This is a genomic window from Acidobacteriota bacterium (assembly GCA_018001935.1).
GTDB lineage: Bacteria > Acidobacteriota > JAAYUB01 > JAAYUB01 > JAAYUB01 > JAGNHB01.
Genome location: JAGNHB010000007.1, coordinates 58698 through 142093 on the forward strand (window position 1 = coordinate 58698; position 83396 = coordinate 142093).

Here is an 83396-nt window from a genome sequence, read left to right on the forward strand (position 1 = left end):
GAGTTCGGGGGGGAGTTCGAGATACAAGCGTTCGAGACGGGCAAGAAATGGCCGGAAGCCTCCTTCCGTGACCTGGAGCTGAACTTCGGAAAGAACGTGCTGGAGGGGAGCACCCTGACCGGAAACACCACCTTCGCCGTCTACCCCCCGGACCAGGGCCGGGCGATCATCTACACCAACCTGACCCACGAGAGCATGAAGAAGGCCGGATGGCCCCAGGGGTCCCCCCTCTCCGTCGAGATCGGCGGGCGGACGGTGGGGGTGTTCTACACGGAAAACCAGGAGGGGATGACCCCGGAGATGACCGTGGCGGGCTCGGGGGTCCTGACGCCCAGCCGGCGCATGCCCTACGGGGTGCTGCTCCTCTACGGCGAGGGGTTCAAGGACCTTCCGCCCGGCTTGAAACCGCTGTCCGAAATCAGGATCACCCGAAAGCAAAAGGAGGAGCCATGTCCAAAGTGAACCGTCGACAGTTCTTCGCGGGTCTCGGGACCGGCCTGGCGGGGCTGGGGCTTGCCGCCGGGCGGGGGGGAGCGCTGCAGGCCGCCCCGCCCGAGGGCGCGTCGGCCGTGAAGGACGTGAAGATCCGGAAGTACAACCCGCTGGGGAACACCGGGATCAAGACGTCCGACATCATCTTCGGCGCGGGGACCCTGGCCTCCCCCAACGTCGCCCGATACGCCTTCGACCTGGGCATCAACGTTTTCGACACCGCGGAGGGCTACATGAACGGCCGGTCGGAGGAGTTCCTCGGCACGGCCCTGAAAGGGGTCCGCGACAAGTGCGTGATCATCTCGAAGCACTTCTTCGGGGATCGCACGCCGACGCCCTCCACCTCGAAGGCGGCCCTGGTGGAGAAGGTGAACGCGAGCCTCAAGCGGCTGAACACCGACGTCATCGACATCCTCTTCATCCACGGCCCCTCGTCCATGGAGATCGTCGAGCACCCGGGGTTGCAGGACGCCTACGCCCAGCTCAAGAAAGACGGGAAAGTGCGATTCACCGGCTTTTCGACCCACAACGCCAAGGTCCTCCTGAAGGAGAGCCTCAAACCCGGGCTCAAGGACTTCTTCCAGGCGGTCCTCTTCATGTACAACCACATGGAGGGCAAGGAGATCGAGCCGCTCATCGCCGAGGTGCGCAAGCAGGGGGTCGGGACCATCGCCATGAAGACGCTGGCGGGGAACAAGCAGGACGCCCTGAAAGCCTTCGTCGGAACCGGAATGAGCTACCCCCAGGCCGCCATCGCCTGGGTGCTCTCAAACCCCGCCCTGGACTGCGCCGTGCTGTCCATGAAGACCTTCGCCCACGTGGAGGAGTACGTGGGGGCGTCCGGCCGGACCGTCACCCGCAAGGACCTCGCCGCCCTCCGGCTCTACCGGAACGGGGCGGAACACACCTACTGCCGCGTCACCTGCGACCGGTGCGAGAAGGCCTGCCCGAACGGCGTGGCGATCAGCGACATCCAGCGCTTCAAGATGTACTACGAGGACTACGGGCACGAACGGACGGCCCTGGACCACTACCGGGCCCTGGACCCGGCCCGCAGCGCGTCGCCCTGCGCGGCGTGCGCGGCCCCCTGCGCCGAGGCCTGCCCCTACGGCCTGGACGTTCGGCGGGACCTGGTGACGGCCCACGAACTGCTTGCGGTATGAAGGGGGCGAAACTCCCGGGGGTCCTGCAAGAATGTCGTTGAAGGAAAGTCTGGCCAACCACATTCTGAAAAAACTGGCATCCGAGGATTGACGCGGTCGAAAAAAGCGCCATCACTCTCCGGGCGATGGCTCAAAAAAAGGTCTTACAACCACTCTCCCGTTCGCTTTCCGTCTTATTGCGACCGCATCAGGACTGATCGCCCCCGGCTTGCGGGCCGTCATCCCCGACCGGTTCCGCTTTGCCTTCCCGTCCGGCTTGCACGGTTCGACCCGCCTTCGGGGCGCGTCGGAGGAGGTTGTACTTGACGATGCACCACAGGGCGCGGAAGCCGTCCTTCCACCCGATCTTCTTCCCCTCCTGGTAGGTCCGCCCCGCGTAGGAGACCCCCACTTCGTAGACACGGCAGCGCAGCTTGGCCACCTTGGCGGTGATCTCGGGCTCGAAGCCGAAGCGGTTCTCCTCGATGCGGATCTTGTGGAGGATCTCCCGGCGGAAGACCTTGTAACAGACCTCCATGTCGGTGAGGTTCAGGTCGGTGAGCATGTTGGACACCAGCGTCAGGAAGCGGTTCCCCACCGAGTGCCAGAAATAGAGCACCCGGTGGGACTCGCCCCCCGAAAATCGCGAACCGAAGACCACGTCGGCCTTCCCCTCGATGATGGGCTTGAGCAGGCGGGGGTACTCGTCGGGGTCGTACTCCAGGTCCGCGTCCTGGATGATGACCATGTCGCCCGTGGCCGCCTCGAAACCGGTGCGAAGGGCGGCGCCCTTCCCCTGGTTCCTCGCGTGGTGGAGGACGCGGACGTTGGGCTGGTTCTCCAGTAGCGCGAGTTTCGCCGCGGTGCCGTCCTTCGAGCAGTCGTTGACCAGGACGATCTCTTTGGCGATGTCCCCCAGATCCACGCCGTCCACGCGGCGCACGATGTCCAGGATGGTCTTCTCCTCGTTGTAGACCGGGATGACGATGGACAGCTTCACGGTTGGCTCCTCGGGGCCGCCGGTGGGGGCCGGCGGGGGATAAAGAGATATTTTACAACAGATCCCGGGTGCCAAGGAGGAAATCTTCAGGGGTCTTCCGGGGCCCCGGCCAGTTCCAGGCTCCGCATCCAGGCGTAGTTCCAGTGGAAATTGTCATCGACCCAGACCCGGTAGGTCAACCGGTCCTCCCTGGAGCCCCGGCCAAGGGGGGGGGTTCTGCGCGATGCTAACGCCGTCGGCCCGCGGGCGGCAAGAAAAATCGCGCCACAGCCCCTCCCGATCGTGGTAACATCCGGGCGTCAATTCCGGTTCGACTGGGAGGCGGCATGGCCGGCCATGAAACGATGATCGCGGAAGCGTTGCGAATCCTGGGGGTGGACAACCTGGTCCTGGCGGTTCACGACGCGTGTTTCCCCGGGCTCCCGGGCCAGGACACCGGGCGCGGGACCCCTTGTTCCGAGGGGGCGGGGCGCTTTCTCCGCTTCGTCCGGGACCTGGGGTTCACGGGTCTGCAGTTCGGCCCCCAGGGACAGACCAGCGACATCAACGCTTCCCCGTACGACGGGACCGTCTTCTCCCGGAACATCCTGTCGATCGCCCTTCACCGCTTCGCGGAGGAGGAACCCTGGGGCGAACTCCTCGGCCCGCACACCCTCGAACGGTGGGCGTGGGGGAGGCCCGCCGGGTCGGAACACCGGACGTCCTACCGTTACGCTTTCGCCGCGGCCCGGGCCTGCCTCCAGGAGATCTACGACAACTGGCGCCGGAGGGTGTCGGCGAAAACCCCCGACCACCCGACCCGGGACATGGACCACGCGTTTCGGGCCTTCCGGGAGGAGAACCGCTTCTGGCTGGAGCGGGACAGCCTCTACGCGGCCCTGGTGGCGGAGTACCGGGGCGCGGCGTGGATCTTCTGGCCGACGACGGGGCCCGGAAGCCTGGACCGCCGTCTCTGGGCCCCTCTCCCCGGCGAGGAGACCTCCGTCAGGGACCGCGTGGCCGCCCTCCGGGCGAAGTACGCCCACCTCCTGGAAGAGTACTGTTTCCGTCAGTTCCTCGCGCATGACCAGCACCGGGAGCTTCGCCAGACGGCGGCGGGCCTGCGGCTGAAGCTCTACGGCGACCTGCAGATCGGGATCTCGGTCTCGGACGCCTGGGCCTGGCAGTCGCTGTACATGACCGATTACCTCATGGGCGCGCCGCCCAGCCGGACCAACCCCGAGGGGCAGCCCTGGAACTTCCCCGTGCTGGACCCGCGGAAGTACCGGGTCGGCGGTCGGCCGGGGCCGGCCCTCGAACTGATGCGGGCACGGATGGACAAGACCTTCGCCGAGTACGACGGGGTACGGCTGGACCACCCCCACGGCCACATCTGCCCGTGGGTCTACCGGGCCGACGACCCCGACCCGCTCCACGCCGTTCAGAACGGCGCCCGGCTGTTCTGTTCCCCCGATCTTCCCGATCACCCCGCCCTGGCGTCCCTGGCCATCCCCCGTCCCGGACAGATCAACCGGTCTCCCGGGGTGGCCCGCTACGCGGACGAGTGGGTGAAGGCGCTCGAACCGGCGCAGGTGGAGCGTTACAGCGTTCTCTTCGACGTCATCGTGGAGGCGGCGCACTGTCACGGCCGGCGGACCGGCGACATCCTGGCCGAGGTCCTCAGCACCATGCCGTACCCCCTCGGTGAGGTCCTGAAACGGTACGGGCTCGGGCGATTCCGCGTGACCCAGAAAGCGAACCTGCAGAACCCGGAGGACGTCTACCGGACCGAAAACGCCCGGAGCGCGGACTGGGTCATGACGGGCAACCACGACACCCCGCCCCTGCGGCTGCTGGCGGAGCGGTGGCACGGTACCCCAGCGGCCGCCGAGCAGGCCGCCTACCTCGGGGCGAAACTCTGCCCCGACGCGTCCGCCCGCCCCGCCTTCGTCGAAACGCTGGAAGCGGACCCCGGGGCGCTGGTCCGGGCCAAGTTCGCCGACCTCCTGGCCTGCCCCGCGCGGAATGTCATGGTCTTCTTCACGGACCTCTTCGGCATGCGGGAGATCTACAACGCCCCGGGGACCGTGAACGAGAGCAACTGGATGCTCAGGGTCCCCGAGGATTACGCCGCGGAGTACGAGAGGCGCAGGCAGGAAGGCTTCGCCCTGGACATCCCCCGGACGGCGGCCCTGGCCCTGAGGGCCCGGGGTCTCGCGCCCGACCTGGCGACCCGCCTGGAGCAAGGCGCCCCGCCGGCACGGCCCTGAAGCGGAGCGGATGCATCCATCGGCCGTTGTTCCCATCCAAGGAGTGGGCCGGCCGTGCCTGGCCTTGCCTTTTGACGACGGCTTCTCCAGGGGTCAGTCGGCCGGCGTCGGGGGAAGAACATGAAAAAATCATTGAAAGGGAAAAACATGCGTTACTCCATTGTGGTGCTTCTCGTCGGGGCGGTGATCCTCCTGGTGACCTCGTCGGGCTGCCTGGGGATCCCGGAGGGGGTCCGGGCCGTCACCGGTTTCAAGCTGGATCGGTATCTCGGCAAGTGGTACGAGGTTGCCCGTCTGGACCACTCCTTCGAGCGCGGGCTTTCCCGGGTCACCGCCGATTACTCCCTCCGCCCGGACGGCGGGGTCAAGGTCCTCAACCGGGGTTACAACGCCGGGAAGGGGAAGTGGAAGGAAGCCGAGGGGAAGGCCTTCCCCCTCGAATCCCCGGAAACGGGCCGTTTCAAGGTGTCCTTTTTCGGCCCTTTCTACGCCAGTTACAACATCATCGACCTGGACGCGGACAACTATGCCTGGGCCCTGGTCTGCGGTCCGAAGCGGAATTATCTCTGGATCCTCTCCCGCACGCCGTCCCTTGAACGTGCCGTTCGGGACCGGTTGGTGGAAAAGGCCCGGGCCTGGGGCTTCCCCGTGGACCAGTTGATCTGGGTGGAGCACCGGCAGTGAGAGTGGGCCGTGCAGCCCGTGGCGCAGCGTGGCCGGACCGGGGCGGCCCGGGAGGCCGTGGTCCCGTGCGCCGCCGGGAGGGAACCGCGCCGTGGCGCCCGGTCACCACCGGCTTCGCGCAAGGGAGCCCCGGTGAGCACGACGTCTTCAATCGCGGCCATTTCATGAGGGGGGAATCGCCTTGAGCCTGAAGCAGCGCCTGGTCAACCTGACGCCGGGGCGTCTCGTCCGCCTGTTCGCCGCCCCCTACATTGCCGGGGACAGCGCCGCGAAGGCTGTGGAGACCGCCCGTACGCTGTGGGACTCGCGCGGGGTCCGGTCGACCCTCGACCTGCTGGGGGAAGACCTCCGGGAGGACGGGGAAGGGGAGCGGTCCCTCGCCGCCTACCACCGCTTGCTCGAGATCCTGGGCCCCCAGCCTTTCGCCACCCTCTCCCTCAAGCCCACCCAGTTCGCCGCGGGCGGAGAACCGGGACCCTACCGCCGGCGCATCGGGGAGATTGCGCGGGCGGCGCTCTCGAAGGGCATCGGCGTGACCCTCGACATGGAGGATCACCGCTTCACCGACCTGACGCTCGGGGTCTACCGCGACCTCCTGCCCGAGGTCCCCGGGCTCGGGACCGTCCTTCAGTCGCGCCTCCACCGGACCCGGGAGGACATTCTCGCGCTCCGGGGGCTTGCGGCGAGGGTCCGGATCTGCATCGGCATCTACCTCGAACCGCCCGACATCGCGCTTCGGCAGAAGCCCGCCATGAAGGAGCGGCTGGTCGAGTTCACGGGGCTCCTGCTCGACGGGGGGCATTACGTGGAGATCGCCACCCACGACGAGGCGGTCCTGGACCGGGCCCTCGCGGTGGCCGAGCGCCTCAACCCCCGGCGGGACCGTTTCGAGGTCCAGATGCTGCTGGGGGTCCCGCGGCTGCGCGTCCAGGACGAACTGGTCCGCCGGGGGGTTCGGGTGCGCCTGTACGTCCCCTACGCCGAGAACTGGAAGGACGCCGTGGGCTACTGCAAGCGCCGCCTCGCCGCCAACCCGTCCATGGGCGCCCAGGTGCTGCGCAACCTCTTCCGCCGTTAGAATACCCTCGCCCTCCGGGCGACGGCTAAGACAGGGGTCTTGCAAAGCCTTTCCCGCTCGTTCCCCGGTCTTTTTATGGGCTCATCACTGTTGAATAGGAAAGCGGGTCCCCGCCGTTCCCCAAACGGGTCCCGCAGGGGAGGGGCGAGGCGCTTCGCCCGGCGTCAGGGAGGGGCCGCAACGCCGTGTTTTCCTGTTGAATCCCCTCTTGCCGCATGGTAATATCGCCCTCTTTTGCGACCGGCAGGAAAAAACACCAAGGAGTGACGGCATATGAAAGTTTACGACACCGACAAGATCCGGAATCTGGTTTTCATCGGCCACGGGGGCTGCGGCAAGACCTCGCTCGTGTCGGGCATGCTCTACTCCACGGGGATGACGACCCGCCTGGGGAAAGTGGACGAAGGCAACGCGGTGACGGATTTCGACGAGGACGAGATCGCCCGCAAGGTCAGCATCCGCAGCGCCCTGGCGTACTGTGAGCACGACAAGCACAAGCTCAACCTCCTCGACACCCCGGGGTACATGGCGTTCATCCAGGGGGCGCGGGAAGCCATCCGTGTCGCCGACACGGCCATGGTGGTGGTGGACGCGGTGTCGGGCGTCGAGGTCCAGACGGAGAAGGTGTGGGAGTTCGCCAACGAGGCCGGGCTTCCCCGCTGCGTCGTCATCAGCAAGATGGACCGTGAGAACGCGGATTTCGGCAAGGTGCTCGAGAACGTCCAGGAAGTCTTCGGCCGCGCGGCCGTCCCCGTCCAGATTCCTGTCGGGAAGGAGAAGGACTTCAAGGGCGTGATCGACCTGATCACCGGAAAGGCGCACCTTTACAAGGACGACACCGGCAAGTGCGAGACCGTGGACGTCCCCGCGAACCTCAAGGGCGAGTTCGACACGCGCCGGGAGCAGTTGGTGGAGTTCGTCGCCGAGAGCGACGAGGACTTGATGACCAAGTTCTTCGACAGCGGTTCCCTGGACGACGCCGACCTTGTCGCCGGCCTGAAGAAGGGAATCCTGTCCCAGGCCATCGCCCCGGTGTTCTGCGCGTCCGGCATGCTCAACTACGGGACCACCCAGCTGGCCGACGCCGCGGTCCGGTACCTGCCGTCCCCCCTCGAGCGGGCCGTCTTCACCGCCACCGACCCGAAAACAAACGAGGCGGTCGAGCGGAAGATTTCCGCCGACGAGCCCGTGGCTGCCTACGTCTTCCGGACGGTTGCGGACCCCTTCGCCGGCCGCATCAGCATCTTCAAGGTGTACAGCGGGGTCATGAAATCCGACTCCTCGCTCTACAACGTGGCGGCCGAGACCGTCGAGCGCATCGGCGCCCTCCAGGTGGTCCAGGGCAAGAACGTGGCCCCGGTCGGCGAGGTCAAGGCGGGCGACATCGGCGCGGTCACCAAGCTGAAGGCCACCCTGACCGGCCACAGCCTGTCCGACCAGTCCAGGCCCGTGGTCTTCAGCCAGTTGAAGTACCCCGAGGCCGCCATCAGCTTCGCCATCGAGCCCAAGAGCCGCGGCGACGAGGAGAAGATCAGCATCGCCCTGGCCCGTATGAAGGAAGAGGACCCCATGATCTCCTTTCTGCGCGACCCCCAGACCAAGGAACTCCTGGTGGCCGGGTCCGGCCAGCTCCACGTGGAAGTGGTCGTGGAGCGCATGAAGACCCGCTACGGCGTGGACGTTCTCCTGAAAATGCCCAAGATCCCCTACCGTGAAACCATCACCGGCAAGGCCGACGTCCAGGGCCGCCACAAGAAGCAGACCGGCGGGCACGGCCAGTTCGGCGACTGCAAGGTCCGCATGGAGCCGCAGCCCCGGGGCGCCGGGTTCTCCTTCGAGGACGACATCTTCGGCGGCGCCATCCCCAAGACCTACATCCCGGCGGTGGAGAAGGGGATCCTGGAGTCGGCCGAGCGCGGCTACCTCGCGGGATACCCCGTGGTGGACTTCAAGGTCTCCCTCTACGACGGCTCCTACCACGAGGTGGACTCCTCGGAAATGGCCTTCAAGATCGCGGGTTCGCTGGCCTTCAAGAAGGCGATGGAAGTGGCGAAGCCGGTCCTGCTGGAGCCGATCATGCAGGTGGAGGTCCACGTGCCCGAAGAGAACGCCGGCGACATCATGGGGAACCTGAACTCCCGGCGCGGCCGCGTGCAGGGGATGGACTCCCGGGGCAAGTTCACGGTGATCCGTGCCATGGTGCCCATGGCCGAGATGCTGACCTACGCCCCCGACCTCACCTCCATGACGGGCGGCCGCGGTTCCTACACCATGGAGATCCAGGGCTACGAGATCGTCCCCTCCCACATCCAGGCCAAGATCGTGGAAGCGGCCAAGAAGGAGCGGGAGGAGGAGGCCGAGTAGGCTTCACCCCATGTTCCCCTCGGAATTTCACATCGGGTTCTTCCCCATCTCCGCCTACGGCCTGTTGGTGACCGCGGGCTTCTTCTCGGGGTTGATCACCACCTCCATTCTGGCGAAGCGCTACGAGAAGCAGGAGTCCCGCCTGATCTGGGACTTCACCGTCACCATGATCCTGGTGGCCCTGGTGGGGGCGAAACTCCTGCTCATCGTCACCGACAGCACCTACCTGTCCAACCCCGCGAACATCTTCACCATCGAGTACCTGCGCTCGGCCGGGGTCTTCTACGGGGGCTTCGTTTTCGCCGCCCTCTATTCGATCTGGTACTTCCGCAAGTACAAGCTGCCCGGCTGGAAGATCGCCGACGCCTACGGGCCCGGCCTGGCCCTCGGGCACATGTTCGGGCGGATCGGCTGCTTCATGGCGGGGTGCTGCCACGGCGCCCCAACGGACTCGCCGCTGGGCGTCACCTTCAGCGACATCCAGTGCCAGGTCCCCAACGAGTTCCTCAACCGGCCTCTGTGGCCCACCCAGGCCATGGAGGCCGTGTTCAACCTGCTCCTCTTCGGTTTCCTGCTCCTCCGTTACCGCCGGAAAGCCTTCGACGGCCAGATCGTGCTGACCTATGCCCTGGCCTACTCCCTCTTCCGCTTCCTCATCGAGTTCCTCCGGGGGGACGAGCGGGGGTTCATCCTCGTGCACATCTCCACCTCCCAGTTCATCGCCATCCTCATCTTCCCCGTGGCGCTGGTCCTCTACCTCCTCCGGCGCAAGGCCGCCCCGACGACGAAGCAATAACAACCGTCAGGGTGTTCGGCTCCGTTTATCCGCCGTGAACGGGTTTTTCAGGCCGGAAGCCCGCTCCGCCGGCCTCCGGATCAAGTGGGTGTACCACGCCTTCTACCCCTTCCAGTTCGACCTGAACTACGCGAACCCGCGGGTTGTCCGCGAGGTCTACCGGATCTTCGCCTTCTGGGCCAACCGGGGCATCGACGTCTTCCGCCTCGACGCAATGCCGTCCGAACTGATGAGCCAGGACGGCATGCCCATCCTCTGCGGTGGCGACGAGGCGGCGGCCCCGAACAACCCGGGCTTCGTCGACAGCGAGGAGGCGGCGCGCACGGCGTACTGCCGGCAGGCCGGCATTAAAGCCCTGGGGACCCGCGACACCCGCGACCTCGGGCGGGGGCCGGTTTCGCCGAAACGTCTCGAGGACGCCGAGTCCGGGCGGGGGCACCCGCTCGCGTCGAGACCCTTCCGCGACCTGTTCACCGGGTGCGAGGTCGTCCCGGAAACGCGCGGCGTCATGGCGGTTTTCCAACTTCCCTTTTGGAAAGAATTTGAAGATCGTCAAACGCAGCTTCGCGAACCCGCGTCGCGGTCCGGCCGACCGCGGCTTCAGGCCTGTTCCGGCGAGGGGGAGGGCGGGTCGGCAGGGCAGGGGACCCAGGTCATCGTCCGGTGGTTTTCGGGGACGCGTTCCAGGAAACTCCGGCGCCATTGGGGATCCACGATGCGCTCCGCGCGCTCCCGGAGCTTTTCTTGCGCGGCCCCGATGAACGCCTCCGCTTCGCCGTGAAACCCGCAGGCCGCCAGGGCGTCGGCGTGAACCAGCCGCAGGAAGGATTCCCCCGCGTCGAGCGCCCTGAGTTCACGGAGGATGCCGATTCCTTGCCTGGCGGTCTCCAGGGCCGCCGCGGGATCTCCCCCGGCCAGGAGGACCCGGGCCTTGACGGCCAGCGCGTAGGCACGGGTGGGAAGGATCTGCTCGGCACAGGCCAGGGAGCGGTTGATCTCCGCGTCGGCCTCCGCCCGTTCGCCGCGCTGGAGCAGCATGAGGGCCCGGTGGAGACGCGCGATGGCTTCCATGCGCAGTTCCCCCTGACCGGCGGCGGCCCGGGCGGCCAGGGCGCCGGCTTCCAGGGCTTCGTCCGTCAGCCCCAGGCAGGCCAGGACCGGGACGAGGTCGGTGCGCACGGAAGCGGCGACGCCTTCCAGGCCGAGCTTCTCCGCCGACGCCAGGGCCCGGGTCAGGACCTGCCGGGCATCGTCGTAGGCGCCCAGGTCCCCGTAGGCCCACCCGGCGTTTCCGCGCTGAAGGCAGGCGTTCCGGAGGTCCCCCGCCAGGGCGAAGTGCTCCGCCGACTGTTCCATCAGCACGAGGAACCCGGCCGAATCCCCCTGAACCAGGCACTTGAAGCCGAGCCAACGCTCCAGCCAGGCGCGGAGGAGGGGATCGTCAGGGATCATCCGGCCCTGGACGGACCTCAGGAGGGGTTCCGCCGCCTGGGGGCGCCCCCCCAGGAGGAGTTTCACCGCCGCCTGTGTGCAGGCCTGGACCAGTTCGGCATTGGGGGGGGTATTCCGTACCGCCCCGACAAGTTCCGTGGTCATTACCTCGACGGTGTCCAGGTCGCCCTGGGTCCCCGCCGCTTCCGCGACCAACCCCGCGGCGCGCAGCCACCCGGTCCCGTAACGCGGGAGGAGCGCCAGGGCGTCGAACCCGGCGCGGATCGCCTCGTCCATCCGCCCGAGCCAGTCCAGGGCCTCGGCCTCGAGAACGTGAACCTCGCCTTTCAGCTCACCGCCGGCCCCCAGGGCGATGGCCCGCTGCACGCAGTGGAGGGTGCCCTCGAGGTCATTCCCCTCGAGGGCCTGCCCCGCGGCCTGGCGGTAGAGGCCCGCGGCGGGCCCGGCTTCCCCGCCGCGCTCGTGGTGCTCGGCGAGGACCCGGCTGTTGCGCTCCCCGGCCTGCTCCAGCCACCCGGCGGCCAGGCGGTGACCCAGGGCGCGGTCCGGGGCCGTCAGCATGCCGTAGGCCGCCTCCTGCATCACGGCGTGGCGGAATTCGTACTCCTTCCCGGGGGGGAACCGGCTCTGGGGGACGGCCGCGACCACCTCTTCGTCCACGAGCCGGGAGAGCCAGGCCTCGACGTCTCCCACCCGCCAGTCCGGGCCAAGGAGATGGGCGACCCCCCCCTGCCAGAAAACCTGCCCGAAGACGGCCGCGGCCCTCAGGACCCGGCGGGCTTCCACCGGAAGACGCTCCAGGCGCGACAGGACCATGGCCACCACGCTGCCCGGGAGGGTCAGGGCCGGGTCGTCGCGGAACGCCCGCACCAGTTCCTCGACGAAAAACGGGCTCCCGGCGGACCGTGCGACGATCCTCGCCCGGACCTCCTCCGGGGTCGATGGCCCCATCGCCTCCGACACCAGCCGATCGGTGGCGCGGCGTGACAGGGAAGCCAGCCGGATTTCCTGCACGCCGCGCGCCGCCCACAACCCCGGAAACAGGTCGTGGACCTCGGGACGGGCGGTTGCGAGGACGAAGAGGGAGGATTCGGAGAGGTTTCTCAACACCGCGTCCAGGCAGTGGACCGTGGGCACGTCGCCCCAGTGGAGGTCTTCCAGCACCACCAGGACGTTGTGGTCGGCGCACTCCGCCGCCAGCCAGACCTCCACGGCCTGCCGGAGCTGGTCGCCCAGGGCCCGGGGGTTGAGTTCACCCGAGGGGAGGTGCGCCCGCGGCCGGGCGACCGCCGGCAGCCCCAGCATGGGCGCGAAAAAGTGTGAGACCCTGTCCCTCGGCTCGCCGGAAAGGACCCGGCCGAGGAAGCGGTCGAGCTTCCGGAGGCCCTCCGCGTCCGGCTCCCCGGGCTGAAGACCCACCGCCCCCCGGATCATTTCCCGGAGCAGGAAGAAGGGTGCCCCGAGGCTGATGCGATCACCCCGGGCGGTGAGCACGAACACGTCGCCCGCCCGCCGGACTTCCGCCAGGAACTCGGAGACGAGGCGGGATTTCCCCATCCCGGGCTCGGCGATCACCAGGGCCACCCGGGCCACCCCGTCCGCGGTGCTCTCGGCCAGCAGGCCCCGCAGCGTGCCCAGCTCCCGCTCCCTCCCCACGAAGGGCGTGGGCCGCCCGAGGAGCCTCCGCGCGGGGACCGCCTCGCTCGCCCCCTCGTCCAGGGTCATCCAGCCGCCCTGTTCACGGATTTCGAAATGCCCGCGGACCAGGCCGGCCGTCGCCCCGTCCAGGTAGATGGCGCCCCGCGTCGTGTCGGGGTCCGTCCGGACGGTCCTGAGCATCTCGGCGTACCGCTCGGTCAACGGGCCGGTCGGGGTGGCCCCGTCCATCTCGGTGTTGCCCGTCGTGACGACGAGCTCCCCGCCCCCGAACGCGTCCCGAAGGTTGACGGCGCACCGGACGGCCTGGCAGGCCTGGTCACGGGCGAGTTCCGAGCCCGTGAGCGTGAGGAGCACGGTCCCGTCCGGGCGGGATTCCCACCGGGCCCCGAACGTCCGGGCCGACTGTTCCAGCGAGCGCACCAGGCCGGCGTCGAGGGCGGCCCCCGGCGTCGGTCGGGCGGGTTTGCCCGCGATGACGGTGACCAGTTTCTGTTCCCGGACGCTGAGGGATGTCGCCGGACCGGGGTGCTCATCGTCCGCCTCCCCGGAAATGACACAGGCCTTGAACAGCTCGACGACGGCCGACCCGTCCGCCGGACGGCGGTCAGGTTCCTTGGCCAGCATCCGGGACACCCATCCCCGGATCTTGTCGGAGACCCCCGGGAAATGTTTTCCCCTGAAGGGGTTTTCACACACCATGATGGCGGCGAGCACGGCGAGGACGGAGTCGCCGTCGAAGGCCTTCCGACCTGTCAGGCACTCGAACAGGACGCACCCCAGGGAGAAGACGTCCGCCCGGGGCGTGACGTGGTGGGCCCCCCGCGCCTGCTCGGGGGCAAGGTAGAACGGCGTCCCCACCACGTCGGCGGTGGCCGTGAGGGTCAGGGTGGCCGTGCGGGCCAGGGCGACCCCGAAGTCGAGGACCCGGGCGCGGCGCACCTCCCCCCGCTCCAGGAAAATGTTCCCGGGCTTGAGGTCGCGGTGCACCACGCCCATCCCGTGCGCGAGGCCCAGGGCGGACCCGACCCGCCGCGCCAGGGCCGCCACCTCGCCGGGCATCAGGGGGCCGCGCTTGAGCCGCGCGGCGAGGTCCTCCCCCTCCAGCCACTCCATGGCCAGGAAGGGGTTTCCGCCCGGGGTGAGACCGTGGGCGACGTAGCACACGATGGCGGGGTGAACGAGCCGGGAGAGGAGGGAGGCCTCGCGGTGAAAACGGGCCACCGAGGAGGGCTCCAGGTCGTGGAGGACCTTGAGGGCCAGGGGCGTGTCGCCGCTTTCGGTGTCGAGGGCCCGGTACACCGTCCCCATCCCGCCGCGCCCGACCTGGCGCTCGACCCGGAAGCGGTCGGCGACGAGGTCGCCGGGCTGGAGTATCTGCAATGTCGTCAAGGTTCCCTGCCTGCCTTCGCGGTCAACTTATCGGACGACCACCGGGGAGTCAAGGGGATTCTTGCGGGGTTCGGGGCGTCGCACGCAAATTACGTCCTGGCCGGACGACTTCGACCGCTTGGGCGAAGAGCGGATCATCCGGTCGTCAGCCCAGGGCGGAAGAAGTGTGTCGGCACGTCCCGAAAGCGGCAGCTCGAAGACTCGCCGCCGGACAAGGGCGGCTCGGAGACTCGCTGCCGGCGGGGCTGGCCACGTGGGCATCTTGATCGGCAACGACGATGCGCGCAAGCTGAAGCTTGCGCCACCACCTACTTTCGGGTTTTTTCCTTGCCTTTCTCTTCGGGTCTGGGGGGCGGGGGCTCCTCGAAGCGGACGCTCTTGATGACCACCATGTCCTTCGGGTGGGTCGGGAGGTCGGGCGCGAGGGTGGGGGCCAGGGAGATCTTCCTCGCCACGTCCAGGCCCTTCGTCACCCGGCCGATGATGGTGTACTCGTGCTCCCACTTGGGGTAGTCGGCCACGCAGATGAAGAACTGGCTGGAGGCGGAGTCCTTGTCCCGCCCGTGGGCCATGGCCACGGCGCCGGCGGTCATCTTCAGGTCGTTGTCCTCGAAGGGGATGAACACCCCCGCGTCGCCTTTGCCGTCGTCGTAGAAGTTCCGGTCCTTGCTGTTGGGGCAGCCGGCCTGCACCATGGTGTTGCGGAGGACCCGGTGGAAGCCGACGCCGTCGTAGAACCCCCTGGCCGCGAGCTGCTTGACCTGGTAGGCGTTCCGGGGGGCCTGCCCGGGCTCCAGCTTGATGGTGATCTCCCCGGCGTCGGTGACCAGGGTGAAGGTGTCGGACGCGGGGAGGGTGAACGGCTTGGGCTCGGGCGACGCCGTGGCGGCGGCCGTGGAGTCCGGCTTTGCCGCCTCCCGCGGCGTCTCGGCGGAACACGACCCCAGGACCGACAGCAGGGTGACGGCCGACAGAATCAATCCGGCAGTGCGCAGGCTTTTCATCCCTATCCTCCTTGAGAAAAACGCGGCGTTTCGGATCACGATCCCGCTGGTCCCTAGCCGGGGTGCCGGGGTCGTGCGGATCGCTGCCGGGACCGTCGTCCCGACGGTTGTCGAAACGACGGAACGGCAAGCGCTTACTGGATGCTCCCCGGGGCCAGCCCGCCGTCCATCTTCTTCATCAGCACCCCCTGTTTCTCGAGGTTCTGGAAGATCTGGTCGAGCTGCTGCTTCAGCTTGACCAATGAACTGATGGACATGCCGATCCGGTGGATGACGTTGGCCTCGAGGATGTCGTCGGGCTGGGCCGTCCCGGTCTGCAGCTTCTGGTTGATGTCCAGCACCTGCTTGAGATCCACGACGCAGACGTCCAGGATCACGTCCATGTCCACCTGCATGATGGCGAACTGGTTGGCGAATTCGACGCGGTGCTTTTCGTCCTTGGGGTAAACGAACTTCACGGGGATGTTGCGGGTCGGGTTCATGGGGACTCCTGTCATCGATAGAATTCGGTGATGGGGCACCGGGGAAACGGAACGGGCCTCGCCGGGAGCCCGCTCAGAGGTCCGTCGGGGCTTCGGCGGGGCATCGCAGGGTGATCCGGACGGGCTCGGCGCCGCCCAGGAAGCCCAGGAAGCCCAGGGTCAACTCCCGGTCGAGGTCCTTCGGTTCCCTGATCGGGAAGTAGAGGACGCCCCACGCCTCCCGCCCGGCGTCCAGGGGCCCCTCGGGGAGCTGCAACGCGCTGAAGGCCGTGCGGAAGGCCTCGATTTCCGCGTCGCTGTACATGCGGACGCCGTAGCGCTTGAGGAGGCGCTTCTGAACCCGCTCGAAGGGGACCGGCGACACCGGCTTCCCCCCCGGTTGCAGGGTGAAGCGGGCGTTCTGCCATGACAGTGGCGCCGACGACGTGGTCCGAAGGCCGACGAAGACGGGAAGGATGCCGGCGGACGGCAGGTCCGCGTCGAAAACGGCCAGGCTGTCGGCCGCCGACGCCAGGACCCGGGCCCGAAGGGTGACCCCGCCCGACTCCGCCGTGCCCGTCCAGAAGTCGCTCCGCTGCAGAAAGCCCTGCTGGAGCGCGGGGCGGGGCAGGGGACGGATCCCGATGCACCCGCCCGCGGCCAGGAGGGCCAGGGCGGCGGCCAGGGCGCCGGGGGTGAACCTACTCTGCGGGTGCTTCCTCATGCTCGTGGTGGGCCGGCTGAGAGTGGTGCGCGAACAGCTTGCGCCGGAGCGTCCCCACAATCCCCGAGAGAAAATAGAGGCCGGCGATGGCCATCAGCAGTTCGTGGGAGAAGAAGTAGACGCCCGTCAAAAGCAGGGCGATGAGGACGATGGTGAAGTAGGGCTTGTCCTTGTTGAAACTGAGACTCTTCATGCTGGCGAAGCGCATGGTGCTGATCATGAAGATCCCGAGGACGGTGGCCATCGGGAAGAGCCAGTAAATGAACACGTTCGGGTCGAAGATCTGGAGGTGGGGGTACTTCGCGGAGAAGTGCACCAGGGCCGCCACGACGCCCGCGGCCGCGGGGATGGGCAGACCCAGGAAGTGCTTGATCCCGGGCGTCTGGACGTTGAACCGCGCGAGGCGCATGACGCCGCAGACCATGTAGAGGAAGCAGGCGATCCAGCCCCAGGTCCAGTAGTCCTGCGGACAGTGGAGCAGGCGGGGCCAGTTCAGCAGCATCACCGCCGGCGCCAGCCCGAAGGAGATGGCGTCGGCCAGGGAATCCAGCTGGAGGCCGAACTGGCTGGTCGTTCCCGTCATCCGGGCGAGCCGGCCGTCGAGGCCGTCCAGGAGAATGGCGATGCCGATTGCCTTGGCCGCGAGGTCCATGGCGCCCTTTTCCCCGGTCATCAGGATCGTGATGGCGAAGAAGCCGCAGAAGATGTTCGCGGTGGTCAGAAGGGAGGGGAGGATGAAGATCCCTCGGCGTGGAAAAGCTTTTTTGTCAATGGTTTCCATTGTCCGTCTTCTTTGTGGCGATGATGGTGCAGGCTGCACGGACCCGGTCCCCGGGTTTCACGGCGGCCACGAGCCCCGCCGGCAGCCAGATGTCGACACGGGAACCGAAACGGATCATGCCGATGCGGTCCCCCTTTTCCAGGGTGTCCCCGACGCGCTTGCGGAAGACGATCCGCCGGGCCAGGATCCCGGCGACCTGCGAGAAGCGGAGCCTCCCGTGGGCACCCTCGACGACGATGACGTTCCGCTCGTTCTCGAACGGGGCCCGTTCCGCGTAAGCCGGGAGGAACTTGCCGGGGCAGTGCCGGTACTCGAGGACCCGCCCTGGCACGGGGGAGCGGTTGACGTGCACATCGAGGACGTTCATGAAAATGCTGATGAACTGAACGTAACCCTCGTTGGCGGCCGGGTCGAGGCCCTTGACCGCGATGACCCGGCCATCGGCCGGGGAGACGGCGTTCTCGCCCGGCGGGACCCGCCGCGCGGGGTCCCGGAAAAAGTTGACAAAGAACACGGTCAGGACGACGCCCGGCAGGGCCAGGGGCCACGACGCCAAGCCTCCCGCGACCGCGATCAGCAGGCCGGCCAGAATGAACGGGATGCCCTCCCGGTCGATCATTTCCCACCTTCGTGGGCTTTCCGGTATTCCTCGGCCATCCGGAGCATCCGGTCCTTGGCCGCCAGTTTTTTCTTCTTCAATTCCGCTTCCAACCGCTGGTCTTCCGGCGAGAGGTACTTTCGGGAGGACAAGTCGGCCAGTTCCTTGTCCAGTCGCCGGTGCTCGGCGGCGATCCGCCGGAACTGCTCGTCCTCCGCCATGAGGAGTTCCTTGATTTCCTCAAACCACATACGGGCCTCCTTGGTCAGTGCTTGTCGCGTCTGCCGCCCGGACGGGCCGGGTAATAGATTTCGAGGCCGGGTTCCCGGAGCGCGATCCGGACCCGGGGGGCCCGGGGCGCTTTCTTCGCCGGGGGGGTCTCGATTGCCATCTCGTAGCACCAGAGCAGGTTAGCCAAGGCCATCCGGCCGGCTGTCGCCGCATCGATCCGGTCCTGAACCATGGCCAGCGGTGAGCCGATCTCCCGCAGGGCCGCCTGGAGGGCGGCGAGGCGGTCGGCCGCCGGGTCGCTCCCGGTGAAGACCACGGCGAGGACCGGGATGGAGGGGTCCAGGGCCTCCATCACCTCGCGCCCCGGTCTGCCCGCCTTGTTGCTCATGACCCAGATCAGGGCCTTGCGCGGCTGGGGCATCTCCCGAAGGGTCCGAACGGCATGGGCGACCACGGCCGGGACCATATCTCCCCCCGCCGGATACCGGACGGTGTCGGGGGGGATCGCGAGGCTCCCGAAATTCTCCCGGACGGCTCGCTCGGAGGACAGGAGGTGCGGGCGGAAACGGCTGACCACGTCCCGCACATCCTTGCGGGAGGCGCCCGGGGAGACGAACCGGACCGGGACGAAACCGTACGAGTCCATGAACAGGTCGTCCTCGAAGCGCAGCATCGAGTAGATCCCCTGCAACAGCTGGTCGATGCCGTAAATCCCCTCGCGGATGTCGGGAGCGCCGTGGTCGAAGAGGACCCCCACGGCCACCGGCGTGTCGGGGTTGTGAACGAAGTCGGCGATCTTCGCGGGGCGGCCGTCCACCGTGACGGTGAACCCGGACGAGGGCAGCCCGTCCACGGGGCCTCCGGACGGCTCCTGGACGAAACAGGTCAGCCTCAGGAGCCGGGGGGGCGGCGCCTCGGCCGCGGCCGCGGGCAGGGCCGCCGACAGAAGGCACAGCAGTGCCCCGACCCGCATGCGCCTCGTGTGTCTTGAATCCGATGCCATGGATCTCCCGGCCGGAATCCCTCGCGGATTCCGGGCTCATCATACATGGTGCACGCCGTTCGGTTCAAGGAAAATTCCGGGCGAAGGCCCGGGATGACGGCCCGGGGAGGCTCAACCGCCGTTCGCGTCCCCCCGGCCCGCGGGGCCGGCGCTGCGGGACCTCCACTCCGGTTCGAGGATCCCCATCACCAGGAAGTCGCAGTATTTCCCGTGGTGCTTCATGGCCTCGCGCAACAGGCCTTCCCGGACGAAGCCCGCCTTCTCGTAGGCCCGGATGGCCCGGGTGTTCTCCGCCCAGACGTGAAGCTGGACCCGGTGGAGGTTCAGGATGTCGAACCCGTAGGCGAGCATGAGGCGGGTGGTCTCGGTCCCGAAACCCTTCCCCCAGTTGCCGGCAGCGGGGATGCAGATGGAGAACACCGCCGCTCGGCTGACCAGGTCCACCCGGTGAAAGGCGGTGAGACCGATCCCCTCGTCCACGCCGAGGGGGCAGATCACCAGGGGGATGTAGTCGCCGCCGGGCCGCCCGAGGTCTTCGAGACGGCGCCTTTCGGCCTCGAGGGAGACCGGCGTGTGGGTGAAGAAGGACTCCCGGGCCTCGGCGGAGTTGGTGCAGGCCGCCGTCAGGGCCGCGTCCCCGGTTTCGGGGGGGCGCAGGTAGAGGGTCCTGCCGACAAGAAACGGGTTTTTCATGCGTGGCCTCCCGGGGGGTTCGTCCCGGCGGTCTCGAGATTCCCCCGACGAGCGGGGCGATTTGTGGTAAAAAGGAGACCGCGCGTCCGCGGGCATCCTCGACCGGCCGGCAGGAGGATTCTACCGCAATCGGGGCGCCGGACCAACGGGTATTGAGGGATCGCGATGCATCGTCCCCGGGTCATCCTCTGTTATGCCATGTCGACGGACGGGAAAATCTCCGCGGCCGACGGCACGGGATCCGCCTTCACGTCGCGGGCGGATCGGGACCGCCTGGACGGGGTCCGCGCCGGTGTCGACCTGATCGTGGTGGGCGGCGAAACGGTTCGGCGGGAGGACCCCCCGTTCGCGCTCCGGTCGGGGCCGGCCGTCGCCGCGCGGCTCGCGCGGGGTGCGGCCGCGCACCCGGACGTCTGCATCCTGACCCGGAACACCCATCTCCCGCCCGGCCTGAGGGCCTTCCGGCAAGCCGGTCAGCGGGTCCTGGTGGCCGGCCCGGGCCCCGGGGCCCCGCTGCCGTCGGGGACCGCCGCCCGCCTGGAACGGCTGGTCACGCCCGACCCCTTCGACCCGTCCGCCCTGCTGGCGGACCCCGCCCTGGCCGGGTGCAACCGGGTCCTCGTCGAGGGCGGGGGCCGCGTCAACGCCTTTTTCGTCGAAGCCGGCCTCGTGGACGAGGTCCTCGTCACCCTCAGCCCCGTCCTCCTGGGCGGCGCAGAGGCCCCCACGCCGGTGGCGGGGGTCGGGCTGAGCCTGGCCGGCCGTTTCCGCCTCGACCTCGTGTCCTGTGAGGCCGCGGGCTCCGAGCTGTTCCTTCACTATCGGTCCCGGCGTGTCGGCCAGCGGGGCGGGGAAGGGGGGGGGTGATGGGGAAAACGATGCCCTCCCCGCTGTTCGTGAAACTCAAGCGCGCCGTCGGGAAGGCGATCGCCGACTTCTCGCTGATCAGGGAAGGGGACCGCGTCGCCGTCGCCGTCTCGGGGGGCAAGGACTCCTACAGTCTGCTCCACGTCCTGGGCGAACTCCGCCGTCGCTCCCCGGTCCGCTTCGAATTGGCCGCCTTCAACCTCGACCCGGGGATCCCGGGCTACCGGTGGGACACCATCCGGGACTACCTCGTCGGCCGCGGGTTCACTGTGCACACCCTCCACGAGAACCACGCCGCCATCATCCGGGACCACCAGACCCCCGGGTCCTCCGCCTGTTCCTTCTGCGCCCGCCTCCGAAGGGGAACCCTCTACACCGCCATCCGCAGGGAGGGCTTTCACACGCTGGCCCTCGGCCACCACCTGGACGATTTCATCGAAACACTGCTCCTGAACCTTTTCTACGAGGGCGCCATCAAGGCCATGTCGCCCAACTTCGTCGCGGACTGCGGGGACATCACCGTCATCCGCCCCCTGGTCTACGTCCCGGAGAGCGACATCACCCGGTTCGCCGCGGAGTGCGGGTTTCCCCTCGTCTACGGGTGCTGCCCGGCCGCCGGCAGGGAATCCCGTCGAAAAATCGTGAAGCGCCTGATCGAAAATCTGTCCGCCCAGAATCCCTCGATTCGCCCGAACCTGCTGAAGGCCCTCGGGCGGGTCCGTCCCCGGTACCTGATGGCCCCGGGGGCTTCGGGCCCCGACGCGGCCCCCGACCATCCCCACGAGGAGTCATGATGTTCAACGAGGAACAAGAGATCGCGGACCGCTACCGCCAGGCGGTCCTGGCCGCCGAAGCCGCCGGCAAGGTGCTGATGTCCTACTTCGGGCGCCCGATGGAAATCCGGAAGAAAGGCCTGATCGACCTGGTGACCGAGGCGGACCTGGCCGCCGAGAAGGAGATCGTGGACCGGCTCGGCGCCGCGTTTCCGGGGGACTGCTTCTACACCGAGGAGACCCGCCGCGACCCGGCGGAGTCCGCGGACCTCTGGGTCATCGACCCGCTGGACGGCACCACCAACTTTTCGCACGGCTACCCCTTCTTCTGCGTTTCCATCGCCCTTCGGCGGCGCGGTCGCGAGACGCTCGGCGTCGTCCTGGCCCCGGCCTTCGGGGAACTGTTCACCGCCTGCCGGGGGAGGGGGGCCTTCCTGAACGGGAACCCCATCCGCTGCTCCTCGACGGGGTCCCTTCGCGAATCCCTCCTGGTGACCGGTTTCGCCTACGACATCGCCCTGCACAGCGACGGGGTGCTTCGCCGGTTCCGAAACGTTCTCCTCCGGTCCCAGGCCGTCCGCCGGGACGGGTCCGCGGCCCTGGACCTGTGCTACGTCGCCGCCGGGCGCTTCGACGGGTTCTGGGAGGAGCACCTCAAGCCCTGGGACACCGCGGCGGCCCGGGTTGTCGCCGAGGAAGCCGGCGGGAGGGTCACGACGTTCAGCGGCGGCCCCTTCGACATCTTCGGGAAGGAAATCCTCGCCAGCAACGGCCGGATTCACGGCGAACTCCTGGATGCCCTCAACATCCCTCGCGAGGGGTGACGTGCCCCCGGCCGATTTCCCGGACCGACCGGTTAGTTGACATAATATATCTTATCAGACGTAATGGCGCGGGTCGATCCGGCCCTTTCCCGAAGACCCGCGGCCGGGCCGGGCGAACCGGCATCCGTCCGTCCGCGCCTCCCCGGACGGCGCCGCCCGGCGCGGCCGTCCCCTCCCGGGACCCCGGGGCCGAAGATAGTGCTCCGCAATCCCGGGTCGCACGTGGTAAAATCGCGGCTTATGGCCAAGCGGATGAAAAGACTCCACCGGCTGATCTACCTCGAGATTCTCCCCGTCACCGTGGTGGGTGTGGTCATCCTGACCTTCATCGCGTTTTCCCGGGAGTTCCAGAGGATCTCCCGGACGCTGGTGTTCGCGGGCGCGTCGGTCGCCCAGTTCTTCAACCTGGTGGGGCTTATCGTCCCCGCCGTCCTTTTCGTGACGCTCCCCATGGCCCTGCTGCTGGGGGTCGTGATCTGCATGAGCCGTCTCGCCCACGACCACGAGATCACCGCGCTGAAGTCCTGCGGCATCGGGGTCAACCGGCTGCTCCCGCCGGTCGTCATTGTCGCCCTCTGCGCCACCGCCGTCGTGTTCCTCTGCACCACGCACCTGGTCCCCTCGGCCAACGCCCGCCTGCGGGACATCCTCGTGGAGATCCTCAAGGCCGGCATGGCGTCCGAACTCAAGCCCCGGGTGTTCCACGACCGGTTCCGGAACTTCGTCTTCTACATCGAGGACTCGGACCCCGCCACCTCGACGTGGAAAGGCATCTTCATCGTGGACCGCACCAAACCCGGGAGCCTGACCCTCCACCTCGCCCGGGAGGGCCACGTCCAGCTCTTCCGGGACAGTCTGCAGGTAAATTTAACAAAACAAACCACCTATACGCAACCGCAGGACGACCCCGACAACTTCTCGCTGGCGACGAGCGAGGCCGGGACCATCCCCTTCAACGAGATCCGTTCCATCCAGGCCCCGCCGCTCCGGAACATGGAGAAGACCATGGGGCAGCTGGACGCCGAGCTGGAGCAGGCTCGCGCGCCCTCGAACCCGAACCGGCCAACCTTCGACGAGGTCGTTGCCCTGGAGGTGGAGTACCACCAGCGACTCGCCCTGCCCTTCGCCTGCCTGGCCCTCGCCCTGGTGGGGGTCCCGCTCGGGGTCGGGGCCCGGCGGGGCGGGCGCTCCGCCGGCATCGTGATCTCGGTGGCGGCCGTGGGGCTGTACTACCTCCTGTTCATCTACTCCTGGAAGGCCGGGGCCTACTGGGGCCTGTACCCGGTGTCCGTGGGCGTCTGGGTCCCGAACCTCGCCTTCCTGGCCCTGGCGGCCGTTCTGCTGGGAATCGCCAACCGCGAGATCCACCCCTTCGCGCGGTTTTTCAACCTTCCGTTCTGGGCCGGTCTGTCCGGGTGGGCCCGCCGCCGCCTGCACCTCCGGGCCCGTCCCGCCGGCCGCCCCGCGGCGGACCCGGTGGAGGAGTGGATCGAGGGCGGCGGCCCGAGCCGGTTCCGGTTGTTCCGCATCATGGACCGGTACATCGTCAGGGAATTCCTCGCCGCCCTGTCCATCACTCTCCTGTTCGCCGTCGCCCTGTTCACCATCTTCACGCTCTTCGAGTTGATGGACTACATTTACAAAAACAGCGTATCTCTCGATCGTGTAGCCGAATATTTTCTGTACGTCACCCCGATGGTGGTTCAGCAGGCCCTCCCTTTCTGCGTCCTGATCGCCATGCTGGTGTCCTTCGGCCTGCTGGAGAAGTCGAACCAGATCCTCGTGCTGAAGGCCTCCGGCATCAGCGTCTACCGGATCGCCCTGCCCGTCGTGCTGGTGATCGTGCTGCTCGTCCCCCTCGTCTTCGTCGTGCAGGAGCAGGTCCTCCCCTGGACCAACCGTCGGCAGGACGAACTCTACAACGAGATCAAGGGCCGCAAGGCGCAGAGCTTCCACCACCCCGAGACCAGCTGGGTCGTCGGGACCTCCGGCCGGATCTACAACCTCGGGCATTTCGACGACCGCCGCAACGTCGTCAACGACGTGTGGATCTTCGACGTCGATCTGGAGAAGGCGGTCTTCAGGGGGATCTCCTTCGTCCGCGAGGCCCGCTGGGACGAGGACGCCCGGCGGTGGGTCTTCCAGGACGGGTGGCGGCGGGTGCTGGACGGGTTCGAGAAGACGAGCCTGTTCCGTTTCCAGGACCTCTCGTCCCGCGCCATCGAACCCCCCGCCTACTTCAAGTCCGAGATCAAGAAGGCCGACAAGCTCTCCTTCACGGAGCTGAGCGACTACATCGCCCGCCTGGGCCGGAAGGGGTACAACACCCTGGGCCTGGAGGTGGACCTGCACAAGAAGATCTCCTACCCCCTCGTCATCCTGGTGATGCTGCTGGTGGGCCTCCCCTTCGCCTTCCGGATGGGAAAGAAGGGGACGGTGTTCGGGATCGCTGTCAGCACGGTCATCGGGATCGTCTACTGGGCCCTGTTCAACGTCTGCACGGCCATGGGCGCGTTCGGCGTGCTGCCGCCGGTCTTCGCCGCCTGGGCCCCCAACATCTTCTTCGGGTTCGCGAGCCTGTACCTGGTCATCCGGATGCGCACCTGACCCGTGCCCTTCCCCGCCGCCGGCAACCGAACCGGCTCCCGGGCGCCCTAGCCCGCCCGCTCCGGTTCCAGGGGGAAAATCTTGTCGGGGTTGAGAATGCCCGCGGGGTCGAAGGCCCGCTTCACCGCGCGGCTCAGCTCGATGACCTCCGGGGAGAGGTTCAGGCTGAGGTACTCGCGCTTGGACAGGCCGATCCCGTGCTCGCCGCTGATGGCCCCCCCGAGGCGGACGGTCGCCGCCAGAAGTTCGCGAACGGCCCGCTCCGCGCGCTCGACCTCGTCGGCGTCGTGACGGTGGATCATGAGGTTGACGTGAATGTTCCCGTCCCCGGCGTGACCAAAGCAGACGATCATGAGGCCGTACTTTACGCGTATTGCCTCAACCTCCGAAAATAATTCAGGAATTCTGCTACGTGGAACGGAGACATCCTCGTTGATCTTCGTATCCGCCAGGCGGGCGATGGCGGGGGAAACCGCCCGCCTCACGTCCCAGACCCGTTCGCGTTCCTCGGGAACCCGGGATTCCAAAATAATATTTCCACTTTGAGCAACGATGATTTCATGCACTTGCCTGATTCTTCTGTCAACGTCATTCGGGTCACCGTCGATCTCCAGGAGTAAAACCGCATTTATTCCCTCGGGGAAACGGTAGTCCTTGAATTCGCCCACCCGGTCCATGCAGGCCCGGTCCATGATTTCCAGGGCGGTGGGGATGACCCGGGAGCGGATGATGGCGGAAACGGCCTCCCCTGCCCTTCCCGCCGACCCGAAGCCCACCAGGAGCGTCCGGCGGGTTTCGGGGAGGGGCAGGAGCTTGAGGGTGAAGCGGGTCATGACCGCGAGGGTCCCCTCCGAGCCGACGAGCAGCCCGATCAGGTCGTACCCGGTGACGTTCTTGACCGTCTTGCCCCCCACCTCGCACACGGTCCCGTCGGCCAGGACGAACCGCATGCCGAGGACGTAGTGCTTGGTCACGCCGTACTTCACGGCGCTCAAGCCGCCCGCGCACTCGGCCACGTTCCCCCCCAGGGTCGAACTCCGCACGCTGGCGGGGTCCGGAGGGTAGAAGAGGCCCAGGGGCGCGACGGCGTCCTGGAGGTCCTGGGTGACGACGCCGGGCTCCACCACGGCGACCAGGTTGTCGGCGTCGATCTCGAGGATGCGATTCATCCGGGTCATGCAGAGCACGATCCCCCCCCGGGCGGGGACCGCGCCGCCGGAGAAGCCGACCCCCGCCCCGCGGACCGTGACCGGGACCTTCTCCGCGGCGGCGAGGCGCAGGGTCTTCACGACCTCCGTCTCGACCGCGGGGAACAGGACCACGTCGGGCAGGACGGGCCGGTTGGTGGCGTCGAAAGCGTAGCAGAGCCGCTGCTCGAGGTCCGTGACGGTCCGCTCCGGCCCGAAGATCTCGGAGAGTTCGTGGAGGAGGGCGGGGGGAAGGCTCATGAGGGTCTCCCGGTGAGGCAGAAGGTGGTGCCGGCGTCGGGAAGGACCAGCCCGGAGAAGTCGTCCCCCAGGCCCCCGACGGCCAGGTCGATGGCATCCTGCAGCCGGCGCGCGGGCGTCATCCCCATGGCCCGGACCGCGTCGTCGGGCAGCCCGGAGACCAGGATCACCCGGTAGCGCCGGGTTTTCTCGAACAGGGCGAAGGCGGTCTGGCCGTTGATGACGTAGTTGGCCGTGAGCTCGCGGCAGAACGCCCGCTCGTCCCGGAAGCGGAACCAGGGGAAAAAACCGGGGTGCCCCATCCCCTCCGGGCAGGCGGCCACGGCGACGAGGGCCCCGCCCGGGCGAAGCCCGTAGCGCCCCATCTCGATGACCTTGTGGGACTGGATCATGTTGATGTCCCGCGGGAACCCGCCCGACCCGGCGACGACCACGTCCGCCGGCGCCGGGAGGTTGACGGAGTGGGACTGCAGGTACCCCCGGCAGGCTTCCCGGTGGGCGTCGATCCCGTGGCCGCAGACGATCGCCGCGAGGCGGCCCACCTCGTCGAGGGAGACGTTCACGAGGAAGACCCGGTCCAGGCCCACCCGCCGAAGGGCTTCCTCCATGTCTTCGTGGACGGGGTTGCCCTCCAGCGCGGCGACCGCCACCGTCTTCCGTCGCCCCGACCCGTCGGGCTCGAGCACCAGGCGGTGGTTGAAGGCGATGGTTTCCGCGGCGGCCAGGCCGGGCATCAGGCTCTTGCGCCCGCCGCTGAAACCGGCGAAATAGTGGAAGCCCACCCCGCCGAGGGCGACGATGGCGTCTGCCCACTCCACCACCCGGTTGAGGCGGACCCGGTTTCCGAAGGCGGTCACCCCGAAGTCGATGTGGTCGCCCGGGGAGTCGGCGCGGTGGACGACGATCCCGGCGCCCGGGAACGCCCCCCCGCCCGTCAGGGGCCCTGTCTCCTCCGCCGTGGGGGGACGGTGAATCCCCGTGGCGATGGCGATCTTCACCGCGGGCGGGACGAGGCCGCGTTCGTCGAGGTAACCCCTCAGGAGGGGCAGCACCGTCTCGGCCCCCGTCCGGCGGGTGGCGTCCGAGACGACGAGGAGCACGCGCCGGCGGCCTTTAAGGAAAGCGGGAAGCGACGGGCCTCGAAACGGGTGGTCGAGGGCCTCCGCCAGGGTTTTCGGGACGTCGGCGAGGGGCGCCCCGCCGGGTGGACGAACCGACCGGAAACGGCCCTCCGGGAGGTCGGCCTCCTGGACGCCCCGGTCGTAGGCGAGGCGAACTCTCACGAGAAGATCCCCGGGATGACGGTGCCGCAGGAAGCGCACTTCCCGTCCCGGATCTCCCGGGAGACGACGGTGAAGCCGACCCGGCGGATGACCATCTTCCGGCACGCGTGGCAGTAGGTGTTCTCGAGGGGGTGCCCCGGGACGTTCCCGACGTAGACGTACTGGAGACCGGCGTTCTTCGCCTCGGCGTGGAGGGTTTCCAGGGTCTTCACGGGGGTCTGGGGCAGGTTCTGGAGCTGGTAGCAGGGAGTGAAGCGGGTGAGGTGGAGCGGGACCCGGTCGGTCAGGGCGGACCGGATCCACCGGAACATCAGGCGGTTCTCGGCGACGTTGTCGTTCAGGGTGGGGACGATCAGCATGACGAGTTCCAACCAGGTCCCCGAGTCCTTGAGGGTGACGAGGGTGTCCAGGACGGGCTTGAGGCTCCCGCCGCACACGCTGTGGTAGAAGGGATCCGAGAAGCCCTTGAAATCGATCTTGACGGCGGACATCTTCGGGATCAGCTTCTTCAGGGGGGCCGGGTTGAGGTACCCCGCGGAGATCAGGACGTTGCCGACGCCGAGGGCGCGGGCGGCGTCGGCGGTGTCGCAGAGGTACTCGTAGCCCACGACCGGTTCGGAGTAGGTGTAGGCGATGACCGGCGCCTTCGCCGCGGCGGCCGCGGCGGCCGTCCGCCCCGGGGGCGTGTGGACGCAGTTCAGTTCCTCGGGCCCGTGCTGGGAGATCTGCCAGTTCTGGCAGTACCGGCAGCGGAGGTTGCAGCCCGGCAGCGCGATGGAGAAGGCACTGGCGCCGGGTTTGTAGTGGAACAGGGGCTTTTTCTCGATGGGGTCGGTGTGCACCGCGCAGATCTGCCCGTAGTTGAGGGTGTAGAAGGTGCCTCCCCGGTTCTGACGGACCCTGCAGCGCCCCTTCCCCCCGTCGGCCACCACGCACTCGTGCGGGCAGAGCAAACAGTGGACCTTTTTCCCCGGCATTTTCTCCCAGTACCGGGCGAGGGGCGGGCCCGTTCCCGCCGCCGCCGCTGCGGGCGCACCGGCGGCGCCCCCGGCCAGGGTGAGCCCGGCGACGCCCAGGGCCATGTCTCGGCAGAATTCCCGTCGGTCCATCCCGTCCTCCCGCCGGCCTCGCGGACCGGGGCCGTCACGACTATTTCACCACAGGACGGCCGCGGGGGCAAGCCCCAGATAGGCCGCGGGGCCGTGACGACCGCTTTCCTTGACACCCCCCGGCTTGTTCTCTATACTGCCCCCCGACATCGGATGCGGGGAGGGCCCATGCTGCTGCTCGTCTTTCAGGCCGGTCCCAGGCGCTTCGGGATGGAGGCCGCGCGCTTGATCGAGGTGGTCCCCGCGATCCGCCTCTACCAGCCTCCCCAGGCACCCGCGTGGGTCGCGGGGGTGATGGACTACCGCGGCGCCACCGTCCCCGTCGTGGACCTCACCGCGCTGTACGAAGGCGTTCCCTCCCCTCCCCTCCTGAGCACCCGGATCATGCTCGTCCACTACGAGACCCCCGCCGGGGGTCCCCGGACCCTGGGGCTCCTGGCGGAGAAGGTCACGGAAACCCTGGCCCTCGACAGCGCCGCGTTCTCCCCCGCCGGGGTCGAACTCCCCGGGACCCCTTCCCTGGGCGAACTCAGTTTCGACGAAGCCGGGACGCTCCAGATGATCCGGCCGGAGCGGATCCTGAGCGACGAGGTCCGGGACCGCCTCTTCATCGAGCCGGAGGGCCGATGAACGGTTTCCGGGAGGAACTCGGGCGCCTCCTCGCCGAAACGGCGGGCCTCGACCCCGCGACCACCGGCCCCGAAGGTCTCGACCGGGCCGTGGAGGCGATCGCGCGGAGGACGGGGACGCGGGACGAGGGCGGCATCCTGAGCCTCCTGAGAGGTCAGCCGGAAAACCTGGCGACCCTGCTGGAAGACCTCGTCGTCCCCGAGACCTGGTTCTTCCGGGACGGAGAGCCTTTCCTGTACCTGGGCGACCTGGCCCGGGACCGGCTGGCGGAGGGCAACCGCCGTGTCCGCGTCCTGTCCGCGCCCTGCGCCTCCGGGGAGGAGGCCTACTCCGCCCTGATGGTCCTGCTGCACGCGGGCTACCGTCCCGCCGACGTCGAGATGGACGCGGTGGACATCAGCCGCCGGGCCGTCGAGAAAGCGCGGAAGGCCGGCTACGGGAAACGCTCTTTCCGCGAGCCCGGCTGGGAGAACCTGACGAACCGCTGGTTCACCCGGCGGCAGGACCGCCTCTACCTCGCCCCGGAGGTCGCCTCCCTCGCGAGCTTCCAGGTGGACAACCTGAACCGGCCGGATTTTTTCTTCGGCCGGGAGCCCTACGACTTCATTTTCTGCCGCAACCTGGTGATTTACCTGGCGGAAGAGGCGAGGGCGCGGGTGGTCCGGACCGTCCGTCGCCTCCTGGCGCCCGACGGGACGCTGTTCGTCGGGCACGCCGAGATGATCTTCTTCTGCCGCAACGGGTTCGAACCCGTGCCCCGCCCGCGGGCCTTCGCCTGCCGGACGGAAGGCCTCCCGACGACGACGGCCACCCCCGGGCGGCCGTCCACGGCCCCCTTGCCGCCGCCACCGGACAGGCCGGTCGGCCGTGCCCCGGCGGCGCCCGCCCACCGCCCCCGCCGGGAGGGGCCGCCCCGCCTCCCCGCTCCGTCCCCGCCTGCAGCCCCCCCGCCCCCCCCAGCGGAAACGGGCCCGGACCCCGTCGGGGCCATCCGGTCCCTGGCCGACCGGGGACAGCTCCGGGACGCCGAGCACGCGAGCCGTGCGTTGCTGCAGAAGGGGTCGGCGTCCGCCGAGATCTACTGCCTGCTGGGGACCATCTGCGCCGCGAGAGGGGACCTGGCCGACGCCGAAACCGCTTTCCAGCGCGCCGTCTACCTGGAGCCGGAGTGCTACGAGGCCCTGGTTCAGCTCAGCCTGATCCTGGAGGGGCGGGGGGAAACCGACGCCGCCGCCCGCCTGCGGGAGCGTGCCCGGAAGAACTTCCCGGGCGCGCCGCGCTGAGGGGCCCTGCCGGCTGCGGTGGAGGCGTCCCGGGAACGGGCTCCCCGGGCCTTCCCTCAGACCGTGTGCATCACCGCGAGGGTCTTCTGGGCCACCCGGAGGGCCGTCAACCCCTCGTCCCCCCCGCAGAGCGGCGCCTTCCCGGACCGGACGCAATCCAGGAAGTGCAGGATCTCGAAGCGCAGGGGCTCCCCTTTCTCCACCAGGATGTTCCGGGTGATGATTTCCTTGCCGAAGGCGGTGTCCGCCGGCTGGAGGGAGAACACGTTGACGGTCTGGTTGGCCAGGTCCATGGAGACGTAGTCGTCGGGCTGAAAGAACCGGAGCTTCCGGACCTTTTCGCTGGAGACCCGGCTGGCGGTCAGGTTGGCCACCACCCCGTTCTCGAACTCGATCCGGACGTTCGCGATGTCCACCTTTTCCGTCAGGATGGGGATCCCGACCGCGCGGATGTCCCGGATCCCGGACTTGACCAGGGAGAGCACCATGTCGATGTCGTGAATCATCAGGTCCATCACCACGTCGATGTCGAGGCTTCGCGGCACGAAGATCCCCAACCGGTGGGCCTCGAAGAACTTCGGCTCGGTGATGAGGTCCCGGATGGCGGTGTAGGCCGGGTTGAACCGTTCCAGGTGGCCCACCTGCAGCGTCACCTTCCGCTCCCGCGCCTGCCGGACCAGGTCCTGCCCCTCCTCGAGGGTGGCGGAGATGGGTTTTTCCACGAGGACGTGCTTCCCGGCGGAGATGAACGCGCTGCAGATGGCGTGGTGGTCCACCGTGGGCGCGGCCACGGAGGCGCACTCCACCAGGGGGATCAGGTCCCGGTAGTCCCGGAAGTACTTCGTCGAGTATTCGTGGGCGATCTTTCGCCCGTTCTCCTCGTTGATGTCGGCCACCCCCACCAGCTTGACGCCCGGGATCGACTCCAGGATCCGGGCGTGATGTCGCCCGAGAGAGCCCACACCCACCACACCGGTCTTCAGCATGTTTCCTCCATGGTCTGGATTGAGGGCCCCGGCGATGGGCCCGCCAAATCGGGGATTATACCGCAGACGCCGGTCGAAAGTCGACAGGCGCCTCGGCTTTTCGGGGAAGAGGGCGAAGCGGTAACATTTCTGCGTGAACAGGCGTATAATGACCTTTTGGCGGTACCCCCGCGGAGGCTTGAAAGGAGCGGATTCCATGCGTTTGCGTCTGGTCGTCGTCACCCTGGCCGTGGTCGGGACCCTGGCTTTCCTGGAGGCCCAGGCGAAGCAGCCGGCGAAGTGCCCCCGGGGGCGGACGGACTGCGACGGCCACCGCGGCTGCGCCATCGACATGGACGGCGACGGGGTCTGCGATTACGCGGCCGGGCTGCTTTCCACCGAACCGGCGCCGGGGCCGGTCACCCCGCCCCCGCCTGCGCTGACCCGCCCGGTCGCGCCGCCCCGGCCCGCCGCGCCGAAGAGCGGAAGCCCGCCAAAATCGGCCGCACCGGTCAAGCCTGCGGCACCCGTTCCGGGGACGTCCTCGACCCCGCTTTCCGTCGAGCCGGCCCCGCAGGCGCCCCCGGCAGCGGCGTCCCCCGCCCCGCCGACGCCCCGGCCCTTCACGCCGCGGCCGGCCCTGCCGCCGCCCTACCATTTCGCGGAGATCCTGGCGGGCGCCGTTCTCCTCTACCTCCTGACCGGCCTCCTGGCGAGGGCCGGCCGCATCCGGACCGCGACCCACCGCAAGATCTGGAACGTCATCCTCCTGCTGACCTTCCTCGGGTCCTGCCTGATCGGGCTGCTGCTGACCGCGCAGATCAACTACGGGTTCTGGCGCAGGGCGATCGGGACCCTGGAATTCTGGCACGTGGAACTGGGGGTCGCCATGGCGGCCGTGGCCCTCTTCCACGCCGCCTGGCACCTGCCCTATTACCGGAACCTGCTCAAGAAGAGCTCTGGAGGTAAAGCATGAGTCTGAACCGGCGTGATTTCGTGAAGCTGGGCTCGATGGGGGGGCTGGCCCTGCTGCTGGACCTGCTCAAGCCCGACCTGATGGGGCTGGGGGCCCAACCCCAGGCCGCCGCCCTGCCCCGGATGCTTTACCGGGCGTACGGAAGAACCGGCAAGAACGTGTCCATCCTGGGTTTCGGCGGCATGCGCTTCGACGAGCAGGCGGTCAGGAAAGGCAACCTGGAGGACCCGGCCCGGCTGATGGTGGAGGCCTACGAGCTTGGCTTGAATTACTTCGACACCGCTCCGACCTACGTCGACAACAAGAGCGAGGAGATCTTCGGCCTGGCGTTCAAGGAGATCGACCGGAAGATCAAGGGGCAGCCCGGGGCCACGCCGTACTACTGCACCTCCAAGAGCGGCATCTGGATGGAGCCGGACGCCGCGGCCGTCCGCCGCCGCCTGGACACCACCCTCAAGCGCCTGGGGAAGGACAAGCTCCACTTCTACCACATGTGGTGCATCATGAACGAGCAGCACTTCCAGGGGGTCATGAAACCGGGCGGGCCCTACGAGGGCGCCCTGGCCGCGAAGAAGGAAGGGCTGATCGACCACCTCGTGTTCTCGTCCCACGCCGACTGCGCGACCACGACGAAAATCATCCGGTCGGACGCCTTCGAAGGCCTGCTCATCGGGTACAACATGCTGAACTTCCCCCGCCAGGAAAAAGCCATCCAGGCAGCCGTCGACCAAAAGATCGGGGTCGTGATCATGAACCCCCTGGGCGGCGGCCTGATCCCCCGGAACCAGGACTACTTCCGCAAGATGGTCAACCCGCGCCAAAAGGGCATCACCGTCGGGCAGACCGCCCTCAATTTCATCATGGGCCAGGAGGGCATCACGGTGGCCCTGGCCGGGATCAGCAACCGGGAGCAGCTGCACGAGGACGTCGGGGCCCTCCGGTACCTGGAGGTCTTCAGCGACCAGAAGCTGGCGGAGCTCAAGCGGCAGTACCTGAGGAAGATCGGGGACATCTGCACCACCTGCGGCTACTGCAAGGGCTGCCCCGTCGACATCCCCGTCTGGACCGTCATGGAGTTCTACAACAGCTATGTCCTGCGGGGCAAGGAACACGCCCGCAAGGTCCTGCAGAGCTACAAGGACGAGGACAACATCGACATCAAGGCCCTGGTCGGCAAGTGCATCCAGTGCGGGGCCTGCGAGAAGGTCTGCACCCAGCACCTTCCGATCCTCAAGCGCTTCGCGACCATCACCCGGGAATTCTGACGAGAATCCACACTCGGGAGACCGACAGGGCTTTTGGCCTGTTCACGGTCCTCGGAGGCACGGAGGGGACGCGGTCGGAAATGATGGGGACCCTGAAGGATCTCTTCCTCGTCCCGCATCCGACCGCTTGCTTGAGGGGTCGCTCCTGGTTTCTTGCTCGTTTTGACAAAGATCTCATTTAGAAGGCAAACTGTTCTTCGTCGTTATCAACCGATCGATCTCGCGGAGGAGATCGGCTACCCGGCCCAACCAGGGGCGGACCATCTCCGGGTCCATCCTCGTGAAGTCCTCGTAATCCCCTTCCAGACGGCTCTCGAAAAGGTCGTTGTACAGCGTCCCCAGGTCTTTTGAAATCAGTCCGGTCCGGATGTAATGCTGCCCGAAGGCCGACCGAACGCCGGTATGTCTGGATGGATGGATTCCCAGCAACGCACTCACGGCATAGAACGAGGCGTAGTACAAACGGTTGACGCAGGCATTCCAATGGCCGGCCCCCGCCAACAGGTTCGCTTCGTCCACCGTCTCTTTCGCCCTCTCCAAACGATACCGGATCAATTCGTGCAGTTCCTTCATACTCGACACCCCTCGCGCTTGATGTTCTCCCAAAGCGGCATGGTGTTGAGAGGGAAACGTCGCCATTCGTCCTGGCCGTGTACCAGGACGTTGATCACACAACCTGTTTCCCATTCAATCTCATAAAGTCTTCTCCGCAGTCGGGCTTTCCGCGGAAAATCGACTTCGCCGGGCAGCAGGACGAGGAAATCCCAGTCGGACTCCGGACCAACCTCACCCCGAACTCGGGACCCATAAAGAAAAACCTCGGCCTCCGCTTCCATTTCCAGAACGGCTTGACGGACGATTTCCTGAAACATCGGAACACCTCGCGATGGTCTATTCTCCGTACCGTTGTGAGAGAACTTCCGGGATGGATCTCTCCCGGAAACACGGGGGCACGGAGGGGACGCGGTCGGAAATGATGGGGACCCTGAAGGATCTCTTCCTCGTCCCGCATCCGACCGCTTGCTTGAGGGGTCGCTCCTGGTTTCTTGCTCGTTTTGACAAAGATCTCATCTGTCGGCGTTTCATAAAGGGTATTGTAACACGGGAGCGGGCGTGGAAGGGCCAGGGAATACGAGGCCGCCGCCGGCCCCCGCTTCGGGTCCGCAGGCGCTTCCGGTGGGCCCTTCGGACGGGCCGGCGGGGGCGACCCCGCCGCGGTTCGCCGACCGACAGCGGGCAAGTGCCTCCGGACTTCTCGATCCGAACGGATAGACGGACAAAAAGCCGGCTTTTATCGGATATCACTTCCCCTTCAGCAGCCGGGCCAGGTCCTCGCAGCCGGCGTCCCGGGCGAGGTCGAGGGGAGTCCGCCCCTCGCGGTTCTCGAGGATCGGCCGGACGTAGGGAAGAAGCAACCGGGCCAGTTCGGTGTTACAGGACGAGCAGGCACGGTGCAGGGCCGTGTCGCCCGTCTCCGGGTCGCGGAAGGACGCGTCGGCGCCCCTCGCCAGCAGTTCGCGGACGAACCCCGCGGGCGCCCCGGCGTCGACGGCGTAGAACAGGACGGGGCGCCCGTCCTCGTCTGCGGCTCCCGGGTCCGCGCCCCGGCGGAGCGACCGCCCGGCCTCCTCCCAATGGCCGTCCAGGAGGGCCTTGATCATGACGAGGCCCTTCCGGGCCCGCGACGTTCGGACCGCGGGCTCCAGGGCCCGGCGCAGACTGTCGGTGGAAGCGTTCTCCAGGACGGCGTCGGGTTCGTCGGGCGACTGGTTTCGGCAGGGGTCCGCGCCGGCCGCGAGCAGGACGTGGACCAGGTCGAGGTCCTGGTTCCGCACGGCGAGCGCCAGGGGCGTGGACCTCCGGTCCCCTGGACCGCCGTTCGGGTCCCACCCGAGTTTCAGCATCCGTCGGGCGAGGGCTCCCATCCTGGCCTCCGCGGCGGCCGCCAGGAACGACGGTTCGCCGGGCCCGTCGCCCGCGGGGCCGGCGCCGTGTTCCAGCAGCGCCAGGGCCGTCTCCTCCTGGTCGCCGCGGATGGCGATGCGGAGCAGGTTGTCGCCGTCGTACACTGTGTCGACCTTCGCCCCTTTCTCGAGCAGCCGGAGCACGGTCCCCGTGTAACCGCTCCGGACGGCGGGGACGAGGGGCGGGGCCGTGTCCGGCGGGCCGGCGGCGTTCGGGTCGGCCCCCCGGTCGACGAGCCCGGCGACCGCCTCCGGGCGGCCGAGGCCCGCGGCCGTGCAGAGGAACCACTGCCGGCGGGCCGCCGGGCTGTCCCCTCCCGGCAGCTTTGAGCACCGGGCTTTTTCCAGGGCCCACGCCAGCAGGTCCGCGTCGCCCGATTCGATGATGTCCTGGAGACACCCGGCTCCGAAATCCGGCCCGCCGCCTTCTTCCGGGAGATGTTTCAGAAGGTTCTTCGCGCCCGGGATGCCCTCGTTCAGCAAGGTGAAGCTCATGTTGGCGCTCCAGTCGTCGGCCGTGGCCCCGGGAACCGCTGTGCCGGCGGCCAGCAGCAACCGGGCGCGCTCGTCGTCCCCCTCCCGCCAGGCAAGCATCAGGGTGGCGACCGTCGACTTCTTCTCTCTCTCGCCCAGCCGGACCCCCCGGTCCAGGAGCAGGCGCACCAGGTCACGCGAGTTACACGACCAGCGAAAAGCCTCACCCAGCGCGGAGTACCCGTCCCGGCCCGGGCGGTCGAGGGTGGGGCCGTGAGAGAGAATGACGTCCACCAGGGGCTTTTCCCCGAGCTTCACGGCCTTGACCAGGGCCGGGTCGCCGTCCGCGTCGACGGCGTCCACGGGAGCCAGGCCTGCCGCCAGGATCGCCTGCACGACCTCCGGCTTGCGGCACCGGATGGCCTCGAACAGCGCCCGAACCGCCTCCTCCCGGTCCCGCGTCCGCCGCAGCAGCGGCACGACCGCCCGGGCGGAACCGTTGCGGGCCGCCCAGAGGAACGCCGGGTTGCCGAACCGGTTCTTCATCGTCGGGTCGGCACCCTTCTCCAGCAGCAGGCGGACGATCTCGTCCCGGTCCCGCCCGGCGGCATACATGAGGGCCGTGCTCCCGTCCCCGTCGGCGGCGTTCACGTCCGCCCCGCGGTCGAGCAGGAAGCGGACGTTGTCGGTCTTCCCGCAGGCTGCGGCCAGCATCAGGGCCGTCAGGTTGTTGGGGCCGGTGTCCCGGGGGTCGGCACCCCGGTCCGCCAGTTCCTTCAGTTCCGCGGGGGTGTCCAGGAAGGCGCAGTAGAAGAACCGCTCCATGATCTTCTCGTGCGGGAGGCCGTCGAGGGCGGAAGGCACCGGGAAGTCCCCGCCGGTCACCCCGTGAAGGTACACCGCCGCGGCGTCGTAGCCGCACCAGGCGGCGATCAGCGTGGGTGTCCAGCCGGAGGCGTCACGGATCCGAGCGCCGGAGCCCCGCTCCACCAGCAGTTTCACCAGGTCGAGGGAGCCCGAGCGGGCGGCGATGGTCAGGGCCGTGTGCCCCTGTCCGTGGCGCCGGTTGACGTCGGCCCCCCGGTCGAGGAGGACGCGGGCCACCTTGGTTCGCCCGCCGTAGCAGCACAGGATCAGCGGCGTCTCCCCGTCGGCGTTCTTCGTCTCGACGTCCGCCCCCAGGTCGGCCAGGAGGGCCACCGTCGCCGCTTCCGCTTCTTTCGCCGCCACGGTGATGGGCGTATCGCCGTTTTCCGCCCGGAAGTTCACGTCGGCCCCGCGGTCGATCAGCCGCTTCGCCAGGTCGTCGTCCCCGATGCGGAGTGCCGCCAGAAGCGCCGGGTCATTCTCCCGGCCACGGAAATCCGGTTTCGCGCCGTGGTCCAGGAGGGACTGGACCATTTCCGCGCCGGCCTGCATGGCGAGAAACAGGGCCGGCGTCCCCTCCTTGTCGGCGACGTTCGGGTCCGCCCCGGCCTCCAGGAGGAGGTGGACCACCTCCCGCTTCGAACGGTCGTTCACCACCCTCAGGAGCGGGCTCAGGCCTTCCGCGTCCTTCGTCCGGACACTTGCCCCGCGCTGGATCAGGATCTGTACGGCATTCGCATGGCCCTCGTCGGCCGCTACCTCGAGCGGCGTCCGCCCCGAGTCGTCCTTGTCATCGAGGGGCGCCCCGTGGTCCAGGAGGTAGCGGATGTCCCCCGCCTGCCCGCGCCCGGCCGCCAGGAAGAGTTCCTCCTTCAGCCCCGCGGCCGGGAAGGCTGTGAACAATCCGGTGACCAGCCACGTGAAAAGCCCTCTGATCCTCATGCCGAACTCACCCGTGCAGAAATTCCGGGTTATCCCACCCGGTCGTCTCACTCCGACGAAGGGCCGTCCCTCGCCTTGCAGAATATCGCACTCCCACCCGGTTTTTCGTAAATTTCTCGTAACGGCCGGCACCAGGTCCGGGACACTCGCATCCTCAGCTCCGACAGGAAGTTTTCACTGCGGGTCGGGGCGAGGGTCACTGGCAAGACGGGTTCCGTCCGGCCCGCGGCTCAGGGGACCGGCGTGACCCATCGGGATGAAAGAGATAACTGCCCCGCACAAAGGTGGAAACCCAGCATGTCGAGTGAGGTGACCCCCCTGTTTGCCTGGCCGCCCTGGAGAGAGGCGCCACTGTTTACGGAGGTCGTGGTTATTGAAGCTGCAGGCTGCCCAGGGGGGGGACCGGTTCGGGGGACTCCGACAGGTTGCCGGGCGGGTTGTACTGGCGGCGGGCGATGTCGGCCCGGTGCTGCTCGAAACGCTGCTGGGCCGCCAGGCTCGAGCGCCGGCGCTGCTCGCCGGGGTCGTTGCCGTAGCCGTAGGACCCGGAGGAAGGGTTCATGTTGTCGATGATGTTCCGGTTCATCAGGTGCATGATCCGCGACTGGTCGCTCTGTGCCACCAGGTCCCGCTGGTAGCGCTGGACGAGCCGCAGCACCTGGCGGAGGCCGATGAGGGTGATGGAGCCGGTGGGCCGGGTGGGGAGGTCCACCTGCACGATCCCGGTCCGGTCCTCGTCCTTGCGGTTCATGTTGGCGGTGATCATCATGGACGTATCGTGGTTTGTGGCCATGTACTCCTGGTGCAGCCAGGTCATCTCGTGCCGGTCGGCGGGGGAGATGGTCATCCTGCCGTAGGCCGCCTGAAAACGCGGGTCGGAGAAGTAACTCTTCAGGCAGTCGGTCTGGTGGACGAAAATGAAGTCGTTGAAACCCTCGTCCACCGCCTTCTCGAAGCTGCCGAGGCCAAGGTCGGCGTTCCCGTGCTTGAAGCCCAGCGCCGCCAGGTCGACCAGGGCCATGACTTTTCCCCACCGCGGCGTTGCCGGGTCGGAAACGAAGCGCTGCAGTTCCGCGATCGCCTGCTCGTCGCCGGCGCCGCCTTCCGCCGTCAACAGGTTGAAAACCTTGTAATAGGCCTCCAGGAAGGCAGGGTTGTCCTCCATGGGGAGAGGTTGGGGGGACGCCCCCCCGGCCGCGCCCGGCCACCCGGGCAGGGAGGGGTCGGACGACGACTTCTGGCAGGCCGGTAGCAGCACAAGGGCCAGCACCATCAGGGAAAAGACCGTTTTCAGCCCCGGACGGGCATCGGTTCCGACGAAATTCATGGTTCCTCCCTGGCAGACGGACTCTGTTTTTCCGGTTCCCTCTCGCCCGGGTCGGGACGACCTGCGGGAACGGGGGCCTTTTCGTGGTGGCGGCATCCCTTGGCGGGGCAGGAGAGGATCGTCCCCTCCTTCTTCGACGGCTTCTCCACGAGGTAGGGGCTGCCGCACTCCCGGCAGGCCACGGCCACCGGCTTGGTCCAGCTGGTGAAGTCGCACTTGGGGTAGTTGGAACAGCCGTAGAAGACCTTGCCCCGCCCGCGACGGTTGACGACGATCTCCCCGGTGCACCCCGGCCGGGGGCACTTCATCCCCAGCATCTCCCGCTTCACGTAGGTGCACTTGGGGTAGCCGGTGCAGGAGACGAAGGTCCCGTAGCGCCCCTGCTTCTCCGCCAGGGGCTTGCCGCACACGGGGCAGGCCTCGTCGAGCACCTTCGGCTCCACGACGGGCCTGGCCTTCCCCTTGACGATCTTCCGGGTGTTCCTGCACTCGGGGTAAGCCGAGCAGGAGAGAAACTCGCCGAAGCGCCCCTTCTTCAGGACCATGGGGGCGCCGCACTTGTCGCAGGCCTCGGCGGCCCCCTCCCCTTCCCCGGCGGCCGCGGGGGCGGGCGCCGCGGTGGGCTTGCCGTTGGGCAGGTCCCGGGCGCTCTTGCACTCGGGGTAACGGCTGCACGACAGGAAGCGCCCGAAGCGCCCCCACCGGATCTGCATGGACGCCCCGCACTTGTCGCACGTCTCTTCGGTCTCCTCCACCACCTGGCGGAGGTTCTTCATCTCCTTCTCGGCCTTCTTCAGGGTCTTCGAGAAGTCGGCGTAGAAGGTCTTCAACTCCTCGAGCCAGTTCTTCTTCCCCTGCTCGATCAGGTCCAGGTCCTTCTCCATCCCGGCGGTGTAGTCGTAGTTGAAGAGGGTGGCGAAGCTCTCCGTCACCAGGTCGATGACGATCTCCCCGGTTTCGGAGGGGCTGAATTTCCCTTCGTCCTTGTTGACGTACTCGCGGTCCTGGATCACGTTCACGATCTGTGCGTAGGTGCTGGGCCGGCCGATCCCCTTCTCCTCGAGCGCCTTGATGAGCGTCGCCTCGGTGTAGCGCTGCGGGGGCTGGGTGAACTGCTGCAGGGTGGCGAGTTCGAGGAGCTTGAGCAGTTCCTTCGGCTCCACCGGCGGGAGCATCCCCTCGGCGGCGCCGTCGGGCCCCTGCTCGCCCTCCTCGGCCACTTCCTTGTAAACCTTGAGGAAGCCCGGGAAGCGCAGGACGTCCCCCGTCGCCTGGAAGAGGCACCGGCCGGCGGCCACCTTGATGTCCGTGTGGTCGAACACGGCCGCCTCCATCTGGGAGGCGACGAAGCGCTGCCAGATCAGCGTGTAGAGCTTGTACTGATCGCTGTCCAGAAACGGCCGGACCGCCTCCGGGGTCCGCCGGACGTCGGTGGGGCGGATGGCCTCGTGGGCGTCCTGGGCCCCCTCGGACTTCTGGAAAAGCCGCGCCTTTCCCGGGAGGTACTCTTTCCCGTAGGTCTCGAGGATGTGCCCGCGGACGGCCTCTAGGGCCGACGGGGCGATCCGTGTGGAGTCGGTGCGCATGTAGGTGATCAGGCCGACGCTCCCCTCGCTGCCGTACTCGATGCCCTCGTAGAGCTTCTGGGCGACCTGCATGGTCTTGCGCGCCGTGAAGCGGAATTTGCGGTTGGCCTCCTGCTGGAGCTTGCTGGTGATGAAGGGCGGCCGGGGCTGCTGCTTCTTGAGGGTCTTCTGGACGGACTCGACGAGGAAGGGGGCCGCCTCGAGTTCGGCCTTCAAGGCGGCCGCGTCCTCGCCGTTGGCCACCTTGAACTTCTTCCCGTCCAACTTGACGGCCCGGGCCTTGAACGTGGGCGGTTTGGCGGCCTTGAGGTGGGCGGTGAACGTCCAGTACTCCTCCGACACGAAGGCCCGGATCTCCCGCTCGCGGTCCACGATCAGCCGCAGCGCCACCGTCTGCACCCGCCCGGCGGAGAGGCCCCGCTTCACCTTCTGCCAGAGGAGCGGGCTGATCTTGTACCCGACGAGGCGGTCCAGGATCCGGCGCGTGTTCTGGGCCTGCACCAGGTTCCGGTCGATTTCCCCCGGGTGTTCGAAGGCCTTCCGGACCGCCTCGCGGGTGATCTCGTGGAAGAGGACGCGGAAGACCCGGGGGTTCTCCCGGGCGACGACGTCGTGGAGGTGCTGGCAGATGGCTTCCCCCTCCCGGTCCGGGTCGGCCGCGAGGAAGACGGTGTCCGCCCGCTTGGCCGCCCGCTCCAGCTCGTGGACGACTTTTTCCTTCCCCGGGATGACCTCGTAGTCGGTCTTGAAATCGTGGGCGACGTCCACCCCGAGCTTCTTCTTCGGAAGGTCGATGATGTGGCCCACGGAGGCCCTGACCTCGAAGGCGTCCCCCAGGTACTTGGAAATGGTTTTCGCCTTGGCGGGCGACTCCACGATGACGAGTGATTTTTTCATCAGTTGTTCCTTACGTTCCGAATGAAGTACTGACCCGGGACCTCGAGGATGAGGCCGTCGAACTGCAGCTTGAGCAGTATGCCCGCAAGGGCCCCGGCCGAGAAGCCCGCCTGTTCCAGGAGGGTTTCCAGGTGGACCTTCCGGTCGAAAAAGAGCAGGTTATACACTCTTTTCTCTTCCGATGTCAAAGGGTGATTTGTCACCCCCCCCGACAACGTCGCTTCCGGAAGGGCTTCCCCGGGCAGCGTGCAGGGCCGGTAGGCCAATTTGTCGCGGACGCCGGCGGGGAGTTCCTCCACCACGTCCTGCCAGACCTGGACCAGTTTGGCGCCCTGTTTGATCAAGTAGTTGGGGCCCACGCTGAGGGGCGAGTGGACCGGCCCCGGCACGGCGAAGAGTTCCCGCCCCTGCTCGAGGGCCAACCGGGCGGTGATCAGGGACCCGCTCCGCTCCGTGGCCTCCACGATGACCGTGCCCAGGCACAACCCGCTGATGAGCCGGTTGCGGATGGGGAAGTTCTGCGGGGCCGCCCAGGTCCCCGGGGGGAACTCGCTGACCACGCAGCCCTCGCCGCAGATCCGCCGGTAGATGGCGGCGGCCTGCCGGGGATAGGGGACGTCGACCCCCGACCCCAGGACGGCGACGGTCTTCCCACCCGCTTTCAGGGCGCCCACGTGGGCCGAGGAGTCGGCCCCCAGGGCCATCCCCGAGACCACCACCAGCCCGGCCTTCGCCAGGCGGAGCGACAGATCCTGCGCCACCGCCACGCCGTAGTCGGTGCTCTTGCGGGCCCCGACGACGGCGATGCACGGCCGGGTCAGCAGGCCCGCGTCGCCCCGGTGGAACAGGACCAGGGGTGGGTCGTAGAGTTCCTTGAGGAGGGGCGGGTAAGCGGGGCCGAAGAGGTGGAGGACCCCGAAATCCCCTTTCCCGGCGCCCTCCAGCGTTGTCTCCGCCTTGCGCACCATGCCCTGCCGCTCGGGGTGGGGCACGGAAAGCTTGAGCCTCCGCTCCAGGTGGTTCCAGAACGCGGCGCCCACCGGGTCCGACAGCATTCCCGGCGACTGGTCCACCAGTTCCAGGACGCGCCGGCGCCCTACCCCGGGGACCTGGTGGATCACGAGAAGGTTCAGGAGAACCACCGCGGGGTGCGGCAATTCCGTGCCAACCGGGGGAACACCCGTCAGGAAGTCAGCGCTTTCGCTTCCGCCCGGCAGGCCCGTCTCCTTCCGCGTGATCTCCGTCATCCCGCCCCTCCTCCGGGTCGTGGGTTCCTCTTACCCATACAAACGTTTTCGCGGGAGAAAATCCGAACTTTTTTTGCCGAATCCTGAAAATTCCCGGCGGGAAATTCTCTTGACAACCGCGGCGAGTCACCGCAAAATCAGCCCTATTCTCGGGTTTGCGAGGTCTTGGGCATGGACGAAAAAATGTTGACCTACCACGCGGCGATCGGCCACCTGGACCGCATTGTCATGGAGATCCAGTCCGGCTCCCTTCACATGGCGGACATGCGGCAGCGGGCGGAGGACCTCGCGAAAATCGCCCGCTTTCTCAAGAGCCACTTCGAACAGCAGCGCGCGTCGATCCAGATGGCCGCGTTCAACCTCGTCTCCCCGAGCGGGACCTCGGCGGCCCACCTTCCCGGGGCGGCCTCCCTCTCCCGTCGCCAGGCGGCGGAGGACGGCGAAAAGCGGCGGCACCGGCGCGTGGGGCTCATCCTCAGCGTGGAGATGACCATCGAGGGGTACAACATCAGCGGGCGCATCACCGACCTCAGCGAGGGCGGCTTCTTCGTGGACACCCTCACCATCTTCGGCGTGGGGACGCCGGTGGAGTTCTCCTTCTCCGTGGACGGCCAGAAGGTCGAGGGCAAGGGGATCGTCCGCGCCTCCGTCGAACAGTTCGGGATGGGGGTCGAAATCGTGGAAATCCCGGATGCGGACCTCGATCACCTGAGTGATTACCTCAAGAAACAGGAGTAGCGCCCCAACCGCTCCCCGCCGGATTTCAAACACTTAATATCCCTGTGTTTATGGACACTTTGCCCATTTTTTCATTTTTGGGCTTGACAAGCGGGTTATAATCGTCCCGTATTTTGTACGATTACAATGGAGGCTTGAATTAAATTGAAAAAAACTGTGTATGTTATACTTTTCCTCCTCGACGGGCTGCTGTTCGTTCACCTGCTCAGCCCGGACCAGGCGGTCAGGGCCGAGATGCAGCCCGTCGAGCGCGGGATCGCCATCGAGACCGACGTCATCCACGACATCCCCCCCCCCGGACGGGACCGTTTCCTTCCCGGCCCTCCCGCCCGTCGCCCCGTCTCCTCACATTGTCACCATCCCGCCGTTCGAGAGCGTCCGTTCTCCCGAGTGGAAGGAGTTCACCGCGACGGCCTACTGCCTGCGCGGGATCACGCGGACCGGGACCCGCACCCGGCCCGGGACCCTCGCCGTGGACCCGGCGGTCATCCCCTTCGGTTCCATTCTCGAAGTGTCGGCCGGACCCTACTCCGGGATCTACTATGCGCTCGACTCCGGGGGCCTGGTGAAAGGCCCGAAAGTCGACATCTACATCAAGACCCACCGGGGGGCCATCCAGTTCGGCCGCCGGAAAGTCCTGCTCCGGGTCCTCCGCCCCGGGTGGGGCGAAGACACCCCGGCCTCCCTCGAACGGGACGCCCTGGCGGTCCGATCGGCCGAACTCCGACCTTGATCCGCTCCTGACATCGTGATAACCTGAAGTATTGGTCGAGGGACCAACGCACGGTTATCCGCATCACGGGGGAGCGACCCGCCGGTTTCAGCCATGAGAGAGAGCGAACGCCCGATCCGGACCCTGTTGCTGACCGCATTGACCACTCTGCTGATGCTCGGGTTGTCGATGGTGGACAGCACTGTCTTCCTGGGTGTAAAAACCAGGAAAACCGATATATTGTCGGATATCAGGATCAAACAAAAGAGAAAAGTTCCCAACCTCAATGCCATACCTGACGTAAAAATCGCGGAAAAACAGGATACGGAACCGGATTTCGTCCCGCGGGTCCTGCCGGACATCGACGCCCGCGACGTCTACCGGATCGAGGACTTCAGCGGGGACGGCGGGGGCGGGCTGAAACCCTTCTTCAGCGCCCTCTCGGGCCTGAAGGGGACCGAGAAGGTCCGCGTCGCCTGGTTCGGGGACTCCACCATCGAGGGGGACCTCATCTCCCAGGACGTCCGGAGGAACCTCCAGGACATCTTCGGCGGTTCGGGGATCGGTTTCGTCCCCATCACGTCCTCCGTCTCCAAGTTCCGGGCCAGCGTCCTCCACAACTTCTCGGAGAACTGGCAGACCTACTCCATCCGGAACCAGAACCCTTACCGTTTCCCCATCGGTATTTCCGGATACCTCTTCGTGCCCGCCCGGGGCCGGTACGAGGCGGGGGATGCCCCGTCGGGCCACACCCAGTCGTGGGTGGAGTACGGGGTGCCCGACAAGTCGGCGCCCTTCAACGTGGTGCGCATGTTCTACGGTTTCCTCAACGGCGAGGCCGTCCTGCACGTGAACTTCGGCGACGACCGCTTCCAGGACGTCCGACTGGGCAACTGCGAGGGCATCCAGGAGATCGACCTGACCGGGGGCATGACGCGGCGCGCGAAGGTGTTCTTCTCCACCAACGCGCCGCTGGCGATCTACGGCGCCTTCGTGGAGAGCGACAACGGCGGTGTGTACGTCGACAATTTCTCGTTCCGCGGCTCCAGCGGCACCAACCTGAACCAGATCCCCGACGCGGTCTGGAAGACGTTCAACAGCCACCTGAACTACCGGCTCATCATCCTGCAGTACGGGGCGAACATCGCCGACCCCGAGATGCGCTCCTTCGGCTGGTACGAGAAGGGGCTGACGCAGGTGCTGACGCGGTTGCGGAACCTCTTCCCGGACACGGGGATCCTGGTGATCAGCGCCCCGGACAAGAGCGTTCACGTCGACATGGAATACCAGACCAACCCGGCCATCCCGCTGATCATCCGGGCCCAGCGGAACGCGGCGAAAAACGCGGGGGTGGCCTTCTGGAACCTCTACGAGGCCATGGGGGGGGAGAACTCGATGCCCGTCTGGGTGGAGAGGAAGCTCGCAGCCCCCGATTACACCCACCTGAGCGGCAGCGGTGCGCGCGAGGTGGCCCGGCGGATCACAAAGGCCATGCTGTATGAATACAAGCCCTACACCGGCAAGAAACCGACCGCGAAGCCCTGAAACCGGGCGGGCGGCCCTTCGGCGCACCCTGCTCCTCGGGGGGCGGGCCCTGGTGGTCCTGGCCCTTCTCGGCGTCGTTTCCGCGGGTGAAACGAGCGGGGGGAAAACCGCCTCGAAGAAGAGCGCCCCGCGCTCCGGCGCTTCCGGACGGGCGTCCGCGAAGGGGAAACCCGCCCCCGGCGCGCCGTCGAGCCGCCGCGAAGCCGTCTACACCTCCGCCTCCGGGCCCAGCGTCCCGGACGCCGACGTCCCCTCCGGCGAGCTTCCCTTCGAGGGGGCCGACAACGTCATCGGCAACCCGGAGGGGCTCTACCGGTTCTTCCGAAAGCTCGACGCCCTCCGGAACGGCCGGCGCCTGAAGGTCAACGTCCTGCACGTGGGGGACTCCCACATCCAGGCGGACTTCATGACCGCCACCACCCGCCGTCTCCTCCAGGGGCAGTTCGGCAACGCCGGGCGGGGCCTGGTCTTTCCCTACGACCTGGTGCGCACGAACGGGCCGGTCGACTACGCGTCCTCCAGCAACGTCGCCTGGTGCTCGGACCGCAACATCGCCCGGGCCCCGACCCTCCCCACCGGGATCTCGGGCATGGTCCTCCAGTCGGACGAGCCGAACGCCTACATCCGGATGTTCCTGAAGAACACCGACGAGATGAACTACGATTTCAACCAGGTGACCGTCCTCTACGAGAAGGGGGAACTCTTCTGCGACCTCGTCTTCTTCGACGCCGACAACCGGCAGATCGGCTACATCAGCGCCCTCGAAGAGATGTACTCGGATTCGCGTTTTTCCACGTCCATCACCTTCCCCTTCTCCATCAGCAATTTCACCCTGTACACCTACGCGGCCCAGGAGACCCAGAAGCTGTCCCGGCTCTACGGGATGCTCCTGGAGAACGGCCAGAGCGGGATCCGCTACGACACCGTCGGGGTCAACGGCGCCGAGTTTCGCCACTACGCCGGGACGCCCTACTTCTTCCAGCAGACGGCGAGCCTCTCCCCCGACCTCGTGATCGTGTCGCTGGGGACCAACGACTCCATGGTCAAGAGCTTCTCCACGGAGGACTTCGTCAACGCCATGGACAGCATGGTCATGCAGATCAAGCAGATGGTGCCCGACGCCTCGATTCTCCTCACCGTCCCCCCCGACAGCCTCAAGCGATCCCGCGTCAACTACAACCTGGAATCCATCCGGCGCATCATCATCAACTATTGCCGGGAGAACAATTTCGCCTACTGGGATCTCCTGTCGGTGATGGGCGGCCTGACGTCCATCCGGCAGTGGCAGTCCCAGGGCCTCGCCCAGCGGGACAACGTCCACTACACGCGGACGGGCTACCACACCCAGGGCAAGCTCCTCTACGAAGCCTTGATGAAGGGGTACGACCAGTATGCCGTCCGTTGATCTCCAGAGGGTTTTCGGGCACTTCCTCTACGACCCGAAGGAGCCCATGATCTTCAACAGCGGGTTTTTCCTCTTCCTGTTCCTCCTCTTCCTCATCGTCTACCAGTTCTTCTACAACCCCGACAAGAAGCGCGCCGTCTACATCACGCTCTTCTCCCTCTACTTCCTGTACAAGTCGAGCGGCTTCTACTTCCTGCTCCTGATCGCCACGTCGGTGATCGACTTCCTCGCGGCCCGCTGGATGGCCCGGATCCCCGACATCCGAAAGCGCCGCCCGCTGCTGGTCCTGAGCCTGGTCTCCAACCTCGGCATCCTCGGGTACTTCAAGTACACCAACCTCTTCATCCAGACCTTCAACGACATCTGCCACTCCTCCTTCCCCCTGCTGGACATCTTTCTCCCCGTGGGGATCTCCTTCTACACCTTCCAGTCGCTCTCCTACACCCTGGACGTCTACTGGGACAAGCTCGAGCCGGTGGACAGCTACCTGGACTTCTGCTTCTGCGTGTCCTTCTTCCCGCACCTCGTGGCCGGCCCCATCATCCGGGCCAGCTTCATCATCCCCCAGGTCTACCGCAGGATCAGCATCACCCGGGAGGCCATGGGGCGCGGGGTGTTCCTCATCCTGTGCGGGCTCTTCAAGAAAGCCGTCATCGCGGATTTCATCAGCGTCAACTTCGTGGACCGGGTCTTCAGCTCCCCGCTCCAGTTCTCCGGGATCGAGAACCTGGCCGCCGTCTACGGCTACGCGGTGCAGATCTACTGCGATTTCTCGGGCTACTCGGACATCGCCATCGGGCTCGCGCTCCTGGTGGGGTTCACGCTCCCCGTCAACTTCGACGCCCCCTACCAGTCCGCCACCATCACCGAGTTCTGGCGGCGGTGGCACATTTCCCTCTCCTCCTGGCTGAAAGACTACCTCTACGTGCCGCTGGGGGGAAACCGTTGCGGGAAGGTCCGGACCTACGTGAACCTGATGCTCACCATGCTCCTCGGCGGGCTCTGGCACGGGGCCGGCTGGAGTTTCGTGTTCTGGGGCGGGCTGCACGGTGTGGCCCTCGCCCTGGACAAGATGCTCGGCCTCCCCCAGTGGTTCGCCCGGAGCGCCTGGCGGCGGGTCCTGGGCGTAGTGGTCACCTTCCACTTCGTGTGCCTGACCTGGATCTTCTTCCGGTCGGCGTCCTTCGAGGGCGCCATGGCGATGATCCGCCAGATCGGCTGGGGCTTTCACGCCGAGATCCTCCCGTCGCTGGTCTCGGGGTACCCGGCCGTGTTCGGGCTCATCGGCCTGGGGCTTCTCCTGCACTATCTCCCGCGAAGCGCCGAGCACCTTCTCGAAAGGGGGGTCACCCGGGTCGGGCTGGTCCCGCAGGCGGCGCTCATGGCCGGCATGATCTGGCTGATCATGCAGGTCAAGTCTTCCGACATCCAGCCGTTCATCTATTTCCAATTCTGAGGGGAGGTCGACATGACCAAGGTCAAGAAAGCCGAGGGCTACTGCGATCGATGCGGAAAGCTCCTCAAGAAGGACAAGGACCCCGGCAACGTCTACGTTCAGTGCGAGGACTGCCTCGTCTCCTACCGGATGTGCATGAAGTGCCAGAAGGAGGGGTGTCCCGAGTGCGGGGGCCGGATCGTCCCGGAGAAGGTGCCCCACGTGCACTGAAAGAGGGGCCGGGCCTGGGCCGCGGATGTCAAAGAAATTGAGATCCGCCCCGGGTTCGGCTAGAATACGCGTTCTGCCGCGTTCGATCAAGGACCCGGACCCGGCGGCATCCGGGACCGCGGTCCGGGAAGAAACGAAAAATCACACTGGGAAAGGGGGCTGTCCATGAAGAAGCGAATCCTCGATTACTTCCATTCCAACCGCGAGAGCGTCGAGCGGGAGATCCTGTCGCTCCTGGAGGAGATGGTCCGCGAGCGCACCATCAACCTCGTCTCGGACCAGCTCGCCGCCTACCCCTTCCTGGAGTTCCGCGGCGAGGAATACCGGGTCGCCCGCATCGTGACCGGGCGGCTGGACGGCTGGAACGTGCCCTACGAGACCCACGCCCGCCGGGAAGGCCGCCCGAACGTGATCGCGAAGATCGGCCGGAACGTGTCGGGGAAGCGCCTCCTGGCGGCCTCCCACATGGACATCGTCCCCCCCGGCGACGGCTGGGAATCCGACCCCTTCACCATGACCCGGAAGGGGGACTTCGTGGTGGGCCGCGGGGTGCTGGACAACAAGGGCCCCCTGGCCTCCTCCATGATCGCGTTGCGCATCCTCGGCGAGCTGGGGGCCGCCCAGGGCTTGTCCGGCCAGTTCCAGGTGGCCGCCCTGTCCGACGAGGAAGCCCACGACCCCGACGGCATCGACTACGGGATCGGCTTTCTGATGGAGGCGGGGAAGGTCGATGCCACCATGGCCATCATTCCCGACATCGGCGAGAACATGAAACGGATCGACATCGCCGAGAAAGGGACCAACTTCATCAAGGTGACCTCCATCGGGAAGCAGGCCCACGGGTCGACCCCCGAGCGGGGCGTCAACGCCGTCTACGCCATGGCCCGGCTGATCGTGGAACTGGAGAAGCTCCAACTGGCTCACGAGCCGCACCCGCTCCTCGGCCGCCCCTCCCTCAACCTGGGGCAGATCAAGGGCGGCGTGGCGCCAAACGTGGTGCCCGGCGAGTGCACCATCACCCTCGACATCCGCGCCGTGCCGGGCATGACCCCCGGCGGCATCATCGCCGAACTCCGGGGGTGCTGCGACCGCGCGGGGGGCGAGTTCCGGATCGACCCCATCGCCACCTCCCTGCCCCACGACATGAACCCCGACCACGAACTCGTGCGGGCCATCCAGGCCAACAGCCGGGAGCAGTTGGGGTTCGAGCCGGAGTGCTTCGGGATGGGCGGGGCCACCTTCGCCAAGACCCTCAACCTCCGGGGGATCCCCTCCGTCGGTTGGGGCCCGGGGGACGACGAGGCTTTCCACATGGTAAACGAGTCCGTGGAGGTCCGGCAGTTGGTGGAGTTCTGCCGGATGCTCTGCCTGGTCTCCGTGGACCTGCTGCAGTGAGGTGACGGGGCCGGGAGGAGGATCACATGAGCGGCGAGCATCGGTTCATGTCGTGGGACACCACCACCACCGGGGAGAGCAGTGCGCCGAAACCGAGCCCGGACTCCCTGTCGCTCGACGCGGGGGAGGTCCGGGTGCTCGGGGCCCTGATCGAGAAAGAGGTGAGTACGCCAGCGTACTATCCCCTGAGCCTCGTGGCCCTGGTCAACGCCTGCAACCAGAAGACCAACCGCCGGCCCGTGACGGCCCATTCCGCCGAGGACGTCGGCGCCGTTCTCGACGGGCTGCGGGAAAAACGCCTCGTCACCTTCGTGTCGGGCGGGACGCACCAGGTGACGAAGTACAAGCAGAACCTCACCCGGCTCTACGCCTTCGACCCCGAGGAGACGGCCGCGGTCTGCGTGCTGATGCTGCGCGGCCCGCTGACCCCGGGGGAGATCCGGCAGACCGCCGCCGGCCTGCACCCCTTCGCCTCCCTGGAAGCCGTGGACGCCACCCTCGACCGACTGGCGGAGTTCCTGCACGGCCCGGTGGTCGCCCGGCTGCCCCGCCAGCCCGGGCAGAAGGAGATCCGCTTCGCCCACCTCCTGGCGGGGCCTCCCCCGGCGACTCTTCCCCCTGTCGACGGGGCCGACGAGCCCCCCGATGCGACGGTCTCCCTGCCCTCCCAGGCCGGGCAGACCGGGACGATCCGGCGGCTCGAGGCCGAGGTGGCCGCTCTCCGGGCGGAGCTGGACGATCTCAAGACCCGCTTCGAGGAACTCAGGGCCCAGCTGGGCGGCTGAACGGCCCGAAAGGACACCATGAACGATCTCAACCGGAACATTGGCACCGTTTTCACCCACATCGACTTCGACGGCATCGGCTCCGCCGCGGTCCTGGGAAGCCTCTTCACCTGGGGCGGGATCCGCTTCACGACGCCGAAGCAGATCGTCTACGACAACGTCACCGACCGCGACGCCGTCCTCGACCTCCCCTTCTCGCGCCGATGCGCCTGGTGGTTCGACCACCACGAGCAGAACTTCGAGGAGCCGTCCTTCCACGGGATCGCCCCCGCGGAGATCCCCGGCCTGCGCGTGGCCGCCCCGTCCTGTGCGCGGGTCATCCTCCGATGGTTCGCGGAGAGCGGCTTTCCCTGCCCCGACCATTTCCAGGAGCTGGCGGACGAGATCGACCTCTTTGATTCCATGCTCTTCGACAGCATCGACGAGTGGCTGGAGGAAACACCGGGGAAGGTCGTCAACGACAGCCTGACCCTGCCCGACGAGCACCACCGGGCCCGGGACCAGTACTACACCCGCCTGGCGAACCTCCTGAAGACCCGGCCCCTCGAGGCCTGCGCCTCGGACCCCGAGGTCAACCAGCGGTACTGCCAGTACCGGGCCCTGACCGAGAAGAACCGCGACATGTTGCGCAAGATCAGCCGGTTCCACCCGGAGGACGACCGGAAACAACTGGTGATCCTTGACTTCACGCCCCTGAAGTTCCAGCCTTTCGTCGATCGGAAGCACATTCTCATCGACTACCCCGAGGTGGAGTACATCCTCTGCATCTACCCCTACTACCAGGGCCAGACCAAGACCAACACCCTCTCTCTCTCCATCTCCCGGAATTTTCTCAAGAAGTCGGGCAACGGCTACGACTGGGGGAAGCACTTCGCCGAGCTCGAGATCGGCGGGGGGCACCGGGACGCCGCCGGCGCCCGCCTGGAGGCTGCCACCAAGGCCCAGCGGGACAAGGGCCTCGAGGACTTCACCCGCGGCGCCCTGGCCCGCATCCGGTCGCTCTGAGCGCCGCAGCGCAAGCGTAGCGCGGGGCTCCGTCCCGCGCCATGTGGCCGCCGCATGGGTGCCCATCGCCCGGGGGGCGATGGTACGCAGTCCGCCGCGCCCTCCCGGCGAATTCCCCGGTTGCGGTTTAGCTCTCCCTGCGTTATCCTGTTCTTAGGCCCGACCCGGCGTGACCAATGCGCGACGTCCCGGATCAAAGCGGGGCACAGTGAACGAAACGGCAGGTGAAGCCATGAGAACCAACCCCGTGTCTCGCGTGATCCTCTCCCTGGCCCTGGCGGCCTCTTTTTTCCTGTTCCTCCCGGGCCAGTTCGAGAACGCCACCTTCCGGCTGACCCAGTCCACCTCGGCCTACGAACTCTGGACCTGCCCCCCCGCCGACCGGGCGTTCAAGGATTCCCCGGTCCCGGCGGCTTCAGGCTCGGAAGTGAGGCTCTACGCCGCCGCCAACGAGTTCGAGCCCTTCGTGGTGGTGGTCCGGCCCGCGAGCTCGGGGGACGTCACCGCCACGGCGCCGTCCTTCGGTTCCGGGATCACCGCGGAGATCTTCCAGGTCCGTTACGTGAACGTGACGACGGCCACCGATTACCTCGGGCGGACCGGGGATTACCCCGACCCGCTGTGGCCGGTTGAATCCGGGGGCACCGTGTCGTTGACGGCGGGTCAGAACACCGCCTTCTGGTTCAGCGTCTACGTCCCGAGCCCGACCCCGCCGGGTGACTACACCGCCTCCGTCCGGATCGGCGGCGTCGCGATCCCCGTCCGGCTGCACGTCTTCAACTTCACCCTCCCCGAGACGCCGAGCGTCGAGTCCCAGATGAACTTCAACCACGAGATCGTCCTGACGCGCTACGGCGTCCCGGGGTACGCCGCGGAGTACTGGTTCTACGTGGACAGGATGAAGCAATTCCTCGTCGACCACCGCCTCACGCCGGCCTCGGTGCTCTGGTCGGGCGGCCTGACCACCAACGGCGCCGCCCCTTACATCGACTACGACTGCAACGGCGCCTTCACGGACAACGACGGCATCTGGGGCTTCGAGGACCCCGCCGAGCGCTACCTTTCCGGGACGGGGCTGATGAACGGGACCTTCACCCAGCCCTTCAACGGCGGGGCGGGGTTCCCCTCTTTCATGGCGGCCGGGATGCGCAACAACGACGCCTCCGCGGACCAGCGCCCCGACACCTTCTGCAGCCTCACCCGCACCGCCTCGGACTGGTACGCGGCCAACAACCCCACCTCCGCCTACAACCTGAAGTGGTTCCAGTACGTGGCCGCCATGCGGAACTACCTCAACACGAACGGCTACCTCGCGAAGGCTTACTACTACATCGCCAACGAGCCCCAGGACCAGGCCGACTACGACGCCGTCGCCTGGTACTCCCGCTACCTCAAGCAGGCGGCCCCCGACCTGAGGCTCATGGTCTCCGAGGAAGCCAAGCCCGAGATCTTCGACCACGCCAATTACGTCCAGGACCACCAGATCGACATCTGGCTCGCCCACCTCGGCCTGCAGTTCGACCCCGACGTCGCCCGGGAACGGATGAAGAACCACGGCGAGGACAGCTGGATCTATTTCCTCAACAGCACCCGCCTGCCCCGTTTCAACCCCGTCACCCTGGACCATCCCGGCGCGGAGGCCAAACTGGCCGGCTGGTTCCTGTGGAAGTACCGGCTCCGGGGGATCGCCTACTACGCCTTCAACGGCTGGAGCACGAACCCGTGGACCTCGCCCAACCCCTACGGTCAGAACGGGGAGCTTTTCCTGATGTACCCGCCGTCCACCGCCAACGCCAACATCGCCTACGGGGCGAACAACCATCGCTTCGTCCCGTCCATCCGGCTCGAGCTGCTGAGGGACGGCCTCGAGGACTTCGAGTATTTCCGACGGCTCAACGGCGATGCCCTGCCGCAACCCGACGTCCGCAACGCCGCCGACCCGCAGGTTGACAAGATCGTCAGCATGCCCGTCGCCTACTCGCGGGACAGCGGCTTCCTCTACAACCTGCGGCGCGTCATCGGCCTCCGGGTCGGCGGCGAGGCCGCGTCCATCCCGGAGATCGCCCCGGTGTCCGCCCACCCCCGTTCCGACGGCGCCCCCGGGAACTACTACCTCAACTTCCAGGACCCCGCCGGGCAACCCGCCGACAACCCGCTCATCGTCAACGGCCACACCTATCTGAAGATCGGGAACAACCTCTACGACGCGGGCCTCGGGTACGGCTGGACCCGGTCGTCCGACGTCCCCTGGTCCAGCTTCTACACCTACTGGGACGAGTGGGTCGAGCCGGAACCGAGAAAACTCCTGGGGAGCGGCATCATCAACGACTGGGGCCGGGAGGACGTCTTCGACTTCGACCTGCCCAACGGGACCTACCGGGTCACCGTCCGCGCCGGCTACCGGAGCGGGGTGCGCAAGCACCGGATCCTGGTGGAGGGGACGACCTTCCTCGACGACGAGACCACCAACGGCAGCTGGATCACCCGGACGAAAACCGTGACGGTCAAGGACAAGAAACTCACGGTGCAGATGGGGATGTACAACGAGATCAGCTTCATCAATTCGCTGGACATCGAGGCTGTCGACGCGGCGCCGCTGCTGTGGACCCGCCCCGGGGAAGCCAGCCTCTGGACGGTGGACGCCGCCACGGGGGCCTTCCGGAGCGCCAGGGGCTGGACCCTGGGCGGGACGTGGACGGCCTCAGGCTTCACCTCCAACGGCGACGGCACGGGGAACCTCCTTTGGACGCCCTCGGGCGGTGGCCAGGCCAGCTTGTGGACGATCGACGAATCCACAGGGGGATGGCTCGGCGACCGGGGGTGGGTCACGGGCGGGACGTGGCGGGCGACCGCTTACCTTCCCCTCGGCGATGGGACCGCCGCCCTGCTCTGGACCCCTTCCGGCGGCGGCAGCGCCAGCCTGTGGCGGGTCGATGCCGGGACTGGCGCGATCCAGGGCGCCCTCGGGTGGACCGTGGGGGGCACCTGGGCCGCCCAGGGCCTCTCCTCCAATGGCGACGGCACCTGGAACCTCCTCTGGACCCCCGCCGAGGGCGGGAGCGCCAGCCTTTGGCGCATCGACGCCGTCACGGGGGCCCTCCGGGGCGACTTCGGGTGGTACGGCGCCGGGGACTGGAAGGCCACCGCCTACGCCCCCAACGGGGACGGGACGGGAAGCCTGCTCTGGACGTCCGAGAGCGCAGGGGCCGCCAGCGTGTGGACCATCGACGGCACCACCGGCGCCTTCCTGGGCGACCGGGGCTGGTCAGTCGGCGGCGGCTGGACGGCCCAGACCTACGCCCCACCCTCCGCCCCCGGCGTGTGCGGCGGGAAATCCTCTTGGGCAGAATGGCAGGAGAACTGCAATTTGTTGCCTTAACCTTGGCAGCGGAGGCCGTGGACAGCTTTGATTGGTTCGCAAAAAGTCGGAAAATGAAGAGGAAAGTGTATGTAAAGCCTTTGTTTGAGCCATCGCCCGGAGGGCGATGGTACTTTTTGCGGGACCGTCAACTTTGACATCCCCGTAAACGTCAATTCAACCATAAAGAACGCAGAGAACACAGAGGAGGATGCGGTCATGAAGCGGTCGGGCACGACACGGAAGGCGTGGGATCAGGCGGGCACGGGGGTTTTGGAAGGCAAACGGGTCGTCGTGCGGGCCGGAGCCGGCGACGTAACCCGCTTCGGAGGGTCCCCGGCGTGGCGGGGAATGGTCCTGGCGGCCCTTCTGGCGGCCCTGGCGGCCACCGCCCTCGCCCAGCGCCCGTGGCCGCCCACGGGGAGCGGCGTGCACGTGTTCAACGACCAGCTCTCCCAGGGGATGAGCGAAGCGCAGGTCGCCTTCTGCGCCACCCACTACGACGGGACCCAGAAGATGCGCCGCACCGAGGCGGACCGCCTCCGGGCCGTCAACCCGCAGTTCATGATTCTTCACTACCGGCTCGGCCTGGGGCTGGGCTACCGGGCGCCGGAAGCGGGCTGTTCGCCCACGGGCCCCTGGCTCCACATCATCGACGGCGACTGGACGCAGGAGTGGCCGGGGGACTCGGCGGTCCAGGAGGGGTGGTTCTTCCACTGGCCTCCGGGCAGCGAGACCCGCGTCTACAACTGCGACTGGGGGTGGTACCTGATCGACATCGGCTCGGCGGCCTGGCGGACGTGGTGGTCCGGCGAGGTGGAAGACCAACTGGCTCACAACGACGCCGACGGGATCTTCATGGACAGCTACAGCGTCCCCAACTTCCTCGGCGGGGCGAGCTACGTCCCCAACCTCCCCGACTACGACCTCGCCTTCGAGAACGCCTGGAAGACCCGGATTCGCGACTACCTGGTCTGGCTAAAGGTCCGCTTCGCCCACAAGGCCTGGATCGTCCCCAACGTGGCCTCCTGGATCACCGGCCGTGACGACACCGACTATTCGCCTGCGGACGGCATGATGGTGGAGGGCTTCGCCATGGAGGCGGACGCCAGCCCCTACCCCTTCGACGACTGGCGCCTCTCGATGGACCGCATCGTGGCCGCCACGACCCGCGGGCAGGCCGTCATCGGGCAGACCTACGTCACCGGCGCCCAGGAGCGCCTGTTCACCGTGGGGTGTTACCTGCTCTTCAGGGGCGGCCGCTCCTACGTCAACCTCGACATCGACCTCGATCCCGAGTGGTGGCCCGAGTACGACATTCCCATCGGCCGCGCCCTCCACGCCGCCGTTTCGTCCATCGACGAACTGGACGCCGACGCCGACCGCATCTACCGCCGCGATTTCGACAACGGCCTGGTCCTCGTCAACCCCACCAACCCCTGGGACGGGTCCGGCGTGACCCGGGACGTCGACCTCGGCGCCCCCTTCCGGCGGGCCTGGGGCAACGGCGGCGGCTTCGTGGGTTCGGACGGCGTCCCCACGGGCACCCTCTTCTACGAGACGGTGACCAGCGTGAACCTGCCGCCCGCCATGGCTGCCGTCCTCCTCTTCGATCCCGCCCAGCTCGCCGTCGGCGACCTCAACCTGGACGGGCGGGTCGATGCTGCGGACCTGGTGATCCTGGGCGCCTACCTGGTCGGCTCGGTCTCCCAGGGGACGCCCCCGTTCACGGCACCCCTCACCGCGGCGGACGTCAACCGCGACCTGGCCCGCAACGCCCTCGACTTGGTCACCCTCGCCGACAGCCTATCTGCAAGATGAGGACGTATTTGTCCCTTATCCGCGTCCGGCTTGGCGGGCTTGGCGCCTTGGCGTGATAGAACGCCGGAAAATGTCTCGCCAAGGCGCAAAGCTCGCCAAGAAAACGGGCGTTCCGGGAGAGGCGGGGCAACTTTTGAACAGACTGTGTGACCTGCATTTGGACCCTGGTGGGGTCGAAAGACTCCTTGAGTGCCTTTTGGCATTTGATCGGATGGCATGACGAAGAAGAATCCAGAGAACCTCACTCGACCAACAGAAATAGACCTTCGGATCGTGGAGGAACTGGTTCGGTGGTTCCGGGCCAACCGGCGGGACTTGCCCTGGCGGGGGGACCCTTCGCCCTACGCTGTATGGGTTTCCGAGATCATGCTGCAGCAGACCCAGGTGGCCACCGTTATCCCCTATTTTCATCGTTTCATGGAGAGGTTCCCGACGGTCGGGGACCTGGCCGCCGCTTCGGAAACGGAGGTCCTCAAAGTCTGGGAGGGGTTGGGGTACTACGCCCGGGCCCGGAACCTCCATCAGGCCGCCCGGGACGTGGTCCGGGACCAAGGAGGGGCCCTTCCCGCCGATTACGACGTCCTGCGGCAGTTGAAGGGCCTGGGAGGTTACACCGCCGCAGCGGTGGCGTCTATCGCCTTCGGTGTCCCGGTGCCGTCCGTAGACGGCAATGTCCTCAGGGTAACGGGACGCCTCTTCGCCATCCGTGAAAATGTGCGGACAGCGGCCGTTCACAAGGCAATCTTCGCCCGCCTGGACCGGATGATTCGGTCGGGGAATGCCGACCTTCGTTCCGGCGGGTTCGCCTTCCAACCGGGTGAATTCAACGAGTCTCTCATGGAACTGGGGGCGATGGTCTGCGTCCCCCGGCAGCCCCGGTGCCCCGCCTGCCCGCTCGAATCGTTCTGCGAGGCCCGGAAAGCGGGCCTGGAAGTCGAACTGCCGCTGAAAACCCCGAAGCCGGCGGTCCCGCTGCGCCACGCGGTCTGCCTCCTGGCGACGGACGGAGACCGGGTCCTGGTTCGCCGCCGCGCGTCCCGCGGCCTTTTCGGCGGCCTGTGGGAGTTCCCTTGGGCCGAGGTGGCCGACACCGAGGACGGAGGGCCAACCGCATTCAGGAAGAAAGAAAACAGCAATCAAGTCGAGGGTGATGGGTCACGGGTACCGGGGTTGGAAACGGAAGCCTTCGTCCTGGTGCGATTGATGGAATCGGCCGGCTGCGGGGGCACCCCGCGACCGCTCGGGACCGTCGAGCAGGCCTACAGCCACTTCCGGCTCCGGATGAGATGTTACGTGCTGAATGTCGGCACCGCTGAACACCTGTCCTGCTTATCCAGAATCGGAAAAGGATGCGAAAGAGAGGAGCCTCGTTTGGAAGGTCGCGGGGAGTTTCTGTCCTGGGTCCCGTTCGCGGAGGCCCGTTCCCTGCCCTTCCACGGTATCGCCCGCAAGGCCCTCGCGTTCATCGGTTGATCGGGCCGCCGGGCCGACCGCCCGGACCTCGCGCGACAGGTCTGACGCAAAGACGCGAAGCCTCATTCCGATTCGGTCTGACAGCAAGACCTTGCACGTTCACCGTTCATTGCGTTCTCTGTGTTCCTTGCGGCCACTCCCCGGCATACTGGCGCCCTATTAGCGCCGGCGGAATCCGCTGAAGCCGGAAGGCACCTGCATCGGGGCCGTGCGCAGGTTCTGCATGCGGGCGTCGCCCAGCATCCGGCCCAGGTTCTCCCGCTCCAGGTTGTGCAGGCCTTCCCCCCCGGCCCCGGGGGCCACCGGTTTCCACCCCTTGCCGTCGTGAGCTTCCCAGCCGTTCTCCCCGCGGCGGTAGACCTGGCCGTCCCGTCCCGCGAAGAGGTTCTCGGGCCGTGCGCCCGTGAGCCCGGAGGGCCCGAGCCCGCCGTGGCGCCAGGCCTCGAACTGCTGCCGCCACTGCTGGAGCTGGGGGTTGTTCCGGATGACGTTGGCGGACCACTGCTGGTACTGGTCGCGGTAGAACGGGACGACCGGCACCCAGACGGCCCAGCCGCCCATGCCCGTCCACCAGGGGGCCCAGAAGTCGTCGGTGCCGCCGCGGTAGTCCCAGCCCCACCACCCGGGGCCCCAGCCGGGGGCTTCCACCACCGCGCAGGTCCAGGTCCACCCGCCGTGGGAGCCGGAATACAGCTCCACGCCGTAGCCCCACGTCCAGGGCCTGGGGTACCAGAAGGACCCGACCCAGGGGGCGTAGACCCACCCCGTCCCGTAGACGACGGTCTCGTCCGGGCAGACGTAGGACCCGAGGTAACCGGGCAGGTACCCCACCCAGATCTCGTCGGGGGTGACGTTGTAGACGTTGACGTAGGTCACGGGGTGGACGGGGGAAGAGGGCGGGATCTCGTACACGGCCGGGGGAACGGCGTCCGCCGCCTCCCAGGGGCCGTCCGGCGAGGCGGCGCGGAACCAGACGCCGTTGCGGACCGCGTAGAAGTTGGCCGCGTCCACGCGGACCACCGGGATGTCCGCGTTGACGGCGTACTGGAGGGACGTCCCGTCGATGGCGACGAAACGGGGGTCCCCGTCGTAGTTCACGTCCGTCCGGGCCTCCTTGCGTTTCACCACGGCGGTCTGAGGGATGGAGCCCGCGATGAGGGCCTCCCGGGACTGGGGCGTGGAGGGGATGGAGGCCAGGACGTACCCCTTCGGGTCGTTCTCGGGGATCCGGAGGAAGTCCTCGGGGAGGTCGGCGCCCGGGACGTAGGCCCAGGGGCCGTCGAGCGCGGGGGCGGCGAACCACCGCCCGGAGAGCAGCAGGTAGTACCGGGCGCCCGGGGGGTCGAAGAAGAGCGCGTTGGGGGAGTTGGAGACTTCCTGGAGAGCCGTCCCCGCAATGGGGCGAAAACGCACGTCGCCGTCGGTCTGGACCAGTTCCGCGGGGACGGTGCTGACCCGGACCCGGGAGATGACGGTCTCCGTTCGGGGGGCGTCCGGGACCGGGGCCACGGCCGTCGCCGGGGAGTCCCCCGCCGGCCCGGCGGTCGCGGGGGGCGCCGTCGAAGGGGCCCCCTTCAGCGTCCGGCTCGCGGCGGCCCGCTCGTCCCGGAGCTTTGAGAGGAGGGCGTCCAGGGTTTCGGTCGAGCCGGTGACGGTCTCCCAGGGTCCTTCGATCTGCCCGGCGGCGAGCCAGACCCCGGGCAGGTGCAGGAAGAAGCGCTTCGCGCCGGGGTCGAACACGAGGGTGGACCGGGTGTTGACGACCCGCAGCCACCCCGTCTCCCCGAGGGGCCGGAGCGCCGGCGTTCCGTCGACGAGGACGAGGGCCGTCGGTTCCTTGCAGTAATAGATCCGGGGGGGGTCGTTCCGGACGGTGGTCTTCCGCGTCTTCAGCCGGACCTGCGAGGTAGCGAGGGCGGTTTCCAGCCGGTCCAGGGAGAACGTGTGCGGGAACTGGGGAAGGCTGTCGGCGAGGGTCTGCTCGAAGGCGGTCCCGTCGTCGAAGAGGGTCGGGAACGAGACCTTCTCCAGGCGCATGGCCTGGATGGTGACCATGCGATGCTCCCGGTCCGTCAGGGTGCGGGCCGAGAACCACCCCACCCCGAAGGCGTCGCGGTACCCCTGGGACGCGTCGTCGTCGCCCGGTTTGACGGCCCCCGTTTTCTCCCGGGGGACCTTCACCGAGAGCGCCGCCCTGAACTTCAGCAGGGTGCCTTCCCAACTCTCCACCTGAGGCGGGTAGAAGCTGATCCGTGCGGTCCCGGAGGTGATGATTTTCGGCCAGCCGCCGTCGGGCGGTGAGACGACCTCGGCGCCGGTCCCCGATGGATCCTGGGGCGCGGCCGCCAGGGACAACCAGGCGCAGACGAAAACAAACCACCCCGCGCCTGCCCGGCAGGCGGAACGGTGCCTCGGGGTCATGGAAACCTCCCTTGCCTTTCTATTCCGGTTTTTGCTTCCGATCGATGACCTCGACCGTGTCCATGGCGATGACGAGTTCCTCGTTGGTGGGGATCACCAGGACGGCGGTTTTCGAGTCCGGTGTCGAGATGACGGCTTCCTTGCCCCGGATGGTCTCCCCATTCTTCGCCCGGTCCAGGTGAATGCCCATGAACTCCAGGCCCGAGAGGGACTTCTCCCGGATCAGCGGGCTGTTCTCGCCCACCCCGGCGGTGAAGACCACGGCGTCCGTCCCGCCGAGGACGGCGTTGTAGGCGCCGATGTACTTCCGGATCCGGTAGCCGTAGATCTCGAGGGCGAGCGTCGCGCGGGGGTCCCCCTTCTCGTGGAGGTCCTCAAGGTCGCGCATGTCGGACGACGTCCCCGAGATCCCCAGGACGCCGCTGAACTTGTTGAGGAGGTTGTTGGCTTCCAGCAGGGAGAGCTGTTCCTGCTCCATGATGTGCAGGATGACGGCGGGGTCGATGTCCCCCGAGCGGGTCCCCATCACCAGCCCCTCCAGCGGGGTGAAGCCCATGGAGGTGTCCACCGACTTCCCGCCCCTGACGGCGGTGGCGCTGGCGCCGTTGCCGAGGTGAAGGGTGATGAGGCTGGTCTCCTCCGGTTTCCGGCCGAGCAGTTCGCAGGCCCGTCGGGAAACGTAGTAGTGGGAGGTCCCGTGAAAACCGTAGCGGCGGACGGCGTACTGCTCGTAGAGCTGGTACGGGATGGGGTAGATGAACGCGTGCTCCGGGATGGTGGAGTGAAAGGCGGTGTCGAAGACGGCCACGTTGGGGACCCCGGGAAGGATGGCCCGCGAGGCCTCGATGCCCTGGATGTTCGGGGGGTTGTGGAGCGGGGCCAGCTGGATGTTGTCCTTGAGGACCTGGATCACGGCGTCGTCGATCAGGGTGGAGTGGGTGAACTTCTCCCCCCCGTGGACCACGCGGTGCCCCACGGCCTGGATGTCCTCGACCCGCTTGAGGACGCCGGTCTCGGGGGCGCCCAGCATCCGCAGGACCACGCCGATCGCCAGCGAGTGGTCCGACAGGTCGTCCTCCCGGGAGAGTTTCGGGACGCCGGGGCGCTCCAGCTCGAACACCGCCCCGATCATCCCGATACGGTCCGCCTTGCCCCAGGCGAGGGCCGCCCCGGAAGCGGTGTCGAACAGCTTGTACTTCACGGTGGAGCTGCCGCAGTTCAGGGTCAGTACGATCATGGTCCTTCTCCCTCAGAGGTCGATCCGCCGGTACTGGCTGTCATACCGGTGGAAACCTTCCCCGCTCTTGACGCCCAGCTTCCCCTCGCGGACCATCCGCCGCAGCAGGGGGCACGCCCGGTACGTCGGGTCCCCCAGGTGCTTGAACAGCCCGTCCAGGGAGTCCAGGACCGTGTCGATCCCCATCTGGTCGGCCATGGCCAGGGGGCCGAGTGACAGGTTGAATCCCAGGTGGATGGCGTCGTCGATTTCCTTGGCGGACGCCAGACCTTCCATCAGGACGTTGGCGGCGGTGTTGATCATGGGCAGGATGATGCGGGCCGTCAGGTAGCCCGGGTACTCGAACACTTCGAAACACCGTTTCCCGAGGGTCCCGATGAGGATCTTGACGGTGCCGCAGGTCTCCTCGGAAGTCTTCTCGCCCTTGATGATCTCCACCACCACGGATTTCGACACGGGGACGAGGAAGTGGACCCCCATCATGCGCTTGGGGCGTCTCAGGTACTTCTGGAGCTCGGAGACGCTGGCGGTGGTGGTGTTCATGAGGAGGATCGTCTCGTCGGAGCAGATTTCCTCCAGTTTCAGGAACTGGTCCCGGATCTCGTCGAAGTGGCGGCCCCGGATCTCGATGACCACCTGGGCGGCCTTGAGATCGGTGAGCCGGGTGGTGGTGGCGATGCGCTTGAGGATGGCCTTCTTGTCGCCGGGGGTGATACCCCACCGGCGGATGTCCTTGTCCAGGCCCTGCGTCACCTGCTCCACGGCCTGGGCGAGCCACTTCTCGCGATCGTCGTACAGAATGACCTTCAACTTGGACTGGGCGATGGCACGGGCGGCGCCCTGTGCCACCGTCCCGCACCCGATGATGCCGATGGTCGAAATTTTCATCCGGTCCTCCCCGGGTCTCCCGCGGGAGACGCTGCGGTCCTCAGTGGATCTTGATGCCGAAGGTGAACTGGAGTTCGCCCTTGTTGCGCTTGTAGAAGGTCTCCGCGCCGGTGAAATTGTCCAGCCCCCACCAGATGTACTTGAAGTCGATCACGTACATGAAGGAGGAGGAAGGGATCTCGAAACCGCCGTTGAAGTAGAAGCCGACGTTCGTGCGGCTGTTGTAGGCGGGGACGAGGTTGTAATCCTGGGTGACGCCGGTCGTGTTGGTGGACTGGCTGTGGGCCAGGATGAAGTCGGTCTGGACGCCGGCGCCCACGTAGGGGTGGCCGTTCATCTTGTTGAAAGCCACCTTCACGCCCACCGGGAGGTCCAGGACGTGGAAGTAGACCCGGAAGTCGCCCAGGACGGGCGGCGTGTCCGTGGTGGCGAAATCCCCCTTGAAATTCAGAAATTTGTACGCGGCCGCCGTGGTGAAGTAAATGTCCTGGCCACCCCGGAAGAGGGCGATGTCGTAGAAGGCCCCGCCCAGGAACCCCAGCTTGCCGTCCACCTTCACCGCCGAGAAGGGGTTGGTGGGGCTGGAGGGGAGAGCCTCGAAACCGTTCCGCACCAGACCGAACTTGAACCCGTACTGGAACCGGGGGCCGTCGTCGTCATCCGCCAGCACGGTCCCGAACAGCATCACGGCGCACACCAGCATCAGGGGAAATCGGTGTTTTTTCATGAGAAAACTCCAGGAATAGAATCGTCAAAGCGGTATTTTGCCACACATCGGGGTCGAGATCAATCGAATATGTTTGAGGCGAGGGAGCCGGGACGGGCGTTCACCCGACCAGGACCTCGGCGCGGCGCGAGGCGGCATGCGCTTGGGGTTTCAGGAAGTGACCGCTCCCTCACGGTCGCGGCTCCGACTGCTTTTCCGGAGAGGACCCATGACCCGCACCACCTATTCCGTCATCCTGCCCGCCGCCGGTCGGTCGTCCCGCATGGGCGAGCCCAAGATGCTCCTGCGGGTCGGCGGGGTCCCGCTCCTCCGGCGGATCGTGGAAACCTTCCGGGACGGCCTGGGGAACGACGCCGAGGGCCTTCAATGGGAAATCATCGTTGTAACCGGATATTATCGTGAATCAATTGAGAAACTGCTGGAGGATCTTCCCGCCCGGCCGGTGTTCAACCCGGAACACCACCTCGACATGGCGGTCTCGCTGAAGGTCGGGTTTGCGGCTGCCGCCGTCCCTCGCGACTTCTACCTCACGTCGCCCGCGGACCACCCGGGCATCCGGTCGGCCACCGTCGCCCGACTCGTCCGGGCGTTCGACCCCGCGAACCCGGACCGCATCCTGGTCCCCTGCTGCGACGGCCGCCGGGGGCACCCTGTCCTCCTCCCCGGCGGCGCGGGGGCCCGGGTGACGGCCGCACCGCCGGGGTGGACGCTTCGCGACCTCGTGCGCGGCGGCGCCTATCCCGTCATCGAGGTGGCGGTTGACGACCCGGGCGTTTACGAGGATGTGGACACCCCCGCCGACCTGGCGGCTGCGTCCCTGGCGCCGCCCCCTCCCCCTGATGAGTCCGAAATGCGGGACTGCCCAGATCGACGCCCCCGCAAATAGTCTTTTTTGCCCGCGAATCACGCGAATGAAGGCGAATCAGAAATCAAAAACTGATAGATATTATTCGTGTTATAAATTCGCGCCTCTTCGTTTTATTCGCGGGAAATCTCCCTCTCGCGACTTTCTGCGGGGTCATCATGAATTGCAACCGCTTGCTTACGCGCGCGGCTCTGACTCTTCGCGCGCGGCTCTGACTCTTCGCGCGCGGCGCAGGCGCACGGCCCGCCGCCCCGCCCGGAAGCGGCCGGGTTCCCCCCGCCGGCTTTGCACTTGATCCGCGAAGATCGGCGGCGTACAATCCGGGTGTTCACTCCACGCCGCGGGAGAGGTGCATGAGAAGATTTCGCTTCGCCGCCACCATCAAGGGCAAGATCCTCATCTACACGGGGTCCATCGCCTTCCTCACCCTCTCCGTTCTCATTTTCCTGCAGACCGGCGACATGTACGAACGCCTGATGACCGACAGCCGCCACACCATCCAGGTCAACAACAACAAGGCGGCCGCCGAGATCGAAAAGGGGAACCAAAGCGCCGTCACGTGGCCGAAGAGCATGGCGTTCGCCCAGGTCCACGGGCTCTTCGGGAAACGGGAGGCGACCATGGGCTACGTCCGGGACGTCCTGTCCGCCAACGCCGCCTTCTTCGACGCCTACACCATCTACGAGCCCAACGCCGACGGGCAGGACCAGGCCAACGCCGGCAAGCCGGGGTCCGACGCCCGGGGACGGTTCGGGGCCGTCCTGAACAACGTCAACGGGCGCTTCGAGTGGGCCCTGCCGGTGAACATGGAGACCAGCCTGTACTACCAGGGCTGCAAGGAGAAATTCCTCTCGGGCGCGAAGGACCTGACCATGGTGACGGAGCCCTACCTCTACGAGGGGGTTCTGATGGTGGAGCAGACCTATCCCATCGTCATCGACGGCCGCTTCAAGGGTGTGACGGGCGTCGACCGGACCCTCGACTTCATCCTGGAGGACCTCCGCAAGATCAAGCCCTGCCGGAGCGCCGAGTTCTTCCTGGTCAGCCAGCGGGGGGCCGTGATCGCCGCCACGCCGGACCCCGAACTGCACACGCGGAAGATCGACGAGACGCCGTACCGGGAAATCCTGCGACGCTGCATCGACAGCCGCGCGTCCAACGGGGTGCACACCGTCAGTGACCCGTCCGACGGCGAAACCTACCTCTACACGGGCTGCCCGGTAAAGACCGGCGACTGGACCCTGGTCATGCGGGTGGCCGAGAGGGAAATCACCGAGCCGGTCCTGGCCACGCTCCGGCGTTCCCTCCTCGTCTCGGCGCTCGGCGTGCTCCTGACCTTCCTCGGCCTCTACATCATCGGGAACTCCATCGCGCGCCCCCTGAAATCCACCGTCGAGACCGCCCGGCAAATCGCCGCGGGGGACCTCACGGTCCGCCTGAACAGCGCGGCCGGCGGGGAGGTCGGGCATCTGATCGAGGCCATGCAGGGAATGACGGCCAGCCTCAACAAGGTCCTGACCCAGGTCCAGAACGCGGGCCGGCAGGTCGGGTCCGCCGCCCGCCAGATCGACGAGGCGGCGGTGACCCTTCAGGCGACGGTGGGCGAACAGGCCGCCTCCACCGGTCAGACACGGCTCGCGGTGGAAGAGATCTTCGCGACGTCGGACCGCCTGGCCCACACCATGGGCGAGGTGACCACCGTGGCCGCCGGGACGGTGGAACTGGCCGACGAAGGCGGCAAGCGGCTGGAGGCGATGGAAGCGAGGATGCGGGAACTCTCGGAGGGCGCCCTGACCATCTCCTCCCGGTTGACCGCCATCCGCACCAAGACGTCGAAGATCGGGAAAATCCTCACCGCCATCACCCGCGTCGCCGACCAGACCAACATGCTTTCCCTCAACGCCGCCATCGAGGCCGAGAAGGCCGGCGACGCCGGGCTCGGTTTCGGCGTAGTGGCCCGGGAGATCCGCCTGCTGGCCGATCAGACCGCCGAATCCGCCCAGGACATCGAGCAGATGATCACGGACATGCAGGATGCCGTGAGCGCGGGGGTCTCCGGCATGGACAACTTCGCCGCCATGGTCCGGAGCGGGATCGAGGAGGTGGAACGGCTCGGTGCGCAGATGGAGCGGATACTCGCCCAGGTCAGGGACCTGCTGCCCCGTTTCGTCACCGTGGACGAAGGGATGCAGTCGCAGTCGGAATCGGCCCGTCAGATCCGGGATCTCGTGGGGTGCCTGAGCGACGCGACCCGGCACACCGCCGGCTCGGCAGCGGGGCTGAACCAGGCGGCGACGAGCCTGCAGTCCGCCCTCCGCGACCTCGACGACGAGGTGGCGCGCTTTAAGCTCTGACCTCACTCGTAGTGAAGGCACTCGATGGGGTCGAGCCGCGAGGCCTTCACGGCGGGCCAGATGCCGAAGGTCAGCCCCACGAGGACGGAGACCCCCATCCCGAGGGCAGTCCAGAAGGTCGATATCCGGGCCGGCAGTCCGGGGACCGCCAGGTTGATCCCGAGCACCAGCAGGGCCGAGCAGGCGATCCCGGCGACCCCCCCCACGGTGGTGAGCGTCACGGCTTCTGTCACGAACTGGAGAAGGATGTCCCGTCTCCGGGCCCCCATGGCCATCCGCACCCCGATTTCCCGGGTCCGCTCCTTCACCGAGACCAGCATGATGTTCATCACCCCGATCCCCCCCACCATGAGGCCGATGGACGCCACCACGATGGTGATGACGAAGAGGACGAAGGTGAGCTGGTTCCAGAGGTCCACCAGGAAATTGGCCGTGAACATCTCGAAGTCGTTGGGCTTGCTGTGCGGGAGCTTCCGGACCTTCCGGAGCACGTACTCGGTCTCGTTCATGGCCGCCTCGAGTCGCCCGGGGTCGTCCACGGCGAAGGCGATGGTGATCTCCTTCACCTCGGGCCACTGCTTGTGAAAGGTCCCGAAGGGGACCAGGACGAAATTGTCTTCCGAAAAACCGCCGAACAGGCCTTTCTGGTGCTCCAGGACCCCGATGATGCCGAAGGGGATGCCGTTGATCCGGATCTCGCGGCCGATGGGGTCCTCGACGGGGAACAGCGACCGGGCGATGCCGTCGCCCAGGACCGCCACGCGGACGGCCCTGTCCGACTCCACCGGGGTGAAGAAGCGCCCTTCCTTGACGATGACCGTTCCCACGGCCTCCGGGAAATTTGCCTCCACGCCGCGGATGAAGGGGTTCTCGGCCCGCTGTTCCCGGTGCTTGACGATGTAACGATCGCCGAAGGCCGAGCGGGCGGCCATGAACGGGGAGACCACCTTCGTCAGGGTGAGGTGCCTGCGCAGGGCCAGGACGTCTTCGTACGTGAATTCCTTTCGCTGCCGCTCCTCCTCCATCTGGCGGCGGAAACGGGGCCCACCCACCCGGGTGGTGGCGAAATACCCCTTGCTGCCCAGCGCCGCCACGCGGTCCATCACGCTGGTGTTCAGCCCGTGGATGATGGCGGCGATGGAGATCACCGCCAGGACCCCGATGGTCACCCCCAGGACCGTGAGGAAGGAGCGAAACTTGTGGGATTTCAGCTCGCGCCAGGCCACACCCAGGATTTCTCGGAAATTGCCGATCTTCACGCTGCGGGTGTTCTCCGACAGGGCTTCCGGGCATGGGTTCGCCGGCGGGGGCGCCCGGGGTGGTCGAGGCCGTCCCGGCCGGCCTTCACTCCGGCCGGGCCAGGGCGCCCACGCAGACCCGCGCGGGCCGGACCACGAGGTCGCCGATCTTGTACCCCCGCTGCCAGACGGAGGTGATCCGCCCCACCTGGTCCGGGTCATCCACCGTCTGGACCTGGATGGCCTCGTGCAGGCGGGGGTCGAAGGTCTCCCCGGGGGTGGCGTACACGTACAACCCGAGGTTCTCCAGCTTTTTCAGGAACATGTCCGCAACGAGGGAGACGCCCGTCAGCAGGGGGCTGTCCTCGTGTTTGCCGCGGGCGGCCTCGAGGGCGAGCTCGAGGTTGTCCATGACCTCAAGGAACTCCACCAGGATGCGGTTCCGGTGTTCCTCCACGCGGCGCTCGAGTTCGCGGTCCAGGCGCTCCCGCATCCGGGACACCTCGTGGCGGTACTCCCGCTCGATCTCCCGGGCCCGTTCCTCCGTCGCGGCCAGCTTTCGTTCCATCTCCAGGATGTAGATGGATTTCAGGTCGGGTTGGTCCTCCGGGGGCGCGGGGGCCTCGGTCGAACCCGCCCCGGCCGTCTCGGGGGCCGGTTCAGGCTCCCCGCCCTCGACGGGGACCCGGCGGGCTTCGCCCCCGCCGGACTCACCGGTCGGGGTGGGGTGAACGGTCTCGTGTCTTTCCCGTTTACGTTTGTCGGTCATTCCTTCCATCCTTTCCTCAGGACTCGACTTCGAATCTTCCCAGGCGCTCGATGGAGGAACCGGAGATCTGGTCCCGGACGATGACCCGGACGAGGTACTTTCCGGATTCGAGGCGCTTGAGGGGCAGTTTCCCCGCGATGACGATCCGGTCCCCCGCGATGAACTTGAAGGTGGATCCCTGCAAGTCCTGGTAGCGCAGGAAGACGGCCCCGTCCTTCTCGAAGACGTACTCCACGTCGACCCTCGGCTCGAGCGCCTGCTGGTCGATCCCCATGTTGTAGAGCTGCAGGTAGATCCACATCGTCTCGGCCCGGGTGTACCGGCATTCGAAGTCGGGGACCACCTTGAGATCGCCGAGCACGAACTGCCCCAGGTCGTTGGCGGGGTCCGACACCTTCTGGACGTCCCGGGACAGGATCAGGGAGGAGGTCGACAGCCCCTCGCGGTCGAATCCCGGGATCTCCACCTTGATCTCGGTGTTGCCGATCTTCCCGCTGTGGGTGTCCTTGACCACCAGGCCGAGCTTGTAGGTCCCCGAGGGGAGGAGGAGGAATTTCTGGTACCGCGAGGAGGTTTTCTTCTCCTCCGGGTAGTCGTTTTCCTTGCACTCCTTCACCACGTCGTCCTCGAACTCCTGGACGAAGCGGCCGCTCAGGGTCGTGACGATGCCGTACAGGTTCACCTTCGCCCGCTTGTAGGAGAATTGCTCGTCCTTGAACTTGAGTTCGCTGTTGTGGATCTGGACGGTGATGGGGACGAGGACCTGCTGCTCGGAGATCTTGATGTAATCGGTGCGGGCCTGGAAGGGGAGGTCGTCGTAGCTGACCTGGGTGCCGACGATGGATTTCAGGTCGTTGTACTGGAGTTCCGGCGCCTGGTAAACCTTGGCCAGGGTCATGTACTTGTTGAAGGGCATGTCCTTCTCGCGGAGCTTGTGGTGCGGGTCTATCCCGGCGCCCCGCTCGCGCCGCCCCGTGACCCGGGCGAAGCGGTCCGTGAAGCCCATCATCTCGCTCTCGGTGGCGCCGGACATGGGGTCCGACAGCAGCAGGAGGTCCTTGCGGTTGGCGTCCACGGTGAGGGTGTAGAGATTCCCGCTGGTCAGGTCCACGAATTCGAGCTCGATGTCCTGCCCCACGCCGGGGATGTACCGATACTCCCAGATCTGGGTGGGGTAGAGCTTGGTCTTCCCGCCCCCCTCCCAGGACGGCCGCTCGTAGGAACTGCCGTAGGTGTAGTCTTCGATGTGGGTGGGGGGGCCGAACTTGATGTAGACCATCCCCCGGTCGGTCTTCCAGCCGGGGATCCCCGCCGAGAAGTGCTCGTTCGCGTAGGCGATGCGGCGGTAGTACTCCTCCTTGTAGGCGTTGTGGGAGGATTTCGGGTCGGGGTTGCGACGCTGCCAGAACTGCTCGATGAACTGGTCCCGCTCGTCGTCGGTGGTCAGCTTGCGGAAGATGTCCTTCTCGTCCTCGGTGATGATGTAGGGGACGTCCTCCTCCAGCCACTTCTTGTACCGCTTGGTGAGGTCCTCCTCGGGGTTCAGCTTCTTCCGGGTGTTCTTGTCCTTTCCTGCCTTCGGGGCGGGCTGTGTCGCAGGCTGGCCCCGGGGGTCCGCCGGGGTCGTGCCGGTCGCTTCCGGGGTCTTCCTCGCCTCGTCCTGGGCAGGGGCCCACCCGGGCCCCGGGCAGGCGAGCATCGTCAGGAGGAAACCGGCCATGGTCAGGTATTTGTTCATTCGCATCCTCTCGTTCGGGGCCCGGTCGGGCGTTCACGCCGGCGGGCGTCCGGAACGGTCATTATACCAGAGATGACGGCACATTCAACCCCCCGTCGGCGGGTCCGGGGCGGTGGCCGCTCGCCGTTCGCCGGCCCAAAGCCTTGTCTTTTGCGTCGTCCCGGCATACAATGCGGCTTCGGGAGCCGACGCCGCTCCCCCATGCCAACCCGGGAGGCCGCCGTGATCACATGCATCAAGGGAACGCGAGACATCCTGCCTGCCGAGATCCCGCTCTGGCATTTCGTGGAAGAAACCTGCACCCGCGCCTTCCACCGGTACGGTTTCGAGGAGATCCGGCTCCCCATCATCGAGGTCACGGAACTCTTCGCCCGCGGGATCGGTGACGCCACCGACATCGTCGAGAAAGAGATGTACACCTTCGAGGACCGCAACGGCCTGTCCATCACCCTCCGCCCCGAGGGGACCGCCTCCGTGGCCCGAGCCTACATCCAGCACCGCATGGACCGGGAGGCCCACCTTCACAAGCTCTACTACCTGGGCCCGATGTTCCGGTACGAGCGCCCGCAGAAAGGGCGCTACCGGCAGTTCTACCAGATCGGGGCGGAGGTCCTGGGCTCCCGGAGCCCGGCGGTGGAAGCCGAAACCCTGGACATGCTCGACCACATCCTTCAGGAATTGGGAATTCCCGACACCCGCATCTGGGTCAACTCCATCGGCTGCCCGGACTGCCGGCCCGGCTTCCTCGAGCGGCTGAAAGCGGAGGCGTCGAGGGTCGCCGGCAGCCTCTGCGAGGACTGTCGCCGCCGCATCGACACCAACCCGCTCCGCGTCCTCGACTGCAAGGTCCCCGCGTGCCAGGAGCCGGTCGACGGCCTCCCCCGCATCGGGGATTTCCTCTGCGAGGGCTGCCGGGAACACCACGTCCGGTTCAAGGCGCACCTCGACGCCCTGGGGCTGGGGTACACCGAGAACCCCCGGATGGTCCGCGGCCTCGACTACTATGTCCGCACCACCTTCGAGATCACCTGCGGGAGCCTGGGGGCGCAGAATTCCCTTCTCGGCGGGGGCCGCTACGACAACCTGGTGGAACAGCTCGACGGCCCTCCCACCCACGGCTTCGGCTTCGCCCTCGGCCTGGACCGCTTCGTCCTCTCCCTGCCGGAGGCGCTCAAGGGGGAACTCGCCCGCCGCCCCGCGGTCTACCTGGCGCCCCTGGGGGATTCGGCCTTCGAGCAGGCCCTGAAGCTGTCGGCGGGCTTGCGCCGTCAGGGCTTCACCGTCGCCCTGGACTTCGAACCGCGCAGCCTCAAGAGCCACATGCGCCTTTCCGACCGCCTGGGGGCCGCCTTTGCCGCCATCCTCGGGGAGAACGAACTCGCCCGGGGGGTCGTCGCCCTCAAGCGCATGTCGGACGGGACCCAGTCGGAAGTGGCGTGGGACGCCCTCGCGGACGCCCTTCGCGCCGCAGATCCCCATTCTCAGCTGTGAGGTGAACATGAGCCGTCTTCCTCGAAACGACGACCGGGGCCCCGGGGCTCTGCGCGTCACCCTCCCCTGCCTGCTGGTCGCCCTGGCCCTGGCCGTCTCTTTCGCCGGCGCTGCGGAACGGAAGAACTTCATCTTCATGGTCGGTGACGGGATGGGGTTCGATGCCGTGGCCCACGCGCACTTCCATCGCTTCGGCATGCACCCGGCGGACGAGGACCATCGCCTGACCTTCGAGAAGTGGAAGGTGACGGGGTATCTCTACACCCAAGCCGGCTCCAGCCTCGTGACGGACTCCGCCGCCGCCGCCAGCGCGCTCTACACCGGCAAGAAACACCGGCGGGGCGCCCTCTGCGTCGACGACCGGAACGTCCCCATCCCTTCCCTGTTCGAACTGGCGCACCGGGCGGGTTACAGTGTCGGCGTCGTGACGTCCGTGCCCATCACCGACGCCACCCCTGCCGCCACCTTCGCCCACGTGCCCCACCGCGAGGAGTTCCCCGACATCTACCGCCAGCTCCTCGCCTCGCGGTACGAGGTCTTCCTCGGGGCCGGGGCGAACGGCGACATGCAGTATCTGCCGAAAGATTTCGAGAAGCTCGCCCAGGAGGCGGGCTACCACCTCGCCCGGGACGCCGGCGATCTGAAACGGGCCGCAAAGCTCCCCCTGCTCGGCGTCTTCGGCGACGTGACCCTCCCTTACGAGTACGACCGCCTGGCAAACCCCTCGGACGCGCCCCGACTGGCGGACCTGGTCGAAAAAGCCCTCCAGTTGCTCGAATCGGACACGGACGGGTTCGTCCTCCTCGTCGAGGGGGGCGCCATCGACTGGGCGGCCCACGCCGGGAACCTGAAGCGGGAAATCCACGAGGTGCTGGGCTTTGAAGCCGCGGTGAAGGTGGTGGAGAAGTGGGTGGAAAAGAACAGTTCGTGGGACGAGACCCTCGTGGTGGTCACCGCGGACCACGAGACCGGGGAGCTGACGGTCCGCAATCCCGAAGACTCCGCCCAGGTGGAATTTCGGCGGGAGACCAGCCGGATCCGCCCGGGCGAGTACTCGGGCGCGTCCTACGGGTCCTCGGAGCACTCCGCGGGGGTCGTGCCCCTGTACGCGAGGGGACGCAACAGCGGGTCCTTCGCCGGTGTCCACGACAACACCGGGCTCTTCGGCTTCATCTGCGACCTGCTGGGCCTCCAGACGGAAAAGTGATTGAAAATCCGCTGCAGATCGGGTATGCTTTAGGCATGTTACGTCGAAGGCCGGGATCGCATCGATACTCTCGTATCCCCCGTGAAACTCGACGGTTCGCCGCCATTCTGCGGGGCGCCCTGCTCGCCCTCCTCTTCTGCGGGCCCGCCCTCGCCCTGGATCCCGGCAAGCGGATCACCCAGTACCTCATCGACGACTGGTCCACGAAGGAGGGGCTCCCCCACAACTCGGTGCTCTCCATCACGCAGACCGACGAGGGGTACCTCTGGTTCGGGACCTACGAGGGGCTGGTCCGCTTCGACGGGGTCGCCTTCTCCCTCTTTTCCAAGGCCAACACGCCGGAAATGAAGAACAACGGCATCATGGCGCTCTACACCGACAAGGCCGGGAACCTCTGGGTCGGCACGCCGAACGGCCTGCTCCGCTACCGGGACGGCAAGTTTTCCCTCTTCACCGAGGAGAACGGGTTGACCAGCCAGTTCATCCTGTCCATCTTCGAGGATCGCCAGGGATATCTCTGGATCGGCACCACGCGGGGGATGAACCGCTTCTCAGGGGTCCAGTTCCAGCAGTTCGGCGAGCGGGAGGGGTTCTACAGCGGGCACGTCTCCAGCTTCTGCGAAACGGCCGACGGTGTGCTGTGGATCGGGACCAACGGCGGCGGCCTCTACCGGATGGACCGGGGCAAGTTCCGGGTTTTCACGTCGCGGGACGGCCTGCCGTCCGACTCCATTCACGGCCTGGCCCTCGACATGTCGGACCGTTTGTGGGTGGGGACCCCCCAGGGCCTCACCATCCTGGAGGACGGGAGCCGTTTCAACCCGATCTCCTCTCCGGGGTTGCCGAGCAACTTCATCCGCACGGTTTACCGCGACCGTTACGGCGTCATGTGGATCGGCACCGACGACGGCGGGCTGAGCTGCTGGAAGAACGGCGAATTCTCCTTCATCGATTCGCGGCGCGGCCTGGCGGACGACTCCATCCGGGCCCTCCTGGAGGATCGGGAGGGCAGCCTCTGGGTCGGGAGTTACAACAACGGCATCAACCGCCTCAAGGACAGCCGTTTTTCCGTTTACGGCTCCCGCAACGGCCTCCCCGTCGACCTGGTCCGAAGCGTCTTCGCCGACGGGGGCGGGGGGGTCTGGATCGGGACCATGGGCGGGGGCGTCGTCCACATGGAAAACGAGGTTTTCCGGACCTACGGAAAGGCGGAGGGCCTGCCCAACAACCGGATCGTCTCCATCGCCGAGGCGCCGGACGGGACGTTCTGGTTCGGCACCTACGGCGGCGGCCTGGTCCACTTCGCCAAGGGGACCCTCACCACGTACTCCCGGAAGAACGGGCTCTCCAACGACATCGTCCGCTGCATCCTGGTGGAACCCGACGGAACGGTCTGGGCCGGCACCAACGGCGGGGGGATCAACATCCTCAAGAACGGGAAGATCACCGTCCTCAACGAGAAAACCGGGCTGTCCGACGATTTCATCTACACCATCGTCCGCGACCATCTCGGGGACCTCTGGGTCGGCGCCTACAACGGGACCCTGATGCACTTCCACAAGGGCCGGATCACCACCTACGGCGAGAAGCAGGGCCTGGCCCACAACGCCATCTGGGCAATCTACCCCGACCCCCAGGGCACCCTGTGGCTGGGCACCAACGAGGGGGGGCTCAAGCGGTTCCACAAGGGCCGTTTCCAGACCTTCTCCTGGAAGGACGGGCTGATGTCCGACCAGATCTTCCAGGTCCTGGAGGACTCCCGCGGCCGGATCTGGATGAACTCCAACCGAGGGATCTTCTTCGTGTCCAAGCGGGACCTGATCGACTACGCGGAGGGCCGTCTCATCAAGCTGCAGTGCACCACCTACGAGACCGCCGACGGGACGGTCGCCCTGACCTGCGGCGGGCCCGCCCAACCGGCCGGCTACCGGGGCCTCGACGGCCGGCTCTGGTTCCCGACGCTGCACGGCGTGGTGGTCATCGACCCCGAGAACACCCGGACCAATCCCATCCCCCCCCCCGTCCGGATCGAGAGCCTGATGGCCCGGGGGACGATTTACCCGGTCTCCGCTCCCCTGACCCTCGACCCGGGGACCGAAAAAATCGACATCCACTTCACCGCGCTCAGTTTCCTGGTCCCCCAGAACGTCCGGTTCAAGTACAAGCTCGAAGGCTTCGACCACGACTGGAGCGAGGAGGTCTCCGCCCGTTCGGCCGCGTACACCAACCTGCCGCCGGGGAAGTACGTGTTCCGGGTCATCGCCTGCAACAACGACGGGCTGTGGAACCCCCAGGCCGCCACCCTCGAACTCACCATCCGCCCCTTCTTCCACCAGACCGGGTGGTTCGTGCTGCTGTGCACCGCCGGGGTCACCCTCCTCGCCATCTGCGCCCACCGGTTCCGGCTCGTCCGCCTCCGCCGTCGCCAGAAGGAACTGGAGGCCATGGTGGAGCGCCGCACCACCGACCTGATCCACCTCAACCGGGAGCTGGTCGAGGTGAACCAGATGAAGGGCGAACTCCTCAACATCGCCGCGCACGACCTGAAGAACCCCCTCCAGGCCATCCTGGGCTACTCCGAACTGATCCGGGAGAAGATCCCCCAGGACCCGGTGAGCCAGCGTTACATCAACATGATCTACCAGGCCTCGAAGTCGATGGTCAGCCTGATCAACGACCTCCTGGTCACCTCCAAGATCGAGTCCGGGAAGCTCATTCTCAACGTCACCCGCCAGGATGTCTCCGAACTGGCCCGTATCTGCGTGGAGCGCCAGGAGGAGCAGGCCCACAGGAAGCGTCAGCGCATCACCTTCGAGGCCGGTCCCGACTCCTTCGCCGAGTGCGATGCCGAGCGCACCCGGGAGATCATCGACAACCTCCTCAGCAACGCCGTCAAGTACTCCCCCAAGGGGGCGAGCATCCTCGTGGAGGTTTCGATCGACGAGAACACCGGCAAGCTCAGGGTGGCCGTGAAGGACGAGGGGCCCGGCCTCTCGGAGGAGGACCTCAAGCGCCTCTTCGGGAAGTTCCAGCGCCTCTCCGCGCAGCCGACCGGGGGCGAGCCTTCCACCGGCCTCGGCCTTTCCATCTCGAAATGCCTCGCGGAGATGCAGAACGGCCAGATCCTGGTGGAAAGTGTCCCCGGCCACGGGGCAACCTTCATCCTCGAACTCCCGCGGGGTGAGTCGACCCGCCCGATCCTGCCCGGCAAGCCGGACCGGCCGCCCGGCGGGGACCTGCTTCCCCCCGTCGACGATCCCTCCGAAACGCTTCCCGTCGCCTGAAAACCGCGACGCCCCGGCCCTTGCCCACCTCCCCCCGCATCTGGTAACATGCGGCTTCGTCCGGTCCCTCGCCGGCGCCGCACCGCCCAAGATTCAGGAGGTCCCCGTGATGCACGTTCTCCGCTTCGCACGCCCCGTCGCCCTGGCCCTTCTCACCGGTCTCGCCGGGGCATCCCTCTGCGCCCAGTCGGCGGCGCCCCCCCCGCGGCCGCCCATCTACGACCCCCAGGCCGACGTGAAAGCCCTGATGGACGCCGCCCTGCGAACGGCCAAAGCCGAGGACCGCCGTGTCCTCCTGATGTTCGGCGCCAACTGGTGCCCGTGGTGCCACAAGCTCCACGCCCTGTTCCGGGAGGACGGGCCGGTCTCCGCTTACCTGAAAAAGCACTTCGTGCTGGTGATGGTGGACGTGGGGGAGACCCGGGAGAAGCTCCTGAACCGGGACTTCGTGAACCGGTTCGGGATCCGGGACTACGGGCTCCCCTCCCTGGTGGTCCTGGACGGCGACGGCCGGACCCTCTGCACCCAGTCCACCGGGGTGCTGGAGAAAGACGGCGCCCACGACCCCGAAAAGGTCCTCCGTTTCCTGTCCGTGCAGGTCGCCGCCGCCCTGCCGGAGGCCTCTCCGCCGAAGTAGACGGGAGCCGCGCGGCGGGGCCGCACCCGCCCTTGCATGAAACTTTTTCCGGCCCGCCTCCGTATTGGTCATTTGATCATCGATGCCGGAGGTTTCATGGCCAACAAGAAGAAGAAACGCTGGGTCTGGCTGACCGTGACGGGCAGCATCGTGTTCCTGGTCCTGCTGATGATGGTGATGTCCGCGCTTCGGGGGAACCAGGGCCCGCAGGTCGAGGTGGACACCGTGAAGGTCGAGGCGGAGCTGGTGGCCAAGGTGACCGCTTCGGGCGAGATCAAGCCCAAGCAGTACGTCAACCTCCAGTCGGAGATCCCCGGGGTCATCACCGCGCTGTACGTCAGCGAGGGGGCGACGGTCAACAAGAACGACGTCCTGATGAAGATCGACCCCATCCAGACGGAAGCGGAGACCCGGGCCGCCCGGTTCCAGAAGGAAGCGTCCGAGCAGGAAGCGTCCCAGACCGAAAAACAGATCGAGGAAGCCAGGCTCAACGTCGCCATCACCCAGGCGAACATGAAGAGCGCCGAGGCCGACCTGGCCCAGGCGGAAGCGAACCTCAACCGCGAGAAGCTCACTTTCGACCGGAAGAAGACCCTCTACCACGAAAAACTGATCTCCGAGGACGAGTACAACGTGGCCGAGGCCCTTCTGCGCGTCGCCCAGAGCCGCGTCGATTCCGCCAAGGCCCAGATCGACCAGCTCAGGACGCGCATCGAGGTGTCCAACCTGAGCATCCAGCAGATGCGGAACGGCCACAAGGCCGCGCTCAAGCGGGTGGACCTCTACCAGGCCCAACTGGTCAAGGCCGAGGATTTGCTCAACAAGACCATCCTCCTCTCCCCTCTCACGGGCGTCATCACCAAGCTGAACGTGGAGAAGGGCGAGCGGGCCGTCCCCGGGAACTTGAACAACCCCGCGGCCACCCTCATGACCATCGCGGACCTCTCCATCATCGAGGCGGAAGTCAAGGTGGACGAGACGGACATCATCCACGTGACCGTCGGGCAACCGGCGGACGTGAAGGTCGACGCCCTTCCCGACCAGGTGCTCAAGGGCCACGTGACCGAGATCGGGAACAGCGCCATCACCGCCGGCCAGACCATCGGCGGGGGCACCGAGGCGAAGGACTTCAAGGTCGTCGTCCAGCTGGACAACCCGCCGCCCAATCTCCGGCCGGGTCTCTCCACCACCGTGGAGATCACCACGGGGACCAAGAAGGGCGTCCCCGCCGTCCCGCTCCAGGCGCTGGTCAGCCGGGAAGTCGAACTGGACGCCCAGGGGAACGTGATCCACAAGAAACCGGAGGAGGAGAAACCCCGGGAGGAGGGTCAGCCGAAGGCCCCCAAGGAGAACCTGAAGGAGAAACAGGGTGTCTTCCTGGTCAAGGGCGACACCGTGGTCTTCACCCCCGTGACCACCGGGATCACCGGGGCCTCCAAGATCGAGATCACCGGCGGGGTCAAGCCCGGGGACGAGATCGTGGTGGGCACCTTCAAGACGCTCCGGACGCTCAAGGACGGCGAAAAGGTCACCAAGAAGAAAGCCGGCGAAGGGCCGGGGGCCGACAAGGCGCCCGGCCGGGAGGAGTAGCCATGGGCGAACGGGACGTCGTGATCCGGACCCAGAAGATCTGGAAAACCTACCAGATGGGTTCCGTGGAGATCCACGCTCTCCAGGGGGTGGATTTCGAGGTGTGCCGGAACGAGTACGTGGCCATCATGGGGCCCTCGGGCTCGGGGAAGTCCACCCTGATGAACCTGATCGGCTGCCTGGACACCCCCACCCAGGGCGACTACTTCATCAACGGGCAGCTGGTGTCCCAGATGGACGACAACGAGTTGGCGGCCATCCGGAACAAGGAGATCGGCTTCGTCTTCCAGACCTTCAACCTGCTGGCCCGTTCCACCGCCCTGCAGAACGTGGAACTTCCCCTGATCTACAGCGGGATTCCCTCCCGGGAGCGCCGCCGGATGGCCGAGAAGGCCCTCGAGGGCGTGGACCTGACCAACCGGATGACCCACAAGCCCAACGAACTCTCCGGCGGCCAGCGCCAGCGCGTCGCCATCGCCCGGGCCCTGGTGAACGCCCCCTCCATCCTCCTGGCGGACGAACCCACGGGCAACCTCGACTCCAGGACCGGCGACGAGATCCTGGCCCTGTTCAAGGAGCTGCACCGCCGCGGCAACACCATCGTCATGGTCACCCACGAGAAGGACGTGGCCATGCACGCCCAGCGCGTCATCCACCTCCGTGACGGGAAGATCGAGCGCGAGGAGATGAACTAACCCATGTCTTCACCCGAATGCCTCTCCAGTCTTCCCTCCGGATTAGTGCGGATCAGTGAGATTAGTGGTTAGTGTCCCTTGAATCAGTGGTCAGAAAGCCGGGGCGAGGTGCCAGCGCCAGGCGGTCTCGAGGATCGTCTCGATGGAGGAGTGCCGGCACTCCCAACCCAGGAGCGAGCGGGCCTTCTCGCCGGACGCCACCAGGCTCGGCGGGTCGCCGGGGCGGCGGGGGCCGGTCACCCGCTTGACGGGACGTCCCGCGATGGATTCCAGTTTCCCCACCATCTCCTTGACGGAAAAGCCGGACCCTGTCCCCAGGTTCACGGCGAGGCTGCGGTCCTCGGCGGCCAGCCAGTCCATGGCCCGCAAGTGGGCGTCGGCCAGGTCGAGGATGTGGATGTAGTCCCGGATGCAGGTACCGTCGGGCGTGGGGTAGTCGTCGCCGTAGACCGTGAGGGTGAAGGCGTCGTCCAGGGCCGCCCGGGCCATGAGGGGGATCAGGTGGGTCTCCGGGGCGTGGCTCTCCCCGAGGGTGCCGTCGGGGTGTGCCCCCGCGGCGTTGAAGTATCGCAAGGCGGCGTACCGGATGCCGTACGCCGCGTCGTAACGCCGCAGGATCCGCTCGATGAAGAACTTGGACTCACCGTAGGGGTTCACGGGGTCCTGGGGGTGCTCCTCGGGCATGGGGACCTGCACGGGGTCGCCGTAGGTGGCCGCCGACGACGAGAAGATGATGTTCCGGCACCCCTCGTCCACCATGCAGCCCAGGAGGTTCAGGGCGACGCCCAGGTTGTCCTCGAAGTACTTCCGGGGGTTGACCACCGACTCCCCCACGTAGCAGTGGGAGGCGAAGTGGATCACCGCCTCGGGCTGGAACACCCGGAAGGCCTCCCGGACCGGTTCCCGTTTCCGAAGGTCGATTCCCATCAGGGGAATGTCGGCCGGAATAGCCTCCCGGTGGCCCGTGGAGAGGTTGTCCGCCACGGCCACGTCGTGCCCCGCCTCCACGAGAAGGCGCACGGTGTGGCTCCCGATGTACCCCGCCCCGCCCGATACCAGCACCCGGCTCATCGCGTCCCCTCCTCGCTCAGAAGCTTGTCGAAGTAACGAACGGTGGGCTCCAGGCCCTCGGCCAGGGGAACGGCGGGTTCCCACCCGAGTCTCGCCCGGGCCAGGCCGATGTCCGGGCGTCGCCGCACGGGGTCGTCCTGCGGCAGGGGGTGGAACTCCAGCGTGGACGCCGTCCCCGTCATTGCCCGGATCCGCTCCGCCAGTTCCCGGATGGTGAACTCGCCGGGGTTGCCCAGGTTGACGGGCCCGGTGAAGTCCCCCTCGAGGTCCATCATGCGGATCAGGCCCTCCACGAGGTCGTCCACGTAGCAGAAGGAGCGGGTCTGGCTCCCGTCGCCGTAGAGGGTCATGGGCTCCCCTCGAAGGGCCTGGACGATGAGGTTGCTCACCACGCGGCCGTCGTCTGGGTTCATGCGGGGGCCGTACGTGTTGAAGATGCGGACGATCCGCACGTCCACCCCGTTCTGGCGGTGGTAGTCCATGGAGAGGGTCTCGGCCACCCGCTTCCCCTCGTCGTAGCAGCTCCGGATCCCGATGGGGTTGACGTTGCCCCAGTAGGATTCCACCTGGGGGTGGACGGCCGGGTCGCCGTAAACCTCGCTGGTGGAAGCCTGCAGAAAGCGGGCCTTCACGCGCTTGGCCAGGCCCAGCATGTGGATGGTGCCCATGACGTTGGTCTTCACGGTCTTGACCGGGTTGAACTGGTAGTGCACCGGCGAGGCGGGGCACGCCAGGTTGTAGACCTGGTCCACCTCCAGAAGGATCGGCTCGACGATGTCGTGCCGGACCAGTTCGAAGGTCCGGTCGCCCAGGAGGTGGGCGATGTTGCGCTTTCGGCCGGTGAAGAAGTTGTCGAGGCAGACCACCTCGTCGCCGCGCTGGAGGAGCCGTTCGCACAGGTGGGAGCCGATGAAGCCCGCTCCGCCCGTCACGAGGATGCGTTTCATGTTGTTTTCGCCTTTTTCTGCCGGGATTTACGAGGCTTCGCCTCAGACTCGCCCTTCGCTTTCGGCCAGATCATGGAGGCCAGCACCGAGGCGGCCAGGATGGCGCCCACGGTGATCAGTGCGGCCTCGATGGGGATCTTGTAGGGCTCGGGGAGCATCATCTTCACGCCCACGAAGGTCAGGATGACGGCCAACCCGTAGTGGAGGTAGTGGAAGATCTCCATGATCCCCGCCAGGGCGAAGAAGAGGGCGCGGAGGCCCAGGATGGCGAAGACGTTGGACGAGTAGACGATGAAGGGGTCCGTGGAGATGGCCAGCACCGCGGGGATGGAGTCCACGGCGAAGATGATGTCGGTGGTCTCCACCACCATCAGGACGATGAAGAGGGGCGTGGCCCACCACTTCCCCTCCCGGGTCACGAAAAACCGCCCCCCCACGTAGTCGGGGGTGACCCGGAGGAGCTTGCGGCAGAACCGGATCACCAGGTTCTTCTCGGGGTGGATCTCCGTGTCCCGGTGCACCGCCATCTTGATCCCCGTCAGCACCAGGAAGCCGCCGAAGACGTAGATGACCCAGTGGAAGTTCTGGATGATGGCCACGCCCGCCCAGATGAAGACCGCCCGCATGACGAGCGCCGAGAGGATCCCCCAGAAGAGCACCTCGTGCTGGTAGCGGGGCTCCACCTTGAAGTACGAGAAGATCAGGAGGAAGACGAAGAGATTGTCCACGCTCAGCGACTTCTCGATGAGGTAGCCCGCCAGGAACTCCATGGCCTTGACGCGCCCGAGTTCGTAGGCCACGCCCGCCATGAACAGCAGGGCCACGGCGATCCAGATGGCGGTCCAGATCAGGGATTCCTTGAGCATCACCGCGTGGGGTTTCCGGTGGGAGACGAAAAGGTCGATGGCCAGCATCCCCAGCACCACCACCGTGAAGACAATCCACATGATCGTTTCGTGACTCATCGCTTCCTCTCTCCGGACCCGCAGCCGACCTCCCGGTGGGGACAGGTGTGCGCCGAAAGATGTACGTTAACCGATGTGAGGCCATAAGTCAAGGCCGGGTGCAGGGCTACAGCGGTTTCGCATCATGAGGACAAGCAGGGCCAAAAGGGGCGCGGTGAGAGGTTTTGAAGCGTTTCAGAGACAGCCGGCATTCTTGTGCGAGGGGGGTGATAGAGCAAAAGCGGCGGTAAAGTGG

The 83396-nt window shown here is 67.0% G+C and carries 66 protein-coding genes (1 of these 66 only partly in view); 35 read left to right on the forward strand and 31 right to left on the reverse strand.

Features of this window, described 5'->3' with window-relative positions; translation table 11 throughout:
* Positions 1-462 carry the final stretch of a hypothetical protein gene (locus KA419_04510; protein ID MBP7865190.1) on the forward strand. It extends 648 nt beyond the left edge of the window, so the window shows 462 of its 1110 coding nt (coding positions 649-1110); its start codon lies off the left edge, out of view; it ends in the stop codon at positions 460-462.
* Positions 450-1655 (forward strand): aldo/keto reductase, encoded by a 1206-nt coding sequence (locus KA419_04515; GenBank protein ID MBP7865191.1) that lies wholly within the window; start codon positions 450-452, stop codon positions 1653-1655. Before KA419_04510 ends, KA419_04515 begins: the two co-directional genes overlap by 13 nt.
* A 187-nt stretch (positions 1656-1842) precedes the next feature.
* Here the strand turns inward: KA419_04515 and KA419_04520 are convergent, their stop codons facing one another.
* Complete coding sequence (locus KA419_04520) at positions 1843-2634, reverse strand: glycosyltransferase family 2 protein (GenBank protein ID MBP7865192.1); 792 nt, start codon at positions 2632-2634, stop codon at positions 1843-1845.
* Between the two features lie 326 nt (positions 2635-2960).
* Here KA419_04520 and KA419_04525 point away from each other — a divergent pair, with 326 nt between their 5' ends.
* From KA419_04525 to KA419_04545, 5 genes are all read left to right on the forward strand, one after another.
* Entirely contained in the window at positions 2961-4883 is a 1923-nt protein-coding gene (locus KA419_04525; protein MBP7865193.1) for a 4-alpha-glucanotransferase, read from the forward strand.
* 147 nt (positions 4884-5030) lie between these two features.
* Positions 5031-5567 (forward strand): lipocalin family protein, encoded by a 537-nt coding sequence (locus tag KA419_04530; GenBank protein ID MBP7865194.1) that lies wholly within the window; start codon positions 5031-5033, stop codon positions 5565-5567.
* Between the two features lie 181 nt (positions 5568-5748).
* A complete protein-coding gene (locus tag KA419_04535) occupies positions 5749-6645 on the forward strand; it encodes a proline dehydrogenase family protein (GenBank protein MBP7865195.1) in 897 nt (298 codons plus the stop codon).
* 273 nt (positions 6646-6918) lie between these two features.
* Positions 6919-9009 carry an elongation factor G gene (gene fusA / locus KA419_04540; GenBank protein ID MBP7865196.1) on the forward strand — a complete coding sequence of 697 codons (2091 nt, stop codon included), beginning with the start codon at positions 6919-6921 and terminating at the stop codon, positions 9007-9009.
* 10 nt (positions 9010-9019) lie between these two features.
* Complete coding sequence (locus KA419_04545) at positions 9020-9805, forward strand: prolipoprotein diacylglyceryl transferase (protein MBP7865197.1); 786 nt, start codon at positions 9020-9022, stop codon at positions 9803-9805.
* 25 nt (positions 9806-9830) lie between these two features.
* On the opposite strand, the gene KA419_04550 is transcribed toward KA419_04545, so the two are convergent.
* The 10 genes from KA419_04550 to KA419_04595 all read right to left on the reverse strand — a co-directional run bounded on the left by KA419_04550 (position 9831) and on the right by KA419_04595 (position 19800).
* On the reverse strand, positions 9831-10361 hold the full coding sequence (locus KA419_04550; protein ID MBP7865198.1) for a hypothetical protein: 531 nt from the start codon (positions 10359-10361) through the stop codon (positions 9831-9833).
* Between the two features lie 44 nt (positions 10362-10405).
* Positions 10406-14305 (reverse strand): protein kinase, encoded by a 3900-nt coding sequence (locus KA419_04555; GenBank protein ID MBP7865199.1) that lies wholly within the window; start codon positions 14303-14305, stop codon positions 10406-10408.
* 308 nt (positions 14306-14613) lie between these two features.
* Positions 14614-15309 carry a peptidylprolyl isomerase gene (locus KA419_04560; protein MBP7865200.1) on the reverse strand — a complete coding sequence of 232 codons (696 nt, stop codon included), beginning with the start codon at positions 15307-15309 and terminating at the stop codon, positions 14614-14616.
* Positions 15310-15443: 134 nt separating this feature from the next.
* On the reverse strand, positions 15444-15791 hold the full coding sequence (locus KA419_04565) for a hypothetical protein (protein MBP7865201.1): 348 nt from the start codon (positions 15789-15791) through the stop codon (positions 15444-15446).
* 73 nt (positions 15792-15864) lie between these two features.
* Positions 15865-16494, reverse strand: a complete 630-nt coding sequence (locus KA419_04570) for a hypothetical protein (GenBank protein MBP7865202.1) — start codon at positions 16492-16494, stop codon at positions 15865-15867.
* The gene (gene pssA / locus KA419_04575) at positions 16472-17275 is read right to left on the reverse strand and encodes a CDP-diacylglycerol--serine O-phosphatidyltransferase (GenBank protein MBP7865203.1); all 804 of its coding nucleotides are present in this window, start codon (positions 17273-17275) and stop codon (positions 16472-16474) included. The genes KA419_04570 and pssA overlap by 23 nt, the downstream gene beginning before the upstream one ends.
* Positions 17262-17894, reverse strand: a complete 633-nt coding sequence (locus KA419_04580; protein ID MBP7865204.1) for a phosphatidylserine decarboxylase — start codon at positions 17892-17894, stop codon at positions 17262-17264. The genes pssA and KA419_04580 overlap by 14 nt, the downstream gene beginning before the upstream one ends.
* On the reverse strand, positions 17891-18124 hold the full coding sequence (locus KA419_04585) for a DUF465 domain-containing protein (GenBank protein MBP7865205.1): 234 nt from the start codon (positions 18122-18124) through the stop codon (positions 17891-17893). The genes KA419_04580 and KA419_04585 overlap by 4 nt, the downstream gene beginning before the upstream one ends.
* Positions 18125-18138: 14 nt before the next feature.
* A complete protein-coding gene (locus KA419_04590; GenBank protein ID MBP7865206.1) occupies positions 18139-19077 on the reverse strand; it encodes a hypothetical protein in 939 nt (312 codons plus the stop codon).
* Between the two features lie 141 nt (positions 19078-19218).
* Positions 19219-19800, reverse strand: coding sequence for a GNAT family N-acetyltransferase (locus KA419_04595; protein ID MBP7865207.1), 582 nt, complete (start codon positions 19798-19800; stop codon positions 19219-19221).
* Positions 19801-19965: 165 nt separating this feature from the next.
* Here KA419_04595 and KA419_04600 point away from each other — a divergent pair, with 165 nt between their 5' ends.
* The 4 genes from KA419_04600 (at position 19966) to lptG (ending at position 24871) form a co-directional block, all read left to right on the forward strand.
* The gene (locus tag KA419_04600; protein ID MBP7865208.1) at positions 19966-20667 is read left to right on the forward strand and encodes a RibD family protein; all 702 of its coding nucleotides are present in this window, start codon (positions 19966-19968) and stop codon (positions 20665-20667) included.
* 11 nt (positions 20668-20678) lie between these two features.
* On the forward strand, positions 20679-21461 hold the full coding sequence (gene ttcA / locus KA419_04605; GenBank protein ID MBP7865209.1) for a tRNA 2-thiocytidine(32) synthetase TtcA: 783 nt from the start codon (positions 20679-20681) through the stop codon (positions 21459-21461).
* Positions 21461-22264 carry an inositol monophosphatase gene (locus KA419_04610; GenBank protein MBP7865210.1) on the forward strand — a complete coding sequence of 268 codons (804 nt, stop codon included), beginning with the start codon at positions 21461-21463 and terminating at the stop codon, positions 22262-22264. The genes ttcA and KA419_04610 overlap by 1 nt, the downstream gene beginning before the upstream one ends.
* Before the next feature lie 252 nt (positions 22265-22516).
* Positions 22517-24871, forward strand: coding sequence for an LPS export ABC transporter permease LptG (gene lptG / locus KA419_04615; GenBank protein MBP7865211.1), 2355 nt, complete (start codon positions 22517-22519; stop codon positions 24869-24871).
* 47 nt (positions 24872-24918) lie between these two features.
* Here the strand turns inward: lptG and KA419_04620 are convergent, their stop codons facing one another.
* The 3 genes from KA419_04620 to amrS are packed head-to-tail and all read right to left on the reverse strand — an operon-like array spanning position 24919 to position 28711.
* Positions 24919-26319, reverse strand: a complete 1401-nt coding sequence (locus KA419_04620; GenBank protein MBP7865212.1) for an FAD-binding protein — start codon at positions 26317-26319, stop codon at positions 24919-24921.
* Positions 26316-27602 (reverse strand): nickel-dependent lactate racemase, encoded by a 1287-nt coding sequence (gene larA, locus KA419_04625; GenBank protein ID MBP7865213.1) that lies wholly within the window; start codon positions 27600-27602, stop codon positions 26316-26318. The genes KA419_04620 and larA overlap by 4 nt, the downstream gene beginning before the upstream one ends.
* On the reverse strand, positions 27599-28711 hold the full coding sequence (gene amrS / locus KA419_04630) for an AmmeMemoRadiSam system radical SAM enzyme (GenBank protein MBP7865214.1): 1113 nt from the start codon (positions 28709-28711) through the stop codon (positions 27599-27601). The genes larA and amrS overlap by 4 nt, the downstream gene beginning before the upstream one ends.
* 168 nt (positions 28712-28879) lie before the next feature.
* On the opposite strand from amrS, the gene KA419_04635 reads away from it, so the two are divergent.
* Both KA419_04635 and KA419_04640 read left to right on the forward strand, forming a co-directional pair.
* Positions 28880-29341: a chemotaxis protein CheW gene (locus KA419_04635; protein ID MBP7865215.1), complete on the forward strand. Its 462-nt coding sequence runs from the start codon at positions 28880-28882 to the stop codon at positions 29339-29341.
* Complete coding sequence (locus KA419_04640) at positions 29338-30624, forward strand: tetratricopeptide repeat protein (protein MBP7865216.1); 1287 nt, start codon at positions 29338-29340, stop codon at positions 30622-30624. The genes KA419_04635 and KA419_04640 overlap by 4 nt, the downstream gene beginning before the upstream one ends.
* A 56-nt stretch (positions 30625-30680) precedes the next feature.
* On the opposite strand, the gene KA419_04645 is transcribed toward KA419_04640, so the two are convergent.
* Positions 30681-31610, reverse strand: coding sequence for a Gfo/Idh/MocA family oxidoreductase (locus KA419_04645; protein MBP7865217.1), 930 nt, complete (start codon positions 31608-31610; stop codon positions 30681-30683).
* Positions 31611-31806: 196 nt separating this feature from the next.
* Here KA419_04645 and KA419_04650 point away from each other — a divergent pair, with 196 nt between their 5' ends.
* Positions 31807-32565, forward strand: coding sequence for a hypothetical protein (locus KA419_04650; GenBank protein ID MBP7865218.1), 759 nt, complete (start codon positions 31807-31809; stop codon positions 32563-32565).
* Positions 32562-33830, forward strand: coding sequence for an aldo/keto reductase (locus tag KA419_04655; protein ID MBP7865219.1), 1269 nt, complete (start codon positions 32562-32564; stop codon positions 33828-33830). Before KA419_04650 ends, KA419_04655 begins: the two co-directional genes overlap by 4 nt.
* Before the next feature lie 174 nt (positions 33831-34004).
* Here the strand turns inward: KA419_04655 and KA419_04660 are convergent, their stop codons facing one another.
* The 6 genes from KA419_04660 to dprA all read right to left on the reverse strand — a co-directional run bounded on the left by KA419_04660 (position 34005) and on the right by dprA (position 43134).
* Positions 34005-34403 carry a HEPN domain-containing protein gene (locus KA419_04660; protein MBP7865220.1) on the reverse strand — a complete coding sequence of 133 codons (399 nt, stop codon included), beginning with the start codon at positions 34401-34403 and terminating at the stop codon, positions 34005-34007.
* Positions 34400-34702: a nucleotidyltransferase domain-containing protein gene (locus tag KA419_04665; GenBank protein MBP7865221.1), complete on the reverse strand. Its 303-nt coding sequence runs from the start codon at positions 34700-34702 to the stop codon at positions 34400-34402. Before KA419_04665 ends, KA419_04660 begins: the two co-directional genes overlap by 4 nt.
* Positions 34703-35131: 429 nt before the next feature.
* A complete protein-coding gene (locus tag KA419_04670) occupies positions 35132-38077 on the reverse strand; it encodes an ankyrin repeat domain-containing protein (protein ID MBP7865222.1) in 2946 nt (981 codons plus the stop codon).
* A 370-nt stretch (positions 38078-38447) separates the two neighbouring features.
* Positions 38448-39404: a hypothetical protein gene (locus KA419_04675; GenBank protein ID MBP7865223.1), complete on the reverse strand. Its 957-nt coding sequence runs from the start codon at positions 39402-39404 to the stop codon at positions 38448-38450.
* Positions 39401-41887 carry a type I DNA topoisomerase gene (gene topA / locus KA419_04680; GenBank protein ID MBP7865224.1) on the reverse strand — a complete coding sequence of 829 codons (2487 nt, stop codon included), beginning with the start codon at positions 41885-41887 and terminating at the stop codon, positions 39401-39403. The genes KA419_04675 and topA overlap by 4 nt, the downstream gene beginning before the upstream one ends.
* Positions 41887-43134, reverse strand: coding sequence for a DNA-processing protein DprA (gene dprA / locus KA419_04685; GenBank protein ID MBP7865225.1), 1248 nt, complete (start codon positions 43132-43134; stop codon positions 41887-41889). Before dprA ends, topA begins: the two co-directional genes overlap by 1 nt.
* A 171-nt stretch (positions 43135-43305) precedes the next feature.
* Between dprA and KA419_04690 the strand changes: the two genes are divergently transcribed.
* From KA419_04690 to mutY, 12 genes are all read left to right on the forward strand, one after another.
* Positions 43306-43872 (forward strand): PilZ domain-containing protein, encoded by a 567-nt coding sequence (locus tag KA419_04690; GenBank protein MBP7865226.1) that lies wholly within the window; start codon positions 43306-43308, stop codon positions 43870-43872.
* A gap of 472 nt (positions 43873-44344) precedes the next feature.
* Positions 44345-44605 (forward strand): 3D domain-containing protein, encoded by a 261-nt coding sequence (locus tag KA419_04695; GenBank protein ID MBP7865227.1) that lies wholly within the window; start codon positions 44345-44347, stop codon positions 44603-44605.
* 93 nt (positions 44606-44698) lie between these two features.
* Positions 44699-46129: a hypothetical protein gene (locus KA419_04700; GenBank protein ID MBP7865228.1), complete on the forward strand. Its 1431-nt coding sequence runs from the start codon at positions 44699-44701 to the stop codon at positions 46127-46129.
* Positions 46130-46181: 52 nt separating this feature from the next.
* On the forward strand, positions 46182-47534 hold the full coding sequence (locus KA419_04705) for a hypothetical protein (GenBank protein ID MBP7865229.1): 1353 nt from the start codon (positions 46182-46184) through the stop codon (positions 47532-47534).
* A complete protein-coding gene (locus tag KA419_04710; GenBank protein MBP7865230.1) occupies positions 47521-48990 on the forward strand; it encodes an MBOAT family protein in 1470 nt (489 codons plus the stop codon). The genes KA419_04705 and KA419_04710 overlap by 14 nt, the downstream gene beginning before the upstream one ends.
* Before the next feature lie 12 nt (positions 48991-49002).
* On the forward strand, positions 49003-49200 hold the full coding sequence (locus tag KA419_04715; GenBank protein MBP7865231.1) for a hypothetical protein: 198 nt from the start codon (positions 49003-49005) through the stop codon (positions 49198-49200).
* A 165-nt stretch (positions 49201-49365) separates the two neighbouring features.
* Positions 49366-50595 (forward strand): M20/M25/M40 family metallo-hydrolase, encoded by a 1230-nt coding sequence (locus tag KA419_04720; protein MBP7865232.1) that lies wholly within the window; start codon positions 49366-49368, stop codon positions 50593-50595.
* Between the two features lie 47 nt (positions 50596-50642).
* Complete coding sequence (locus KA419_04725) at positions 50643-51380, forward strand: DUF480 domain-containing protein (protein MBP7865233.1); 738 nt, start codon at positions 50643-50645, stop codon at positions 51378-51380.
* An 18-nt stretch (positions 51381-51398) separates the two neighbouring features.
* The gene (locus KA419_04730) at positions 51399-52385 is read left to right on the forward strand and encodes a hypothetical protein (GenBank protein ID MBP7865234.1); all 987 of its coding nucleotides are present in this window, start codon (positions 51399-51401) and stop codon (positions 52383-52385) included.
* 232 nt (positions 52386-52617) lie between these two features.
* On the forward strand, positions 52618-55764 hold the full coding sequence (locus tag KA419_04735; GenBank protein MBP7865235.1) for a DUF4091 domain-containing protein: 3147 nt from the start codon (positions 52618-52620) through the stop codon (positions 55762-55764).
* Positions 55765-55962: 198 nt separating this feature from the next.
* Positions 55963-57564, forward strand: a complete 1602-nt coding sequence (locus KA419_04740) for a hypothetical protein (protein ID MBP7865236.1) — start codon at positions 55963-55965, stop codon at positions 57562-57564.
* A gap of 273 nt (positions 57565-57837) precedes the next feature.
* A complete protein-coding gene (gene mutY / locus KA419_04745; GenBank protein ID MBP7865237.1) occupies positions 57838-59037 on the forward strand; it encodes an A/G-specific adenine glycosylase in 1200 nt (399 codons plus the stop codon).
* Positions 59038-59196: 159 nt separating this feature from the next.
* Here the strand turns inward: mutY and KA419_04750 are convergent, their stop codons facing one another.
* Genes KA419_04750 through KA419_04765 form a run of 4 tightly spaced genes read right to left on the reverse strand, consistent with a single transcriptional unit; the run spans position 59197 to position 64310 of the window.
* Positions 59197-61458 carry a carbohydrate-binding family V/XII gene (locus tag KA419_04750; protein MBP7865238.1) on the reverse strand — a complete coding sequence of 754 codons (2262 nt, stop codon included), beginning with the start codon at positions 61456-61458 and terminating at the stop codon, positions 59197-59199.
* A gap of 19 nt (positions 61459-61477) precedes the next feature.
* A complete protein-coding gene (locus tag KA419_04755) occupies positions 61478-62695 on the reverse strand; it encodes an acetate kinase (GenBank protein ID MBP7865239.1) in 1218 nt (405 codons plus the stop codon).
* Between the two features lie 12 nt (positions 62696-62707).
* The gene (locus KA419_04760; GenBank protein ID MBP7865240.1) at positions 62708-63583 is read right to left on the reverse strand and encodes a 3-hydroxybutyryl-CoA dehydrogenase; all 876 of its coding nucleotides are present in this window, start codon (positions 63581-63583) and stop codon (positions 62708-62710) included.
* A 40-nt stretch (positions 63584-63623) separates the two neighbouring features.
* Positions 63624-64310, reverse strand: coding sequence for an outer membrane beta-barrel protein (locus KA419_04765; protein MBP7865241.1), 687 nt, complete (start codon positions 64308-64310; stop codon positions 63624-63626).
* Positions 64311-64518: 208 nt separating this feature from the next.
* On the opposite strand from KA419_04765, the gene KA419_04770 reads away from it, so the two are divergent.
* The gene (locus tag KA419_04770) at positions 64519-65196 is read left to right on the forward strand and encodes a nucleotidyltransferase family protein (GenBank protein ID MBP7865242.1); all 678 of its coding nucleotides are present in this window, start codon (positions 64519-64521) and stop codon (positions 65194-65196) included.
* Positions 65197-65528: 332 nt separating this feature from the next.
* Positions 65529-67529 (forward strand): methyl-accepting chemotaxis protein, encoded by a 2001-nt coding sequence (locus tag KA419_04775; GenBank protein MBP7865243.1) that lies wholly within the window; start codon positions 65529-65531, stop codon positions 67527-67529.
* A gap of 2 nt (positions 67530-67531) precedes the next feature.
* On the opposite strand, the gene KA419_04780 is transcribed toward KA419_04775, so the two are convergent.
* The 3 genes from KA419_04780 to KA419_04790 form a co-directional block, all read right to left on the reverse strand.
* The gene (locus tag KA419_04780) at positions 67532-68788 is read right to left on the reverse strand and encodes an ABC transporter permease (GenBank protein ID MBP7865244.1); all 1257 of its coding nucleotides are present in this window, start codon (positions 68786-68788) and stop codon (positions 67532-67534) included.
* A gap of 85 nt (positions 68789-68873) precedes the next feature.
* Positions 68874-69536 carry a nucleotide exchange factor GrpE gene (gene grpE / locus KA419_04785; protein ID MBP7865245.1) on the reverse strand — a complete coding sequence of 221 codons (663 nt, stop codon included), beginning with the start codon at positions 69534-69536 and terminating at the stop codon, positions 68874-68876.
* A gap of 16 nt (positions 69537-69552) precedes the next feature.
* Positions 69553-71274 (reverse strand): GWxTD domain-containing protein, encoded by a 1722-nt coding sequence (locus KA419_04790; protein MBP7865246.1) that lies wholly within the window; start codon positions 71272-71274, stop codon positions 69553-69555.
* A gap of 222 nt (positions 71275-71496) precedes the next feature.
* On the opposite strand from KA419_04790, the gene KA419_04795 reads away from it, so the two are divergent.
* The 6 genes from KA419_04795 to KA419_04820 all read left to right on the forward strand — a co-directional run bounded on the left by KA419_04795 (position 71497) and on the right by KA419_04820 (position 80178).
* On the forward strand, positions 71497-72765 hold the full coding sequence (locus KA419_04795) for a histidine--tRNA ligase (protein ID MBP7865247.1): 1269 nt from the start codon (positions 71497-71499) through the stop codon (positions 72763-72765).
* Between the two features lie 7 nt (positions 72766-72772).
* On the forward strand, positions 72773-73972 hold the full coding sequence (locus tag KA419_04800; protein ID MBP7865248.1) for an alkaline phosphatase: 1200 nt from the start codon (positions 72773-72775) through the stop codon (positions 73970-73972).
* 35 nt (positions 73973-74007) lie between these two features.
* Positions 74008-77256, forward strand: a complete 3249-nt coding sequence (locus tag KA419_04805; GenBank protein ID MBP7865249.1) for a hypothetical protein — start codon at positions 74008-74010, stop codon at positions 77254-77256.
* A gap of 106 nt (positions 77257-77362) precedes the next feature.
* The gene (locus KA419_04810; GenBank protein MBP7865250.1) at positions 77363-77893 is read left to right on the forward strand and encodes a thioredoxin family protein; all 531 of its coding nucleotides are present in this window, start codon (positions 77363-77365) and stop codon (positions 77891-77893) included.
* 96 nt (positions 77894-77989) lie between these two features.
* On the forward strand, positions 77990-79483 hold the full coding sequence (locus KA419_04815; GenBank protein ID MBP7865251.1) for an efflux RND transporter periplasmic adaptor subunit: 1494 nt from the start codon (positions 77990-77992) through the stop codon (positions 79481-79483).
* Between the two features lie 20 nt (positions 79484-79503).
* Positions 79504-80178: an ABC transporter ATP-binding protein gene (locus KA419_04820; protein ID MBP7865252.1), complete on the forward strand. Its 675-nt coding sequence runs from the start codon at positions 79504-79506 to the stop codon at positions 80176-80178.
* 90 nt (positions 80179-80268) lie between these two features.
* Here KA419_04820 and galE read toward each other — a convergent pair whose 3' ends face one another.
* The 3 genes from galE to KA419_04835 are packed head-to-tail and all read right to left on the reverse strand — an operon-like array spanning position 80269 to position 83161.
* On the reverse strand, positions 80269-81249 hold the full coding sequence (gene galE / locus KA419_04825; protein ID MBP7865253.1) for a UDP-glucose 4-epimerase GalE: 981 nt from the start codon (positions 81247-81249) through the stop codon (positions 80269-80271).
* Positions 81246-82196: an SDR family oxidoreductase gene (locus KA419_04830; protein ID MBP7865254.1), complete on the reverse strand. Its 951-nt coding sequence runs from the start codon at positions 82194-82196 to the stop codon at positions 81246-81248. The genes galE and KA419_04830 overlap by 4 nt, the downstream gene beginning before the upstream one ends.
* Positions 82193-83161 (reverse strand): TerC family protein, encoded by a 969-nt coding sequence (locus KA419_04835; GenBank protein MBP7865255.1) that lies wholly within the window; start codon positions 83159-83161, stop codon positions 82193-82195. The genes KA419_04830 and KA419_04835 overlap by 4 nt, the downstream gene beginning before the upstream one ends.
* Between the last annotated feature and the right edge of the window lie 235 nt (positions 83162-83396).

Excerpts from the sequence above, each read along its gene's own strand:
- KA419_04815 (MBP7865251.1), top strand. The coding sequence starts at position 77,990 with ATGGCCAACAAGAAGAAGAAACGCTGGGTCTGGCTGACCGTGACGGGC.
- KA419_04725 (MBP7865233.1), top strand. The coding sequence starts at position 50,643 with ATGTCGTGGGACACCACCACCACCGGGGAGAGCAGTGCGCCGAAACCG.
- galE (MBP7865253.1), bottom strand. The coding sequence starts at position 81,249 with ATGAGCCGGGTGCTGGTATCGGGCGGGGCGGGGTACATCGGGAGCCAC.
- KA419_04515 (MBP7865191.1), top strand. The coding sequence starts at position 450 with ATGTCCAAAGTGAACCGTCGACAGTTCTTCGCGGGTCTCGGGACCGGC.
- KA419_04770 (MBP7865242.1), top strand. The coding sequence starts at position 64,519 with ATGACCCGCACCACCTATTCCGTCATCCTGCCCGCCGCCGGTCGGTCG.
- topA (MBP7865224.1), bottom strand. The coding sequence starts at position 41,887 with ATGAAAAAATCACTCGTCATCGTGGAGTCGCCCGCCAAGGCGAAAACC.
- KA419_04600 (MBP7865208.1), top strand. The coding sequence starts at position 19,966 with ATGCATCGTCCCCGGGTCATCCTCTGTTATGCCATGTCGACGGACGGG.
- ttcA (MBP7865209.1), top strand. The coding sequence starts at position 20,679 with ATGCCCTCCCCGCTGTTCGTGAAACTCAAGCGCGCCGTCGGGAAGGCG.
- KA419_04690 (MBP7865226.1), top strand. The coding sequence starts at position 43,306 with ATGGACGAAAAAATGTTGACCTACCACGCGGCGATCGGCCACCTGGAC.
- KA419_04655 (MBP7865219.1), top strand. The coding sequence starts at position 32,562 with ATGAGTCTGAACCGGCGTGATTTCGTGAAGCTGGGCTCGATGGGGGGG.
- KA419_04750 (MBP7865238.1), bottom strand. The coding sequence starts at position 61,458 with ATGACCCCGAGGCACCGTTCCGCCTGCCGGGCAGGCGCGGGGTGGTTT.
- KA419_04765 (MBP7865241.1), bottom strand. The coding sequence starts at position 64,310 with ATGAAAAAACACCGATTTCCCCTGATGCTGGTGTGCGCCGTGATGCTG.
- KA419_04790 (MBP7865246.1), bottom strand. The coding sequence starts at position 71,274 with ATGAACAAATACCTGACCATGGCCGGTTTCCTCCTGACGATGCTCGCC.
- KA419_04665 (MBP7865221.1), bottom strand. The coding sequence starts at position 34,702 with ATGTTTCAGGAAATCGTCCGTCAAGCCGTTCTGGAAATGGAAGCGGAG.
- KA419_04595 (MBP7865207.1), bottom strand. The coding sequence starts at position 19,800 with ATGAAAAACCCGTTTCTTGTCGGCAGGACCCTCTACCTGCGCCCCCCC.
- amrS (MBP7865214.1), bottom strand. The coding sequence starts at position 28,711 with ATGGACCGACGGGAATTCTGCCGAGACATGGCCCTGGGCGTCGCCGGG.
- KA419_04800 (MBP7865248.1), top strand. The coding sequence starts at position 72,773 with ATGAGCCGTCTTCCTCGAAACGACGACCGGGGCCCCGGGGCTCTGCGC.
- KA419_04590 (MBP7865206.1), bottom strand. The coding sequence starts at position 19,077 with ATGCGGGTCGGGGCACTGCTGTGCCTTCTGTCGGCGGCCCTGCCCGCG.
- KA419_04620 (MBP7865212.1), bottom strand. The coding sequence starts at position 26,319 with ATGAGCCTTCCCCCCGCCCTCCTCCACGAACTCTCCGAGATCTTCGGG.
- KA419_04645 (MBP7865217.1), bottom strand. The coding sequence starts at position 31,610 with ATGCTGAAGACCGGTGTGGTGGGTGTGGGCTCTCTCGGGCGACATCAC.
- KA419_04580 (MBP7865204.1), bottom strand. The coding sequence starts at position 17,894 with ATGATCGACCGGGAGGGCATCCCGTTCATTCTGGCCGGCCTGCTGATC.
- KA419_04660 (MBP7865220.1), bottom strand. The coding sequence starts at position 34,403 with ATGAAGGAACTGCACGAATTGATCCGGTATCGTTTGGAGAGGGCGAAA.
- KA419_04530 (MBP7865194.1), top strand. The coding sequence starts at position 5,031 with ATGCGTTACTCCATTGTGGTGCTTCTCGTCGGGGCGGTGATCCTCCTG.
- KA419_04835 (MBP7865255.1), bottom strand. The coding sequence starts at position 83,161 with ATGAGTCACGAAACGATCATGTGGATTGTCTTCACGGTGGTGGTGCTG.
- KA419_04830 (MBP7865254.1), bottom strand. The coding sequence starts at position 82,196 with ATGAAACGCATCCTCGTGACGGGCGGAGCGGGCTTCATCGGCTCCCAC.
- KA419_04720 (MBP7865232.1), top strand. The coding sequence starts at position 49,366 with ATGAAGAAGCGAATCCTCGATTACTTCCATTCCAACCGCGAGAGCGTC.
- lptG (MBP7865211.1), top strand. The coding sequence starts at position 22,517 with ATGAAAAGACTCCACCGGCTGATCTACCTCGAGATTCTCCCCGTCACC.
- KA419_04710 (MBP7865230.1), top strand. The coding sequence starts at position 47,521 with ATGCCGTCCGTTGATCTCCAGAGGGTTTTCGGGCACTTCCTCTACGAC.
- KA419_04525 (MBP7865193.1), top strand. The coding sequence starts at position 2,961 with ATGGCCGGCCATGAAACGATGATCGCGGAAGCGTTGCGAATCCTGGGG.
- KA419_04650 (MBP7865218.1), top strand. The coding sequence starts at position 31,807 with ATGCGTTTGCGTCTGGTCGTCGTCACCCTGGCCGTGGTCGGGACCCTG.
- KA419_04610 (MBP7865210.1), top strand. The coding sequence starts at position 21,461 with ATGTTCAACGAGGAACAAGAGATCGCGGACCGCTACCGCCAGGCGGTC.
- KA419_04715 (MBP7865231.1), top strand. The coding sequence starts at position 49,003 with ATGACCAAGGTCAAGAAAGCCGAGGGCTACTGCGATCGATGCGGAAAG.
- KA419_04565 (MBP7865201.1), bottom strand. The coding sequence starts at position 15,791 with ATGAACCCGACCCGCAACATCCCCGTGAAGTTCGTTTACCCCAAGGAC.
- KA419_04560 (MBP7865200.1), bottom strand. The coding sequence starts at position 15,309 with ATGAAAAGCCTGCGCACTGCCGGATTGATTCTGTCGGCCGTCACCCTG.
- KA419_04675 (MBP7865223.1), bottom strand. The coding sequence starts at position 39,404 with ATGAATTTCGTCGGAACCGATGCCCGTCCGGGGCTGAAAACGGTCTTT.
- KA419_04740 (MBP7865236.1), top strand. The coding sequence starts at position 55,963 with ATGAAGCGGTCGGGCACGACACGGAAGGCGTGGGATCAGGCGGGCACG.
- KA419_04700 (MBP7865228.1), top strand. The coding sequence starts at position 44,699 with ATGAGAGAGAGCGAACGCCCGATCCGGACCCTGTTGCTGACCGCATTG.
- grpE (MBP7865245.1), bottom strand. The coding sequence starts at position 69,536 with ATGACCGACAAACGTAAACGGGAAAGACACGAGACCGTTCACCCCACC.
- KA419_04735 (MBP7865235.1), top strand. The coding sequence starts at position 52,618 with ATGAGAACCAACCCCGTGTCTCGCGTGATCCTCTCCCTGGCCCTGGCG.
- KA419_04640 (MBP7865216.1), top strand. The coding sequence starts at position 29,338 with ATGAACGGTTTCCGGGAGGAACTCGGGCGCCTCCTCGCCGAAACGGCG.
- KA419_04775 (MBP7865243.1), top strand. The coding sequence starts at position 65,529 with ATGAGAAGATTTCGCTTCGCCGCCACCATCAAGGGCAAGATCCTCATC.
- KA419_04730 (MBP7865234.1), top strand. The coding sequence starts at position 51,399 with ATGAACGATCTCAACCGGAACATTGGCACCGTTTTCACCCACATCGAC.
- KA419_04670 (MBP7865222.1), bottom strand. The coding sequence starts at position 38,077 with ATGAGGATCAGAGGGCTTTTCACGTGGCTGGTCACCGGATTGTTCACA.
- KA419_04570 (MBP7865202.1), bottom strand. The coding sequence starts at position 16,494 with ATGAGGAAGCACCCGCAGAGTAGGTTCACCCCCGGCGCCCTGGCCGCC.
- KA419_04805 (MBP7865249.1), top strand. The coding sequence starts at position 74,008 with ATGTTACGTCGAAGGCCGGGATCGCATCGATACTCTCGTATCCCCCGT.
- KA419_04585 (MBP7865205.1), bottom strand. The coding sequence starts at position 18,124 with ATGTGGTTTGAGGAAATCAAGGAACTCCTCATGGCGGAGGACGAGCAG.
- fusA (MBP7865196.1), top strand. The coding sequence starts at position 6,919 with ATGAAAGTTTACGACACCGACAAGATCCGGAATCTGGTTTTCATCGGC.
- KA419_04545 (MBP7865197.1), top strand. The coding sequence starts at position 9,020 with ATGTTCCCCTCGGAATTTCACATCGGGTTCTTCCCCATCTCCGCCTAC.
- dprA (MBP7865225.1), bottom strand. The coding sequence starts at position 43,134 with ATGACGGAGATCACGCGGAAGGAGACGGGCCTGCCGGGCGGAAGCGAA.
- pssA (MBP7865203.1), bottom strand. The coding sequence starts at position 17,275 with ATGGAAACCATTGACAAAAAAGCTTTTCCACGCCGAGGGATCTTCATC.
- KA419_04635 (MBP7865215.1), top strand. The coding sequence starts at position 28,880 with ATGCTGCTGCTCGTCTTTCAGGCCGGTCCCAGGCGCTTCGGGATGGAG.
- KA419_04760 (MBP7865240.1), bottom strand. The coding sequence starts at position 63,583 with ATGAAAATTTCGACCATCGGCATCATCGGGTGCGGGACGGTGGCACAG.
- KA419_04755 (MBP7865239.1), bottom strand. The coding sequence starts at position 62,695 with ATGATCGTACTGACCCTGAACTGCGGCAGCTCCACCGTGAAGTACAAG.